This is a genomic window from Marinobacterium profundum, assembly GCF_001528745.1.
GTDB lineage: Bacteria > Pseudomonadota > Gammaproteobacteria > Pseudomonadales > Balneatricaceae > Marinobacterium_A > Marinobacterium_A profundum.
Genome location: NZ_BCNS01000095.1, coordinates 1 through 94,419 on the forward strand (window position 1 = coordinate 1; position 94,419 = coordinate 94,419).

The window sequence follows — 94,419 nt, forward strand, 5'->3', positions numbered from 1 at the left end:
GCAAATAGTGGTTCTATCTAACACTTGAAACGAAGTGGAAAGAACCGCTTTAGCGGGGTCGCAGACCGAGAAGCCTGCGACGAGTAAAAAAGAGGACGAAAAATGACCAGAATCGGCTTTTCCGCAGTAGATCAGTGGTAAGTCCGACAGGCTGCTAGTGTAGTGTTTCACGCTATATGAAGCTTATAACGGCCCCTTTTTCCGCCATCCTGCGTTGTTCGTTGTCGCCGTAGCCCCACTATGACTCTGCCTCACGCCTTGGCTGGCGAAAAAATGAGCGCGTTCTAAAGCACCACCAAGAGTGCAACACTACACTAGCCCCTAGCCCCTAGCCCCTAGCCCCTAGCCCCTAGCCCCTAGCTCAGCTGTTAGTTTTCCGGTTTGAGAGTTGCAATACTGACCGCCGGCAGAGGCCCCAGTCTCAGCTCGAGTTCCTGTGCCTGCCTAAGATCAAGCTCCAGCAGAATCTGCAGTTGATCATGCCACTGACGATCAATAACCGTTAAATTCAGTTGCTGTATCAGATGCTCCAAAGTGCCGGTGAGGGCGTGGGGTGCGAGCACCTTATAGGTCTGGGTGAACACCCGCATTTCGCTCGGCAGAGTTGCCAGGCACTCCTGCACCGCCTGGCTGTATGCCCTGACCAGGCCACCGGCACCGAGTTTCACACCGCCAAAGTAGCGGGTTACGACCAGGGTAATTTCCCCCAGACCCGAATGGGTGAGTACGTTCAGCATGGGCTTGCCCGCGGTGCCGCGGGGCTCGCCATCATCGCTGCAGTTCCACAGGTTGTAGTCTTGGGGGGCGCCTGCGACGTAGCACCAGCAGTGGTGATTGGCGTCGGGGTAGCGACTGCGCACCGCGCTTATGAAGCCATTGGCGGCCTCGGCGCCGGCGGTGGGCGCTGCCTGGCAGATAAACAGGCTGCGCTTGATTTCTATGCTGACCGCGTGCTCTTCACTTGGCCGCAGATAGGTCTCAGGCATCGCCGGGCGTGAGCCACAGTGTCAGGCTGGCGTACCAGTAATACTGCTGCAGGTTGTCACGTAGCGCCTGTTGCACTTCGCTGCCGGAGAGTCCGCAGCCTGTGAGCTCGGCGCTGTCCAGGTTCAGTTCCAGCTCGATACGGGCCTTGATGTAGTAGAGCGCGAGCTTTTCCCACTTCAGCTCTGGATGCAGCTCGCTCAGGGCCGCGTTGAGAGCGTCTTCGACTTCTGCGCGCAGCGGCAGGGTATCGCAGTACAGGCGCTGATCATCGTTGTAGGTGTCGATATGGAAAATAACATCGCCGATGTCATCGAAGCGGGTCTTGAGGATGCGCACCGCTGTGTCGCCAATATAGTGGCCTTCCGAAGCGCTGAGGTGGCTTTCAACCTGAATGTGCATCTCAAGCAGGCTTTGCCCACCCATCAAGCGGGTCTTCAGGCTGTGTACGCTGATCACCCCATGGACATCCTGCACCGCCTGCTCCAGCTCGCGAACCTGGGATTCGGGCAAGGCGGTATCGACCAGCTCTTTGATGCTTTTCCAGGTCAGGTCCCAGCCGATCTTGGCGATCAGCAGGGCCACCAGAACGGCGGTCAGGGCATCCAGCCAGGCCCAGCCGAGCATGGCGCCGCCTATACCGATCAGTACCACTATGGATGAAAAGGCATCGCTGCGACTGTGCCAGGCGTTGGCAATGATCAAATCCGACTTGAGGCGCTTGCCTGCGGCCAGGGTATAGCGATAGATCCATTCCTTGCTGACGATTGAGAGCCCGGCCACCACCAGCGCGGGCCATTCGGGAATTTTCAGGGCGTCACCGCTGAAGATAAGCCCGACACTGTTGTAGGCCATGGCGCCTGCGACGGCGATCAAAAGGGCTCCGAGCATAACGGTGCCGGCGGTTTCGAAGCGGGCATGACCCCAGGGATGGTCTTCATCGGGTTCCTGGTGTGATACCCGCAGAATAAGGAGAACCATGAAGTCGGTGACCAGATCCGACAGCGAGTGAATACCGTCGGCAATCAGGGCATGGGAATGGGACAGCAGGCCTACAATAATTTTCGCGATGCCGAGAACGGCGTCGAGCAGGCTGCCGACCAGGGTGACCTTCTGGGCTTCTTGCTGGCGTTGCTTGGCTGTGTACATTACGGATCCACTGAGTAATAAGCGCTAATAGTAGCGGTTGCACCGGGCTGTAAAGCGTCGCCCGGGGTGCGGCTGTTGCAGAAATTTTACATAACAAAATCGCCAGCCAACAGGCTGAATATCACTGCTTTCTTGAAAAATCTATTGCAACTCTTTGTTTTTATATGAAGGTCACTGCTGTCTAATATTTGATCGATCTGTATGAGGTAGCCCTGTCATGGGGTGAGTGGCGCATATTTGCCCGCTCACCCACATCCTTATCCACAGTAGATGTGGGTATAACGTTGCAGGCCTGTAATTACGGGCCTGTGGATGCTTTTATGGTGGGGTAATTCACCGTCGTGTACACCCGTTCATGCATCAGTCGATGCCCAGAATCTTGTGGGTTTGCAGGCTTAGCTTCCACTGCGGATGACCCAGACAGTACTGTACGCAGCGGCGCAGGTTCGCATCCGCATCGGGCCCATCCAGCGGCTGCAGGTAAAAATTCTCGAAGGCGAGGGACGTAAAACGTTCAGGCGGAGCCAGCAGTTGCGGGTATACCAGCTTGAGCTCCTGCCCAGTGGTTATCACCAGGTTGGTATTGGCCTTGGGGCTCAGGCAGATCCAGTCGATGCCATCGGGCAGGGGTTTGGTGCCGTTGGTTTCGACGGCAATCTCGAAGCCTGCGGTTTTGAAGGCCTTGATCAGGGCTGTATCGAGCTGCAATGCGGGCTCGCCACCGGTGCAAACCAGGTAGGGGGTACCCTGGGCTGGATCCGGCCAGAGCGCCATGGTGGCCTGTGCCAGCGCCTGTGCGGTAGCGAACTTGCCGCCGTTCTGGCCATCGGTGCCGACAAAGTCGGTGTCGCAGAAGTCGCAGATGGCGCTGCTGCGATCCTGCTCCCGGCCGGACCAGAGATTGCAACCGGCAAAACGGCAGAAAACAGCCGGGCGTCCGGCCTGGGCACCTTCGCCCTGCAGGGTGTAGAACATTTCCTTAACGCTGTACATAGGGTCTCCGGGGCCTTGCAGGGGTGTTACAGCGGGCGGCTGCTCTCTTCAAATTGTGTGCTTCAACTGAATCGCTTCACCGCCCTGGTGGGGATTTCACACTTTGGGTGCGGGCTCCAGGGATGCGCCTGCGACTTCGCCACCAAAGGCGTTGAGCAGATCCGGAATCAGGCGCGTTAGCTCGAGCCCGAGCTGAGCGACATCGGCATCAAAGCGTGCGAGTTCGTCGTCGGCCACATCCTGCTGGCGTTCCTTGAACTGATCGGTTTGCTTGATGCGGTGCACGCTGAGATCTTCGTGCAGCAGAAAACGCAGATTTTCGTCCCACTCCAGCGATAGCTTGGCGACGCGCTTGTCGGCTTCGAGGTGCGCGACAATCTCGCTGCTGGTGAGCTCCTGGCCCTTGATGCGAATTACACCGCCTTCGACCAGATTGTCCTTCAGTTCGGCCTCATCGAGCAGTTGCAGCGAGCTAGGCAGCGGTTCCTGCTGTTCCAGCCAGTGACTCATCACCGCCGCCGGAGACTGCTTGACGTCTGGCAGGATGATCGGCAGTGACCCCAGGCTGGTGCGCAGTTGGCTAAGCAGGTCTTCGGCACTCTTGTGGCTCGAGGCATCGACCAGCATAAGGCCTGCCTGGGGCGCTATAAGCGCATAGGTCTGGCTGCGCTTGCTGAAGGCGCGGGGCAGCAGATCCAGAATGATTTCGTCCTTGAGCTGGGTGCGCTCGCGGCGATAAATCTTGCGTGCCTCGTCTTTTTCGATCTTTTGCACCCGCTCTTCCAGTGACTGGCGAATGACGCCCGAGGGCAGGATTTTTTCTTCTTTCTGGGTGCAGATCAGGTGATAACCGGCACAGCTGTAAACCAGGCTGTCGGGCAGGGCCTTGCAGGGCGCAATCCAGCCGGAGCGGCTCAGTTCCTGGCTGCCACAGGGCTGAAAGGGTGTTTCTGCCAGTGCGGTTTCCAGCGCCTCAGTGTCTTTGTCGAAGGTGGCGCTAAAGCGATAAAAGATCAGATTTTTGAACCACATGGTATATCGTTGCCTGCTGAGTAGGGGCGCTATTCTAGCGGCTCATGGCGTAATTGCCATGGCCAATGGAACAAGCCACCGAGGTACGCAAAGCTGCGCCGTCGGTGACGGGCAGATCAGAGGCCTTCGTAGGCCAGCAGCGTGTGCACCGGAATGCCGGCGTCCTGAATGCGGGTGGAGCCCTGGAGGTCCGGCAGGTCGATCAGTGCGGCGGCTTCATAGACGCTGGCGCCCAGCTCCTTTATCAGGGTGCTGGCGGCCAGGATGGTGCCGCCGGTGGCAATAAGATCATCAAAAATCAATACACGGTCGCCAGGGCCTACTGCGTCGATCTGCATTTCAACGGTGCCGGTACCGTACTCCAGCGCGTAGTCAGCCTGCACGGTCTTGCCTGGCAACTTGCCTTTCTTGCGCACCAGTACCAGGGGCAGGTTCAGGTGGTAGGCCATGATCGAGCTGATCAGAAAACCGCGGGCATCAATGCTGGCGATATGGGTAATGTCGGTGCCGATATAGCGCTGTATAAAATCATCCGTGACCATGCGCAGGGCTTTGGGATCTTTGAAAATAGGCGTGATATCGCGAAACATGACGCCTTTTTCGGGCCAGTCCGCAACGGTGCGGATAACCGATTTTACGTAGCACTCATCGTAGGGCATGCAGGAACTCCTTGGGCGCAGCGCGGCTGCGGTTGTGATTCAGTAATTTAACTAGTGCTGAGCAGCTTTGTGGCGGTGCTGCTCGACAGTATTCAGCTCGTTTGCTGCAGGCTTGGGCACTCGCCGGACTGCAGGTATAGCTTGGCAATATCGGTAATGTCGATTTCCTTGCCTTCCACCTGTATCAGGCCGCTTTTCTGAAAGCGGGTAAAGAGTCTGCTGACCGTTTCGATCGCCAGCCCCAGGTAGTTGGCGATTTCGTTGCGTGACATCGACAGGCGAAAGCGCGTTCTGGAATAGCCGCGGATGCGAAAGCGTTCCGACAGCCGGATCAGAAAAGTGGCCAGACGCTGCTCGGCGGTTTTTTTCGACAGCAGCAGTAACATCTGCTGATCGTCACGAATCTCCCGGCTCATGGTACGCATGATCTGGCGTCGCAGCTCCGGCAGTTCACCTGCCAGGTCATCCAGACGGTCGAAGGGGATATTGCATACCGTTGTGGTTTCAAGCACCCGCGCGGCGTTGGGGTACTGGCCTGAATCCATGCCGCTGAGGCCGATCAGCTCGCCGGGGAAATAGAATCCGGTGATCTGTTCGTCGCCCTCAGCTGTAACCGTATAGGTCTTAACGCTACCGGCCCGTACCGCAAAGATGGAGCCGAATGCCTGGCCCTGATCGAACAGCAGCGCGCCTTTCTTTAGCGGCTGGCTCTTGCTGATAATGGTGTCCAGGCGATCTATATCCGTCAGATCCAGTGAAACCGGCAGGCACAGTGTGCTCAGGCTGCAATTGTTGCAGTGCGCCTGCTGTACAGGACCTGACCTTCCGGGTTTGCGTGGCTCATCCATAGGTACTTCCTGTTTCCTGGATTGATAGGACGCTCGGATTGGGGTGCATGGCGAGGACGCTGCCTAAACGACTTAAGCGTGCAATTATCCATCATTTGGCGCCTTGGTTGAAGTCATGGGCACTGGTGATGGGTCAGAACGCCAGAATAGGGGCTAGGGTAAATAGACCGAACAGAATAATCAGACTGCCTGCCAGTTGCTGGGTCAGGCGCCGTGCCAGCAGTTGGCGCAGCTGGGCGGCCATAAGCCCGGTGGCGAGCATGGCGGGCAAAGTGCCCAGACCAAAGCAGGCCATCAGCAGGGCGCTGGTCTGCCAGTCGCCGGCGGCGGAAGCCCAGATCAGAGTGCTGTAAACCAGTCCGCAGGGTAGCCAGCCCCACAACAGGCCAAGCGCCAGCGCCTGCAAGGGCGTGCGGGCCGGCAGAAAGCGTGCAGCCAGCGGGCGCAGGTAGCGCCACAAACCGCTGCCGGCACGCTCCAGCAGCAGCAGACCTTTCCACCACTGGCCTATGTAGAGCCCCATGGCAACCAGCATTAACCCTGCCAGGGTGCGCAGCACCAGGGTTGCGGTACCGCCCGCCACCAATACGCCGAGGCCGCCCAGCAGGGCGCCGGCCAGTGCGTAACTCAGCAGGCGCCCGCCGTTGTAGCCTAGCAACAGAACGATGGCGGGCGTACGACTGTCGGGGCGGGTCATGCCTACTGTGGCAGCGATGCCGCCGCACATGCCGATGCAATGGGCGCCGCCGAGCAGCCCCAGCACTATGGCGGTGCCGATCGAAAGCCCCTCAGACATGGGTATCGTTCTTGGGCGGATTAGTCCCAGGGGCCTGGGTCCCTGGCTTTGCAGGGCGGACGCGCTCCTGTTTGGCGTCGTCGGGGATCAGGTTATCGTCATCATCAAACAGGATGCTGTGGGCGGGAGACTCCATGTCATCGAACTGGCCGCTGTTGACGCTCCAGAAGAAGGCCCAGAGGGCGCAGCCAACAAAAATGATGGCAATGGGTATAAGCAGATACAGAATGTCCATGGATCAGCCTTTGGTGTCTGTTTCAATTTGGGCCGGGGGTAGGCTCATATTAATGTCTGACCTTCTTGATGTTTCAGCTTTAAGCTTTCAGCTTGGTGCTTGGCCTGCGTACGCGTCTTGAGAGTCGCAGGGCATTGCCTACCACCACCAGTGAACTGGCGGACATGCCGATGGCGGCGCAACTGTAAGGGGTGGTGCCATGAATCCGCAATCTAACCACTGTTACCCTTCTGTCTTAGGCGCTTGCGAGGTGGAGTTGGGTCTGCGTACGCGTCTTGAGAGTCGCAGGGCATTGCCTACCACCACCAATGAGCTGGCGGACAGGCCGATGGCGGCGCAACTGTAAGGGGTGGTGCCATGAATCCGCAATCTAGCCACTGTTACCCCTCTGTCTTAGGCGCTTGCGAGGTGGAGTTGGGTCTGCGTACGCGTCTTGAGAGTCGCAGGGCATTGCCTACCACCACCAGTGAACTGGCGGACATGCCGATGGCAGCCATATAGGGTGCGACTAAGCCGCTGGCGGCGAGTGGCAGCGCCAGCAGATTGTACAGCAGGGCCCAGCTGAGGTTCTGACGGATAACGCTGCGGGTCTTGCGTGCCAGCAAAACAGCATCTACCAGGCGATTGAGATCACCAGACATCAACACCGAATCGGCGCAGGTCTTGGCCAGATCCGTGGCGGAGCCCATGGCGATGGATGTCTGGGCGCCGGCCAGTACCGGGATATCGTTGATGCCATCGCCGACCATGACCACCTGGGCGCCACTGCGCTGCAAGGCGTTGATATGGGCCAGCTTGCTGTCGGGCGACATGCCACCGTAAACGCGGTCGATGCCAAGGCTCTGGCTGACGTGCTGCACCGCAGGTGAGCTGTCACCGGAGAGCAGCTCAATTTGCAGGCCGAGGGCCTGCAAGGAACGGATGCACTCAAGTGCCTGGGGTCTGAGCTGGTCATCGAGACCAAACCAGGCCAGCGGCCCTTGGGTGCTGCACAGCAGTAGCCATTGGCTCTGTTTGTCGGGCAATGCGGGTCTGGGTGCTTGCGGGCAGAGTGCGGCGGCAAAGTCCGCCGTGCCGATGCGATACGGCTTGCCATCGATTGTGCCCTCGAGCCCCAATCCAAGGTGGGATTCAAGTGATTCTGCGGCTTTGTCCAAAAACGGCTGGAAGGCCTTGGCGATGGGGTGTTCGGAGTGGGCTTCCAGGGCGGCGGCCAGGCGCAGGGCTTGATCGCGTGTGGCGCCCAGGCAAGTGACACTGTGCAGACTCAGGTTGCCCTGGGTGAGGGTGCCAGTCTTGTCGAAGACAATATGAGTGGCGCGGGCGAGGCTCTCGAGTACATGGCCCCTGGTGATCAGCAGGCCATGCTGGCGCAATGTGCCGGTTGCGGTGGTCAGTGCCGTGGGGGTCGCGAGCGACAGGGCGCAGGGGCAGGTGACGACCAGTACCGCCAGTGTGATCCAGAAGGCGTTGGCAGGATCGAGCTGCCACCAGATCAGCCCGACCAGGCTGGCGGTGAGCAGTACAGCAGCCACAAAATAGCTTGAAATGCGATCGGCGAGGCGTGCGGTGGCGGGCTTTTCGCTCTGGGCGCGATCCAGCAGGCGAACGATGGCGGATAGCTGGGTATCGCCCCCCACCTGGCTGATTTCCAGCTCGATAGGGTTCTCGACATTAAGTGTGCCGCCAACGACGCTGTCGCCCTCGCCGTGGCGAATGGGCAGGTACTCGCCGGTCAGGGCCGATTCGTCGATGGAGGAGTGGCCGCGCCGGATAATACCGTCAGCCGGAAGGCTCTGGCCGGGCTTTACCAGTACCCGGTCACCCACCCTGAGTTCGCTGGCCGGTACCAGCAGTTCTTCACCGTCGACGATGCGGATTGCGCTGTTGGGCAGCAGGTTAAGCAGCGCATTGCCGGCACGTCCGGTACGATGACGCGCCTGCATTTCCAGATAGCGGCCGATAAGCAGAAAGAAGGTAAACATGGTGACCGAGTCGAAATAGACCTCGCCACTCTGGGTAAGGGTGGCCCAGACGCTAGCGCTGTAGGCGCCCAGCACAGCGATGGAGACAGGTACGTCCATGCTCAGGTGGCGACTGCGCAGGTCACGCAGCGCCGCCTGATAGAACGGCAGGGCAGCGTAAAGGGCGACGGGGCTGGCCATGATCAGGCTGGCCCAGCGGATAAAATTGACAAACTGCGGTTCCATGTCCTGCAGGGCGCCGGCGTAGAGGGCGATGGCGTACATCATCACCTGCATCATGCTGACCCCGGCGACACCGAGGCGTCTGATGGCGCGCTTCTTTTCCTGCTCGAGCAGTTGCTCTTCCTTGTCAGGATGGTAGGGGTGGCCCTGGTAGCCGATACGGTAAATTTGCCCCAGCAGCAGGCTCAGACTGGTGCTTGCTGTATCCCAGCTCAGACGCATGCGGTGATTGCTAAGATTGACGCTCACGCGCAACACGCCTTGCTGGCCTTGCAGGTGATGTTCCAGTAGCCAGGTACAGGCGGCGCAGGTTATGCCTTCGATAACGAGGCTCGCTTCGCGGCTGCCGTCGTCCAGGGTCGTGACAAAGGCTTGCTGCATGCTGGGCTTATCATAGAGCGACAGCTCCTGTGCCAGTACGTCGGGCAGGACGCGGCCGGCAATATCCGCGCCGCCAGGGGTGCCGCTGCGATGGCGATAATAGCCGTCGAGCCCGCTGTCGACGATGGTTTGTGCCACGGCCAGGCAGCCGGGGCAGCAAAGCTCGCGCGGCTCGCCGTCGATTTGCAGGAAATAGCGGCTGCCTGCGGGCACAGCAAGGCCGCAGTGAAAGCAGCTGCTGGTTTGTGCAGCGATGTTTGGCTGCGCAGTAGCGCTGGCGGAGCTCAAGGGAGTTGCCATGGTGTCTGGGCTCAGTGCGCCGGTGATAGCTGAATGCGCAGTGGGTCGTAGGGCGGCAGAGCTTCGGCACGCAGGCTCCAGCTGTTGTCCTGCGGTAGTATTACCAGGTACCGCTTGCCGATACTCAGGGCGGCTTGCAGGCTGCCAGTGAAGCGGGTGCTGCCGGGTACGCGGCGCAGCTGCGCATTCTGATCATACTTCTGATGAATCGGGTGGATGATTTCCAGCGTCAGGCTGCTCAAGTCATCGGGCACCTTGCCGTGCAGAGTAAGGCCTATACCGCCGGTGACATCATCGATCAGCAGGTCGGCGACAAGGCCCAGGGCTGCTGCGTTGTCGGAAAGACTGCTGTCGATTTCCAGTCCCTTGGCAACCTGGTAGTAATCGTCCTTGACGATGCCATCAGCAGAGACGATCGACAGAACCAGAAATGTTGTGCCAGAGATAACGGAAGCTATGACCGGGGCCAGGATGAACCAGAGCCAGGGCTGTTTGTACCAGGGCCCGATGGCGATGTTGTCTTGCTGCATGATGATCCTTAAAGCGCGCTAAAGCGGTGACGGGCGAACAGCTGTCCGCGTGCGGCGCTATTCTAACCGAAAATCCCGGGGACGGCTGCTGCGATAGCTTGCCCCGGGGCTGTTGAGAGTGCTGTGCTGCTGTTTAGTTCAGCGCCTGGGGGCGGGTCCGAGAAAGCGGCTTTCGGCATCCAGGCTTATTGATGGGTCATCCAGCGAGCGGACGTGGAAAATAATGGTGTAGTTAGGGCGGTGCAGTATCCTGGGGTCCGCCTGCAGGCGCAGGGCAACATCGGCCAGCTCGCCCGCAGCAATGTTGAGCTGGGAGTCTGTTACCAGCTCGAGCCCATCGAAGCCGCTGACGCTGATTTCAAAGCGGTGATCCTGCTGGGCCTTGTTGGCGAGTTTGAGCGTATAGCTGTTCTCAAGCTTGCCATCGGAGGTGTGGGTAAACAGAGGCCCGCGGTCGCGCAGCACATCGACTTCCAGCGGTATGCGGGTGGCGATGGTGTAGCCGAAAGCAGCCAGCATGCCTCCCAGCAACAGGGCGTAGACAACGAGACGCGGGCGCAGCAGTTTGGTCGGCTTGCCTTCCAGCGCGTGTTCAGTCGTGTAACGTACCAGCCCGCGCTCATAGCCCATGCGATCCATCACATCGTCACAGGCGTCAATGCAGGCACCACAGGCCACACATTCGTGCTGCAGGCCGTCGCGGATGTCGATACCCACCGGGCAGACGTGCACGCAGTTACCGCAGTCGATGCAGTCCCCCAGGCCTTCGGCCTTATAATCGAGTCCCTTTTTGCGTTTGCCGCGGTGCTCGCCGCGTTTTTCGTCGTAGGAGATGACCAGGGTGTCGGGGTCAAACATCACGCTCTGGAAGCGGGCGTAAGGACACATGTAGATGCATACCTGTTCGCGCAACCAGCCGGCGTTGCCGTAAGTTGCCAGGGCGAAAAAGCCCAGCCACCAGGTTTCCCAGGGGCCCAGGTCCCAGCGAAAAAGACTTGGTACCAGTTCGCGGATAGGGCTGAAGTAGCCGACGAAGGCGATCGCTGTGGCGACGGCAATCAGCAGCCAGAGTACATGCTTGATGGTTTTGCGGACGGCCTTTTCAGCGGTCCAGGGGGCTTTGTCGCGCTTCATGCGCAGGTTGCGGTCGCCTTCGCTAATGCGCTCGGCCCAGATGAAAAACCAGGTCCAGACAAACTGCGGGCAGGCATAGCCGCACCAGAGGCGTCCGGCCACCGCCGTAACGAGAAAGAGCACGAAAGACAGAATGATCAGCAAAAAGGACAGCAGCATGAAATCCTGTGGCCAGAAGGTCATGCCAAAGACATGGAACTGGCGGTTTGGCAGGTCAAACAGTACTGCCTGGTGGCCATCCCATTGCAGCCATGAAAAGCCAAAGTAGGCTGCCAGCATGATGAAACCCGATATCATGCGCAGGTTGCGGAACAGCCCCTTGTAGAACTTGACGTAGATGTGCTCGCGCTTGGCGTAGAGGTCGTAGGTTTCGACCTTGGCCTGGCTGCTTTTTGGAGTGATGTCTTTGACCGGTATTTGATTCATGCCTTTACTCTTCGTCTAACGCGGTACTGGCCTGCCAGGCGGATGATAGTCGGCAGCTTTGTCGAGACTCTGTCGCGGCTTTTGATCGTCTTCTTGAAGACTCTGTCCACTGTGTCCCGCTGGAGCGGGATGTTGCGGAGCCCGGAGGGTCACAGTGGGCAGAGTCCGTATCCAGTATAAGGAACCCATAAAAAAGACGATATGATCTGCATCATATCGTCTTGATCACAGTTGCGCAGTCTGTCAGTCGTTTGACAGGCTAAAAACGTATGCGGCAATCAGGTGGATCTTGTCATCGCTGAGAAGGTCCTTGTGTGCCGGCATCATGCCTGCGCGACCGCTGCGAATGCTGTGTGTCACCGCTTCGAAACTGCCGCCATAGAGCCATACATCGTCAGTCAGATTCGGTGCGCCCAGGGCTTGAGTGCCCTTGGCGTCCTGGCCGTGACAGGCGGTGCACAGAGCCTGGAACTGGGTTTCGCCGCGCTGTGCGGCGTCCGGATCCACTTCGCGCCCGCTGAGGCTGAGCACGTAGCTGGCCATATCGCGAACACCTTCTTCACCCAGCACCGAGCCCCAGGGCGGCATGCCGCCGTTGCGACCGTTGATGATGGTCTGCTTGATGGTGGCAGGCTCGCCACCGTACAGCCAGTCATTGTCAGTCAGGTTGGGGAAGCCATAGGCGCCGGTGCCTGCTGAGCCGTGACAGACACTGCAGTTGTTGGCGAACATGCGCTGACCCATCTGCAGGCCGGACTTGTTTTCCTCAGTCTGCAGATCTTCGATCGACAGGGCGGCATACTTCGCAAACACCGGCTTGTAGACTTCTTCGGCGTGCTGCATCTCTTCTTCCCACTGACCCGTGGACGTCCAGCCGAGCAGGCCTTTGAAGTTACCCAGGCCCGGATACAGGGCCAGGTACACCAGCCCGAAGATCACCGTGGCGACGAAGAGTTGAAACCACCAGCGAGGCAGCGGGTTGTCGTACTCTTCGATACCGTCGTACACATGACCGACAGTTACGTCGGTGGATTCCTTGTGGGTCTCGCTCTTGCGAGTCTGGAACAGCAACCAGGTGCAGCCAAAAATGACCGCCAGGGTGATCACTGTTACCCATGCGCTCCAAAAAGCACTCATTTTTCCGTTCTCCCGTTATCGGCCTTAGCATCCGACGGTTTCTCTTCGTCGTCGAAGGGAAGGTTAGCGGCCTCATCAAATCCCTTCTTGTTCTTTGGGAGCATTACCCAGACAAACAGGAGGAGAAAGGTGATGAGCATGATCACCGGTATATATGGGCCATATACTTCGTAACTCACGTTGCTTACCGCTTGTTGCTGTATTCGGAGTGCGTTTTGCCGAGCGCCTGCAAGTAGGCGACCAGCGCGTCTATCTCATACTTGCCGCTTACGGCTTCCTGGGCATCTTCAATCTGCTCGTCGGTGTAAGGCACGCCCAACTTGCGCATGACTTTCAGCTTGGCTTCAGTATCGGAGCCGCTGACGCGGTTCTCGAACAGCCAGGGATACGACGGCATCTTGGACTGGGGCACAACGTCACGCGGATTGTAGAGGTGCGCGCGGTGCCAGTCGTCGGAGTAGCGTCCGCCTACACGGTCCAGATCAGGTCCGGTGCGTTTGGATCCCCACAGGAAGGGATGTTCCCACACGTCTTCGTTGGCGGTGGAGTAGTGACCGTAACGCTCGGTTTCCGCACGGAAGGGTCGAATCATCTGTGTATGACAGACGTGGCAACCCTCGCGGATATAGATGTCACGGCCTTCATTTTCCAGTGCGGTGTAAGGGCGCATGCCCTCGATCGGCTGGGTGGTCGAAGAGTGAAAAAACAGCGGAACGATTTCCGCCAGGCCACCACCGCTGATCACGATAATGATCAGCAGTACCATCAGGCCGATGTTTTTTTCTATTGTTTCATGTTTGATCATCGAGAAGAGCTCCTATCGGCCTTAAGCTGTCTGCGGGGCCGAATCGACCAATGGTGCGCGGCTGCCTTTGCGCACTGTCTGCCAGGTGTTGTAGGCCATCAGCAGCATGCCGGTCAGGAAGAATGCGCCGCCCAGCCAGCGTACAAAGTAGCCCGGATGGCTTGCGGCCAAGGCTTCCACGAAGCTGTAGGTGAGGGTGCCGTCTTCGTTAACTGCGCGCCACATCAGACCCTGGAGGATGCCGTTAACCCACATCGCGCAGATGTAGAGTACGGTACCTATGGTCGCGAGCCAGAAGTGGGCATTGATCAGGCGTACGGAGTACATCTGGGCCTTGCCCCACAGGCGCGGGATCATATGGTAGGTCGAACCGATGGAGATCATCGCAACCCAGCCAAGAGCGCCCGCATGTACGTGGCCGATGGTCCAGTCAGTGTTGTGGGACAGTGCATTAACCGTCTTGATTGCCATCATAGGGCCTTCGAAGGTGGACATGCCGTAGAACGACAGCGAAACCACCAGGAAGCGCAGTACCGGGTCGGTACGCAGTTTGTGCCAGGCGCCGGAGAGGGTCATCATGCCGTTGATCATGCCGCCCCAGGAGGGAGCCAGCAGAATCAGGGACATCACCATAGCTACAGACTGGGTCCAGTCAGGCAGGGCTGAGTAGTGCAGGTGATGGCCGCCGGCCCAGATGTAGGTGGCAATCAGCGCCCAGAAATGGACGATCGACAGGCGGTAGGAGTAGATCGGGCGCTCGGCCTGTTTGGGAACGAAGTAGTACATCATTCCCAGGAAGCCTGCGGTCAGGAAGAAACCAACCGCATTGTGGCCGTACCACCACTGCACCATGGCATCAACGGCGCCGGGGTAGACAGAGTAGGACTTGAACAGTGAAACCGGGATCACCAGGCTGTTGACTATATGCAGCACCGCCACGGTGATGATGAACGCCATGAAGAACCAGTTACCCACATAAATGTGCGAGGTCTTGCGGTTCTTTACCGTACCCAGGAATACGATCGCGTAGCTGATCCAGACCATCCCCATCAGGATATCGATCGGCCACTCAAGCTCAGCATATTCCTTGGTGGAGGTGATGCCCATGGGCAGTGTTATAAAGGCAGCGACAATAACGGCCTGCCAGCCCCAAAAGGTAAACTTCGCCAGTCCATCGGAGAACAGGCGAACCTGGCTGGTACGCTGCACTATGTAGTAGGACGTGGCAAAAAGGGCGGAACCACCAAACGCGAAAATTACGGTATTGGTGTGAAGGGGACGAATACGTCCGAAAGACAGCCAGGGCGTATCGAAATTCAGTGCAGGCCAAACCAGCTGGGCTGCAATCAGAACCCCAACGGCCATACCGACGATACCCCATACCACCGTCATGATGGCAAACTGTCGTACCACCCTGTAGTTGTATGTCGGGTGTTCAGTTGCTGTGCTCATGTCAGACTCTCATCAACAAGCTAGTGAAAGGGAAAACGTTCCGGCGGCAATTATCTGGGAACGCATCTTTGTTTACAATGTGAAGTCTTTACTGGATGCGGTACATTGTCGCACCCAAACTCCGCGGCAGGATTGTACTCGATTTCGCCGCTTTGCGAACCGTAAATATTTAACACGTTGAAAGATATTGAGAATTTATTCGTCAAAAAGTCGTAACCACGACGGTAAAAGACGCTAATTAATGTCTTTTGGTATGACAGTGGCCCAAGGGGCTGGGTCTAAAGTCGTATATATCGTTACTTTGTTTGATCTGAATCAAGAAGTTTCAGCCTAGGCGCTAAAATGGAAGATGCAATGTTTATAACGGACGGTGAGCCTCTCAAGGGGCGCATTTTATTTGCCCACGGTGCCGGTGCCCCCATGGATTCTGATTTCATGCAGGCGGCGGCACAGGGGCTGGTTGAGTGTGGCTATCAGGTAATGCGGTTTGAATTCCCCTATATGCAGGCCAGGCGTGAAGATGGTCGGCGCCGGCCGCCCAGTCGCATGCCGCAGCTGCTTGAGCATTTTCGCGCCCGCATTGATGAACTGAATGACGGTGTGCCGTTGTGGCTGGCGGGAAAGTCCATGGGAGGGCGGGTCGCCACCATGCTGCTCGATGATGCGCCTGCCTGTGTACGGGGCGCGCTGGTGTTTGGTTATCCGTTTTATCCTGCAAAGAAGCCACAGCAGCCACGCATTGAGCATCTGGTGAGCTTGCCTTTGCCGGTGCATGTTTTTCAGGGTACAAGGGATGCGCTGGGCAACCGGGAAACGGTGCAGACCTATGGGCTGTCGGCGCAGCTGCAGTTGCACTGGCTCGAAGACGGAGATCACGACCTGAAGCCGAGAAAGGCGTCCGGTTTCACTCAGGATCAGCATCTGGCCGCAGTCTGTGCTGTGGTTGCCAGGCTCTGATCCTTTTTGTCAATTAACGTTAATAGCAGGATGCTGTAATGGATACGGTGGCGCTCAGTGCTCCAGCAGGGTTATTTTTTCATCGCTGATGAGCATTGGGTTTATCACTGCCATGGCTTCCTGGCGCTCAGCTGAGCGTGCCCAGCGCTGCCAGTCCTGAATGGATCGGTAAGTGGCCAGCACCACGCGATGGTTGGGGTTCTGGATGTCGTGCAGGGCTTCGCCGGAGATAAATCCGTGGGCCTGCATGGCCTCGGTCAGGGTGGCGCGGGCGGCTTGTTCATAGTACGAGGCAAGGTCGTCGGCGATATGTCGTTCAATGAGGACACGAATCATGATGCTGCTCCTTTCTGGTAGCAATGTGAGGAGTCTAGATTAAGCGTAATGGCTTTGCGTCCAATCGCAATGTCTCTGTGGCTTTCTCTGCGCAGTCATATTTGCGACAATGGCCGCGTTCGAGATTAACTGGTGAATAAATGGGCAATATAAAACCCGATCAGGTGATGGATGCCTGTGGACTCTTCTGTCCGGAACCGGTGATGCTGCTGCATAACCGTGTGCGCGAATTACAGGCGGGGCAGGTGCTCGAAGTGGTCGCCACTGATCCGTCCACGCAGCGTGATATCCCCAAATTTTGCACCTTTCTGGGGCACGAGCTGTTGGCTCAGAATGTGGAAAACGATCAGTACCGATACCTGATACGCAAGGGAGCCGGCTAAGCCCGATGAATGACAATGTAAATGCAGTAATTGAGCAGACTGAGCAGTTGCTTGGCGAGCTGGATCAAATGCTCGAACAGCGCGAACAGGTTCGCGTCGATACCCTGAAGCAACAGTCCGAGAGCGTAACCGTGAACGACGTGGCAAGCACCGAAAGTACTGTAAACACCGAGAATACCAAGTCTCGCTCCAAGAACCGGGTTGCTAACCAGGCGGCGCTCAAGCTGCTGATGGAAACCTACCCCAAGGCGTTTAGCCGTACCGAGGTGCGTCCGCTCAAGATTGGTATTCAGGAAGATCTGCTGGCGGATGAGAAAATCGCCAAAAACAAGATCAAGCGCGCGCTGGCATCCTATGTGCGCACGCTGTCTTACTACCGCAGCCTTAAAGCGGGTAATGCCCGTATCGATCTGACGGGCGAAGCCTCAGGTGAAGTTTCCGAGCAGGAAGCCGAACACGCCAAAGGCAAGCTGAAGGAAATCAGCCGTCAGCGTCGCGAGCGCGAACAGGAACAGCGCAAGGCGCAGGCCGAGAAGGAAAAATCCGACCGTCTGAGCAACAAGCTCGAGCAGCTGGTTAACCTCAAGGGTCGCTAACAGCGCAGTGTCACAGGCTGTCAAACTTTGCTCTGACTGTCTGTGGCACCTGCAACGGCATCCTTCCCTGCGCAGGCTGTACGCGCAGCGCTTTTTCTTTTTTGCGATTGCGAGTCTATCTTTTCCCGTTTTCCCCGGTCTGGATCCTGAGCCATGTCTGAATCTCTCAATCTCTGCTGTCCCCACTGCCTGGTTACCAACCGTGTGCCTGCTTTGCGTCTTGCTCAGGAGCCGCGTTGCGGTCGCTGCAAGCAGGCATTGTTTGCGGGCAAACCCGTTGAGGTTGAGACTGTGGCGGCCTTTGATCGCCTGAGCGGGCAGAGTGATATTCCCGTTGTGGTGGATTTCTGGGCGTCCTGGTGTGGCCCCTGCAAGATGATGGCGCCGGTGTTTGCCGCGACTGCTGCAAAGCTGGAGCCGCAGTTCCGCTTTGCCAAGGTGGAGACGGAAAAGTTGCCGGATCTGGCGCAGCGTTTTGCCATTCGCAGCATACCGACCCTGTTGGTGCTCAAGGGTGGCCGGGAAGTCGCTCGTCAGGCCGGTGCCATGGATGCTGGCAGCCTTGAGCGCTGGTTGCGCACGTTCAGCTGAATGGGCAGTGGCCTGTTGCTGTAATCATCTGGGCTGGGAATAAAAAACGCCGCTGCAACCGCAGCGGCGTTTTTTTGTGTGCATTTTTTGACTTTATCTGGCTTGCCCCTTGCCCCTTGCCCCTCTTATTCAAGCGCCTTGGGTGTGCCGTGCAGGAAACCCTGGGTGGCATCAATTTTCAGGCGCAGCAGTTGGGTCAGCTGGCTGCTGCGCTCCACGCGCTCGGCGTAAGCGGCAATGTCCAGGCTGTGGGCCACGCTGACCAGACTGCTGACAAAGAACTGATCCTGGGCATCGCTGTCGATATCGTGCAGCAGGGAGCCATCGATCTTGATGTAGTCGGGCTGCAACTTGTAGAGGTAGCCAAAGCCGCTGGGGTGCACACCGAAGTTGTCGACGCCAAAGCGGCATCCCAGTGTGCGCAGTGCATTGCGCAGTCCTTCGATGCCCGTCAGGTTGTTGAGTACCGAGGATTCATTCAGCTCGATGCAAAGGCGTGCCCGCTCGTTGAGTGTGGTCAGGCGCTCCAGCAGCCACTGGCGAAAGCCTGCATCGGTTACGGATTCGTTCGACAGGTTGATGGCCAGGACGGTGCCCAACGGAGTTTGCTGCAGGTATTGCAGGGCGTGATTGACCACGGCGCGGTCCATGTCGGTCATCAGGCCCAGTTCGCGCACCACGCTGATAAAGTCGCCGGCGCTACAGAGGCTCTTGTCGCGGTTGAGGATACGGGCGAACACTTCCTGGTGCAGTTGGCCCTCATCCGTCGCAATGACCGGCTGTGCCTGCAGGAATATCTGTTCATTCTCTATGGCAGCGGAGACGTGTTCATGCCAGCTTTCATCAATGGGCTGCGGATCACCCGGAGCCTGGAACTGATGTGCGCGTCTGCTTTCCTGTAGAGCCTTTTCTACGGCCAGTCGGGCATTGGACTGCAGCTGGGCCGCGCCTGTCTTATCATTGCCAAGGGCGATGCCGATACTCACGGGCGCGGCTTCCTGGGTCTCGGATTGGCGCAGTTGCTGGTAGTCCTGATCAATGCTGCTCAGCAGGTTGTTGACGATACGCTGTAACTGATCCGGTGCCGGCAGTTTAAGTAGCAATGTAAAGTCGGCGCCACTGAGGCGGCCCATGACGTGGTCGCCGGTACTGGTGCAGATACCATTGAGTTGCTCGGCCAGCAGGCGGATGAAATTATCGGTTTTCTCGGACCCCAGGTCCTGGTTGAGTGCCTGTAGCTTGTCGATATGTACCAGGAGCAGGGCGCAGGGGCCGAAGTCCTGGCGGTAGTCCAGACGCTCGCCCAGCTGAGCCCGGGTGGCGCGAGGGTTGGGCAGGCCAGTGAGGTCATCGCGATACGCCTGGCGGCGCAGTTCCTCAATATTCTGGCTCTGTTCTTCGAACATCTGGTGAACCTGGCGCACCATCTGGTTCATGGCTTCGACGACGCGGCGCAGCTCCCGGGTTTTAGGAATGCGCGGCTGTTCTATGTACTGCTTGCGCGTCAGGGCAATGGCCTGATCTTCCACGCCCTTTAGGGGGCGCAAAATAATCCGAAGCACCAGGCCGATGGCCAGGGTCGAAAGCAGGGCCAGGAACAGAAACAGGATCAGTGTCTCCTTGGCGACGCGCCAATATGCCTGGTAAGCATAGCCAGGGTGCCCCTGCACGAATATGGTGCCGGTTTTGGCCCAGTTGTAGGTGACCTCGCGGGTCATGGCCGGTGGCGTGAGCGGAACAAGGTCGACGAACCACTGTGGCACTGTGTTGCCAATCACCGGCGGGGTTGATTTGCTGAACAGCATGTCACCCTCGGCCGTCACCACATCAATACGCTGATAAAAGCCGCTGTCAAAGATGGCATTGATGGTGGTTTCCACCGTGGCTGCATCCCGGCCCGCAATATAGGGCGCCAGATAAAGCCCCAGGTGTGTTGCGGTGTCCAGGGCGTGGGACTCCAGCTGGTTGGTCAGCATTCGTTTGGAGCTGTCCGAGGCGAGATAGATAGTGCCGCCGGCAAGTCCCATCATTGCCACCAGCGTGGCGGCTATCAATTGGTTTACGAGTGACATGGTCTCTTCCTGTGTCTACTTGTCATGCTGTTCATTGATCCTCGATTGCAGCTGAACCCAGGGCTTGAGTCGATCCGAGGCGCCCACAAGATCGGCGCGCCGGCCTTTCTTGGTCAGCCAGAGGTTGTCACCATTAAAACTGTATACGTGCAGCAGGTCCGGGCGTTGATTGGCGGGCTTGATATCGGATATCAGGTTGTCCAGTACAAGCGGGATGTCGCTGGGCTGCGGGTAGTAGGTTAGTACCATGTGGGCCTGGTTCAGCTCCAGGGCCTTGACGTAGGCGATGCTCATCTTTTCGATCGGCACGCCGAGCTCGCGCAGGGTGTAGTACTTGGCGATGGAGAAGTCTTCACAGTCGCCGCCATTGCTCACCAGAAATTCCACCGGCGTGGCCCAGTAGTCGGCTTTTTTCCAGTGGACTATGTCGTCGAGAAAGCGCACCTGGTTGAAGAAGCGGTTCACTTCGCGCAGTTTGGTGGCTTCGTCGGCATCCGCAAGATCTGTGAGCAGTCGCTGCCAGGCTGCCAGGCGGCGACGGGCGGGCTCGCCGTAGGTCTGGCCGAGCTGGTTGATGCTGGCCTGGCTGAGTCGAACACCGGTGTTGTCGTCGGCAACAAGCGCAATGCTGGCGGCGATGGTCAGAACCAATAGAAGCGGCAGCAACGTGCGAAGCGCGGGCCTGGGGCCCGGTAGATCCTGCTGGTAGCGTCGCTGCGTTAGCACCTGGCACATCCTGTTCCCTGGGGAGGTCATCATGGATCATCCCGCAGTTTCGCTCAAGTGCTCAGCGCAGGCTTTATGCAGATGCGGTGGGGAAGAGTGCGCGGTTGTGGGGTCTTGTCAGTTCCAGTGCTGGGCCGCGTGGCACTATAGCTGTGGGGTTGATGCTGCTGTGGCTGCGATAGTAGTGGTGTTTGATCTGCTTCATGTCGACCGTAGCGCTGATGCCAGGCCACTGATAAAGCTCGCGCAGATAGCCTGACAGGTTGGGGTACTGGCTGATGCTGCGCAGGTTGGTTTTGAAATGGCCGAAATAGACGGAATCAAAGCGTATCAGGGTGGTAAACAGGCGCCAGTCAGCCTCGGTAATGCGGCTGCCGAGCAGGTAGCGTTGCTGTCCCAGGCGCTGATCCAGCGTATCCAGGGCTTCAAACAGGCTTTGGAAGGCGTCATTGTAGGCGCTTTGGGCGGTGGCAAAGCCGCAGCGGTAAACGCCGTTATTAATGGCGTCGTATACAAATTGGTTCATCTCATCGACTTCGGCGCGCAGGGGGTGCGGATGCAGGTCAGGGCCCTGGTCCACGAGATGGGAAAAGGCGCTATTGAACATGCGCAGAATATCGGCCGACTCATTGCTGACAATGGTGTGCTGCTGCTTGTCCCAGAGTAGCGGTACTGTGACGCGGCCGCTGTAATCACTCTGGGCACGGGTATAGAGTTCGTGATGGTAGCGACTGTTATAAAGCGGGTCGCCGCTGGGGTAGTCGGAGTGATTGAAGGCGGGATCGGCCCGGTACTCCCAGCCGTTGGTGGCCATCAACGGGTGTACGCAGCTGACGCTGATAATGTCCTGCAGGCCCTTGATGCTGCGCCCGATCAGGGTGCGATGTGCCCAGGGGCAGGCGAGGGATACATACAGGTGGTAGCGCCCCGCCTCGGCCTTGAAGTTGCCTTCGCCTATCCAGTTGCGAAAACGGGATTCATCCCGCACGAAGGCGCCCTTCTGGCTTTTGGTGTCGTAACCCTGGTCATGCCATTGTCCGTTTACCAGTAATCCCATGGGTTCACCTCTGTGATTAAGTGAGTTAAGTCTGGGTGGTAGAAGAGGCCGGGCCGGCTTCCCGGCGCCGGCCTCTTGTCGTTGCGGTGTTGAGCGGTAAATGGCTGTTACAGTTGCTCGATGGCGCTGATCACCTTGTTCAGTGATTCTTCCTTCAGGTCGGCGATGCTCATGCCTTCGGCGGCAAAGGTTTCCACCGAGTTGATTCCCAGGAAGCCCAGGAAGGTGGTTACGAAGGGGGCAACGAAATCACGTGGCGTACCGGCATGGATGCCACCGGTTGCGGTCACAATATAGGCCTGCTTGCCCTGGACCAAGCCCACGGGGCCGGTTTCGGTGTACTTGAAGGTGATGCCGGCGCGGGCGATATGATCGAAGTAGGCTTTCAGGGTCGAAGGCACACCGAAGTTGTACATGGGGGCGGCGATGACAACGATATCGGTGTCCATGAGTTCAGCCACCAGGGTATCGGACAGGGTGATGATCTCATTCTGCTCGGCGCTGCGCTGATCGGCCGGGGTGAAAAAAGCGCCCAGGGTCTGGTCGGTGATATGGGGCAGCTGATCCTGTGCCAGATCGCGGGTGGTGACGGTGATATCTGAATCACGGCCCAGGCGTGCCAGCAGCTTGGCTGTGAGCAGGCGGGTGTTGGATGTTTCATTCAGGGCGCTGGATTGAACTACGAGTACTTTGGTCATGTCTCTGTCTCCGCAACAGTTGGTTGATGGAGCCATTATCTAGGTCTGCCCGGGATTAAATAGCGGAATAACTTCAGCACAGGGTTCAGTTTGACTGAATAGTTGATCGAAGCGTCGACACTTTGCGGTCGTCAGTGGCTCTCAGTAGCGGGTGTTGTCAGTCGGCAGCAGCAACGGCTATTCGCGCCCAGGCATCAGGTTGCACTGTCGCAGTGTGGTCTGCCAGCTGCGGCTATGGTGATCGCGGGCCTGGATATAGCTTTGCCACAGGCTGTCGGGGTTGGCGTCGGCAAATATGCGCCACTGATACTCACGCATTGCGGCTGTGGCGGGCAGGCTATCGAGCAACTGCCGGTGCAGAGCCCGCCAGCGCTGGCCGCTGCGATCAACCCGTGCCATATAGGGCTGAACCTCAGCAGCGTAATATTTGGTGAACACGTTCAGCAGTATGCGGGCTTTTGGAGTGGGTCTTTGCTGGGGGCAGATGTTGGCGCGCTGTTGCCTGCGATCAAGTGCCCGTGCGGTGTGCTCCAGGGTTTGGCTGAGCAGCCAGACGGATTTGAGCCACTGGCTGCCAAAGCGGTTGGCTTCAAGTGTCTGGTAGTGTTGCTCAAGCTGATCCAGGCCTGCCGGTAACTGCCAGTGGGGGCTGGCGATCAGTGTTTGCAGGTCGGTTAATGTCTGCAGGCTTCGCAGTGCCGCCTCGCTGCCATCGCTTTGGTTATCATTCAGGCGCAGCGGCAGCGGTGGGTCGCCAATGGAAAAGTTGCTCTCCATTTCACGAGAGGCGTAGATCGCATTCCAGAGTACGGCGGGCAGTTCTTTTGTCTTGAGGTGATGGATGCTGTCAAGTTGCTGCATGAGCCTGGTATCGGCATCAGTAAGGGTTTCAGGGCTCTGTGCCAGTGCCAAACGGCAGTCCCGAATCTGACTTAGCAGGCGCATTTCGTACACGAGCTGCTTTGAGGGCAGCATGACCTTGCCCAGTGAACTGTTGCGCTGGGCAATCAGCCCCAGCAGGTTGCAGTGGCGCAGTGTCAGTACCTCGATCAGTCCCTGGCGCAGGTCTGTCAGCGGTAAAAGGCGTTCGCGTCGGGGCGGCAGTAGCGCAATGGCGGGGGTTGCGTCCAGGTGGCTGTCGATGGCTTCGTCCAGTACCCGGGCGACCCGGTCACTGTAGTTGTCGAGCATGTCCTCAGGGCTTGCTTGCCCGCAGCCAGCCAGTAGTGCGCTCAGGCACAGCAGCAAGGCGCAGTTTCGCAACGGCCTGTGCATGCTGCCTAGGCCTGCGCCAGGCGGAGGCTATGGCGCCGGGTCATCCATACCAGGCGTGTGCCGAGTAGCAAGGCGCCAAGGCTGAGGCCCAGTACCAGGCCGTACCAGAAGCCCTCGGCGCCTCGGGCTGGGCCTGCCAGGTCGGTGAGTCCCAGTATGAAGCCCGCCGGCATGCCGACCAGCCAGTAAGCCACAAATACCAGCAGCAAGGGTATGCTCGTATCCTTGTAGCCGCGCAATGCGCCTGCGGCGGCCACCTGGATGCTGTCGGAAAACTGAAAAAATGCGGCTATGACCAGCAACTGGGCCGCCAGCGAGATAACGACCGGGTCGGGAGAGTAAAGGCTGGCAATGTTGTGGGCAAAAAGCAGCATGACGCTGCAGGACACCAGTGCGCAGCCCAGTGCCAGTAGCACGCCGGTAAAAGCGCTGCGCCTTGCTCGCGGGTAGTCGGCAGCGCCCACCAGGTGGCCGGTGCGGATGGTGATGGCCAGGGCAATGCTCAGGGGTAGCATGAAGGTGAGGCCGGTAAAACTCATGGTGATCTGGTGGGAGGCCACTGTAATGTCGCCCAGCGGGGCAAGCAGCAGGGCGATCAGGGAGAACATGCTGACCTCGATCAGCAGTGACAGGCCGATGGGGAAGCCCAGTTGCATGAATTGCCGGGTTGCCGCAAAACTTGGGCGCTGCCAGCGGCTCAGGGGCGCGGCTTCAGTAAAGGCCTGGCTGCGCCATAAATAGAGTGCGCCGGCCAATAGCATGGCAAGCATGACGATGCTGGTGGCCCAGCCACAACCGACGCCGCCCATGGCGGGCAGGCCGAGCTTGCCGTAAATAAAGATGTAATTAAGGGGTATATTGAGCAGCAGCCCGAGCAGGCCTATTTTCATGACCACGCGTGTCAGGCCGAAACCTTCGCAGAAACTGCGAATAAGCTGATACAGCAGTATCGCCGGCAGGCCCCAGGAAATAGCCTGCAAATAGCCCTGGGTCAAGGCGGCTAACTCAGGTGCTACATTCAGCTGCTGCAGCAGCCAGGCGCAGTTGCGCACGCTGATAAACGCCAGCAGGCCTGTGCACAGTGCAATCCAGAACCCTTGTTGAAATACGGTGCCTGCGGCCTGTTGGCGGTTAGCGCCCAAGTGTTGGGCGACCATCGGTGTGGTGGCCATGAGTACGCCTGAGAACGTCAAAAAAACCAGTATCCAGATACCGTTGCCCAATGCTACGGCGGCCAGATCTCGCGCGCTGACATGACCGGCCATCAGAGTGTCGACAAAGCCCATGGCTGTTTGCGACAGTTGTGCGACCATAATGGGCCCGCCGAGCTTTAGCAGGATGCGAGCTTCGTGCATACAGATGCGGGGGCTGCGGGGTGGCGGAGCGCTGATGGTGGGGGAATTCAAGACGCCAACTCAGCGGCTGGCATCGGCGCGCTACCGGTCGCGCAAATTTTATGCAACTGCTGCGGACACACAGACCGGGCGGCGTGCCTATGGCTCCAGTTGAGGTTGTGCATGCCGTCACTCCGAACGTGAAACTTGTAATGGGGGCACAGGATAGAGGGGCGGCTGCGAAGGGGCAAGGCGATGCTTGTACAAACAAAAACGGCGGCGGTCCCTGAGGTCCGCCGCCGTTGTTTCTCAGGCCTGCAGCTTTAGTCGATACGTGCGCTGACGTAACGTCCGGGTGCCGGTTCAATTGCCTTGAAAGTCGCGTTGCCAAAGTCGGCCGGCGCGTCCTGCTTTTTGCCAGCGCGGCGTTTCAGCCAGTCGCCCCAGTGCGTCCACCAGGAGCCTTCCTGCTGGGTTGAGGTATCGAACCAGTGATCAGCGCTCTTGCCCTGTTCGCCGCCGGTCCAGTAGTGACGACGGTTTTTGGATGCAGGGTTGATAACGCCGGCTACGTGGCCGCTGGCGCCCAGGACGAATTCAACATTGCCCTTAAAGTTCTCTGCACCCTTGAAGGTGCCTTTCCATGGCGCTATATGGTCTTCAATGGTGGACAGGAAGTAGCAAGGGATTTTGATCTTGCGCAGGTCCACCGGTTCGCCACAGATGGTCAGGGCGTTGGGCTCGACCAGCTTGTTTTCCAGGTACATCTTGTTGATGTAGAAGGTGTACATGTTGGCTGGCAGGTTGGTGGAGTCGCTATTCCAGTAAAGAATGTCGAACGGCGGTGGCGTCTGGCCCTTGAGGTAGTTGTTGACTACATAGGACCAGATCAGGTCGTTGGAGCGCAGCATGTTGAACGAAGCCGCAAGCTCGCGGCCATTGAGAACGCCAGCGTTGTTGACCTTGTCTTCCAGGCGCTTGACCTGCTGTTCGTCGATGAAGACGCACAGGTCGCCCGGATCGCTGAAGTCGGTCAGGGTGGTGAGGAAGGTCGCAGAGGCTACACGGTTGTCCTTGCGTGCCGCCATAACGGCCAGGGCGGTTGCCAGCAATGTACCGCCAACACACCATGCCAGAGCATTGACCTTGTCAGCGCCGCCAATATCGTGGGCCACGTCTATGGCCTTGATGACGCCCTCGCCGACGTAGTCATCCCAGCTGATGTCGCCCTGCTCGATGGAGGGGTTCAGCCAGGACACCAGGAAAACGGTCTGTCCCTGTTCGACACAGTAGCGCACAAAGGAGTTGTGCTCCTGCAAATCGAGGATATAGAACTTGTTGATGCATGGCGGCACTATCAGCAGCGGACGTTCAGTGACCTGCTCGGTCAGCGGCTTGTACTGCAGCAGCTGGAACATGTCGTTCTCGAACACGACTGAGCCTTCGCTCAGGGCAAGGTTTTCGCCCAGCACGAATGCGGATTCGTCCGTCATGGAGATGCGACCCTTGTCGATGTCGCCGAGCAGGTTTTTCAGGCCGTCGACCAGGCTCTTGCCCTTGGTTTCCAGAGCCTGCTGCAGCACTTCCGGGTTGGTGGCGGCAAAGTTGGTCGGGGACAGGGCATCAATATACTGCTTGGTGTAAAACTCCAGCTTGCGCTGTTCGGATTCCGACAGGTTGGCGTTGGACGCCATTTCATTCAGCATCTTGGAGGTCAGCAGGTATGACTGCTTGATGTAGCTGAATACCGGGTTGGCGGACCATTCTTCCGCCTGAAAGCGGCGGTCACCTCGGGTTGGCTCTACGTTGCCTGCGGCGCTGCCGGTAAACAGACTCTGCCACAGGTTCAGCTGTGCGGTCTGGTAGTCGGTGATGGCACGAATCCAGACGGTCGGATCTTCAAAAGAGCGCGTGGTGAGCTCGGTCCAGGACTGGGTGAACTGAGTAAATACGTCATCACCACCTGTGGTGTTGAACATTTCCAGGACTTTCTTCGTTTCCGTGTTCAGGTAGTCGATAAACTCCTGAGGATTCGAAAGAGGGTTGCTGTTTTTATCCATGAATACCGTTTTCTCCGGCTGGATCGACATCCGCAATGCTCGCCTTGCTGAGTCTGCTCGACAGCTTGGCAGGGGCCGATGTTGTGCATTTGCTAAACAAATGAGAAGAGCTAGCATAGCCTTGAGACAAAGGCCCTGACAACCCCTCAATGGGGTGAGGGTCTAATTTTGAAAGAATTATATTGCAGGTGCGCAATGGTAATGAGAGCGGATGGGGCGGTTATTCCGTGAGCACATTGTGATTGTTACGCCGCCATTACAGAGACGTAGCCTTAGCTGCAATTGCAAGGCTGTTTTGCGGCCGGGCGAGGGGCTCGCTAGAATGTTGGGCTGCGTTGCTATTAGCCTGGCAGGGAAGGGTTAATTTGGCGGCAGTGAACTAGATGGCAAGGAATCAGAATGCGGCATTTTTTATTGATGAGTACCAGCGGCTGTCATCTGTGCGATGAGGCGATTGAAATTATCGTCACCGCACTGGATCCAGCACAGCACAGTGTCGATGAAGTGGATATTGCCGACGAGGATGCTCTGGTCGAGCTCTATGGTGTGCGTATTCCGGTGTTGCTGGACGAGGCCAGCGGCGCAGAGCTTGGCTGGCCGTTTGATCGAGCGGGTTTGCTGGCGTTTATTGGGGGTCTGAGTTAGGCGATTGGCTGCAACCAGCTGATGCTAGCGGTCGCTCAGATTGAAGAACGTTTGGCTGTTGGCATGTAGGCGTGCTCGCAGGGCCTCAATTGGCTCGCCGGTGGCCAGTGCCACGCGCTCGGCAATATGAGGCAGGTAGCGAGGTTCGTTGCGTCCCGATTTTGGCTTGGGACGAATGTCCCGTGGTAGCAGATAAGGTGCGTCTGTTTCCAGCAGCAAGCGGTCCGCCGGGATAGCCTTGATGAGTGGCAGCAAATGGCTGCCACGGCGTTCATCGCAGATCCAGCCGGTCAGGCCTATATACAGATCCAGCTCCAGGTAGCCATGCAGCTCTTCTTCGCTGCCGGTAAAGCAGTGCGCAACTGCGCGATTGAAGGAGTCCCGGTGGCGTTTGAGCATGGCGAGCTGTTGCGGGTGGGCGTCGCGCTCGTGCAGGAATAGGGGCAGGTCGGTTTCAATGGCCAGGGCTAGCTGCTGTTCGAAGGCGGCAATCTGCTCGTCCTGGCTGGAAAAGTTGCGATTGAAATCAAGCCCTGTTTCACCGATGGCGACACAGGCGTCATGGCGCGCGAGCAGGCGCAGCTGCTCGTGGGCATCATGGCTGTAGTCACTGGCATGGTGCGGGTGCACGCCTGCTGTGAAGTACAGCTGGCCCGGCCGGCTCTCGCACAATTTGCGGGCGGCATCGCTGCCCGCGACGCTGGTACCGGTCACGATCAAGGTGCTGACGCCTGCCTCGGTGGCGCGCGCCAGCACGGCATCCAGATCCTCGGCAAAGCTTCTGTCGGTGAGGTTGGCGCCAATGTCGGTCATGGGTTCAAGCACGGTCTTGTTCCTGCTGTGGGCGGGGTTATGAAAGGCGGAGATCATAAGCGCAGCGGTGTGGGGGCTGCCCGGTCTTGTGTGCCGCCGGCTCCTGATTAGGTTTCGGCGGGCTTGTCACTAAAGCGGAGGCTGGCGTCAAAGCTTCTTGGTGCCATCGGGCTGGTACAGGGCCAGCAAAGCGGACTCGGCCGGGCTCAGCATGCGGGTGGGTTGCTGGTCACGGACATCGTAGATGACGCCAAATGCCAGTACGTTCTGCACATAGTTGCGGGTTTCATCGAACGGAATGGTTTCTATCCAGATATCCAGCGGCAGATTGCCGCGTTCTTCCAGCCAGCGCGACACTCGGTGGGGGCCGGCATTATAGGCGGCCGTTGCGAATACCCGGTTGCCATTGAAGCGCTCCAGCATCTGGGAGAGGTAGGCGGTGCCGAGCGAGATGTTGGTTTCAGGGGTGTTCAGGTCTGTGCTGTTGCGATAGGGCACAGTATAGCGCTTGGCCACCTGGGCGGCGGTTCTGGGCATTAGCTGCATCAGGCCGCGGGCGCCGGCGCTGGATTGTACCGAGGCCTGGAAGGCGCTTTCCTGGCGGGCAATGGACAGTGCCCAGGTGCGGTTGATGCCGCGCTCTGCGGCATACTGCTTGAACAGTGCCTTGTAGGGGTGCGGGAAGCGGATCGCCAGGTCGTTCCAGCGATTCGAGCTGATGGCGCCACGAATGGACTGGTCATGCCAGTCCCAGCGGCTGGCAACATGGGCGGCGGCGTGGCGGTCTTCGGCATTGAGTCGGGACTGGGCGTGGTTCCACTCCGAGCGCGCCTGGTAGTTTTCCTCGAGGAAAAGCAGTTCGCGCATGCGTGCGAACGCAGGGTTTTGTTCCAGGCGATCGAGTTGCGCCTTGTCAAAACCCGCCGGCTCATCCTCCAGGTTGTAGGGGCGGTCATGCATTTCGGCGGCGAGAAAACTGTAGAAATTGCGCGACCCGATCAGTTTGGACAGGCTGTCCTCGCTATTGCTGCCCTTGCCGGTGCGGTCGATGGCCACGCTATTCCAGTAAAGCCAGCGCTCGTTGGCTTGCAGTTCTGCTGGCAGACGCTTGATCAGCTGCTGCACCCTGTTCCAGTCAAGCCGGGTGAGGGCATTGCGAATGCGCCATTCAGTAACCTCTTCCTGCTGAAAATCGGGATCCAGGCGCACCATCAGTGCCTCGTAGTCGGGCAGAAAATTCTTGCCCATGCGTACGCCGAAGTAGCGGTCCAGAGTGTCCCGGCGTTGTGCATCCACCTTGAGGCGATCGCGATCGCGTACCCAGAGCTCGAATGATTGCTCCAGATCCTTGCGCGCCAGTTGGCGGATACCATAGGCGGCAATTCGTCCGTGTAGCGGGTTGGCGGAACTCAGCAGACTGCGGTCTTTCAGGGCAGCAGGATCTGCGCTGACCTTGAGGAACAGTTCGCTGACTGATTTGTGTTCAGATTGGGTGAGGTAGCGCTGTACGTATTTTGCCAGTGAGGTATTGCCGGCTTCAGCTGCCTTGAAAAAACGGCTCAGTGCTATATCGGAACTGAGGTTGCCGGCCTTGATCCAGCTGTCAAACAGCGGGTCGCAACTATTGGGCTGGGAAGTGCCTGCATCCCAAAGTTCCTTGGCGCCGGTGTAGGCTGTCGCGGTGTCGCCGGTATTGAGTCGTGCTGTCAGCTCCAGGCATTTGTACCTTGTGCCGCTGATCGGGTTTTGCTCCATGGCGCGCAGAAGACCGTGCCAGGCCTGCTGGCGTGCCAGCTGGTTGATCCAGCTGCGCTGCAGGCGCGATACCAGCGGTGTATCTGCGTGGCTGGCGGCAAACTGATCGATCTGACTCTGGCTGGCGCTGGCCAGGCGTCGTTCCATCTGGTCGTACTCCAGATAGGGATAAAGCGGATAGTTCTTAAGCTTGGGTGAAATGTTGTCAAAGGTTTCCCAGTCTCCAGCTGCCACCGCCTGCCTGGCCTGTATATAGCTTGCCCGTTCGCGAGCAAAGGTATCTAGGGTGCTGGCAGCCAGTGTTGGTAGCGAAAAAGTACAGCCCAGCGTTAGCGCTGCGCACATCCTGGAGAGTGGTTTCATAGTTTGTTTACAGCCCTGCTTAGCCGAATTAGCCTCCAGTCTACTGGAGTCATCTGTACAAAATACAGGGGTTGAACAGTTTTCATATTTGCAGCGGAATTGCTGTAGAATGTGCGTCCCTCAAATGAGCCGAATACATACACTATGCCGCTGATACGACTTGACAATATTTCCATCGCCTTTGGTACCAGGGCACTGCTGGACCAAGTCTGTTTTCAGATCGACCCTGGCGAGCGTGTTGCGCTGGTGGGGCTTAATGGCGCAGGGAAGTCGACCTTGCTGAAACTTATCGGCGGTCAGTTGCAGGCCGATGGTGGCGAGTTCTGGGTTGATCCGAGCTGTCGTGTTGCCGAACTGCCCCAGGCGCTGCCGGCGGCGGATGAGCGTGCTGTGCGGGACGTGGTGATGAGCGGCCTGGGTGAAGTCGTGGAAATGCGCCGACGCTACGAAGAACTGGTGATGGAACATGACGAGCGCACCATGGCCAAACTCGATGTGCTGCAGCAGCAAATCGAGGCTGTGGATGGCTGGCACCTTGAGCAGAAGGTCCAGCGCGTTATGGAACGCCTGGGTCTGCCGGAAGATCGCCTTATGTCAGAGCTGTCCGGTGGCTGGCGCAGACGTGCGGCGCTCGGTGCCGCCCTGGTGCAGGAGCCTGACCTGCTGTTGCTCGACGAGCCTACCAACCATCTGGATATCGAAACCATCGAATGGATCGAGCAGCAGATGAAAGACTTCCGCGGCGGCCTGCTGTTTATTTCCCATGACCGGTCGTTGGTTGAGTCTCTGGCAACGCGCATCGTCGAAATTGATCGCGGCAAGCTGGTGTCCTTCCCTGGTAGCTACAGCCAGTACAAGGTGCGCAAGGAGCAGATGCTGAACGAAGAAGCGCGTCACAATGCCGAATTTGACAAGAAGCTGGCCCAGGAAGAAGTCTGGATTCGCCAGGGGGTCAAGGCACGCCGCACTCGTAACGAAGGCCGCGTGCGGGCGCTGGAAGCGCTGCGCAGCGAAAGATCCGAGCGGCGCAACCGTCAGGGTTCGGCCAAGTTTGGTCTGGAAACCGCTCAGCGTTCCGGCAAGCTGGTGGCAGAACTGAAGGACGTATCCCTGGGCTACGATGGTCGTACCCTGGTGGACAAGCTGTCGCTGACCATCAATCGCGGTGATCGCATTGGCCTGATCGGGCCCAACGGTATTGGCAAGAGCAGCCTGCTCAAGCTGGTGCTGGGTCAGCAGGCGCCTGATAGCGGTGTAGTGAATCAGGGTACCAAGGTTGAAGTGGCTTATTTCGATCAGCTGCGTGGTCAGCTCGATATGGAAAAAACGGTTATCGACAACATTTCCCAGGGCCGCGAAAGCATCACTATCAATGGCAAGGACCGCCATATCATCAGCTACCTGAGCGACTTTCTGTTCGCGCCTGAGCGTGCTCGAACGCCGGTCAAGGCGCTGTCCGGCGGCGAGTGTAACCGCGTGCTGCTGGCCAAATTGTTCAGTCAGCCAGCCAACGTGCTGGTGCTCGATGAGCCGACTAACGATCTGGATGTGGAGACTCTGGAGCTGCTGGAAGAAATTCTGCTGGAATTCACCGGTACAGTGTTGCTTGTCAGTCATGACCGTGCCTTCCTCGACAACGTCGTGACCAGCACTCTGGTCTTTGAAGGTCAGGGCAGGATCAATGAATACGTGGGTGGTTATCACGACTGGATTCGCCAAAGGCCGCAGCCAGTTGTGGCCCAGGCGTCCAAAGGCCGGGTTGAAAAACCGGTGCTGGGCAAGGAAGGGGCGCCCAAGGCTGCGCGCAAACTGAGCTACAAGGTGCAGCGCGAGCTGGACGGGCTACCGGCGCAACTGGAGGCCGCTGAGGCCAAGTTGGCTGAGCTCCAGGCCGCCATGTCGGACAGCAGTTTTTATGAGCAGGGTCAGGACAAGGTGCAGGCCGGGCTTGATGCCTTTGCGCAGCAGGAAAAAGTGGTGGAAGCGCTGATGGAGCGCTGGGTCGAACTGGAAGCAATGCAGGACTAAAACGCTTTAGCGGCTGCTGGGCGGTCGCTGCTGAATTCTTTGGTTAAAGTGAAACCGGGGCGGCGCTGGCCGGCCCCGGGGCAAAAACTTATTTGATCTGTTGCACGCGTATGGCGAGTACGTCGCAGTGGGCGCCGTGCAGTACACCATTGGCGGTAGAGCCGAGCAGCAGCGACAGGCCGTGTCGGCCATGGCTGCCCACGATCACCAGATCGATGGAATGCTCGTCGCAGTGGCGGTGAATTTCAGATTCAGTGTGACCGCTGACAATGAATTTGTGTGTCACCGGATGGCTGAGGCGGGCAGCAAAGCTGTCGAGCTTTACGCGGGCGTGGTCGTCTAGTTGCTCCTGAATAGTGGTCAGGTCCATGGGAACATCACCGCCGTAGGCAAAGCTCAGAGGCTCGATTACATGAATGAGGCTCAGCTCTGCGTTGTTGCGCTCGGCGATCTCACAGGTTTTGTCGATTAGCTGATCTGATTCTTCAGACAGGTCAACCGCCAGCAAGATTCGTTTATAAGCACTCATGATCAAAAGTTTCCGTCTGGTTGCGTTAACTTGAGATTAGCATAGCGACCCGGGAATCGGGCACTCAAACATTCAGCAGGATATGCGAACCTTATGTGGACCTGGGGAATAATCATATTGATCATGCTGTCGCTCATAGGTTCCATGATGTGGGCCATGCCAACGCCGCGGGAAAAAGCTCAGGCGATGGTGCGCAGCAAGGCCCGTACTCTTGGGCTGCAGGTGCAAATGGTCAGGCTGACGGCGCCTCGTGCGACGGGCGAGGCTGAAGCCGAGGAGTATGAGCGTGCCGCTTACCGCTATCTGCGCCATGGTCTAAGCGCAGTGCAGCGCGAGCGTCTGCAGCCCTGGCAGCTGTTTCGCATCCACTCGCTGGCCAATGAGGGTTTGCCTGAAGGCTGGAGCTGGAAGCAGGGTGAGCGCATGCTGTCGCAAGAGCAGCTTGATGTTCTGGCAGAGGTGTTGCCCACGCTGCCTGTGGATGTGGTTGCGCTGGAGTCGACATCACTCTATATCACTGCATTCTGGGGCGAGCGTGGCGGCATTGAAGGCGTTGAGAAGATTCGGGCTGCACTTCAGCGCGTCTCAGATCGGAGTTTTTGACAGGAGATGAATATGGGCAATCTGCAACAGCCGCAGCCGGGGCTCTATCGGCATTACAAGGGCAGTGAATACGAAGTGGTGGGCTGTGCTCGTCATTCGGAAACTGAAGAGTGGCTGGTCGTCTATAGGCCCTGTTACGGCGAGCGGGCGCTCTGGGTAAGGCCCCTGGCGATGTTTGTCGAAACTGTCTCGGGGCCGGCGGGTGAGCCAGTCGCGCGTTTTGCCCGTATCGATGAGGCCTGATCGATTGATTGACGCTGTTTAGAGGCTCAGTCCTTGAAATAGGCCTCAAGATTGTCGGCCAGGGTGCCGTCTGAGCGTTGCGGGCGTGGCTCCAGGCTATCCAGCAGTGTCTGGATCTGGGTCAGGCGTTCCTGCTTGAACTGCTGTGGCACCATGGCGCGGGTCAGGACCGCCTTGGCGTGTTTTAGGTGCGACAGGGCGGCGGGCTTGTCCTGAATGCCAAGGCTTTTCTGGCCCTGAGTCAGATGCGCCGTGGCAATAATTGATACGTTCAGCCAGTGCAGCTCCTGCGCGTAACTTTTCGCAAGCGTCGGTGACAAATTTTTATTCTGAGCCATTTCGGTCAACAGCTCGCGGGCATAATTAATGAAGATGGATGCTCGCTTGATAGCGCGGTCACTGTTTAGCGCCGCAGCTGCTGCGGTGGAGCGGTCCGCGTTCTGTTTCTGGCTGTTCAGTGTGCTCAGAAGTGGGTTGTCGGGCGTCAGGGCTGCCATTTCACTGATCAGTCCTGCAACATGGGTTTCAATGCGGTCAATAATCTCTGGCTTGCAGCTGCAGGCACGCAAAATTCCCAGGGCATTGATGCCATGCTCTGCCTGTTGGCCTAGGGACTTTACCCGCTCAGCCTGAGTGCGGGCATGTTGTTCGCGCAGGCTGATAATGTGGCTGCCAATTAGGGCCAATAGTCCGACAACGGCGATTATGATGAGTATGATGATGTTGTCGTGCAGCATGAGTGCCATGGGGGTTGGTTATTAACTCTCTGAATTATAAAGTGTAACAGAAGCATTTTTCATCTGATGCAGCGTTCTGGCCCTATCGTGGCCAAAAAAGCAGCTTTTTCTTCGCTTTGCTTGACCCCCGCAATGTCAGCACTTATATATGCACGCTGATTCAGTTAGCCGATTCCGCGCCAAGGAACATTATTCTATGGGAAAGTCACTCGTTATCGTCGAGTCTCCGGCAAAGGCCAAGACGATAAACAAATACCTCGGCAGCCAGTATGTCGTTAAGTCGAGCGTAGGCCATATTCGCGATCTTCCGACCAGCGGAACCGCAACCAAAAGTGATCCGAAGGAACGGGCGCGCCAGGCGGCGCTGACACGCAAGATGTCGCCCGAGGACAAGGCGGTGTACAAGGAGCGCAAGTCCAAGGAACAGTTGATCGGCCGCATGGGCGTTGACCCTGACAATGGCTGGGCGGCCCGCTACGAGATTCTTCCCGGTAAGGAAAAGGTCGTTGAAGAACTGAAGCGTCTGGCGGAAAACGCCGACGAAATCTATCTCGCAACGGATTTGGACCGCGAGGGGGAGGCCATTGCCTGGCATCTGCGTGAGGCTATAGGCGGGGATGATTCCCGCTACCGCCGCGTGGTGTTCAACGAAATTACCAAGAAGGCCATAAAAGCGGCATTCGAGAAGCCCTCCGAGCTTGACCTGGCGCGGGTCAATGCGCAGCAGGCACGACGTTTCCTCGATCGTGTGGTGGGCTATATGCTGTCGCCACTGCTGTGGGAAAAGGTTGCGCGTGGTCTGTCCGCCGGACGCGTGCAGTCGGTCGCGACCCGCCTGGTGGTGGAGCGTGAGCGGGAAATTCGTGCCTTTGTACCGGAAGAGTACTGGGAGCTGCACGCCGATACGCTGACTGACGACAAGGCCGCTGTGCGGCTGCAGGTGACCCGCTTCAAGGACCAGGCGTTCAGGCCGGTCAGCGAGCAGGAAACCAATGTGTCGCTGAAGCTGCTGGAAGGCGCGACCTATAAAATCGTCAAGCGAGAAGACAAGCCGACCACAACCAAGCCTGGCGCGCCCTACATCACGTCAACGCTGCAGCAGGCCGCAAGTACGCGCCTGGGCTACGGCGTCAAGAAAACCATGATGATGGCTCAGCGGCTGTATGAGGCCGGTTACATCACCTATATGCGTACTGACTCCACCAACCTCAGCGTCGACGCCGTGGAGCAGTGCCGCGAGTACATCGGCGATATGTTCGGCAGCAAATACCTGCCCGATGCGCCTGTGGTGTACAGCAGCAAGGAAGGCGCGCAGGAAGCACACGAAGCAATTCGACCGTCCGATGTCAGCATTGAGGCGACGGCGCTGACCAATATGGAACGTGACGCCGAGCGACTTTACGACCTGATTCGTCGCCAATTCCTGGCCTGTCAAATGACTCCAGCGGAATATCTCAGTACGCGAGTGCAGGTCAGTGCCGGAGACTTCGAGCTGCGTACGCGCGGTCGTATTCTCAAGTTTGATGGCTTTACCCGGGTATTTCCGACCAAGGGCAAGAACGACGAAGACGTTATACTGCCGGACCTCAAGGCAGGCCAGGCGCTGGCGCTCGACGTGCTTGACCCCAAGCAGCACTTTACCAAGTCTGCGCCGCGTTACACCGAGGCAAGCCTGGTTAAGGAACTGGAAAAACGCGGTATCGGTCGTCCATCCACTTATGCAGCGATCATTTCAACGATTCAGGATCGCGGTTATGTGGAGGTGCAAAATCGGCGCTTCTATGCCCAGAAAATGGGCGATATCGTTACCGAGCGGCTAACGGAAAACTTTACCGACCTGATGGATTTCAGTTTTACCGCGCGCATGGAAGAGGCGCTGGATGATGTGGCCAGTGGTTCCAAGAACTGGAAACAGGTACTTGATGGATTCTATGCAGGGTTTGTGAAAAAACTTGAAGAGTCGCGCAGTGAAGAAGGCGGTATGCGCCCCAATACGCCGACGGAAACCGATATCCCCTGTCCGGTCTGCAGCCGCGTCATGATGATCAGAACCGCCAGTACCGGTGTGTTTTTGGGCTGTTCCGGCTATGCTCTGCCGCCCAAGGAGCGTTGCAAGGAAACCATTAATCTGGTGTCCGGCGACGAGGTGGTGAGTGAAGATGCCGATGATGAGGCGGAGTCGCGTTTGTTGCGCAAGAAGCACCGCTGCGTTAAATGCAGCGCCGCGATGGACTCCTACCTGGTCGATCAGACCCGCAAGTTGCATGTCTGTGGTAATAATCCGGATTGCGACGGCTTTGAAGTCGAGGTTGGCAGTTATCGCATCAAGGGTTATGAAGGCCCGACCATTGAGTGCGACAAGTGTAGCGCCCAGATGGAGCTTAAAACCGGCCGTTTCGGCAAGTATTTCGGTTGTTCCAACAGCGAATGCAAGAATACCCGCAAGCTGCTCAAAAGTGGCGAAGCCGCACCGCCCAAGATGGATCCAGTGCCAATGCCTGAGTTGCAGTGCGAAAAGGTGGACGATACCTATATTCTGCGCGACGGTGCCAGTGGCCTTTTCCTGGCGGCGAGTCAGTTTCCAAAGAATCGCGAAACGCGGCCACCCAAGGTGCGGGAGTTGCTGCCACACAAGGAGGCAATCGACCCCAAGTACAGCTTCCTGTTTGATGCGCCCGTTGCGGATGCCGACGGCAATCCGACGCTGATTCGCTTCAGTCGCAAGACCAAGGAGCAGTATGTAATGACGGAGGTTGAAGGCAAGGCAACCGGATGGCGTGCCTACTTTGATGGTGGTCGCTGGGTAGTGGAAGATAAGGCTAAAAAAGCCAAATAACGGCTGGCGGAGTAGATTGCATGAGTGAATTTGTCACCCGCACTAGTCAGAAGCTGAACTTTGTTCAGCTTCAGCTGGAGCCGCTGCTCCAGGCGCAGGCCTTCACTGGCTGGAGTCGGCAGGCCCAAATTGAGTGTTGCCAGGAGTCGGTGCTGTTTCATCTGGCGTCGGCCTATGGTGCCTTTCTGCGTGAAATCGGTGATCACTACCGCCTGGATATGACAGAGCTGCAGAACTTCACCGACCTTGACGGCTTGTTTGAGCAGGCAGCGGTGCAGTCGCCTGAGCACACTGAGTTGGCCTCGCTGGAGCAGGATGCCACGAGCTGGCTGCGGCGTATGCGTGCAGCCTATGAGGCTTGCTGGCAGTCAGCTGCCAGGCCCCAGGCAAGCAGTGCTGTCGGGAGTCAGTCCGAGATTCGATTGATGTCACTCAGTGCCGATACTCCAACAGAGGTCACGCCGCAGTTGTGTCAGCTATGGCAGCGTGAGCTGTCTCAGCTGGTGGAACGCTTGCGTGCGGGTATGCAGGAATGGTGAAATTGTCGCGGTCAGTGTGAGTGGGGCGCCCTGTCTGTCATTCAGGTATCGAGCGCAGATGTGCGCTGGTTAAAGGTACTGATAGCAGATTTCAAGGCGGTCAGCGGGCACCACAGTAAAAGACAAAAGGATTATATGAAAGACGCATTGCTTGAAATTGTCATGCTGGAGACGGGCGAAATTGTCGTTCGTCGCTCCAGTGAGCAGGATGAGCCGCTACTGACGCTGAGCTTTTCTGAAGAGTTGTCCAGCAAGCTGGGTGATGAGCGTATTAATATAGCCAAGATCATGTTGTCGGCCGGTGTGCAGCTGGTGGCCGAGGCGGGTGCGCGTCAGCGTGAAGCTGAGGCCGATGTGTTAAGGTCGCCTGTTATTCATTAATTGCGCTTCCCCGGCTGCAGTTCACTCAATGCAGTCCGGGTGCTTGTGGCTGTCCGTAACCCAATATTTCTCATTCCTCCGGCACTCCCAAAAAGATACATTTCGGCAGCCAGACTCTTGCGGTATCAGGCGTGCTCACGGCCTCGAATAAGGATGCCATGGCTGTCTCCGCAGGCGGCTGCCTGCTCAAGCGCTTTGAGTTCAAATTCTGACAGGTAGCCCGGCCATGAAATGACTGCATGGCAGGTGCCTGCACTCAAGGCGCGGCGGGCGAGGTCAAACACGCTGTGGCCGCTGTCGGGTTGCAGCAGAATGACCTTGCCAAGATCAATCCCGGCGTCAGTCAATAGTGTCTTTGGCAGCAGTGCAGGCGGTGCGACCCAGGCGAACCAGCGATCATCCCGGCTCAGTTGAGCCAGCAATGGCATCAGCAGGGGCATGCTGGACAGGTTGCTGTCGTGGGTAATGATTTCGGTCAGCTTGCCGGCGTTTTTGTTGCTGGGGGAGGCTTTTGTGCTGACCGTATTCTGGCGCTTGCCCTGGCACAGGGTGCGGCGATATTTGGGTATGGGTGCAAGGTTCATAGTGGTTCTCCTCCGCGGCGGATAACGCCGACACCCAGGCCCTCAATGGATATTTCCTGCTCCTTGAGGTTGATCTCAATGGGGGCAAAATCTTCGTTTTCGGCCATCAGGTAGACGCGATTATTCTCGCGTTTGAAGCGTTTTACCGTGACTTCGTCACCAATGCGCGCCACGACTATCTGGCCGTTACGGGCTTCCTGGCACTGGTGCACCGCCAGCAGGTCTCCGTCCATGATGCCGATGTTGCGCATGCTCTGACCCTTTACCCGCAACAGGTAGTGTGCCGGCGGATGGAAAAAATCGGCGGAGATGGTGCAGTGATCTTCGATATGCTGCTCGGCCAGTATGGGTGAGCCTGCGGCGACCTGGCCGACGATGGGCAGGCTTTCATTGGCGGCATCGAGACCTGGATCCGGCAGGCGAATGCCGCGGGAAGTGCCGGGAATGATTTCAATCGCGCCCTTGCGCGCCAGTGCCTTGAGGTGCTCTTCGGCGGCATTGGCTGATTTGAAGCCAAGGTCGCGTGCAATGTCGGCCCGCGTGGGCGGGTAGCCGGAGGTTTCGATATGCTTTTTGATGCACTCGAGCACATCCGTTTGTCGGCGAGTCAGCTTCATGGTTTTAACCTGTTGTTTTATACAGTAGGTGTAAGTATATACAGTAGCTCAATCCCGTAAAGCAAATTCTGTTGATATATCCAGTGTTTTGCTAGAATCGCGGCTCCTGTCTCAGCCGATCCGGATGCCGCGTTGCTTACCGAGGACCTCAAACAACAGATTCAGCAGGCCTATCGGGCGTTTCTAGACGCCAAGGGTCTCAAGTCACGCTATGGCCAGCGCCAGATGGTCGGTGCCGTTGCGCGCGTTATTGGCGGTATCCAGGCCGATGCCTCGGGTGTTCGTCAGTCCGAAGGCCATGTGGTGCTGGTAGAAGCCGGTACAGGTACCGGCAAGACGCTGGCCTATCTGCTGGGCACCATCCCGGTAGCCAAGGCCGCCAACAAGAAACTGGTGCTCTCTACCGCAACCGTGGCGCTGCAGGAGCAGCTGCTATACAAGGACCTGCCGGATATAGCGCTGCACGCCCAGTTGCCGGTCAAGGTGAGTCTGGCCAAGGGGCGCGGGCGTTACCTCTGTATCAGCAAGGCTGAGCGTATTCTCGATAGCCAGGGCGCGATGGGGCAGATGGCTCTGTACGAAGATGAGCAGGTACACAAGCTCGATGAAGCAGACCTGGGGCTCTATCGCGATCTGCTGAACGAGTTTGCCTCGGGGCGGTGGGACGGTGACCGGGATAACCTCAAGCGCGAGCTGGAAGATCAGCTGTGGCATCCGCTCACCAGTGATCACTTGCAGTGCACTAACAGACGCTGCCATAACTTCAGCGCCTGTCCGTTTTATCGGGCGCGGGAATCCCTGGATCAGGCCGAGGTGGTGATTGCAAATCACGATCTGGTGATGGCGGATCTGGCCCTGGGTGGCGGCGCCATTTTGCCGGATCCCGCCGACAGCATTTACGTCTTTGATGAGGGCCATCATCTGGCGGCCAAGGCGATCGGTCATTTCTCCTACAGCATGAGAGTAGCGGGCAGTATTCGCTGGCTCTCGGCGGCCACACGCCAGCTGGAGAAGATGCGTGTAGACTGCGGCGAGCACCAGGTGCTCAGTACCTATGTGACGCAGCTGTCCCAGCCATTTACCGACTTGAATCAGTGCCTGGAAAGCTTCCAGCGTACCTTGCGGGCTCTGCTTACTGAGTCTAACGGCAGTCCAAAATCGGATAGATTTCGCTTCCCCAACGGCCAGCTGCCCGAGGCGTTGCGCATCGAAGCCGGTGATGTGGCCAAGGTTGCAGACAAGGCGGTGGTCAAGTTCGAGCAGATTGTGGATTTGCTTAAAGAGGCCATCGATGGAGGTATTCCAGAGATAGAAAAGGATGCGGCGGAGCGCTGGTATCCACAAACCGGGCTCTTGCTCTCACGGATGCAGGCTATTCACTCTTTGGCGCGCTCTTATCGCAATCCGGACCCGGAGGGCAGTTCGCCAACGGCGCGCTGGATCAATGTTATCGAATCGCCCGACGGCGTTGATTTCGAGTGCCGCAGCAGTCCGGTGTCGGCGGCAGCAACCCTGAGTGAGCATCTGTGGCAGCATTGTTACGGTGCTGTTGTGACCTCGGCAACACTGACGGCACTAGGTCATTTCGATCGTGTGCTGGTGGATCTGGGCTTGCCGGCGGACAGTCCTTGCGAGCGCCTGCAAAGCCCGTTTGACCATCAGCGTTGTGCTGAGCTCTGGGTGCCGCCCATGCAGGCGGATCCCTCCAATCCCGAGGCGCATACGGCGGAGGTTGCAGACTTTCTTGCCAAGCGCTTGCCCCAGGCCAGCGCAACCCTGGTGTTGTTCAGTTCATGGCGTCAGATGCGCACTGTGCTTGAACAGTTGGGTGATTCCATTAAGAATACGATTCTGTCCCAGGGCCAGTTTTCGAAGAATGAAATACTGCAGCAGCACCGGGCGGCAATCGACAAGGGCACGCAGAGCATTATTTTTGGTCTGGCGTCCTTTGCCGAAGGTGTCGACCTGCCCGGTGACTACCTGACCGAAGTCATTATTACCAAGCTGCCCTTCAGCGTGCCGGATGATCCGGTTGACGCAACCATGGCAGAGTGGATTGAACGCCAGGGCGGCAATGCCTTTATCGACTGGAGTGTGCCCGTGGCTTCCATGCGCCTCACTCAGGCGGTTGGGCGCCTGCTCAGAACAGAACAGGATAGCGGCAATATTATTTTGCTGGATCGCCGAGTGGTTACCAAACGTTATGGCAGACAGTTGCTGGATGCGTTACCACCTTTCAGGCGCAAACTGAACTAACAGAATTTAGGGTTTCACATTGACTAACGACGATAAAAGCAACAAGCGCAGACGTCCATCCCGCGGTTCATCACGCAAGCGCGGTGGCTCCCGCCCCCGCAGCACCCCCAAGGTGCAGAAGTGGTCGCCGGCTGATTTTGTAGTGCCCGTTGAAGAAGGCAAGTCCCGTTTTCATGACTTCAACCTGCCTGATGCCATGCTGCATGCCATCCATGATCTTGGGTATCAGTACTGTACGCCGATTCAGGCGGCGACCCTCGAGTCTGCACTGGCCGGCAAGGATATTATTGGCAAGGCTCAGACGGGTACAGGCAAGACCGCGGCCTTTCTGACAGGCATCATTACCGATCTGATCGACTTCCCGCTGGGTGAAGAGCGTCGCATGGGCGAGCCCCGTGTGCTGATTGTGGCGCCGACACGTGAACTGGCGCTGCAGATCGCATCTGATGCGGTGGATCTGGGCAAGTATGCCGATATCAGTGCGGTTGCACTGGTCGGTGGCATGGATTACGAGAAGCAGCGTTCTGAGCTGCGTGAGCGCCCAGTGGATATTCTGGTGGCGACGCCTGGGCGACTGATCGATTTCGTACGCTCCAAGGAAGTGGATCTGTACAACGTTGAAGTGCTGGTGCTGGATGAAGCCGATCGCATGCTGAGCATGGGCTTTATACCCGATGTGCGTACCATTATTCGCCAGACGCCGCGCAAGGGCGAGGATCGTCAGACCTTGCTCTACAGCGCCACTTTCTCCGACGATATCATGAGCCTGGCGCAGCAGTGGACCGTGGATCCGGTGCGGGTGGAAATCGAACCTGATCGCAAGACGACTGACAATATCAGCCAGACCGTATTCCTGGTGTCCAGCAGTCAGAAGTATCGTCTGCTGCGCAACTACATCCGTGTCAATGGCATTGAGAAGGTCATAGTGTTTGGCAACCGTCGTCATGAAACCCGTGCCCTGGCCGAGAGGCTCGAGAAAGATGGTTTGCGCGCGGCGCTGATGTCCGGCGAGATCCCGCAGAACAAGCGCTTGCGTACGCTGGAAGATTTCCGCAGCGGCAAGATCCAGGTACTGGTGGCCACTGATGTGGCGGGACGTGGCATTCATATCGACGGTGTGACCCATGTTATTAACTACCAGTTGCCGGAAGACCCGGAAGATTACGTACACCGCATCGGCCGTACTGGTCGCGCCGGCGCCATCGGTGCCTCGGTGTGCTTTGCCTGTGAAAACGACTCTTTCCTGATTCCGGAAATTGAAGTGGAAACCGGTGTGAAAATGAACTGCCTGCATCCTGATCCTGAGCTGTTGCTCGATATCATGCCGGTGGCGGCTCCTGCGGCAGAAGCAGCAGAGGAAGTACTTGCCACTGATGCGGTTGATGCTCAGGAGCAAGTTTCGTCTGAGGTTTCGTCTGAAGTCTCATCTGAAGAGCTGGTTGCTGAAGCTCGGTCGCAAACCCCCGTCGATGAGATAGCTGCGGCGCCGACTGCGCAGGGCTCTGTCGAAGCAGGGCCGGCTGCAGAATCTGACCAGGTTGACCAGGTTGATCAGGCTGACGAGGTTGCAGAGACCGAGTTGGTTGCAGATGCTGACAAGGTGGCTGAGATCCCGGTCGCTCAGGATGATCTGAAGCTGGCCGTGTTGCCGCAGGCTGATATGGGTACCAACGAAGGTGCTGAAGAAAGTGCCAAGATCCTGGTCGATGCTGCCGACGAATCCGGTGCCACGCCCAGGGTTTGATTGCCAGGGCGCCGGCTTCCCGTCGGCGCCGTTGATTGCATCACGGCATCACTGCGTTGGCAGTGTGCCCAGGCACAGTCTAATTTCAGGGAGTCTTGATCAATGAAGGGTGCGATGCGAGTAACCGTGTTGGGCGGCGGCAGTTTTGGTACTGTGCTGGCCAACATCATGGCGGAAAAAGGCATCCAGGTACGGCTCTGGATGCGTGACGCACAACAGGTCGAGAGCGTTCGTCAAAACCGCGAGAACAGCAAATACCTGCCGGGCTATCCGCTGGCGGCTACGCTTGAGGCGCATACGAGCCTGGAAGACGCGCTGAGCGGTGCTGAACTGGTGTTTGTGGCTATTCCCAGCGGCGGTTTTCGCGCTGTAGTGCATGAAGCCAGAGCCTATATGGTGCCCGGTCAAATGGTCGTCAGTACCACCAAGGGTATCGAGGCAGGCACTTTCAGTATGATGAGTGAAATCCTCGCCGATGAGCTGCCAGATGCCCGTATAGGTGTTCTGAGCGGGCCCAACCTTGCCAAGGAAGTGGCGGCGAAGCAGCTCACGGCGACGGTTATTGCCAGTGAAAGCGAGGCGTTGCGCGAACTGGTGCAGAAAACGCTGCATACGGCCTATTTTCGAGTTTATGCCAGTACCGATATGTATGGTGTTGAGCTGGGTGGCGCACTGAAAAATATTTACGCCATAGCCGCGGGCATGAGTAATGCGCTGGGCATGGGGGAAAATACCCGCAGCATGCTGATGACCCGCAGTCTGGCGGAAATGAGTCGCTTTGCCGTCAGCATGGGTGCCAATCCACTGACCTTCCTTGGGCTTGCGGGTGTGGGAGATCTTATTGTCACCTGCATGTCACCGCTGTCGCGCAATTATCGGGTCGGCTTTGCTCTTGGTGAGGGCAAGACGCTGGAGCAGGCCGTTGAGGCGTTGGGTGAAGTTGCAGAAGGGGTCAACACCCTGCATCGCGTCAAGGATAAGGCTGATCAGCTGGAAATTTACATGCCTCTGGTCGCCGGCCTCTACGAAGTGGTGTTCAACCATGCACCGGCCGCGGCGGTGGCGAAGATGCTGATGCTCAATGAGCAAAGCAGTGATGTCGAGTTTGTCCTGCCCCGCAGCTGATAGCCTCGCGGCTGAGCGGTTCGTATCGCGCAAGCGCTTACCCCGGGTGTTAAACGTCGGCGTCAGCGGTAATGCCTTAGGCGTCAGGCTTCACATGAAAAGCAGAGGTGGGTCATGCAGCTTTTTATCATGCGTCATGGCGAGGCGGCCTGGGATGCTGCCGTAGATGCCGAGCGCAGCTTGACGCCGGCGGGCACGGCAGCAGTGCGGTCGATGCTGGCAGCCCACAAGGATCAGCTCAAAGGTATCAGGGCTATTGTTTCAAGCCCGTACCTGCGGGCACGCCAGACCGCAGCGCAGGCGGCAGAGATATTGTCAGTGCCGATACTGGTGCCTGAGGCGGCCTTTGTGCCTGAGTCACCTGCCGCTGATGCGCTGGTGCAGCTGGAGCAGCTTCCCTGGCAGGGCCTGCTGCTGGTGGCACATCAGCCGTTGGTAGGTAATTTGATCACGACTCTGGTGGCGGGAGATGCCCGCTATGCAGAACCCATGGATCCTGGCGCGCTGGTAATGCTCGAACTCGACTGGCCGGCAGCAGGTCTTGCGCGTCTGGTCACAAAGCTGAACGTCTGAGCTTTAATACTGCAGACGTCGCTATCCTTGTCCGGCCTCTGCGCTACGTCTTCTATCCCCACTTTCACTGCCTGTTTGTCTGTCAGCATCGGGCAAAATTCTCAGCTTTGGTATTACTGCGGCTCAATCGCCGCTGCCGGTCAGGCCGGCGTTGTCCGCCTGGGGGCTGCGGGCGGCCTGCTTGGCCGCCAGTTCCTTAAGGTGGCTATCTATGTCGCCGGCTTTAAGTGCCACTAGGGCTTGTTCCAGGCGACCGTTATGGCGGTATATGTAGAGCCCGCGCTCCAGTGCTTGCTGCGCCCGCTGATGATCTCCGATATGCACATAAGCGCCGGCGAGATCGTAGAACAGCTGAGTGTCAGGGGTGCGCTGCAGGTATTCCTTAGCCCAGGCGATAAAGCTCTTACTGTTTTGTTTGTCGTCCAGGCTATATCCAATATGCAGCGATTCCTTCATCAGCAGATAGGTGGCCTGATTGGAGAAGTAAAGGTTGTTAATCGCGGGCTGGAGAAATTCGGAATACTGCCCGCGGCTCTTCATGTAATTGACGATGCCTGTGTTGGCCACCAGGCTGTGCAGCAAGAAGGTCGAGCCTGCCACCGGCATGATCAAGAGCAGGCCCGTGCAGAGGCCGTGTGCCGCCCGGGATAGCTTGAGGCCAAGGTATGCCGGACGCAGGCTGAAGGTCAGGTAGAGCAGGAATAACAGCAGGAACCAGTGGGGCGACGAGATATAAAATGGCAACTCGACCTGGGTGTGCAGCGCTATGGGCAGCAGCATGCCGGCCAGTAGCAGGCCGCGTTGCGAACCCAGGCGTACCAGGCGCCAGGCGATAGCGCCGGCGCAGAGCAGGATTCCGGCTACGGCCACAAGACCGCCTTCTACCAGCCAGAACAGTACCTCGTTGTGGGGGTGGGTATAACGAGGGCCCAGGTCAAGGTCAGGGTGATCATCTTGAAATTTGCCGCGTTCCTCCTGCCAGACGGTCTGAAAGCTGCCTAGGCCGTGTCCGAACATTGGTGCAGTGGCGATGGTATCCAGCGATATTTCATAAATCGAAAAGCGTATGTCGGCCTGGCCGCCCTGTTGCAGTCGTTCGATCTTGTTTAATGCTGAAGCTGACCCCTTTTCGACCTTTTCTGACAGCAGAAAGCTTGAACCCAGTAACAGCGATACTCCCAGCGCCAGGGCGATGCCCTTGTGCTGGCGCAGGAAGTGGCGTCGTCCAGCGAGCGACATCAGCAGGCCCAGGGCACCGCCCAAAAGGCCTACACGGGAGCCGGTTGACAGCAGCACACCGCTGCATAGTACCAGGCCGGCATAGGGCAGGATGCGAATCAGCCAGGGTGCATGCAGGGCGCCCGGTCGGGTCGCGAGATAGACTGCCACGGGGAGGCCTGTGGCCAGATAGCTTGCCGCCAGGTTGATCTGCTGAAAAATGGCGATGGGTTGGCTGTTACTGGCGATCGGCACCAGGACGCTGAAAAAAGGTAGCTGTTGCAGCTGAACCCAGCCGATCAGGGCCTGTAGCATGATGCCGCAAAAAATCAGAGCCAGAGCCAGGTCCTCATGCCTGCGCTGCAGGCGAAACTGGAACAGGGCAATAAAGAATCCGAAGCCCCCTAATACGTAGCCCAGACGCATCAGCCATTCGGACGGATTGTTAACGCCGGTAACAAAACCGCTGATCAGAAAGCCAGCGGGCAGGGCAAAGAGGGCGAGTGCATAGCGCGGCAGCACCAGCTGTAGCCTTCGCAGCGCAAACAGCAGGCCTGTGGCAATGACGAAAAGTGCCGCGATCCAGGTGGAGGCGTTGTAGGGTAAATGCAAGCCTTCGCCGCCCATGTTTTGCTGATAGTACAGCGGCGCGGCCAGTGCCAGCAGGCTGAACAGAACAAAAAACAGCGTTTGCGGACGCCGCATTGATGGATCCCGTTCGAGCCTGAACGTAAAGGGCGAGGTGCGTGTGGCGCTGGAGTTAGGCGGCATGGAGCTTTCCTGGCTGAATGGCTAGCAGCCTTTCGGACTAGGCCGATCGTAGCGAGGGAAAGACCGATTTACAGCAATTCTGAGCTCTTTTGAGGCGAATAGTAGTTCTATTTAACAAAAAAAGAGTACATAAAATGATCAAATTCGGCTTTTTCGCAGCAGATCAATACTAAGTCTGACAGGCTGGCTAGGTGATGGTAACGCATTTCGCTATGCTGGGCGCATTCTGCACGGACAAAAAGGATGAAGCAAAGCGAATGTATAGTTGCCGAAATTTTGAAGTGCACGGACGCCGCCTGGCCGTCATGGAGTGGGGTGATTCGTCTGCGGTGCCTGTGATCGCGTTGCACGGCTGGCTAGATAACGCAGCTACCTTCATGCAACTGGCACCGCTGTTATCGGGTGTGCGCCTGATTGCCATCGATATGGCCGGCCACGGCGCGTCGGGGCATCGCCCGTCAGGTTCGCCCTACTATATCTGGGACAATGTCGCGGACGTGCTGGCTGTTGCCGATCAGCTTGGCGTTGCGCGTTTCAGTGTGCTCGGGCATTCGATGGGTGCAGGTGTGGCGATGATGCTGGCAGCCTGTGTACCTGATCGGGTGGCGCAACTGTTTCTGATCGAGGGGTTGGCGCCGCTGGTGTACGAGGCTGAGAAACTGCCGAGCCTGATGGCTGAGGCGCTGAACAAGCAGCGGCGGCTCGGGCGCAGGACGCTGCGCCCCTATGACAGCTTCGAGCAGGCAGTTGAGGCGCGGGTCAATGGTCGCTGGCCTGTAAGTCGAGAGGCAGCGCAGTGGCTGGTGGAACGGGGGCTTGAACGTTGCTCCGGTGGCTGGCGCTGGCGCAGTGATTCTGCCTTGCTGCTGCCCTCTGTGGTGCGGTTGAGCGAGGCCCAGGTTGAAGCTTTTCTGCTGGCTGTCAGGGCGCCGGTGGAGCTGGTGCTGGGGGATGAGGGTATTGACCCTGCGCGCATGCAGCGTCTGTTGCCGTTGCTGACGGATGCGCGGCTGCATGTGTTGGCGGGCAATCATCATCTGCACCTGGAGGCGGGTGCCGCCGCAGAGATTGCTACACTGATTATCAATAGCTTGCGAAAACCCTGTATGCATTGAATAGGTGCGCGGGTCCGCTTTAAGGTAGCGGCGGGTGTTAATGTGAGCGCTTTGGCGTTTGGCTTGTTGATCCTCTGGCGGCCGGGCTTTAGGCTGCGCCTGTAGCTTTTCGCGCTTCAATGCCGCAGGGTGTGGGGTAACAAGGTGCTGCGACCACCGCCGCAACCGGTCTGTATGTTGAATTGAATGGAGTCTGACCGTGCTGAGAAAAACCTGTGTGATGCTGGCTGGCCTGTTACTGTCCTGTGCCGTTCTGGCGGAGCCGGATGTTGAGGGGGCGTCTGATTTTGGGCAGTTCAAGCGCTTCCCGCTGTCCTGGATCGAGAGCTATCAGCAGAGGCCGACGCCGGAGTATCTGTTGATGCTGTCCGAGCTCAAAAAGGCCAACAATATTGTGGTGGCTGACAAGCGCAAAGCGCTTGAGGGCGAACTTACCCGCATTACTTATCGTATTCCCGATACGCATCAGCCCAGCGATGCCTTCGAGCATTTCCGTGCCCAGTTGATGACACAGGGCGCCGAGGTGCTGTTCCAGTGCAAGGGGCGGGACTGTGGCAGCAGTCATTACTGGGCCAATGATTTTTTCGGTATTGCACAGCTTTACGGATTGGATCGTACCCAGGTTTATATGGCGGCGCGTCTGGGGACCGATTACCTGGCGCTCTATGCCGTGCAACGTGGCAACAGGCGCGTGTATCTGCAACTTGATGTCGTGTCTGTCACCGGTGGCAGTGAGCTGGTACAGCAGCTAAAGGCGGCGGGTTTTGCGACCCTGCCGATGGATCCGGCCACGCCGCTGGATGTGGTTGACCCGCTGGTGCAGCTGCTGGCGGAATTCGAACCTGCCGAGGCGTTCTGGCTGGTGCTGCATCAGCAGGGGAGCGATGCGCAGGAGGCACTCGCGCAATCCGGAGCCATGGCGCAGCAGATCGAGACGGCTGTGCGCAGTGCCGGTGTTGAAAATGTACAGGGCTTTGGCGTGGGGCCCTTGGTGCCAACGGTACTGGCGGGCCGAAAGGGGGCGCTGGTCGTGATTCGATCCGCGGCGCAGTAATGGAACGCAAGGTCAGCGTTTCCCTGGCGCTGGGCAGTGGCGGTGCCCGAGGTTACGCCCATATCGGGGTGATCGAGGAGCTGGTACGTCGCGGATACCATATCAAGGCGATCGCCGGCAGCTCGATGGGTGCGCTGGTGGGGGGCATGTATGCTGCCGGTGCGCTGGAGCCCTATCGGGACTGGGTGTCGGGCCTGACGCGAATGGATATTCTGCGCCTGATGGATGTGACTTTCAGCCGCGGTGCCATTCGTGGCGACAAGGTGTTTGCCAGGCTGCGTGAGTTTGCGGGGGATCCTGATATTGAAAGTCTGCCGCTGAGCTTTACTGCCGTGGCGACGGATTTGTCACACCAGAAGGAAGTCTGGTTTCAGAAAGGCTCACTCATGAGCGCTATTCGTGCATCGGCGGCGGTGCCTGGTTTTTTTACTCCAGTGGTGACCGATAACCGCGTGCTGGTGGATGGCGGCGTGCTGAATCCGCTGCCCATAGTCCCGACCGTCGCAGCCCATGCCGACCTCATAGTGGCTGTTGATCTGAATACCAGTCGTTACCGTTTGCCTGTGGTGGATATGCCACAGAATGCCTTTCTGGATCATAGCGGTCATGGTGATGATGGCGAACTTCAATCCGAAGTTTCGGTCGCTGCAGGTGGCGCTGCGGCCAATGGTACTGGCGAAAAGGCGCGTTTTGGCGGGCGGTTCGATATTCTGCTGAGCTCGGTGGAGGTGATGCAGAGTGCGCTGAGTGAATACAAAATTGCGGGTTATCCACCGGATCTGAGTATTACTATTCCCAAGGAAGTCTGCAGTTTCTATGAGTTTCACCGCGCTGAGGAGTTGATCGAAATTGGCCGGCAGATAGCGCGGGAGCGGCTATCTGCGATGGAGCAGGGCAGGCTGACGCTGTCCCATGGCTGATCGCTGATCTAAGCTGTGTCTGTTAGCTGCGAATGAGCGACATGAATTCGTTGCGAGTGGCCAGGCTGTCTCGAAACGAACCCAGCATCATCGAGGTTTTCATGCTGGCGTTCTGCTTCTCGACACCGCGCATCATCATGCACATATGCTGGGCCTCAATCACCACGCCGACTCCGGCGGCGTTCGTCACCTGCATTATGGCCTCGGCGATCTGTTTGGTCATGTTTTCCTGAATTTGCAGCCTGCGGGCAAACATGTCGACGATGCGGGCGATTTTGGAGAGCCCTATCACGCGGCCCTGGGGTATGTAGGCTACATGGGCCTTGCCGATAAAGGGCAGCAGGTGGTGTTCGCACATGGAGTAGAGCTCGATGTCCTTCACCAGCACCATTTCGCTGTTGTCCGATGGAAAGAGTGCGCCGTTGACCACAGTGTCCAGTGATTGCTCGTAGCCGCGGGTAAGAAATTTCATGGCTTTGGCCGCCCGCGCTGGCGTGTCCTTAAGGCCCTCGCGATTGATATCTTCTCCCAGTGCCTCAATGATCCGTGCGTATTCCTGTTCCATGCTGCCTCCCGGGACCCGTATGATCTGTCGCTGCTATCAGCTATCAGGGTAAACCACTTTTCCCGCTCTTGCGTTTTAGCAGTACATAGAGCGCGCCGGTGCCGCCATCTTTCGGCTGGGCCGAGCAGAACGCCATGACGCCGTGGAGCTGGCGTAGCCAATCGTTGACCAGCGATTTGAGAATCGGGTGGGCGCCGGCCTGGGAGTAGGCCTTGCCATGCACCACCAGCAGCACGCGCACCTGTTGGCGCAGGCCATCGTGGATAAAGCGGCACAGTTCGTCCCGCGCCTTATCTACTGTCATGCCATGCAGATCGAGCCCCTGTTCCCAGGGAATATGTCCCTTGCGCAGGCGTTTCATCAGGCCAATCTGGATGCCGGGGGCGGCGAAGAGCAGTTCATCGCTGGACTCGACGATCTCGGCGGCTTCGCTGGAAAGGCCGTCGATAACCTGTCGGGTTTCACGGGTGGCGGCGGCGCGCTTGTAGTCAAGGCTCTGCTGATCGGAGGCTGGACGGCCGATATCGGCGCGGTCGTGCTGGTGACGATTCACGTCCTGCATCAGGTTTTCGAATGAAATCACTGAGTCATCAGCGGGAAGCTTGTGGTCTGACATGGCGTCACTTCAATATTTTCATTAACATAGGCGCCTTTGGAGCACCGCTTTGGATATTGGGTCTGAGCGCTGTGGTCGCTATGGTGCGGCACAAACTCCCCTCTATTATCGGTTTTGGAATGAGCATCGATCAAGAACAGGTTGTAAATGAGCTGTATACGATACGTGATTTTGTCCGCTGGAGTCTGAGTCAGTTCAGTCGCGAGCAGGTATTTTTCGGTCACGGCACGGACAATGCGTGGGATGAAGCGGTTCAGCTGGTGCTGGGGGCCATTGATCTGCCCTGGGATACCAATCCTGCGGTGATGGATGCGCGCCTGACGTACGGTGAGCGCAAACGCGTGGTGGAGTTCCTGCGCCTGCGCGTCGAAGAGCGCAAACCCTTGCCTTATGTAATCGGTGAGGCCTGGTATCTGGGCATGCCATTTTATGTCAACGAGAACGTGCTGATACCGCGTTCGCCCATTGCCGAGCTGATACAGGCGCGCTTTTCACCCTGGCTGCGGCCTGGGCCTGTTGAACGTATTCTGGATCTGTGCGCCGGCAGTGGCTGCATTGGTATTGGCTGTGCCGACGTATTCGAGGAAGCCGAAGTCGACCTTGTGGATGTGTCTGTCGAGGCGCTGGAAGTGGCGGCACGCAATGTTACCCGCCATGGACTGGAAGATCGCGTCAATGTGATCCAGAGCGATCTGTTCAGTTCGTTGCAAGGACGCAGCTATGATCTGATTGTCAGCAATCCGCCCTATGTGGATGCGGCCGACTATGCTTGCATGCCGGCCGAGTTTGGTCACGAGCCCGAACTGGCGCTGACCTCCGGCGAAGATGGGCTGGACATTACCCGCAATATCTTGCGCCAGGCCTGTGAGTTTCTGCGCGAAGACGGCCTGCTGGTGGTGGAAGTCGGCAACAGCGAGGTGCACCTGATGGCGGAATTCCCCCAGGTACCACTGATCTGGGTTGAGCTTGAGCATGGCAACGGTGTCTTTGCGATCACGGCCAAAGACCTGCGACAGTACCGCGATTTCTTCTGAGGCTTTGGCTGCTGCGCCTGGCAGTCTGTCGGACAGGCTGCTAACAGGCCAGGAGACGCAGAGTACGTTTAATTTATCACCAGGCGCGGCCAGGGTTGTCGGTTTTTAACCGGCAGCGGGGCAGTGTCCGGGTTTGCTGTGACAGGAACACATATGTCTGGAAATAGTTTCGGTAAGCTGTTTACGGTGTCCACCTTTGGCGAAAGTCACGGTCCGGCACTGGGGTGTGTGGTCGATGGTTGCCCGCCGGGAATCGAACTGTGTGAGGCCGACCTGCAGGGCGACCTGGATAGGCGCAAGCCTGGCACCTCGCGCCACACTACGCAGCGGCGCGAGCCCGATCAGGTGCGCATTCTCTCCGGTGTTTTCGAGGGTCGTACCACAGGCACGCCCATCGGGTTGCTGATTGAGAACACCGATCAGCGCTCCAAGGATTACTCCAATATCGCGGATACTTTCCGTCCGGCCCACGCTGACTATGTCTACAGCCACAAGTACGGCTTTCGCGATTACCGCGGTGGCGGTCGTTCTTCTGCGCGGGAAACCGCTATGCGCGTGGCGGCCGGCGGCATTGCGCGCAAGTTTCTTGCCAGCAAGGGTATCGAGGTTGCCGGATACCTGAGTCAGCTTGGGCCCATTCGCATCGATGAGCAGCGTTTTGACTGGGCAGAGGTTGCCCGCAACCCGTTTTTCAGCCCGGATGCCGAGGCTGCCGCGCGCATGGAAGTCTACATGGATGAACTGCGCAAAGAGGGCAACTCCATTGGTGCACGCATTTCAGTGGTTGCACGCAATGTGCCCGTGGGGCTGGGCGAACCGATCTTTGACCGGCTGGATGCGGATCTGGCCCATGCCCTGATGAGCATCAATGCCGTCAAGGGTGTTGAGATCGGTGATGGCTTTGCCGTGGTGGAGCAGAAGGGTACCGAGCACCGTGATGAGATGACGCCCGAAGGGTTTCTGTCGAATCACGCTGGCGGCGTGCTGGGCGGAATTTCCACCGGACAGGACATTATTGCCCATATAGCGCTCAAGCCGACATCGAGTCTGCGTCTGCCGGGGCGCAGCATCAATGCCCAGGGAGAAGCGATTGAGGTTGTTACCAAGGGGCGGCATGACCCCTGCGTTGGTATCCGTGCGACACCCATCGCCGAGGCCATGATGGCCATAGTGCTGATGGATCACTACCTGCGGAACCGTGGGCAGAACGCGGACGTCACGACAAGCGTGCCTGTTTTACGCTAAAAGAGCACCGCCAGAGGCTGTCTGGTGTTTTGAGAGAGCGGTCGCCGGCGGCGGCCAAAGCAATCGTATTAAAGGGTTTTGCAAAGAGATGACTTCGAATTACGCCGAAAAACTGTATGACGGCTATGGCCAGAGCTTTGAGATTGAAGAAGTGCTGTTTGAACAGCAAACCGACTCCTGGCATCTGATCATTTTCCGCAACAAGAAATTCGGGACAGTGATGGCGCTGGACGGCATCATTCAGACCACCGAAAAAGATGAGTTCGTCTACCACGAGATGCTGACCCATGTGCCGCTGATTGCCCATGGTGCTGCCAAGCGCGTGCTGATTATCGGTGGTGGCGATGGCGGCATCCTGCGCGAAGTCCTGAAGCATCAGGGCGTTGAACATGTGACTCAAGTCGAGATTGACCAGGCCGTGATCGACATGTGCAAAACCTACCTGCCGAATCACTCCCAGGGCGCCTTTGATGATGCCCGTGCCAATATAGTGATTGCCGACGGTATCGAGTTTGTGCAGCAGACCGACGAGAAGTTCGATGTCATTATTTCCGACTGCACCGACCCTGTCGGACCCGGTGAAGTGCTGTTCTCCAGCGCCTTCTATGAAGGCTGCAAGCGCTGCCTCAACGACGGTGGTGTCTTTGTGGCGCAAAATGGTGTGGCTTACATGCAGGTAGAGGAAGTGTTGACGACCCGCCGTCGCCTGAGCCCGTACTTCAAGGATCAGACATTCTACTGTGCCGCGGTACCGACCTATATTGGTGGCAACATGACCCTGGCCTGGGGCTCGGATAACGCCAGTCTGCCCTCGCAGCCGCTGGATTTGATCGAGCAGCGCTTCGCAGCATCGGGTATCAAGACCCGTTACTACAATCCGGCGATGCACTGCGGCAGCTTTGCCTTGCCACAGTTTGTTGTTGATGCCCTCAAGGACGCCTGATAGCGTTCCTTGCTGCGGGTCCCCCGTTGGTGGGGATTCGCAGTCAATGCGTTACCTGAATGCTTCAGTGGGCTGCTCAGGCCCTGGCAGGCAAGTTTGGCACTAATGTCTGAGCCCATTCCCTACCGGCGCTTGTCCGGTTTCTATTTTTTCTATTTCGCGCTGCTTGGCGCCATAGTGCCCTACTGGCCGTTGTATCTTAAAAGCCTTGAATTTGATGCCCGCACCATCGGTATGCTGATGGCTATTGTGCAGGCGTCCCGTATTCTGGCGCCCAATATCTGGGGCTGGGCGGCGGATCGAACAGGGCGGCGTATCGAGATTGTGCGCTTTGGCAGTGGCATGACGGCCCTGGTGTTTCTGGCGATTTTTTGGCAAGACAGCGCTGCGGGCATTGCCTGGGTCATGTTGGCTTTTTCGTTTTTCTGGAATGCGGTGCTGCCGCAGTTCGAGGTGATTACGCTGCGTCATCTCGGCGCCCAGCGGGCCCGTTACAGCCAGTTGCGGCTCTGGGGCTCCGTGGGCTTTGTGTTGACCGTGGTGGTGCTGGGCTGGGCGCTGGATTTGATTGGCATCGATTGGCTGCCCTGGATCATGCTGGGGCTGATGCTGCTGATCTGGTGCACGAGTCTGCTGGTCGGTGCGTCTGCGCAGGGTACGCGGGAAGCCGCTCAGGGGGAGGGTTTTCTGCACAGGTTGCGCAACCCTCAGGTGATGGCGTTTTACGGTATCGTGTTTTTGGTGCAGTTTGGGCACGGTCCCTATTACGCCTTTTACAGTCTGCTGCTGGAGAGTCTGGGTTACAGTCGCGGGCAGATAGGGCTGCTGTGGGCGTTGGGGGTCATCGCCGAAATTCTGGTGTTTGCCATCATGCACCGGCTGATCGGTCGCTTTGGCATCCGTACTCTGATGCTGATCAGCCTCTGGCTCTGTGTGCTGCGCTGGTTGCTGATCGCCTGGGTACCTGACTGGTTGCCGTTCATGCTGCTGGCTCAAGTGCTGCATGCTGCGACCTTTGGTTGCCTGCACGCGCTGGGTATCAGTCTGGTACAGCAGTACTTTTCAGAGCGTTCGCAGGGGCAGGGGCAGGCGTTGTTTTCGAGTCTGGGCTTTGGTGCCGGTGGCGCAGCAGGGGCCCTTGCTGCGGGTTTGCTCTGGGATACCCAGGGTTCCGCAGTCGCTTTCATGACTGCAGCTGCAGCAAGTCTGGTGGCGATCATGCTGGCAATAATCTGGATTCGTCCGGAAAAACTGCAGCAAAATGAGCGTTAGATTTGTATTGCAGTGCAGTTATACTATAAATTCAGCTTGGTCGATCGATCTCGGGGACAGTATGAATTTCAAGATTGATGTAGATATGACGCCGGATGAAATGCGCCGGATGCTGGGACTGCCGGATATTGCAGGCTTTCAGCAGGAAATGCTCGACCAGATACGCGAACGTATGGCATCAGGGGCGGATGGTTATGATCCGCTGACCCTGTTCAAGCCCTACATGACCGGTGGTCTGGGTTCGATGGAGGCGCTGCAGCAGATGATGCTGAAGATGATGACTAATTATAAAGGTGCGTCTAAGGAAGCCGGGAAAGCTTCTGACTGATGTTGAGGTCGGATCGCGAATGAGTGAAAGCAACGAGAGAGTGGGTGCCTTGCGCATACTAAGAAAGTATACCAACCGTCGACTTTACGATACGTCAAAGAGTTGTTACGTGACGCTGGAAGACGTCAAGCTGCTGGTACTTAGCGGTGAGGCGTTCCAGGTGCAGGATTCCAAAACCGGCAATGATCTTACGCGCAATATTTTGCTGCAAATCATATCGGAGCAGGAAGCTGAAGGTCACGGTACTTTGCTGACCAATCAGGTGCTGCAGCAGCTGATCCGTTTCTACGGTGACAGTATGCAGGGCATGATGAGTCAGTATATCGAACAGAGTGTCGGGGCCTTTCTCGAGCATCAGGATCGTATTCGCGAGCAAATGCAGAACATGATGGGCGTGGCCAATCCGCTGACGGTGATGAACCGGCTGGCGGATCAGAACATGGCGATGTGGAATATGTTCAAGCCGGGTGGTCGTAACGCCGACGGCGTGGAGGCAGCGGGCGAGGCCGAGAAGCCAAAGCCGGCTGCTTCCAGCAAGCCAGACAAGTAAGTCGATAGAGAGTAGTCGACTGATCTGATTGCGATCTCTGAGGAATCAAACCGCCGCTTTAATGCGGCGGTTTTGTGTCCGCATGTCTGGCATGGCGTTTAGCCGTCGCGCTGCAGCAGCCACTGAGCGATGTGGGGTGCCAGCAGATTTTGCGCACCTTTGCCGACGAAGATGCCAATATGGCCGGCGGCTATCGGCAGGGCTTCGTAGTCGCTGGACGATGTGAGATCGGCGAGCACAGTCGAGGCGGATGGTGGCACCAGGTGGTCCTGTTCGCCATAGATATTGAGCAGTGGCTGGTGGATCTTGTGCAGATCGACGGCCTTGTCACCGATGACGATCTGCCCCAGCACCAGCTTGTTCTGTTGAAAGAAATCCTGAATGAACTGTCTGAAGGCCTCGCCGGCCTGGTCCGGGCTGTCGTGTATCCATTTTTCCATGCGCAGAAAGTTGAGTGCCTTGCCCCGGTTCTGCAGCTGGTCGGGCATGCGCAGTTGCTTCTGAATGCCAAGGCGCATCGGCATCAGTGACTGGTAGGCGTCGTTAAGCATGCTGCCGGGGATGTTGCCGTAGGTTTCCACCGCAAGGTCGGCATCGACCTTCTGCGCCAGATGGCTCAACAGGTTGTCCGGGGTGTGGAAATCCACCGGGGTTACCAGTGTGATCAGGTTTCTTATTTTGTGTCCATGGATTGCGCTGTAACACAGGCTGAAAGTGCCGCCCTGGCAGATGCCCAGCAGGTTGATGCGGTCGTGGCCGCTGCGCTGGCGTACCTGGTCGACACAGTTGTCGAGGTAGTCATTGATGTAGTCATCCAGATCCAGATGGCTGTCGCCGGCATCCGGGTAGCCCCAGTCGAGCAGGTAAAGGTCGATCCCCAGAACAAGCAGCTTTTGTACCAGTGAACGGCGGGTATCCAGATCCAGCACGTAGGGCCTGTTGACCAGGGCATAGCAGATGAGCAACGGCGTTTGACAGCGTTTGGGGGCTTCGCTGACATAATGCAGCAAACGCAGTTTGTCCTGGCGGTAAATCACCTCGCAGGGGGTGGGGCCAACGTCCAGGGCGCGGATCTCGGTCAGGGTTTTGCAGCTGTCAACAAGCTTGCGGTGATGGGCCTGTACTTCTTCGCAGACCTTGTCGGGGTCCAGATCGATTCCCTTCATGCTTGGCGTTTCCTGCCGGTTGCTGGACGCGGGGCGGGCTTTCTGATTTCGCTGCGCAGCGCCTCGAGTTCTGCGCGCAGTGCCTGCATGGCAGTGTTGTCCGGCGCTGTGGCTGTCGCCTCGCGATCTTGCTGTTGCTTCTGCTGTAGTCGCAACTGGCGTACCTGCTTGCGAAGCACATGGGCTTCACGGCGCAGTTGCCGCAATTCATGTTGGGTGGCCAGGCCCGCGGTCTTTAGCCGCGCATCGCGCACCTGTTGGGCGAAGCGGTGCAGGCGCATGTGAGCGTTGGACAGACGCCCGTGGGCGGCCTGAAAGGCGGTGCCAAAGGCCTGCTGACGATAGGCGTGTTCATAGTGCTCGACCCAGAGGTCGTGCAGTCCTGCCAAAGATGTGACAGCGCTATCGGCCTGGGATAACTGAGTGCTGAGCGCGATGGCGCCCTGATGAGTTATCTCGCCTATCTGGCCCAGATACTGTTGCAGTGCCTGCTGGTAGTCCAGCAGCAGCTCTAGTGCCTCCAGGGCCTGGGCTCTGGCATCGCTGGCGGTTGCACCCGATGCAACAAAAAGCCGGCTGAGTGCCTCCAGGGCGGCTCCGTCGAGCAGTTGCTCTGCATCAATGCCCGATGCGTGCAGCAGGCTGGTGAGATTGTCCGGCAGTTTCCAGCTCTGGGTGGCATCCTGGCCCGCCTGTTGCTGCAGTGCATCTAGCCAGTGCTCGATGGTATCTGTCAGTGTCATCCCGGATGACGGGTTTTGCAGGGCCTTGAAAAAGGGCTCGGCATACTGGTTCAGCACAAGGATCTGGCCGGCGAGCTGGGCCAGAATGCGCTGCTGCGGCTCACCGCCCTTGTCACCATTGGGGGTGCTGTCCTTCAAAAAGTCGCCCCAGATCCCGTGCGCTGATAAGTCGTTGGCGGACAGTTGGGCCCAGTAGGCTTGCTGCTGTTCGAGCCACTTTTCCATCAGGGTACGAAAATCGTCGGTCAAAAGGTGTCTCCGGACGCCTTGCTGCGGATGCCCATATTAATACAGCCCTGTGGCCGTTATGAAGCAATGATGCTGCCAGAGTACAGTACTGGCCCTCCGCTGGCCTCCTCAGTTGCGTTTTCGCCCAGTTCACGCAGCATTTCCACAAAGCGGTGGGCGGCATTCGACAGTGTGCGGTCGCGGTGATAGATGTAGCCCAGCTGCCGCACTATGGGGGCCGACCCCAGGTCCAGCACCTTGAGATCCTCATCAATCAGTGACTGTGGCAGCAGGCTCCAGCCAAGGCCAATGCTGACCATCATGCGAATGGTGTCCAGATAGTTGGTGGACATGCCTACATGCAGGGCCAGATTGCGCTGTTCAAACTGTTCGGTAACCAGTTGGCGGGTAAATGTGCTGCTGCCGGGCAGTATGGCGCTGTAGTGTGTCAGTTCCTGCAGCGACAATTGTGTTTTTGTGGCCAGCGGGTGTTCTTTGGCAACGACGTAGTGCAGCGGATCCTGCCAGATGGTTTCTGAGCGGATGTTGGTGTGGGGGTTGGGGGACAGGGTGATAAGCGCGAGCTCCAGATCGCCCTTGAGTATTCCCTCAAAGGCGCGCTCGGACTCATCGAACTTGAGCTCCAGCGTCACTGTCGGGTAGCGCTGGCGATAGGCTTTCAAAATCGGCGGCAGGCGGTGCAGGCTAATGTGATGGCTGGCGGCCAGGCTTAGAGGGCCCTGTACCTCGCCAGATAAATTGCCGATCATGCGCCTGGCGTCGTCCAGCTCCAGCAGAACCCGATTGGCACGTGGCAGCAGTGCGCGTCCTGTCTCGGTCAGGCTGATATGGCGGCCGATACGATCGAACAGGCGGGTGTCGAGCTGGGCTTCCAGCAGGGAGATGCGTTTGCTGATCGCCGACTGGGTCAGAAATAGCTGGCTTGCGGCCTGGGAAAAGGAGCCGGTTTGGGCGACACAGACGAAGGCCTGCAGGGTATGGGTATCCATGGATCATGCTCGCAATAGACTGTTTGTCAGTTTATGTATTCCAGTTTGGAATTCAAACTATAAAAATAACGAATTTGTTTTATGTGAAGCACTGGCATAGGATGCGTCAATGTTGCTGCGGGCGAGTTCCGCAGAGAGTTGTCAGCCGATTTTGGAGGAGCGAAAAATGGCCGGTAAAACGCTGTATGACAAACTGTGGCAAGACCACCTCGTGCGCCAGAATGATGATGGCAGTGCGCTGATTTATATTGATCGACACCTGCTGCACGAAGTGACGTCTCCCCAGGCGTTTGAAGGCCTGCGCATCGCCAATCGCAAGCCCTGGCGCATTGATGCCAACCTGGCCACGCCTGATCACAACGTGCCGACCACGGAGCGCTCCAGCGGCGTGCAGGGCATTGCTGATCCGGTGTCGCGCATCCAGGTGCAGACGCTGGATGACAACTGCGAGTCCTTCGGCATTACCGAATTCAAAATGAACGACCTGCGCCAGGGTATTGTGCACGTTGTAGGCCCGGAGCAGGGCGCGACTCTGCCGGGCATGACTGTGGTCTGTGGCGACTCCCACACCTCGACCCACGGCGCCTTCGCAACGCTTGCGCACGGTATTGGTACCTCCGAGGTTGAACATGTGTTGGCAACCCAGTGCCTGATCACCAAAAAAATGGACAACATGCTGGTGCGCATTGATGGCCAGCTGGGTACAGGTGTTACTGCCAAGGATGTGATTCTGCATGTTATCGGTGTGATTGGCACCGCTGGCGGCACGGGTTATGCGATTGAGTTTGGCGGTTCGGCCATGGCTGGCATCTCGATGGAAGGGCGAATGACGATCTGCAATATGGCGATCGAGGCCGGTGCCCGCGTCGGTCTGGTGGCCTGTGACCAGATCACTGTTGATTATGTCAAGGGGCGTCCCTATTCGCCCAAGGGCGCCAACTGGGATCTGGCGGTAGACGCCTGGAAAAACCTGGTTTCCGATGTTGATGCGCAGTTCGATGCTGTGGTTCAGGTGAATGCGGCGGATATAGAGCCGCAGGTGACCTGGGGCACATCGCCGGAAATGGTCGCCGGTGTCAGTGGCAAGGTGCCCAATCCCGCGGCCCAAACCGATGTTACCAAGCGTGAAGGCTACAGCCGCGCGCTGCAGTACATGGGGCTGCAGGCGGATCAGGACATCACCGCGATTCAGCTGGATCGGGTGTTTATTGGTTCTTGCACCAACTCGCGCATTGAAGATCTGCGTGAAGCGGCTGCAGTCGTGAAGGGTCGCAAGGTTGCCTCGACCCTGAAGCAGGCGCTGGTAGTGCCGGGCTCCGGTCTGGTCAAGGCGCAGGCCGAGGCTGAAGGTCTCGATAAGATCTTTATCGATGCGGGTATCGAATGGCGCGAGCCTGGCTGCTCCATGTGTCTGGCCATGAACCCCGACAAACTGGGCGCGGGTGAGCACTGTGCATCGACCTCGAACCGCAACTTCGAAGGGCGTCAGGGCTTTGGGGGTCGTACCCATCTGGTCAGCCCGGCCATGGCGGCGGCGGCGGCAATTGCCGGTCATTTTGTGGACGTGCGTGAGTTCGTCAAACACTAAGCGCGAAGGAGACCCGCTATGAACAAGTTTAATTTGCATCAGGGCATCGTCGCACCGATGGACCGTGCCAACGTCGACACCGACCTGATCATCCCGAAGCAGTTTCTTAAGTCGATCAAGCGCAGCGGCTTTGGCCCCAACCTGTTTGATGAACTGCGTTACCTTGATGAAGGTCAGCCGGATCAGGACGCGAGCCAGCGTCCGCTGAACCCGGACTTCGTGCTTAATCTGCCGCGTTACAAGGGTGCAAGTGTTTTGCTGGCGCGCAAGAACTTCGGCTGCGGTTCAAGCCGTGAGCACGCCCCCTGGGCGCTGGAAGATTTCGGTTTTCGCGCCATTATTGCGCCGAGCTTTGCCGATATTTTTTACAACAACTGCTTCAAGAACGGCCTGCTGCCGATAGTGCTGGATGAGTCCGTGGTGGATGAGTTGTTTATCGAAGCTCAGGCCGTCGAAGGCTACGAGCTTGCCATCGACCTGGAGCGCCAGCGGGTCTGCAAGCCAGACGGCAGTGAAATCGAATTTAACGTTGATGGCTTTCGCAGGCACTGCCTGCTGAACGGGCTCGACGATATTGGCCTGACGCTGCAGTACGCCGATGATATTCATGCCTACGAGGCGCGCCGTAGCTCGGCAGCGCCCTGGCTGTTCGATACTACGAAATAGGAAATGTTCATGAGCAAGAAAGTTTTGATTCTGCCCGGTGACGGTATTGGCCCGGAGATCGTACGCGAAGCGCGCAAGGTACTCAGCTGCGTAAACAGCCAGTTTGATCTGGGGCTGGAAATCGACGAACAGCTGGTCGGCGGCGCCGCCATTGATGCGACAGGCAAGCCGCTGCCCGATGAAACCCTGGTTGCGGCCAGAGCTGCGGATGCCATTCTGCTGGGTGCCGTGGGTGGTCCCAAATGGGATGCCATACCGGATTTCGCCATTCGCCCGGAAAAGGGTCTGTTGGGCATTCGCTCTGCGCTGGGCCTGTTTGGCAATCTGCGCCCGGCCATTTTGTATCCACAGCTGGCCCATGCTTCCAGCCTCAAGCCTGAAGTGGTTGCAGGACTCGATATCCTCATCGTGCGCGAGCTGACCGGCGGTATCTATTTCGGCCAGCCCCGCGGTGTACGCATCAAGGACGGTGGTGTGCGCGAAGGCTTTAACACCTACGTCTACGATGAGAATGAAATCCGTCGTATCGGTCGTGTAGCGTTTGAAGCCGCGCGGGCGCGCAACAAGCGTCTGTGTTCCGTTGACAAGGCTAATGTGCTGGAAGTGACGGTGCTGTGGCGTGAAGTCATGATCGAGTTGTCGGCGGAGTACCCGGATGTCGAGCTGTCGCACATGTATGTCGATAACGCCGCCATGCAGCTGGTGCGTGCGCCCAAGCAGTTTGATGTGATGGTGACGGGCAACATGTTCGGCGACATACTGTCGGATGCCGCAGCCATGCTGACCGGCTCCATTGGCATGCTGCCCTCGGCATCGCTGGATGTAAATGGCAAGGGCATGTACGAGCCTTGTCATGGTTCGGCGCCGGATATTGCGGGCCAGGGTATTGCCAACCCGTTGGCAACCATCCTTTCAGTCGCTATGATGTTGCGTTACTCTCTGGCGGCGCCAGAAGCTGCAGATAAAATCGAGGCGGCGGTGAGCCAGGTGCTGGATCAGAATCTGCGTACTGCGGACATCATGTCCGCCGGCATGCAGGCGGTCAGTACGTCAGAAATGGGTGATGCTGTGTTGCGTGCGCTGAACGCCTGACCGGCGTCCCTTTTTCAGGGCAGCAAGAAGCCAGCCTGACACAGGCTGGCTTTTGTCGTTGGTTATCTTTCCAATCAGTGGGGAAAAGAATGAAACGTGTAGGTTTTGTAGGTTGGCGCGGAATGGTTGGTTCCGTGCTGATGCAACGCATGAGGGACGAGCGGGACTTCGATCAGATCGATGAGCCTGTCTTCTTCACCACTTCCCAGGTCGGCGAAGCTGGCCCGGATATTGGCAAATCCATCCCGGCTCTGAAAGATGCTCAGGACATTAATGAGCTCAAACAGATGGATGCGATTATTTCCTGCCAGGGTGGCGACTACACCAAGGATGTTTTCCCTCAGCTGCGTGCGGCTGGCTGGAAAGGTTACTGGATTGATGCGGCTTCGTCCCTGCGCATGGATGCCGACAGCCTGATCGTGCTGGATCCGGTGAACCTGAATGTCATCCAGGACGGCCTTAGCCGTGGCGTGAAGAATTTCATCGGCGGCAACTGCACCGTATCGCTGATGCTGATGGGTCTTGGCGGCCTGTTCAAGGCGGGCCAGATTGAGTGGCTGACCTCCATGACCTATCAGGCTGCATCCGGCGGTGGCGCGCGTCACATGCGCGAACTGATCAGCCAGATGGGGATCATTCATGGTTCTGTGGCCGATCAGTTGCATCCCTCCAGTGCCATTCTGGATGTCGACCGCAAGGTGGCGGAAACGCTGCGCAGCGGTCAGATGCCCACGGACAACTTCGGTGTTCCGCTGGCCGGTGGTCTGATTCCCTGGATCGACAGCCCGCTGGAAAACGGCCAGACCCGCGAAGAATGGAAGGGTTTTGCCGAAACCAACAAGATTCTGGGACTGTCGGCGCAGCCTATCCCCATCGATGGCACCTGCGTGCGTATCGGTGCCATGCGCTGCCACAGCCAGGCCTTTACCATCAAGCTGAAGCAGGATATCCCGCTGGACGAAATCGAAGGCATGATTGCCGATGCCAACGACTGGGTGAAACTGGTACCCAACGACCGCGAGCTGACCATGAGCGAACTGACGCCTGCCAAGGTCACAGGTACCCTGTCGGTGCCGGTGGGTCGTGTGCGCAAGATGAACCTCGGCGGTGAATACCTGAATGCGTTCAGCGTCGGCGATCAGTTGCTCTGGGGCGCGGCAGAGCCGCTGCGCCGCATGCTGCGGATCCTGATGGCCGACTAATCACTGCCTTTACGCAGTGGCACAATTTGAACCTGGCGCAGCACTGCTGTCGCCGGGTTTTTCGCCAGCCCGACATGTTCGGGCTGGCCTGCTTTTGGAGATGTGATGAGTCAGACCTATAACGTCGCAGTAGTTGGAGCGACCGGCCTTGTCGGTGAGGCCATGATCGAACTGCTGGAATCCCGTGGTTTTCCGGTTGAAAACCTGTACCCGCTGGGCAGTGATAACTCTGCCGGCGGTGTGGTTTACTTTAACGGCAAATCTCGCCGGATAAAAAATGTTGCCGATTTTGATTTCTCCCAGGTGCAGATAGCGCTGTTTGCGGCGGGCGCCGATGCCGCTGCTCAGTACGCCCCGGTGGCGGTCGAGGCGGGTGCCGTGGTCATCGACAACAGTTCCTGCTTTCGTGATGAACCCGAAGTGCCGTTGATTGTGCCTGAGGTGAACCCTGAGCGTATTCAGGATCACTGTGGCATTATCGCCAACCCCAACTGCTCAACGATTCAGATGCTGGTGGCAATCGCACCTATCTACCGCAGTGTCGGCATTCGTCGTATCAATGTTGCAACCTATCAGTCGGTCTCTGGCGGTGGTCGCAAGGCGGTTGAGGAGCTGGCGCGTCAGACGGCGCTGCTGCTTAATGGGCAGGATATCGATGTGCAGGTATTCCCCAAGCAAATGGCGTTCAACGTGCTGCCGCAAATCGACAGTTTTGACGATAGCGGTTACACGCGCGAAGAAATGAAGATGGTCAGTGAAACGCGCAAAATTCTCGAAGACGAGGATATAGGCGTGAACCCGACCTGTGTGCGTGTGCCGGTGTTCTTCGGTCACAGCGAAGCGGTGCATATCGAAACCCGCGAGCAGATCAGTGCACTGGAAGTGCGTGAAATGCTGCAGATGGCGCCGGGTGTTGAGGTCCTCGACGAAGCTGTCGACGGTGGCTGGGCCACTCCCGTGACCGAGGCGACGGGCAAGGATGCGGTATTTGTCAGCCGTATTCGGGAAGATATTTCCAGCGAAAATGGTATTGATATGTGGGTTGTGTCGGACAACCTGCGCAAGGGGGCGGCCCTTAATGCGGTACAGATTGCCGAGCTGCTGATCCAGTCGGGTCTGTAAAAATGGATTGAAAAGGGCTGCGGCCCTTTTTTTATGCATTTTTTTCTGGCGGGAGTAGCCTTGGTGTAACCCACCACATAGTCTGTTAAATCCAGGGTAAGTGGGATTGGCTCGGATTGAGTGGGAATTCGTGGGTGGGATTGTAGAGAATACGGGGGTTGTAGAAGGGTGGGTGCGGTCGAAGGGGTGAAAATTGCCGATTCAGGCAGTTTGTTAAAAGTACGCGAAAATGGCCTGATCGCACCAGGTGATTTGTGAATAAACAAAGAAGCCCCCAGGTCGCAATGGCCTGGGGGCTTCTTTGTTTAAATGGGGATTAAACGCAGTTTTTTTCGATGGCGATCTGGATGGTGATGTCGCCGTTGATGGTGATGCTGGTGTGGCGGCTGTGGTTTGCCGCTGGCTCACAGGCTCCCTGGTCGCCGAATGCAGCCTGTACGGCTCTGGCTATACGTTCGTCCATAACGCTCCCTATCTAGCTCCTACTCTCAAGAAGGGCAGTATTGTAGCGGTGCTGGGCTGTTTGTCACTGTCTTTAAAGATGTCGTAGAGCGCCAGGACGAGTTCGACCTTCTTTTGTGGCGCAAGCCGCAGCCTGTACTGTTCCATACCTTCCTCTACCGCTGTGAGCACGCTGGCGAAGATAGCGCGGTCGAAGTCGGCCGCCGCTGGCGTTATCGTCTCGCCTGCCTCCCCTGGCCGCATAGGGCCGTTCCCGGTAACTAGCCACTCCAGGTTTGTGCCCGTAGCCTTAGATAGGGCGATTAAGTTCAGCCTGGATGGGTCTGAGCGCCCATTTCGCCATTTTCGTACGACAGACTCTGATATTCCGGCCATTCGTGCGAGTTTTGTCGCACTGCCTGCCTGTTCAATAAGCCTTTCTATACGCGATTCGAACCCGTCACTTTCGGATTCGGAGAATGTGACCGTGACGTCACTTTTATTTTTGCTGGTCACTATCTTTGTAACCCTCTGTATTTACTGGATAAAAATATCTAGATCCTACTAATTCGCACGTTCGTAGAAAATGACCGCACGAATGTGTTGCAGATCGTCTGATCGTACGATATCTTTGTCCACATGAAGACATTACACACCCAAAAAAATGCCAGTCGCGCCAACGACTGGCATTACACAGAGATCGAGAGTGCGGTGAAGCGCCGTTTTGGCAGCTATGCCGGACTTGCCCGGGCCTGGAATGCGGAGCATCCAGACAACAACATCAGCCGGTACACGCTGGTCAAAAGCGCCCGACAGCGCCAGAGCGAACTGGGCGAGACCGTGATCAGCTGGGGCATTGAAGAGCCTGCTGCGGTGATCTGGCCGACACGCTATGACGAAGACGGGGCGCGCATTAAGTACCGCACTCGATCAGAGGCCAAGCATACCGCAGAAACGCCCGCTCGGCCCAGTAAAGCCGAGGTGTTTGATGCGGTCATGGGCATCAATGCGGAGGGCCGCAGTGATGACTAAAGAGTGGCTGACCGCAGACGAGCTGGCGGGCATTGAAGGACTGCCAGCTAGCAAAAGTGGCGTAATCCGTCGGGCGAAAAAAGACGCGTGGGTCAGTCGCCATCGTGCCAAGGGCAAAGGGCTGGAATATCAGCTTGATTCTCTGCCCATTGAGACCCAGCGCGCCCTTGCCAAAAGCGACGCCGAAACCGCCGCGCAGTCACCGATTGCGATACAGGCAAAAGCGACGGTTGCACTGGATAACCGCGCCCGCCAGGGGGCCTCGAAAGAGGCCCAATCCAGCGGCCTTAAACAGCTGATCAACCTGCCTGAGGTTCCGCGTCAGCGGGCCGAAGCACGGTTGCTGATTCTGCAGGCGGGCAAGGCCTTTGTGGCGCCCTACATACGCTCTCGCCAGCAGGTTGCAGGCGAGAAAGCCTTCGCCAAGGCCTACAGCACGCAGGATCTGACACTGCCGAGCTGGGTGTTTGAGACGGTGCCGACGGTGTCCTGGATGAGCCTGAGACGCTGGCAGAAGACGCTGGACGAAGACGGCGCCGCAGCGCTGGCCGGGCGCTACAAGAGTGCGGTGCAGAGCAAGATTGATGAGCAGCCCGACATGGGCAACTTCCTGCGGGCGATCATCACCAGCAAGCCGCATCTGGCGGGTAAAACCTGCCACCTGCGCGAACTGCTGGAAGTGCACAGCGCCAAGAACGGCATGGGCTGGGAGATCCCGAGCCCCTCCAGCATCCGCCGCTGGGTGGTGCAGTGGAGCGCCGATAACCAGGCCGCCATCGCCTATGTGACGGACCCGAACCGCTACAACAGCAAGTACCGCAGCGCGGTGGAGCAGGCCTATCCCTGGATGAGCCAGCCGAATGATATCTGGGAGTTCGACTCGACCCCGGTGGACGCAATGCTAAAGGAAGGGCGGCATTCGATTATCGCGGTGATCGACTGCTTTACCCGGCGGGTAAAGATGATAGTCAGCCCGACATCGGACTCCGAAGGCATCTGCCTGCTGTTGCGCAAGACCCTGCTCGACTGGGGCACGCTCAACGAAGGCGGCGTGGCCAAGACGGACAACGGCTCGGATTACGTGAGCCGGCGCACCACGGGCGTATTCAACCTGCTGGGCATCAATCAGGAGCGCGCCAACCCCTACAGCGGCTGGGAAAAGCCCTTTATAGAGCGCTTTTTCCGCACCCTGAGCCACAGCATTGTCGAGTTGCTGCCGGGTTATATCGGCCACAACGTGGCGGACCGCGAAGTGATTGAAGCGGCCAAGCATTTCGCCCAGCGGCTGGCTGAAAAACGCCGGCCCGAGGCTGAAAAAGAAGGCTTTAACCTGCGTTTAACCCGCGAAGAGCTGCAGGCGTTTCTGGATAACTGGCTGGATGCCTACTACCACCACCGGCCCCACCAGGGCGAGGGCATGAAGGGCATCACCCCATTCAAGAAGTACGCCGATTCCGGCTACAGCCCCTGGGCTGTGAGTGACGAAGGCGCGCTGGATGTGCTGCTGAACCGGGCCGGCACTGCGCGGGTGCTGAAAGGCCGCATCAAGTGTGGCGGGCTGGAATACAGCGCACCTGAGCTGATGGAACACGAGTGGAAGGGGCAGAAAGTGGAAGTGTTTCTGGACCCGAACGACGTGGGCCGGGCCTTTTTGTACCGCGAGGGCAGCTGGGATCTGCGGGTTGAGGCGGTGGATGTACGCATGATCGGCCAGGGCGTGAGCCCGGATGCGTTCCGCGCCAAGAAGCGCGAAGACGCCAAGGCGCTGCGCTCTTTCCGTCGCGAGATGAAGGAGCTAGCCAAGACCTTCGGCGTGGACGGGCTGCACCAGGATGCCATCGACCATTTCACCGACAAAGCCAAGGGCCTGGCGCTGTTCCCGCAGCCGAGCCGCGAACACAGCAACGAGGCCATTGCGGCGCTGAGCAAGACCGCCGATCGGCTGCGCAAGCCCACCGATCCGCAGTATTCCGAGGCCGAAATTGCGCATTTGAAGCGCCAGCGCGAGGCGATTGAAGCCAAGCAGGCGGCCGTGGCGCAGCAGCAGGGCCTGCAGGTACGCAACGAACACGACAAGGCGCGGCTGCTGGCCGAGCAATCGCTTGAGCGTGAGCTGAAACCGAGCGAGCTGGAGTACCTGGCGGATTACAAGCGGCATAACCGCTTTGGCGGGAAACAGATCGACGAAATCATGGCGCGCAAGCAGCACAAGAGTAGCTGAAGCGCGCCACGGGAGAGTGGCCAGAAGGTCACTATCAACGGGCCCCAACTTTTGCTGAGCGCGGGCCCGCCAAACATCAAGGAGAGTAGCAGATGAAAGCAATAGTCGCACCGGTGAAGAACGTGATCGCCACGCAGAATGCGTTCGATTCGCTCTACAACCGATCTTACGGGGTGCCCGGTATTGGGCTGATTCACGGGCCTACCGGCTTTGGCAAGACCACCTCGGTGGCCTACCTGTTCAACCAGGTCAACGGCGTGCTGGTGCGCGCCCGGGCCAACGATACATCGAGCAGCCTGCTGGGGCGCATCGTCTCCGAACTGGGGGCCCAGCCCATGCAGCGCAATGCCCGCATGGTGGATTACATCATCGAACAGATGAGCATGTACGAACGCCCGCTGTTCATTGATGAGGCCGACTACCTGATGGGGGATATCAAGCTTTTGGAGTCTATCCGCGACCTGTACGACGCCACCGAAGTGCCGGTGGTGCTGATCGGCATGGATCAGATCGCCAAGCGCATCAGCTCGCGCAAGCAGTTTTTCAACCGCATCAGCGAGTGGGTGGAGTTCCGCCCGGCGGATCTGGATGACGTGATGGTGATGGCCGATTGCATGCTGGAACGCGGCATCCAGGTGGAAGCCGAGCTGCTGGAGAAGCTGCGGCAATCCGCCAGTGGCGAGATGCGTCGCATCACCATTGGCCTGGCGCAGATCGAGAAGCTGGCCCGCGCCAATGAGCTGGATATCGTCACCATCGGCCACTGGGGGGATCAGCCCTTCCATGGCATGCGCCGGGCCGTGGCGTAGGAGGCTGAAACGTGAGTCAGGCACGACGCAAAGCGTGGACATGGATCGTTAATCAAGCGGATGAGGGCGATGCGGTGAGTCTGTTTACAGCGGTGGAGCTGGCCCATTCGGTGGGCATTGCGCGAGGCCGGGCCAAGCGGTTTATCCGCTTCCTGGAAGAGCACAAGCGCGTGAAGCTGGTGCAGCGTGGGGGCGGCCCTGTGGCCGCAACCTACCGGGTTATCAGTACCGAACCGCTGCAGTTCGACAAGCGCGCCAGCTTTACGCGGGCCAACTCGGCCCGCCAGCGCATTTGGAACAGCTGCCGGATCCTGCGCACCTTCTCCCTGGCTGAACTGGCGGCAACATCGCAGGCGGCCTACGCCACCTGCTGCGCCTACATCAAACGGCTGGAACGGGTGGGGCTGGTGCGCAAGGTCAAGCGCCATGCGCCGGAACATGGGAACTGCGCGCTGTTTCGGCTGAATATCGATGTCGGTCATGCGCACCCGATCGTGCGCAACGACGGCGTATTCTGCCCAGCGCGCAACACCCTGTACCCCTACAAGGAAACACGGACATGAGTGATTGGCTGGAGGTACTGCGCGAACAAGTCGCGACAAGCTCCCAGAGCCGAGTGGCGCTGGAACTGGGAGTCAGCAAGACAATGATCAGCCAGGTGCTGGGCGGGAAATACCCGGCAGAGCCTGCGGATCTGCGCCGCAAGGTCGAAGGCCATTACATGGACCGGACGGTGGAATGCCCGGTGCTGGGGATTATCCCGATACACGAGTGCGAGGCACACCAGCAGCGGCCGTTCTCGGCCACCAACCCCCAGCGGGTGCGGTTGTACCGCGCCTGCCGGGCGGGTTGCCCGAACTCGAATCTGGAAACCACCGCCAAGGCCCAGCGCCAGGCGGTACAGCAGTCCGACACGGGCCTGCGACCTTATCAAACGGATGATCAGATTGCCTTCTGTCGGCGCATGGCCGGCGACAGCGATCGCAAAAACGTGGAACTGCTGGAGCGTGAGTTAAGCCGTATCGCCACCCAGTACAACCTGCTGCTATGGCAGATGCAGCACAAGGAGAGCAAGTGATGACGCGTGCAAATGTTCAAAACGAACACATCGCAGGCCAGCTGGCCAAGGTGAATCTGGCGGTGAATGTACTGGTTAAACGCGGTTTAACGGTCACCGCCATCAGCATCGAAGGCCACAGCCCGCCGATCGAAATTATCCAGGGCCCGGCATGTCGCGAGTTTCGCCAGGCCGTGAGCAAGTGGATCAACAAGAACGGCCGGCGGCAGACCGAGCGCGTGGCAATCGTGGGTGAATGCCAGGTGCGCTGGATCGAACGCAACTAACTGAAGAGGAAAGGAATCATGGCATCAGTTCAGTACTACATCGTTGATTTGGCTAAATCCTCCATTCACTGCCGCCTGGTGTTGCAGCACAGCCTGCGCCCGGCCGGTGGCACCTGTGAGCTGGCCCGCGCCAGGCGGGTGCCTGAAGACGAGGTAAACGCCGCCCTGAGTCGTTACGACAACGGCTCCACCACCCGCGCCATCCTGTGCGATGCCATCGATCAGATGGCCTATGCCGGCAGAACCGACGCCATACCCTGGCGGGAACTGCTGGGGCTGTGCAAGCGGGTGGAAGAAGAGCAACAGGCAGCAAAAGAAACAGCACAACAGCAGAGGGCAAGCGCATGAACAACGCCGTGCAACAACACATCCCCGAGGGCTACCTGATGGACCAGGCAGGGCGCCTGGTGCCGGTGTCCAAAATCGACGAGATCGACCTGACCCGCAACGACCTGGTGGGCGATATCGTCGGCAAGGCGCTGGCGCTGCAGCGCGCCATGGAAGAATTCAAGTTCGCCGTGCTGGGCGATATCGAAGCCTTTATCGAGCTGAGCGCCGAGCGTTACGACGTGCAGCTGGGCGGCAAGAAGGGCAACGTCACCCTCAGCAGCATTGATGGCCGCTACAAGATTCAGCGGGCCATCAGTGAAAGCCTGGTGTTTGACGAACGCCTGCAGGTGGCCAAGGAGTTGATCGACCAGTGCATTCAGCGCTGGGCGCAAGGCTCTGCAGCGGAGATTCAGGCGCTGGTGTCCCATGCCTTTCAGGTCGATAAGGAAGGCAAGATCAGCACCGGCCGTGTGCTGGGGCTGCGTCGCCTGGCGATCGACGACCCGCAGTGGCGCATGGCAATGGACGCCATCGCTGACAGCATCCAGGTCACCGGCAGCAAGACCTATATCCGCATCTATGAGCGCCTGGGCGCGGAGGATAACTTCCGCCCCGTCTCGCTGGATATGGCGTCTCTTTAAAGGGGGTGACCCATGCAAATAATCAACCGGGCGGCACTGGCCGCCCAGCTGGCCGCACAGGCCAGACTCACCCAGGGGCAAGCCGACTCAGCCCTGCAGGCGCTGGAAAAACTGGTGGTGCTGCGTATCAAGCGTGGCGACTGCATACAGTTGGATGGCTTCGGCCTGTTTGAGCGCATCGAGCGCGAACCGGGCCGGCAGGTGCTGATCTTTCGCCCGCACCGCAGCGTGAATGAGGAGATGAACCGATGAGCCTTGCAATGCAAGTCCCCGAAACCGAGCTGATGGACGTACTGGAATGGTCTGAGGAACATGGCCGCCAGCACAGCACAGACCACCCCGAGGGCACCTATGAAGAAGGTGTAAACGACGCACTACGCTGGGCGCTGGGCTACATCCACACCCGGCCAGACGAGGCTTAAAACCATGGCAAAAGTAACCATCGAACTGGAAGACGTGCAGGACGATAACGGCATCAGCCGCGTGCTGACCCGTGTGTGCTGGCACACAAGGGCGCCGCTGAACCTGCCCACCAAGGCGGAAAACTTCGCCCTGGCCGTGGCCCTGGTGGTGGATGGCATGTCCGCCGCCGCCCCAGCAAACCGCCCATTAACAACCGGAGCAAAACAATGAACCAGGCACAGCTGATCGAGCGCATTACTACCGACCTTAAAGCCAGCGGCGTGGCCGTGAGCAAAACCCAGGTTGAAGCCGTGGTCATGCGCCTGGCCGAGACCGTGGCCGACACCCTGGTTGCAGGTGACGAGGTGCTGCTGTCGCGCCTGGGCAAATTCAGCCTGGCACACCGTGCTGCCCGTCTCGTTCGCAACCCGGCCACAGGCGCACCGCTGGCGCTGCCGGAGATGCGGGCCGTGAAATTTAAGCCGCTGAAGGGATTGAAGGATGCGGTCAACGCCTAGCGAAACGCCCGCACTGAGCGGGCGTCTGCCGGGCGTGGTTGCCCGGTACTGATGAGCAGCCAGGGAGCAATAGCATGATCACAAAAGAGCAGTGGGCGGAGGTTGAGGAGGAGCTGAAAGGCTTGTTCCCGACCGTGAAATTCAGTTACCAGGGGCATGAGGTGTCAATCAGCCGCAGGCGGGTATCCGAAACCCGGGTTGAGCTGCAGGTTTATATCGATGGCTACATTCGTGGCGTCTGGTACATGCCGGATTCCGAGGGCTTTTTGCCGGTTGTACGCCAGTTGTGGCGCACCCGCACCAGGACCAAGTACTCGGCCAAGTTCATCAAGGATACCGAAAAAGTTTTTGGCAAACGGGCTGCGAAAAAGCACTTCCCCGATTTGCATGATAAGCGGGAGTACTTCGATCCCGGCTTCACCAGCGCCCTGTCCCTGGTGCGCCAGTACCGCAAGCTCGACGGCCTGGAACTGACCCAGATCGGCCATAGCAAAGTGACCCAGGAACCTGCCGAGGCCGACCCCGTATGCAGTTAAGTCGTTGCCCCGTGTGCCACAGCCGCATCAACCTGCAGGCGCTGGTGCAGGACGAAGCCGGGCGCGAGCTGCTGGCCCTGCTGGTCAAACTCGATACCCAGGCCGGCAGCGCGCTGGTGGGATATCTGAGCCTGTTCCGCGCCCAAACGCGGGACCTGGCCAATGACCGGGCGCTGCGCATTGCGCTGGATGCACTGGATTTGGCACCCACGGCGGCGCTGGTGCCGGCCCTGGCGCACACCGTCGAAACCATGCGCAGCAAGCAGCAGCAGGGCCAGTTCAAGCCCCTGGCGAATCACAACTATCTAAAGCGGGTGCTGGAGGGTGGCGACAATGGCCAGCCGATCGCGGCGCTGCCGGCGGGCATGGTGACGGAATCCAGGCAGGGCAAGCGGGCGGCGGTGACCAGCTCGATCATGGATATCAGAGATACGGATTGGTAAGGAAAGGTGCCGCGCCCTGGAGGTTCAAGCCGGGCGCGGCGTGGAATGTTTCGAGCCATCCGTGGCCTGCCTGCATTCCTTGGCGACGCTGGGCGCGTCTGCCATGCAGTTAAGCAGTGCCCGCCCGATTTATCGTTAGGAAAAACTCCTAAATGCAACGCAAAAGCGAATTCAGGCAGTGCGCTTTTGGTTGCAACGCAACGCGTTAACCGAGGTTTAAACAGACATGAAACACCCGCAAAAAGACAACCGCAAAGCGGCACTGGCACAGATCCACATCGGCAAAAAGCAGCTGGCGCTGGATGACGACAGCTATCGCGACATGCTGCAGGGCCTGACTGGGCTGCGCAGCTGCTCCGACATGACGCTGGCGCAGCTGTACCAGGTGATTACGCAGCTGCAGGCCGCCGGCTTCAAAGCCAAAGGCGGTGCGCCGCGCCGCAGCAAGGGCTACTACAGCCCCAAGTCACAGGGGCAGCTGATCGACGTGATGCGGGCGCGCTGGATCCAGATGCACCAGATGGGCATCGTTAACGATGGGTCTGAGTCGGCGTTAACGGCCTACGCCCTGCGCATGAGCAGCCAGATCAACGGCGGTGTGGGGATAGCGCGGCTGGAATGGCTGGAGCGCGAGCCCAAGATTGCGGCCAAGGTGCTGGAGGCGCTGAAGAAGTGGCACATACGCCAGTACCGCAGCTGGAAACAGCAGGATATTGCCACCGTGCAGCAGGCGTGCAGCCTGAATCCTGAATTGAGCGCGGCCCAGGTGATCCGCCAGCTGCTGCAGCAGCAGCGCATCTTCTGGTACCGGGAGTTTGAGGACTACAGCGTGCAGGACTCGCCCGAGTACTGCACCAACCGCAAGGAGCTGCAGCATGACTAAGACACGCGAGGAAGAGCAGCACGACCTGCTGGGCGACAGCTCATTTTGCGATGAGCTGCTCGATCACCTGGACGAGATCCCCGACGAGGTGCGCAAGAAGTGGCCCAAGGATCTGGCCAACCTGATCGATATCTACCAGGCCGCCATGCAGCGCCGGGGCTACAGCGCCAACGAGGCCCGCAGCATCGCCCATACGCTCATGGCCGAGCAGTCGATGTACTGCGGCGGCCGGCATGTGTATATCCCCAAGGGCGACAGGTTCCGCCAGGCGGTGCGTGATGTGGAGCTGTTCCGCGACTGGCACGATCGCGGCATCGTGCCCGACGATCTGGCCAGCCATTACAAGATCAGCACCCAGCATGTGTACCGCATCATCAAGGAACAGCGCGGCTTGCACATGAAGAAGGTGCAGCCGGAATTGTTCTGAGGCGTGTTCGTGGGCTATCCTCTGCGCTGTCAAAGGAGAGACCCATGTCAGTGAAAACGGAAGTTACCAACACTATCGCAGCCTTTTTTGTCGTACTAGGCTGCATTCTGCTCAGCGCTCTGCTGAGTGTTCTTACCGAAATTCCCTCGCTGTTCATTCTGGCGGCCCTGCTTGGCATCGTCTGGTTCAAAGACAAGGGCCATCGGCAGCGTGCTCTGGCGCTCTGGCGCGAAACCTCCACCGCCAAAAAGTTCTGGGTCGGCTTCGCGGCCTTGCTGGTGTACGGCATGATCAGCAGTGCATTCCAGGAGCCGCCTCAGCTTACGGCCGAGCAGGCGCACGTACAGCGTATCGAACAGCACTTCAGCAAGTGGGATGGTTCCCACGAAGGGCTTACACCGATTATCAAGGCGTCAATGCACAACCCCGAGAGTTACGAGCACGTTAAAACCACCTATGTCGACGGGGGCGAAACGCTGCAGGTAACCACCGCGTTCAGGGGGACTAACGCCTTTGGCGCGGTGGTCACTCAGTCTGCTTACGCCGTAGTGGATTTGAACGGCAACGTCCTCAGCCACAGCCTGCAATAGCCTCCAACCCAGGTTAAACCACACCCCCCTCAATCCCCGGCACACTGAAGTTCAACGTTACGAACTTAACTTCAGTCTGCTGGGGATTTTGCTATGTCTGAAAGCTGCTTTGACCTCGCCGTGAACTGGCTGCTGGGCCCCGATATCGAGGGCGAGCACAGCAACGACTCTGCCGATAAAGGCGGCGACACCTGGTATGGCCTGGCGCGTCGCTGGAATCAGGACATGCCCTGGCCACCCACCCGCGAACAGGCCATAGCCCGCTACCGCGAGCGCTACTGGGATGCCTGCCGCTGCAGCGAGCTGCCGCCCCGCCTGGCGGCGATGGTGTTTGATGCCGCCGTGCAGCACGCCCCCCGTGATGCCATCCGCTTTTTGCAGCGCACCCTGGGCGTTGGCATTGATGGCTATATAGGCCCGCAGACGCTGGCGAAAGCCCAGCAGGCTGATGCCGCTGCGTTGGCAGACTTCCTCAGTTACCGCGCCAAGTACTACACCCAGCTGTGCCTTGACGACGAAAGTCAGCTGCGCTTTGCCCGTGGCTGGCATCGCCGGTTGTTCCTGCTGCAGCGCTTTGCGCTGAGCCTGTGAGGTGGCCGCCATGCCGAGTCTTGCCTTCGTTATGCTGGGGCTCTATGCCGCAGCAATTATCCTCAGCGGGGCCATCACACTGGTGATAGGCGTGTTCCGGCGCGAAGTGGAAGGCCTGAAAATCGGCGGTGGCGTGGCGGGCTTAGGGGCTGCGCTGCTATTGCTCGCCAAGCTGGGAGGTGCCTGATGGCCAACCCTATCTGGTCCGCCATTACCGCGCTGGTGACACCTGTCACCGAGATGGTGGACGCATTACACACCTCTGACGAGGAACGCCTGCAGGCCCGCGCCGCGATTTTTGGGCTGCAGTCTGAGCTGAGCCAGACCCTGATCGAGTACGAATCCAAGCTGCTGGCGGCCAAGAGTTCGGTGATTATTGCCGAGGCCCAGGGGCAGAGCTGGCTGCAGCGCAGCTGGCGCCCCATCACCATGCTCACCTTCCTGGTACTGGTGGTGCTCGACACCATGGGGCTGACCGCGTTTCGGTTGTCCGATCAGGCCTGGACGCTGCTGCAGATTGGCCTCGGTGGTTATGTGGTGGGCCGCAGTGTTGAGAAAACCGTCCCCAGCCTGATGCAGGCCATGAGAAAGGATTAGCAATGCCCGATTTATACGACAGCGCCCAGGAGCGCGAGCTGCAGAACCAGCAGGATGCGCAGGCCGCCCACATCGCCCGCCAGTGCGCAGAACCCGCGCAGCTGATTGTGGATGGCCAGGTGCTGTGCATCGACTGTGATGAAGCCGTGCAGCCGGGCCGGCTTGCGGCCAAGCCCACAGCCGCGCGCTGCATCCATTGCCAGGGCATACAGGAGCGAAAAGGTGCACAGCATGGACGCTAAATTCTGGCTCGACGTAGTGCAGTGGATCGTGACCCTGGGCGTGATGATCTTCGTCTGGATCGACCGGGGCCGCAGCGACAACCGTGCCCAGATCGATAAGCTTGGCGAGCGCCAGGATGCGCAGGAGCAGCGTCTTACACGGGCGGAAGAGGGCCTGCGCCACACGCCAACCCATGACGATTTTGCGAAGTTACAGGCGGAGGTATCCGGCGTGCAGAGCACGCTCAACCGCGTCACCAACACGCTGGACCGCATCCACGATTACCTGATGAACAGCAAGGCCTGAAGGAGTGACTGCCATGGCGTTTAATACGTTTGAACAAGAGGACCGGCGGCTGGTGATCCTGCGATTGCTGGCAGAGGATGCGGACTACCGCGTTAACTCCAGCATCCTGCAGCAGGGGCTGGATATGTTTGCCCACTCTGTCAGCCGCGACAAGCTGCACACCGAGCTGAACTGGCTGGCCGAGCAAGACCTGATCAAGTGCGAGCCGGTGGCCTCTGTGCTGGTTGTCACCCTGACCCAGCGCGGCCTCGATGTCGCCCAGGGCCGCGCCTCGGTGCCGGGTGTGAAGCGCCCCGGGCCGGGGGCATAGCGATGGCCATTAAGCCTCTCAGCGCCAGTCAGAAAAAGGTGATCCGAGCGTTTGCCGAAGCGGTTGTCGTGGCGGAAATCGACAAGAACGTCGACGGTTGCGAGGGATTCAAGGAGCACTACCTGCGTAAGCGCCCTGAAGTTGCCCAAGCTGAGCGGGCGTTTCAGAAAGCGGTGCAGCAAGTCCGTAAGGAATTTGCCGATCAGGTTCTACCCGAGGAAAGCTGATATGGCCGAGAAAATTACGCGCGGGCGCCGCTCCAAGATTGACCTGTTGCCGCAGGAAGTCCGCAAGTCGCTGGACCTGATGCTGCGCGATGGCAGCTGGACCCAGAGCGAGATTCTGGACGCCATCAACGAGGCGATCGAGGAGCATGGTCTGCCAGAGGAGCAGAAGCTGTCGCGCTCTGGCCTGAACCGCTACGCCACCGATATGGCGCAGGTGGGCCGGGATCTGATGGAGCTGCGCGAACAGACCCGCGCCCTGGTGGCGGATCTGGGCGACGCGCCCCAGGGCGACACCACCAAGCTGATTCTGGAGATCGCCCGCTCGCAGCTGTTCCGCGCCATGCGCGACCAGATGCTCAAGCCCGAGGAGAGCGTCGATATCGCCATGCTGAAAGACGCCATGCTGGCGGCCCAGCGGCTCGAATCCACGGCGATGAATGCGCACAAGCGCGAGAAAGAGATTCGCCAGGCGTTTGCGGCCGAAGCGTCCGCCGCCGTGGATACCGTCGCCAAGTCGCAGGGCCTCACCGCCGACAGCGTGGCGCAGATCAAGCAGCAGATACTGGGGATAGTGTGATGGCTCAGTACCAGGTGGAGAGAATCCGCAACGGTCTGATCGTGACGGATACAGAGGGTAAGACTTACTACAAGTCGTTTGACGACCTGATTGCAGGCCTGACTGAGGATATGAAGGAGCGCTACCAGCAGTCCACTCACTTTGGAGGGGTTGAAAAGTTCACCCTTACACTCGCTGCTGAGGGCATATAACCATGAACCTCCAGCAAGCCGCCATCACCCAGGCCATACAGGCCAGCCTCGCCGATCTGCAGCAGTTCAGTGCAGACGATTTACTGCTCGGATACCAGAAGCGCTGGATCGCCGACGACTCGCCACTGAAGATCTGCGACAAGTCGCGCCGTACCGGTATCACCTGGGCGGAGGCGGCGGACGCCACGCTCTGCGCCGGTACCGCCAAGAACGAAGGCGGTTGCAACCACTTCTATGTCGGCAGTAACAAGGAGATGGCGCGGGAGTTTATCGAAGCGGTGGCCATGTGGGCCAAGGCGTTCGATCGTGCCGCCGGCGAGATCCAGGAAGAGGTACTGAAAGACGACGACAAGGACATATTAACCTTCGTTGTCTATTTTGCGTCTGGCTTCAAGGTACAGGCACTCAGCTCCAACCCCAGCAATCTGCGCGGCATGCAGGGCAACGTCACCATAGACGAAGCCGCTTTCCATGAACGCCTGGCCGAGGTGTTGAAAGCGGCGCTGGCACTCACCATGTGGGGCGCCAAGGTGCGTTTAATATCAACCCATAACGGCGTTGATAACCTGTTTAACCAGCTGATTCAGGACAGCCGTGCCGGGCGCAAGCGCTACAGCGTGCACACCGTGACGCTGGATGATGCCTGTGCCGAAGGGCTCTACCAGCGCATCTGCCAGATCACCCGCAAGGACTGGAGCCAGCAGGCTGAGGACGCCTGGAAGGCGGGCCTGTTGAAAGACACCGCCACCGAAGAAGACGCGCTCGAAGAGTATTACTGTGTGCCCAAGCAGGGCGGCGGTGCCTATATCAACCGCAGCCTGATTGAGCGGGCGCAGCGTGCCGAGATTCCGGTGCTGCAGTACGAGGCGCCCCAGGGCTTTATGCTCTGGTCCGATCAGCAGCGCCTGGCCGAGATTGACGACTGGTGCGAGGCCCAGCTGGCGCCGCCGCTGGAGAAGCTCAACCCCGACTTCAGCCATTCTTTCGGCGAAGACTTTGCCCGCAAGGGCGACCTCACCGTCTTTGCGCCCCTGATCATCCTGCCGGATACGCGGCTGCGCTGTCCCTTCCTGGTGGAGCTGCGCAACCTGCCCTACGAGTCGCAAAAGCAAATCATGTTCTACATCCTGCGCAGGCTGCCGCGCCTCACCGGCGCCGCCTTTGATGCCACCGGCAACGGCGGCTACCTGGCGGAAGCGGCCGCGCTGCAGTTTGGTACCGACCTGGTGGACCAGGTGCAGCTGAACCTGCCCTGGTACCGGGAGTGGATGCCCAAGTTCAAGGCCAAATTTGAAGACGCCGATATCGAGATCCCCAAGACCACCGATGTGCTGAATGACCTGCGCAAGATCCAGGTAGTTAAAGGCGTGCCGGTGATCGAGAAGGGCAGCGGCAAGGGAACCGATGGCCAGCAGCGCCACGGCGATGCGGCCGTGGCGCTGTGCATGGCGGTACGCGCCAGCTATATGGAGGGCAGCGCCATCGAGTTCACCCCGCTGCCGGGCAAGGGCGAGCCCGATGATGACAGCGACGACTATTTAAACAGTTTTCAACGAGGCACCTGGTAATGGCTCACAGCAGCATTCTGGATATCAACGGCCGCCCCTTTGACCTGGGCGAACTGGCCGAACCACAGACCGAAGCCGAGGCAAAGCTGGCGCAGTTGCACCGCCACTATGCGGATCATCCGTCCAGCGGCCTGACCCCTGCCAAGCTGGCGCGCATTCTGCGTGATGCCGAGCAGGGCGATCTGATCGGCCAGTGCGAACTGGCCGAAGACATGGAAGAGAAAGACGCCCACATCCAGAGTGAGCTGGGCAAGCGCCGCCTGGCGTGGCAGGGGCCAGACTGGAACATAGAACCGCCGCCTGGGGCCAGCGCAGAAGAGCAGCGCGATGCCGAGATGATCGAGGCGCTGCTGCGCTCGGCCACCTGGCTGGACGACTGCATCTTCGATTGCGGCGATGCCATCCTCAAGGGCTTCGCCAATCTGGAGCTAAGCTGGGACTTTGCCGACAACACCCACTTTGTGACGCACATCGAGTACCGCGACCCGAGCTGGTTCCAGGTTCATCCTGACCAGCGTAACGAGCTGCGCCTGCGCGATGGCAGCCACGAGGGCGTGGAGCTGCGCCCCTTCAGCTGGATCAGCCACCAGGCACGGGTGAAGTCTGGCTATCTGTCGCGCCGGGGTCTGGCCCGCGTGCTGGCCTGGCCCTTCCTGTTCAAGAACTACAGCGTGCGCGATCTGGCCGAGTTCCTGGAGATCTACGGCCTGCCGCTGCGCCTGGGCAAATATCCGGCCGGCGCCAGCGAAAAAGAAAAGATGACCCTGCTGCGGGCCGTGATGAGCATCGGCCACAATGCCGGCGGCATTATCCCCCGGGGCATGGAAATCGAGTTCGAGAAGGCCGCCGATGGCGCCAGTGATCCGTTCATGGCCATGATCAGCTGGTGCGAGAAGAGCCAGAGCAAGGCGATTCTCGGCGGCACCCTCACCAGTCAGGCCGATGGTAAAAGCTCCACCAATGCCCTTGGCAGCGTGCACAACGAAGTGCGCCAGGAGATCCGCGACTCAGACCTCAAGGGCCTGGGCAACACGCTCACCCGTGATCTGGTGCTGCCGCTCTATATGCTCAACGGCAAAAGCTACCGATCGCCCCGGCGCACGCCACGGCTGGTGTTCGATTTAAACGACCCGGAAGATCTGGCGCAGTTTGCCACGCCGCTCAAGGGACTAGTGGAGCTGGGCGTGCAGATCCCGGTGAACTGGGTGCATGAGAAAACCCGCATCCCCCAGGCGCAGAAAGGCGAGGCCGTGCTGGCGCTGGCGCAGGCCACGACACCGGACCCAGCCAGGGGCGCCGCCAGTCTGGCGGCCAGCCTGGCGGCGTTGAAGGTTGTTAGCCAGCCTGAAGCCCCGGATACCGCCGGCCAGGTGAGCGAGCAGCTGCACGGCGCCGGCGGCGATGCGGTGTCTGCCTGGCTGGATCAGATCCGCGCCCTGGTGGAATCGGCCGACAGCCTGGAAGCGCTGCAGGCCGGGCTGCTGGCGATGGATCTGGATGCCGCTGCCCTCACCGACGCCATGGCCGAGGCTCTGACCGTGGCCGCACTGGCGGGCCGGTATGAGCTGCTGCAGGACGCCCGCTAATGCCGTTGCGTGTCACCACAGACATAGGGGCGCGCCCCTTCGATGAGGCTATCAAGTACTTCAGCCAGAAGCTCGGTCTGCCCACCAATGGCTGGCAGGATGTGTACGGGGCGCAGCATGACCACGCCTTTATGGTGGCCGGTGCCAACAAGCAGGCCATTGTGGAGGGCTTCGCCACCGCCATTACGGCCGCCATCGAGCAGGGCGAAACCCTGGCCGCCTTTCGCGAGCGCTTCGATGACATCGTTGCTACCCACGGCTGGGACTATAAGGGCAGCCGGGGCTGGCGTTCGCGCCTGATCTACGAGACCAACGTGCGCCAGAGCTACAACGCCGGGCGTGAAGTGCAGATGGCGGATCCCGCGCACCGCGCCCGCTTCCCCTATATGGAATACCGCCACTCGGGTGCTGAGAACTACAGACCGCAGCACAAGGCATGGGACCGGCTGGTATTGAGTGCCGAGGATCCCTGGTGGAACCTGCACAGCCCCAGCAATGGCTACGGCTGCAAGTGCAAGAAGCTGCCGGTATCAAAGCGTGAACTCAAGCGCCTGGGCAAGACCGCCCCCGATACGGCGCCGGCCGATGAGTTTCGGGAGTTCGTCGACAAGCGCAGCGGCGAAGTACGCCAGATCCCGCTGGGTATAGATCCCGGTTTTGATCACCGCCCGGGGGAAAGCTGGCTGCGCCACAACAGCCCGAGTCAGGTGCAGCAGTGGCCGGCAGGCCAGAGTCCGATCCCCTTTGGCCAGCCCGATGCCACGCCCATGCCATCACCCACCCAGGTGAGGCCGCAGCAGCTGCTGGATGCAGGCCTGAGTGATGATGCCTACATCGACGCCTTTGTGGGCGAGTTCCATGCAGCGGGCACGCTGGCGCCAGAACGCCAGGTGTTTCGGGATGTGCTGGGTGAGCCGCTGCTGATCAGCGAGCAGCTGTTCCAGGATGCCCGGGGCCAGCGCACAGCCGCGCCCTTTGGCAGCGCATCCATAGACCCGCAGCACCTGCCCTTGCTGGCCCAGGCGATCCAGCAGCCCGATGAAATCTGGGCGGCGCTCGAACCCGATCTGGCAGTACCGGGTAAATACCGTTTAACCCGCCGTTACCTGTCGCGCTGGATCACCGCAGAAGGTCAGCAGCTGCTGACCCGCTGGGTGCAGGGGCAGGGGCTTTGGCACGGGGCCACGGGTGTTGCCACTGAGGCAGAGCTGGCGGCACTGCGCCAGGGCGTGCTGCTGTATCAACGTGGCGCGCAAGTAACCAACGCAGGGGAGCAATAGCATGGCCGGTGCGCACAATAGTCTTAGCATTGAGTACGACGATGGCAACCTGCAGAGCACCATCAATCGGCTGATCGCGCTCAGCAGCGACCTGACCCCGGTAAACATCGAGATTGCCGAGTATTTGCACCGGCGCACCCGGGACCACTTCGACAGCGAACAGGGCCCCGATGGCGTGGCCTGGGCCAAGGTATCGCCCGCCACCCAGGCGCAGAAGGATGAGGGCTACAACATCGGCGGCTCGCGCACCTCGCTGCCGATCCCGGGCAAGGCCCTGCACGGCGCCACCTTGCACCTGCGCGATACCATCTTCCCCTTCTGGGGTAAGGATGAGGCCGGTGTCAGCACCGGGCCTGCCACCCAGGACTACGCCGCCGCCCACCAGTTCGGCACCCAGGGCATGCAGATACAGGTGCCGGCGCACCAGCGTCTGGTGACCCAGGCATTCGGGCGCATGCTGAAGTTCCCGGTCTGGTCCAATGTGCGTGCCCACAGCTTCGCCGGTAATACCCCGGCCCGGCCTTACCTGGGGCTGGGTAAAGACGACGAGCGCGAGATACTGGAGATTCTGGAGGACGAGATCCTATCCCTGATGCCGAGCGCCTGAGAGCCCGTCTAAGCGACGTTCGGGCGTCGGGGTATCTTTGTATGGGTCGGAAGGCGTTAAACACATCTGAGAAAGATTAAACAGGGTTTGGCGTCGGCTGAAGCAGGGCGCCAGGCATAAGCTCAAACCAGCGAGGTAAAGTTCATGACTCAGCCGCGTCAGTACCGCTTTAATCACATCACCGATCTTGCGCAGTTGGCGGACGAAGATATCGCCGAATTCTGCCGCGAGCTGCCCAACACCATCCGGCAGATGCAGCAGACCTTTGTGGTGCTCGATGAGCTGGCCACCGGCACAGTTGATCGCCGCCGTACCATGCCGGTGCTGGAATGGGAGCCCCTGGGCGTCGAATGCCCGGCCCTCGATCAGTATTCGCAATGGTGACTCATGAGTAAATTAGGTGTAGCAAACTTCGAGCAGCCGGCGAAAGACTGGCTCGCCGATGCCATCGAGAACCTGGCTGCGCTGGTCAAGGCCGGGGAGGCGCCGATAATGGAGGTCAGAGTGCTGGGCGTGGCGTTCGAGTTTCGTTTAAAAGAGGTGCAGCCGTCAGCCGCGCCTGAGTCTTTGCACTGAGGGCACGATATGGCTGCGATCATTGTGCGCGCTCTGGAACTGGGCTGGCTTAGCCTGCTGTTGTCATCCCCCATGCTCTGCATTCTGCTGCATGGTCTGGCCTGCTGGCTGCGTGACAAGCCCCGTAAAACCTCCAACCCACGTTAAACCACTTCCCCCGCGCATACCGCCATCATGGCGGTATGAGCACATTCAAACCCCACAGTTTAACCCCCGGCCTTGCCGCCCTCAGCGCCCGCGCACCGTCTTCGGTGGCGGTGCTGGCGCTCGACCTGGCCGCCGATGCCAATGGCTGGCAGCAGCTGCTGCCGGCGGGCCGCTTCAGCGCCATTGATGGCCGCCCGTTCGATGTGCCGGGTGGGCACTGGCAGATCGATGCCGACATTGCCGCCAGGCTGATTGCCCAGGCGCAGGCTGCGGCTAATGACCTGGTCATCGACTACGAACACCAGACCCTCTATTCAGAGACCAACGGCCAGCCCGCGCCTGCCGCTGCCTGGTTCAAGGACATGGAGTGGCGGGAAGGTTCCGGGCTATGGATACGCCCGCAGTGGACGTCCCGCGCCCGCGATCATATCCAGAACGGCGAATACAAATACCTGTCTGCCGTTTTCTCCTACGACAAGGACAGCGGCACGCCGCTGCTGATGCACAGCGCGGCCCTGGTCAATCGCCCCGGCATTGATGGCCTGCAGGCGCTGGAGGCACTGAGCGCCCGCATTAACCGCACACCTACTCACCCGGCATCCTCGCCCCCTAATGAACAGGAGCAGCACCCCATGAATGAAGCATTGCGCCAACTGCTGGCCAAGCTCGGCATCGAGATCGCCGCCGACGCCAGCCTCACCGATGAGCAGGGCACCGCAGCACTGGCGGCACTGTCGGCCCTGCAGGGCCAGGCGACCCAGGCCAAAGCCCTGGAAACCGAAGTAGCGGCGCTCAAGGCCGGTGCCGGATCCGCCGGTGCCCAGGCTGTCGACCTGTCCAAGTACGTGCCTGCCGCCACCTACAACGCCCTGGTCACTGAAATGGCCACGCTCAAGGCCGGCAGCGATCAGACCAGCGTCGAGCAGCTGCTCAAGGATGCCCGCAGCGAAGGTCGAGTGCTGGCCTCTGAACAGGATTACCTGGAACAGTTCGCCGCCCAGCAGGGTGTGGCGGCGCTGAAGTCCCTGATCGAGGCGCGCCCGGCCGTGGTGGCGCTGCGCGCCACCCAGACCCACGACAAGGTGCCGCCCAAGGACAAGGCCAAGGACGATGACCTGAGCGCCGAGGATCTGGCGGTGCTCAAAGCCACCGGCCTGAGCAAAGCCGACTTCCTTAAATCCAAGCAGGAGCTGAACTGATGGGAGCTATTGCAGAGCGTTTGGGGCGCAAGCGCGCCTACCCGGTGAAGGCGGCCACTGTGCTGAGCCAGAACGAGCCTGCGCTGCTGGCCAGCGGCTACCTGACCCCTGTGTCGGGCGGTACCGGCACCAGCGTGGGGGTCACCACCCTGGGGGCAGACAACAGCACCGGCGCCAACGGTGATGTGCGCGCCGAGGTGGTCACCGGCGAGCACAAGTTCGTCAATAACGCCGCCGACATCACCGTCTCGATGGTGGGCGCCACCGCCTACTGGGTGGATGCCAGCACCGTATCGTCCAGCGACGACACCGCCAGCCGCCCAGCGGCCGGCAAAATCACCCAGGTGGACAGCGACGGCGTCTGGATCGATATCGGCGTTTAACAGCGGTTAAACCTCGCATTAATGCTCAGGAGACATAACGATGGATATTTCCCCCGGCGCCTTGAACGCGCTTTACAGCGCAGTCAACGCTGCGTTCCAGCAGGGCCGCGCGTCCTACACACCGCTGTGGCAGGAGGTCGCCACCCTGGTGCCGTCGACCACGGCTCAGGAGGATTACAGCTGGCTGGGCGAGTTCAGCCGCCTGCGCGAGTGGCTGGGCGATCGCCAGGTCAACCGCATGAAGGTGTACGACTACTCGCTGAAGAACAAGAAGTTCGAAGCCACCGAAGGCATCCCGGCCGACCGTATCGAGGATGATGCCTATGGCGTGCTGATGCCCAAGTTCCAGGACATGGGATACGCCTCTGCCACCCATCCCGATGAACTGGTGTTCGGCCTGCTGGCTGCAGGCTTCAGCACCCCCTGCTACGACGGCCAGTACTTCTTCGATACCGACCACCCGGTGGGCGAGGGCGAAAGTGCGACATCGGTCAGCAACATGCAGGCCGGCTCCAGCCCCGCCTGGTTCCTGCTGGAAACCGGCCGCCCACTCAAGCCGCTGATCTTCCAGCGCCGGCGCGAGTACCGCCTTCTCGCGAAGACCGATGCCGGCAACAGCGACCATGTGTTCATGGCCGATGAGTATCTCTACGGCGTGGATGCCCGCGTTAACGCCGGCTTTGGCTTCTGGCAGATGGCGTTTGGCTCCAAAGCGGCGCTCGATGCCACCAACTTCGATGCCGCGATGGCCGCGATGGGGGGGTTCAAGTCCGACAAGGGCCGCCCGCTGGGCATCATGCCCAAGATGCTGGTTGTGGGGCCGTCTAACCGAGCCGCCGCCAATGCCGTGGTTGCTGCAGAGCGCCTGGCCAACGGCGGCAGCAATACCAACTGGAAGGCCGTTGAGGTGAAAGTGGTGCCCTGGCTGGAATAAACCCCGGCCGCTGAACCGGTCGGCCACACCCGTGTGTGGCCGGCCACGACTTAAATCTGGAGGACGTATGCAATGTCGATTCGTATTTCATCTGCCGTTGAGGGCTTTCGCCGAGCTGGAGTCGCTCACTCGATGGCTGCCAAGACTTATCCAGACGATTTTTTCAGCGCCAGACAACTGGAACAGCTCAAAGCTGAGCCGCGTCTGGCAGTGGCGATCATCCCCGATAGCACTGCAGACGGTGCGCCGCCAGCTGCGCCTGCTGATCCGCAAGGGGCCCTGGACTCAGGTGGCGTTTCTGAGCGTGTAGACGGCGAGCTGAGCCCGGATGACGTCGGCGGGGAAGGCGTCCAGCAGGTTCATCTCGACACACTGAAAGTCGACGAGCTGCGCGAGCTGGCTACGGATTTGGCAATCGCGGGTGTCGGTGGCATGAAGAAGGCAGAACTGGTCGCGGCCATTAAGGCGGTGCCGGTGCATGTGGCTGACTCTGCCCCCGGCGGTGACGCCGCGTGACTGTCTACGCCACCCAGGCCGATCTGGTGCAGCGTTTCGGCGAGGCTGAGCTGATCAGCCTCACCGATCGCGACGGTACGGCCGGGGCCATTGTCGCCAGCGTGATCGATCAGGTGCTGGCTGATGCCAGTGCCGAGATCGACGGCTATATCGGCGGCCGTTACAAGCTGCCGCTGGCTACGGTACCGGCGGTATTGAACCGGCTGTGCTGCGATATCGCCCGCTTCCTGCTGTACGACGTGCGTGCCGACGATCAGCTGGTGAAGCGCTACGAAGCGGTGATCAAGTTCCTCACGGCGCTCGGCAAGGGTGACCTGAGCCTGGGGCTGCCAGACGAAGGCGAGGCGGGGCCGAGCCAGAACCTGGCCGAGATCCAGTCCGATGGCCATGTGTTCCGCCGCGGCAACAGCAAGGGGTTCATCTAGATGCAAGAACTGGCGGACGACTACCTGGCGGCTGAGCCCGCGATTGTCGCTGCGCTGGCACCGGTACCGGGGCTGCGCAAGGTGTATGTCAGCCAGGATCTGGCCGACATGGCGGAGAACAGTCAGATCACGCCGGCGGCCCATGTCATCTACTTCGGTGACCGGGTGCAGGATAACGCCCAGGGCGGGGTGATGGGCCACGCCGATCAGACCTGGCTGGTGATACTGGCGGTGCACCAGGTACGCGATGGCAACAAGGCCGGGCCTTTGATCGCGGCCCTGCTGAAAACGCTATGCGGCCACCATGGGCCCCTGGGCAATCTCACCCGGGCCAATGCCCCCAAACCCTATTTCAGCGGTGGCTTCGGCTACTACCCCCTGGCCTTCAATCTTAAATTTCGAACCAAAGCCAACCGTTAAGGAGCTAACCCATGAGCGGACTGTTACTCGCCGGCGACGTCTACTTCGACCGCCTTACCGATGCCGGTGTTTCCACCGGTCTGGTGGGCCCGATCAACGTCACCCAGCTGCAGATCAATACGCCGTCCGAGTCGGTCGACCGGACCTCGAAGAAAAAGACCAGCTACGGCCAGGTGCTCGACTCAGTGGTGCTGCCCCAGCCCACCGAGCTGACCATCGCCATTGATGATCAGCCCGCCGATCTGCTGGCCCTGGCACTGCTGGGCGATGTCGAGGTGCTCAACCAGGCCAGCGCCAGTGTGTCGGCCGCCGCCTTTACGCTGCCGGCGGGCAACAAGTGGCTCAAGCTGCCCCAGGGCAACCTGGCCAGCGCGGGCCTGGCGGTGTTCGAGTCCGATGGCGTCACCGGCATCGCGGCCGCCGCCTACGAGGTCAACTATGCCCTGGGGATGATCCGCACCACGCCGGATGGCGTGCTGGATACCGACTCCAGCACTGATATCAAGATGGACTACACCCACAATGCCATCAGCGGCACGCGCATCAAGGGCGCTATCCGCTCGATCATCCGCATCAAGCTGTACCTGGACGGCACCAACCTGGCCACCGGCCTGCCGGTGAAGCTGGAGATCCCTGAAGCCGTGGTGGCGCCCACTGAGGCCGTGGATCTGTTTGCCAGCGAGTACGTCAGCGCCACCCTGGCCGGCAAGATCAAGCTGCTCGATGGCGAGACCGCGCCCTTCTATCTGGATCAGGAAACCGCCTGAGCCTGAGTAGACCCCGGGTGTTAACCCCCGCACCTTAACAGAAGGGGTCGGCTTGCCGGCCCCTTCTGTATAACCACTGACCGGTACCGCCATGTCTGCCCGCGATCTTGCCCTTAATCTGCTTATCAAAGCCAAGAACCTGGCCAGCAAGCCGCTGGACAAGTTCCGTTCCGAGGTGGAGCAGACCGGCGAGCAGGCCGAGCAGCTGGGCGAGACGCTGGATAAAACGGCCACCCAGACAGACAAGTTCGGCAACGAACTCACCGAGGTCGACAAGGCCGCCGGGCGCTTTATCGATAAATCCGGCCGCATGCGTGAGGCGAACGGGCGCTATGTAAAAAGCACCGAGCTGGCGCACCGGGGTACCGGCCGGTTCCGCGATGATTTGAAAGACGTCGACCGCCAGGCCGACAAAACCGCTGGCGGCCTGGGCAAGCTCAAGTCCCGCATTGGCGCGCTCTTTGTGGGCGGTGCCGTTACAGCGGGGCTGGCCGGGCTCTTTGGCGGCGCACTGCGCTCCAGCGCCGCCTTCGAACGCCAGATGAACAAGGTGGAGGCCGTCACCGCCGCCACCGCCGAGCAGATGCGCCAGCTCACCGCCGCCGCTGAAGAGGCCGGTGCCACCACCCAGTTTACTGCGACCCAGGCAGGTCAGGGGCTGGAGATCCTCGCCCGTGCCGGTCACAACGCCCAGCAATCCATCGGCCTGCTGCCCACCCTGCTGGCGGTGGCCACCGCCGAGAGCCTGGGGCTGGAAGAAGCGGCCTCGCTGGTGTCCGATACGCTGGCTGTGATGCAGCTGGATGTCAGCAGGGGCGGCGAGGCGGCCGACGTGCTGGCGCGTGGCTCGTCGCTGGCCAACACCAAGATGGTCGATCTGGGCAACGCCATCAGCTATACCGGCTCCCAGGCGCGCGCCCGGGGGTTGGATCTGCAGCAGCTCACGGCGGTGCTGGATGTGCTGGCCAAGCACAGTCTGCGTGGCGAGCGTGCCGGTACCGGTTTGCGGGCGATCCTGGCGCAGCTGGAAGACCCGGCCAGCAAGGCCAGCAAGGAGCTGACCAAACTCGGCATTCCCACCGCCAACTTTATCGAGCTGATCGATGCCCTGGGCCAGAAGGGCGACCGGGGCAAGGCGGCGATCAATGCCTTTGGTATCGAAGCCGGCCCTGCGCTGCGCGCGCTATTGGCCGAGGGCTCGGAAGGTATTCGCGAGTTTGAAACCGAGCTGCGCAATGCCGACGGTGCCGCCAAGAAGATGGCCGACACCGCCACCGACGACCTCACCGGCGCATGGGTTGGCTTTGGCAGTGCCTGGGACGGGGTGCGCAAGACCCTGACTGATCCGCTGCTCAAGCCGCTGGCGGCCGAGGTGGGCGCGCTGACCGAGAAGCTGCGCGAGCTGGCGGCGGATGGCAATTTAAAGGTTTGGGGAGACATTATTTCCTGGACGCTGGGCCGCGTCGCTGGCGCATTCCAGATTGTGTACAACGCTGCCACGCTAGCGACTAAGGCGATCGGTGTTTTCTCCGTACAGATTTTGGCTTGGCTCGCCGATGTCGAGCTGGGTGTTACTAAGCTGCTGAACCTCCTCGGATTAGCCAGTGATGAAACAGTTCGAAATTTTGAACTCATGGCGGGGGGCGTGCATGCGGCGTTAGAGTCACTCGTAAAGCAAGCCGAGCAAGATATTGGCGATATTGGTGAGGGCTGGAAGAAGCTAACCGACGACGTTGAGAAAAGCGCCACCGAGTCGACCGTCGCCCAGCAGAAGCTCCAGGAAGAAACCAAAAAGACCGGCGAAGCCGCAATACAAGCAGGCGAAGATGCAAAAGCAGGTGCTGATACCGCCAAAGCCGCCGCTGCCGAGCTGGTCACGGCCTTCACCGATGCCCGCACCCAGGGCGAAACGACCCAGGCCGCGCTGCAAAGCCTGTTCGAGAACCTCAATACCGCCAGCCCCGACAGCATCAAGACCCTGGCGCTGGCCGTGGACGAGCTGCGGGTTGGCAGCGAACTGACCGACGCGGAAATCCGCGAGGGGATCGCCACCACCCTGAGCAAGCTCAGCAGCGAGCAGCTGGCCGAGTTCCGCAAGAATGCCCAGATGACATTCAAGGATGGCGGCGCCGCCGTGCGCAGTATGGCCTTTGTGGTTGACTCGGTGCTGGATGCCAGCCTGATCAAGCTGGGGGTGGATCTGGAACAGGTGCGCACGGGATTCACCCGCACTGAACGCGAGGCCGTAAAGTCCTTCGGTACCGTGATCGAGCAGCTGCACGCGGCCGGCATCCAGGGCAAGGAGTCGGGGGCTATTATCCGCGCCAGTTTTGAAAAGGCGTTTAATCAGATCGAAAACAAGGCGGCGCTGGACCAGCTAAAAGCGCAGTTGCGGGCGTCATTTGAAGCCGGCCAGCTGTCGGCGGCCGATTATCAGAAGGCGCTGGAGGCCATCAAACAGAAGTACCAGGAGCTGAAAGCCACGGCTGAAGACTCCATGTTCAGCCAGGTCAAGAGCCTGAAAAGCGCCGAAGACCAGGCGAAAAAAACCGCCCGCGCCGTGGCCGATAAAGCCAGCGCCACCGCCGAGGACAGCAAACAGACCGACAGCAATACCGATGCCGTGGATGAGAACACGAAATCGGTTGAGCGCCGCACCAGCGCCTTCACTCTGGCGGGCCACTCGGTGGATGAACTCAAGGCCAAGTCGGCGGCCCTGGGCAAGGTGGCCGACTCGGCCATCCAGCGCATCAAGACGGCGCAAAACGGCGTGGATCCGCGCTACTTCGCCGATGCCTGGTGGGAAGCTGAGAACAACATGAAGCGCCTGCTCGAACAGTACGACAGTCAGGACGCCGCCGCCAAACGCATGATTGCCACCCTTCAGGCCGGTGGCAATGAAGCGGCGCGGCTGGCCATGCAGGGCGACCGTGCGCTGTCGGGCTTTAACCTGCTGGGCGAGCAGGATCTCGCCCCTTTGCGCCAGGCGCTGAACGCCGCCCGCCAGACCGCCGACCAGCTCACCGGCTCGCTCTCCAGCACCGTATCGGGCCTGCGCGATGAACTCGACCAGCTAAAAGGCGACACCGCCGCCATTGATCAGCGCCGCTACCAGAGTCGCCTGGCCGAGCTGGATGCCGCTCTGCGCAATGCCCGTGCCCAGAGCAACGATGCCGCCGTGCGTGAAGCCCAGGAAGCCATACGGCTGTTGCGCGAAGCCTACGAGTTGCGCAGGCGTCAGGGACAGGCACAAGCCAGCCCCGCCCGTGCAGCAGCAGGGCCTGCGCTGGCCGGCATCCCCAGTGCCACGCCGCAGATCAGCAACCGCACCGTCACGCTGCAGTTCGCTAGCCGTGGTCAGACCTTTGCCATTAACACCGAAGACACCGCCGCCCAGGCATTGCTGGAGCGCCTGGCCGAGGTAGGAGCCGTGACCAAATGATCAGCCTGGATGCCATCACCCTGCCCAGCGAACTGGAGTGGCAGGACGAATTCAACTGGAGCGCCGTGCGCCAGGTCGCCGACGTCAGCCTGGCCGGCAGCCTGGTAGTGCAGGAAGCGGCCCAGCTCGCCGGCCGCCCGATCACCCTGATAAATGGCTGGGTCACGCGGGGTGTCCTCAAGCAGCTCTATGCCATGGCCCAGGTGGCCGCCACCGAGCGCACCCTGCTGATCGGCGCCGACAGTTACCAGGTGCTTTTTCGCCACAGCGAGCAAGCCATTGAAGCGGTGCCGGTAGCGCCTTTTGAAGACCCGAGCGACGGCGAGTTTTACCAGATTAACCTGCGTTTTATATGCGTTTAAACAGGTGACCGAATGACCATTTTAGAATCCGATATCAAACTCATGGCCTCCGAGCGCCTGCTGGACGTAGACGATGGCGGCGGCCTGATGAGCGCCGTGGAAGTGGTGGATGGCGTGGTGAACAACCTGTTCCCCGATATCAGCCGCCTCGATCGCACCTATGGCCGCGTCAACCTGCGCAAGGCCTACGCCGCCGTGCGCACCGCCAATAAAGATATGTATTACGGCAGCCACGCCATCATCACCGACGCCCCGGACGACGGCAAAGTGTCGGTGGTCATGTTCACGACTGGATCCTATACCGACGAGCGCGCCCAGGCGCAGGATCGCATCGAAAGCTACGTGGTTCAGGGCCCGGAAAGCCGTTACGTGCTGCTGGGTGACCAGCTCATCGGCCAGCGCCTGATCACCGTCTATGCCCGCCTGGATGCCGAGAGCCCGGAGGTGGGCACCGTTTACCTGCTCAGCAACGAGAGCAGCACCGGCACCATCATCGGCGAACAGCAGTATGTGCGTGTTAACGACGTGAGCGGCTTTCTCTTATACCCAACTGACGGTGGCGCAGACCCACGCAGGCGAGGACCCAGTCCTCGCTCG

Annotated in this window: 109 protein-coding genes and 1 other RNA gene; 73 read left to right on the forward strand and 37 right to left on the reverse strand. The window is 59.1% G+C overall.

All coding sequences use genetic code 11. From position 1 onward, the window contains the following. Window positions 1-368: 368 nt before the first annotated feature. The 15 genes from MPRO_RS07315 to ccoN form a co-directional block, all read right to left on the reverse strand. Window positions 369-986 (reverse strand): YigZ family protein, encoded by a 618-nt coding sequence (locus MPRO_RS07315; protein WP_067289589.1) that lies wholly within the window; start codon window positions 984-986, stop codon window positions 369-371. Further along, on the reverse strand, window positions 979-2,133 hold the full coding sequence (locus tag MPRO_RS07320; RefSeq protein ID WP_067289590.1) for a cation diffusion facilitator family transporter: 1,155 nt from the start codon (window positions 2,131-2,133) through the stop codon (window positions 979-981). Before MPRO_RS07320 ends, MPRO_RS07315 begins: the two co-directional genes overlap by 8 nt. A 360-nt stretch (window positions 2,134-2,493) precedes the next feature. After that, a complete protein-coding gene (queE, locus tag MPRO_RS07325; protein WP_067289592.1) occupies window positions 2,494-3,126 on the reverse strand; it encodes a 7-carboxy-7-deazaguanine synthase in 633 nt (210 codons plus the stop codon). 96 nt (window positions 3,127-3,222) lie between these two features. Next, a complete protein-coding gene (gene rdgC, locus MPRO_RS07330; protein ID WP_067289594.1) occupies window positions 3,223-4,158 on the reverse strand; it encodes a recombination-associated protein RdgC in 936 nt (311 codons plus the stop codon). A 116-nt stretch (window positions 4,159-4,274) separates the two neighbouring features. Continuing rightward, the gene (locus MPRO_RS07335) at window positions 4,275-4,817 is read right to left on the reverse strand and encodes an adenine phosphoribosyltransferase (protein WP_067289595.1); all 543 of its coding nucleotides are present in this window, start codon (window positions 4,815-4,817) and stop codon (window positions 4,275-4,277) included. Window positions 4,818-4,909: 92 nt separating this feature from the next. Then, window positions 4,910-5,665, reverse strand: a complete 756-nt coding sequence (gene fnr / locus MPRO_RS07340) for a fumarate/nitrate reduction transcriptional regulator Fnr (protein ID WP_067289598.1) — start codon at window positions 5,663-5,665, stop codon at window positions 4,910-4,912. Between the two features lie 133 nt (window positions 5,666-5,798). Next, on the reverse strand, window positions 5,799-6,461 hold the full coding sequence (locus tag MPRO_RS07345) for a sulfite exporter TauE/SafE family protein (protein WP_067289602.1): 663 nt from the start codon (window positions 6,459-6,461) through the stop codon (window positions 5,799-5,801). After that, window positions 6,454-6,696 carry a cbb3-type cytochrome oxidase assembly protein CcoS gene (ccoS, locus tag MPRO_RS07350; protein ID WP_067289604.1) on the reverse strand — a complete coding sequence of 81 codons (243 nt, stop codon included), beginning with the start codon at window positions 6,694-6,696 and terminating at the stop codon, window positions 6,454-6,456. The genes MPRO_RS07345 and ccoS overlap by 8 nt, the downstream gene beginning before the upstream one ends. Before the next feature lie 380 nt (window positions 6,697-7,076). Beyond that, a complete protein-coding gene (locus MPRO_RS07355) occupies window positions 7,077-9,584 on the reverse strand; it encodes a heavy metal translocating P-type ATPase (RefSeq protein WP_067289610.1) in 2,508 nt (835 codons plus the stop codon). A gap of 11 nt (window positions 9,585-9,595) precedes the next feature. After that, window positions 9,596-10,114 carry a FixH family protein gene (locus MPRO_RS07360; protein WP_067289613.1) on the reverse strand — a complete coding sequence of 173 codons (519 nt, stop codon included), beginning with the start codon at window positions 10,112-10,114 and terminating at the stop codon, window positions 9,596-9,598. Window positions 10,115-10,252: 138 nt separating this feature from the next. After that, window positions 10,253-11,674: a cytochrome c oxidase accessory protein CcoG gene (gene ccoG, locus MPRO_RS07365; protein ID WP_067289616.1), complete on the reverse strand. Its 1,422-nt coding sequence runs from the start codon at window positions 11,672-11,674 to the stop codon at window positions 10,253-10,255. 243 nt (window positions 11,675-11,917) lie between these two features. After that, window positions 11,918-12,811, reverse strand: coding sequence for a cytochrome-c oxidase, cbb3-type subunit III (ccoP, locus tag MPRO_RS07370; protein ID WP_067289619.1), 894 nt, complete (start codon window positions 12,809-12,811; stop codon window positions 11,918-11,920). Continuing rightward, a complete protein-coding gene (locus MPRO_RS07375) occupies window positions 12,808-12,990 on the reverse strand; it encodes a cbb3-type cytochrome oxidase subunit 3 (protein ID WP_067289622.1) in 183 nt (60 codons plus the stop codon). Before MPRO_RS07375 ends, ccoP begins: the two co-directional genes overlap by 4 nt. 5 nt (window positions 12,991-12,995) lie before the next feature. Beyond that, window positions 12,996-13,616 carry a cytochrome-c oxidase, cbb3-type subunit II gene (gene ccoO / locus MPRO_RS07380; RefSeq protein WP_102136283.1) on the reverse strand — a complete coding sequence of 207 codons (621 nt, stop codon included), beginning with the start codon at window positions 13,614-13,616 and terminating at the stop codon, window positions 12,996-12,998. Window positions 13,617-13,637: 21 nt separating this feature from the next. Further along, complete coding sequence (gene ccoN, locus MPRO_RS07385; RefSeq protein WP_067289625.1) at window positions 13,638-15,068, reverse strand: cytochrome-c oxidase, cbb3-type subunit I; 1,431 nt, start codon at window positions 15,066-15,068, stop codon at window positions 13,638-13,640. A 354-nt stretch (window positions 15,069-15,422) separates the two neighbouring features. On the opposite strand from ccoN, the gene MPRO_RS07390 reads away from it, so the two are divergent. Continuing rightward, window positions 15,423-16,025 (forward strand): alpha/beta family hydrolase, encoded by a 603-nt coding sequence (locus tag MPRO_RS07390; protein WP_067289629.1) that lies wholly within the window; start codon window positions 15,423-15,425, stop codon window positions 16,023-16,025. A gap of 54 nt (window positions 16,026-16,079) precedes the next feature. On the opposite strand, the gene MPRO_RS07395 is transcribed toward MPRO_RS07390, so the two are convergent. Next, a complete protein-coding gene (locus MPRO_RS07395) occupies window positions 16,080-16,361 on the reverse strand; it encodes an antibiotic biosynthesis monooxygenase family protein (RefSeq protein WP_067289632.1) in 282 nt (93 codons plus the stop codon). Window positions 16,362-16,501: 140 nt separating this feature from the next. On the opposite strand from MPRO_RS07395, the gene tusA reads away from it, so the two are divergent. The 3 genes from tusA (at window position 16,502) to trxC (ending at window position 17,931) form a co-directional block, all read left to right on the forward strand. Then, a complete protein-coding gene (gene tusA / locus MPRO_RS07400) occupies window positions 16,502-16,744 on the forward strand; it encodes a sulfurtransferase TusA (RefSeq protein WP_067289635.1) in 243 nt (80 codons plus the stop codon). A 5-nt stretch (window positions 16,745-16,749) separates the two neighbouring features. Next, complete coding sequence (locus MPRO_RS07405; RefSeq protein ID WP_082708524.1) at window positions 16,750-17,340, forward strand: ProQ/FINO family protein; 591 nt, start codon at window positions 16,750-16,752, stop codon at window positions 17,338-17,340. 153 nt (window positions 17,341-17,493) lie between these two features. Continuing rightward, entirely contained in the window at window positions 17,494-17,931 is a 438-nt protein-coding gene (gene trxC / locus MPRO_RS07410) for a thioredoxin TrxC (RefSeq protein WP_067289638.1), read from the forward strand. Window positions 17,932-18,056: 125 nt separating this feature from the next. On the opposite strand, the gene MPRO_RS07415 is transcribed toward trxC, so the two are convergent. The 7 genes from MPRO_RS07415 to MPRO_RS07445 form a co-directional block, all read right to left on the reverse strand. Further along, window positions 18,057-20,003: a bifunctional diguanylate cyclase/phosphodiesterase gene (locus MPRO_RS07415; protein WP_067289640.1), complete on the reverse strand. Its 1,947-nt coding sequence runs from the start codon at window positions 20,001-20,003 to the stop codon at window positions 18,057-18,059. Between the two features lie 15 nt (window positions 20,004-20,018). Continuing rightward, window positions 20,019-20,729 carry a transglutaminase-like cysteine peptidase gene (locus MPRO_RS07420; RefSeq protein WP_245635047.1) on the reverse strand — a complete coding sequence of 237 codons (711 nt, stop codon included), beginning with the start codon at window positions 20,727-20,729 and terminating at the stop codon, window positions 20,019-20,021. 73 nt (window positions 20,730-20,802) lie between these two features. Next, complete coding sequence (locus MPRO_RS07425; RefSeq protein ID WP_067289643.1) at window positions 20,803-21,786, reverse strand: glutathione S-transferase family protein; 984 nt, start codon at window positions 21,784-21,786, stop codon at window positions 20,803-20,805. Window positions 21,787-21,893: 107 nt separating this feature from the next. Further along, the gene (locus MPRO_RS07430) at window positions 21,894-22,484 is read right to left on the reverse strand and encodes an FMN-dependent NADH-azoreductase (RefSeq protein WP_067289646.1); all 591 of its coding nucleotides are present in this window, start codon (window positions 22,482-22,484) and stop codon (window positions 21,894-21,896) included. A 177-nt stretch (window positions 22,485-22,661) separates the two neighbouring features. Further along, entirely contained in the window at window positions 22,662-23,759 is a 1,098-nt protein-coding gene (locus MPRO_RS07435) for a DUF3080 family protein (RefSeq protein ID WP_082708528.1), read from the reverse strand. A gap of 5 nt (window positions 23,760-23,764) precedes the next feature. Next, on the reverse strand, window positions 23,765-25,165 hold the full coding sequence (locus tag MPRO_RS07440; RefSeq protein ID WP_245635048.1) for an MATE family efflux transporter: 1,401 nt from the start codon (window positions 25,163-25,165) through the stop codon (window positions 23,765-23,767). Window positions 25,166-25,416: 251 nt separating this feature from the next. Next, window positions 25,417-27,153, reverse strand: a complete 1,737-nt coding sequence (locus MPRO_RS07445; protein ID WP_067289937.1) for a PHA/PHB synthase family protein — start codon at window positions 27,151-27,153, stop codon at window positions 25,417-25,419. A gap of 399 nt (window positions 27,154-27,552) precedes the next feature. Here MPRO_RS07445 and MPRO_RS07450 point away from each other — a divergent pair, with 399 nt between their 5' ends. After that, on the forward strand, window positions 27,553-27,798 hold the full coding sequence (locus tag MPRO_RS07450; protein ID WP_067289655.1) for a glutaredoxin family protein: 246 nt from the start codon (window positions 27,553-27,555) through the stop codon (window positions 27,796-27,798). A gap of 24 nt (window positions 27,799-27,822) precedes the next feature. On the opposite strand, the gene MPRO_RS07455 is transcribed toward MPRO_RS07450, so the two are convergent. After that, window positions 27,823-28,623: a TatD family hydrolase gene (locus tag MPRO_RS07455; RefSeq protein WP_245635049.1), complete on the reverse strand. Its 801-nt coding sequence runs from the start codon at window positions 28,621-28,623 to the stop codon at window positions 27,823-27,825. Window positions 28,624-28,758: 135 nt separating this feature from the next. Next, window positions 28,759-30,729, reverse strand: coding sequence for a transglycosylase SLT domain-containing protein (locus MPRO_RS07460; RefSeq protein WP_082708530.1), 1,971 nt, complete (start codon window positions 30,727-30,729; stop codon window positions 28,759-28,761). A 144-nt stretch (window positions 30,730-30,873) separates the two neighbouring features. Here MPRO_RS07460 and MPRO_RS07465 point away from each other — a divergent pair, with 144 nt between their 5' ends. Further along, window positions 30,874-32,757, forward strand: coding sequence for an ATP-binding cassette domain-containing protein (locus MPRO_RS07465; protein WP_067289666.1), 1,884 nt, complete (start codon window positions 30,874-30,876; stop codon window positions 32,755-32,757). 88 nt (window positions 32,758-32,845) lie between these two features. Here MPRO_RS07465 and MPRO_RS07470 read toward each other — a convergent pair whose 3' ends face one another. Further along, the gene (locus tag MPRO_RS07470) at window positions 32,846-33,286 is read right to left on the reverse strand and encodes a universal stress protein (protein ID WP_067289668.1); all 441 of its coding nucleotides are present in this window, start codon (window positions 33,284-33,286) and stop codon (window positions 32,846-32,848) included. 93 nt (window positions 33,287-33,379) lie between these two features. On the opposite strand from MPRO_RS07470, the gene MPRO_RS07475 reads away from it, so the two are divergent. Next, window positions 33,380-33,889, forward strand: a complete 510-nt coding sequence (locus MPRO_RS07475) for a hypothetical protein (RefSeq protein ID WP_067289671.1) — start codon at window positions 33,380-33,382, stop codon at window positions 33,887-33,889. A 12-nt stretch (window positions 33,890-33,901) separates the two neighbouring features. Then, window positions 33,902-34,132, forward strand: coding sequence for a DUF1653 domain-containing protein (locus MPRO_RS07480; RefSeq protein WP_067289674.1), 231 nt, complete (start codon window positions 33,902-33,904; stop codon window positions 34,130-34,132). A gap of 26 nt (window positions 34,133-34,158) precedes the next feature. On the opposite strand, the gene MPRO_RS07485 is transcribed toward MPRO_RS07480, so the two are convergent. Further along, window positions 34,159-34,878: a hypothetical protein gene (locus tag MPRO_RS07485; RefSeq protein WP_067289677.1), complete on the reverse strand. Its 720-nt coding sequence runs from the start codon at window positions 34,876-34,878 to the stop codon at window positions 34,159-34,161. A gap of 187 nt (window positions 34,879-35,065) precedes the next feature. Between MPRO_RS07485 and topA the strand changes: the two genes are divergently transcribed. From topA to MPRO_RS07500, 3 genes are all read left to right on the forward strand, one after another. Next, the gene (topA, locus tag MPRO_RS07490) at window positions 35,066-37,705 is read left to right on the forward strand and encodes a type I DNA topoisomerase (protein ID WP_067289681.1); all 2,640 of its coding nucleotides are present in this window, start codon (window positions 35,066-35,068) and stop codon (window positions 37,703-37,705) included. Window positions 37,706-37,725: 20 nt separating this feature from the next. Next, the gene (locus MPRO_RS07495) at window positions 37,726-38,244 is read left to right on the forward strand and encodes a DUF6586 family protein (RefSeq protein ID WP_067289685.1); all 519 of its coding nucleotides are present in this window, start codon (window positions 37,726-37,728) and stop codon (window positions 38,242-38,244) included. Window positions 38,245-38,379: 135 nt separating this feature from the next. Continuing rightward, window positions 38,380-38,625, forward strand: coding sequence for a hypothetical protein (locus MPRO_RS07500; protein ID WP_067289688.1), 246 nt, complete (start codon window positions 38,380-38,382; stop codon window positions 38,623-38,625). A 125-nt stretch (window positions 38,626-38,750) separates the two neighbouring features. Here the strand turns inward: MPRO_RS07500 and MPRO_RS07505 are convergent, their stop codons facing one another. Together MPRO_RS07505 and lexA are read right to left on the reverse strand one after the other, a co-directional pair. After that, the gene (locus tag MPRO_RS07505; protein ID WP_067289691.1) at window positions 38,751-39,209 is read right to left on the reverse strand and encodes a cell division inhibitor SulA; all 459 of its coding nucleotides are present in this window, start codon (window positions 39,207-39,209) and stop codon (window positions 38,751-38,753) included. Further along, entirely contained in the window at window positions 39,206-39,826 is a 621-nt protein-coding gene (lexA, locus tag MPRO_RS07510; RefSeq protein ID WP_067289693.1) for a transcriptional repressor LexA, read from the reverse strand. Before lexA ends, MPRO_RS07505 begins: the two co-directional genes overlap by 4 nt. Window positions 39,827-39,958: 132 nt before the next feature. Here lexA and dinG point away from each other — a divergent pair, with 132 nt between their 5' ends. The 4 genes from dinG to sixA all read left to right on the forward strand — a co-directional run bounded on the left by dinG (window position 39,959) and on the right by sixA (window position 45,524). Further along, the gene (dinG, locus tag MPRO_RS07515; RefSeq protein WP_067289695.1) at window positions 39,959-42,082 is read left to right on the forward strand and encodes an ATP-dependent DNA helicase DinG; all 2,124 of its coding nucleotides are present in this window, start codon (window positions 39,959-39,961) and stop codon (window positions 42,080-42,082) included. Between the two features lie 19 nt (window positions 42,083-42,101). After that, window positions 42,102-43,826, forward strand: coding sequence for an ATP-dependent RNA helicase RhlB (gene rhlB, locus MPRO_RS07520; RefSeq protein ID WP_082708532.1), 1,725 nt, complete (start codon window positions 42,102-42,104; stop codon window positions 43,824-43,826). Between the two features lie 102 nt (window positions 43,827-43,928). Next, window positions 43,929-44,951: an NAD(P)H-dependent glycerol-3-phosphate dehydrogenase gene (locus MPRO_RS07525; protein WP_067289697.1), complete on the forward strand. Its 1,023-nt coding sequence runs from the start codon at window positions 43,929-43,931 to the stop codon at window positions 44,949-44,951. A 114-nt stretch (window positions 44,952-45,065) separates the two neighbouring features. Then, window positions 45,066-45,524 carry a phosphohistidine phosphatase SixA gene (gene sixA / locus MPRO_RS07530; protein ID WP_067289700.1) on the forward strand — a complete coding sequence of 153 codons (459 nt, stop codon included), beginning with the start codon at window positions 45,066-45,068 and terminating at the stop codon, window positions 45,522-45,524. Window positions 45,525-45,647: 123 nt separating this feature from the next. Here sixA and MPRO_RS07535 read toward each other — a convergent pair whose 3' ends face one another. Further along, complete coding sequence (locus MPRO_RS07535) at window positions 45,648-47,513, reverse strand: PglL family O-oligosaccharyltransferase (protein WP_082708534.1); 1,866 nt, start codon at window positions 47,511-47,513, stop codon at window positions 45,648-45,650. Window positions 47,514-47,770: 257 nt separating this feature from the next. Between MPRO_RS07535 and MPRO_RS07540 the strand changes: the two genes are divergently transcribed. From MPRO_RS07540 to MPRO_RS07550, 3 genes are all read left to right on the forward strand, one after another. Next, on the forward strand, window positions 47,771-48,628 hold the full coding sequence (locus MPRO_RS07540) for an alpha/beta fold hydrolase (RefSeq protein WP_067289951.1): 858 nt from the start codon (window positions 47,771-47,773) through the stop codon (window positions 48,626-48,628). Between the two features lie 199 nt (window positions 48,629-48,827). Further along, complete coding sequence (locus MPRO_RS07545) at window positions 48,828-49,682, forward strand: DUF4892 domain-containing protein (RefSeq protein ID WP_158651768.1); 855 nt, start codon at window positions 48,828-48,830, stop codon at window positions 49,680-49,682. Next, entirely contained in the window at window positions 49,682-50,602 is a 921-nt protein-coding gene (locus MPRO_RS07550; protein ID WP_067289722.1) for a patatin-like phospholipase family protein, read from the forward strand. The genes MPRO_RS07545 and MPRO_RS07550 overlap by 1 nt, the downstream gene beginning before the upstream one ends. Window positions 50,603-50,624: 22 nt before the next feature. Here MPRO_RS07550 and folE read toward each other — a convergent pair whose 3' ends face one another. Together folE and MPRO_RS07560 are read right to left on the reverse strand one after the other, a co-directional pair. Beyond that, entirely contained in the window at window positions 50,625-51,167 is a 543-nt protein-coding gene (gene folE / locus MPRO_RS07555; RefSeq protein ID WP_067289725.1) for a GTP cyclohydrolase I FolE, read from the reverse strand. Window positions 51,168-51,210: 43 nt separating this feature from the next. Further along, window positions 51,211-51,783: a Smr/MutS family protein gene (locus MPRO_RS07560; RefSeq protein WP_067289729.1), complete on the reverse strand. Its 573-nt coding sequence runs from the start codon at window positions 51,781-51,783 to the stop codon at window positions 51,211-51,213. 119 nt (window positions 51,784-51,902) lie between these two features. Between MPRO_RS07560 and prmB the strand changes: the two genes are divergently transcribed. The 6 genes from prmB to phaR all read left to right on the forward strand — a co-directional run bounded on the left by prmB (window position 51,903) and on the right by phaR (window position 57,155). Continuing rightward, window positions 51,903-52,817: a 50S ribosomal protein L3 N(5)-glutamine methyltransferase gene (prmB, locus tag MPRO_RS07565; protein WP_067289733.1), complete on the forward strand. Its 915-nt coding sequence runs from the start codon at window positions 51,903-51,905 to the stop codon at window positions 52,815-52,817. 153 nt (window positions 52,818-52,970) lie between these two features. Then, window positions 52,971-54,062: a chorismate synthase gene (aroC, locus tag MPRO_RS07570; protein ID WP_067289736.1), complete on the forward strand. Its 1,092-nt coding sequence runs from the start codon at window positions 52,971-52,973 to the stop codon at window positions 54,060-54,062. Window positions 54,063-54,150: 88 nt separating this feature from the next. Then, window positions 54,151-55,005, forward strand: a complete 855-nt coding sequence (gene speE, locus MPRO_RS07575; protein WP_067289739.1) for a polyamine aminopropyltransferase — start codon at window positions 54,151-54,153, stop codon at window positions 55,003-55,005. A 105-nt stretch (window positions 55,006-55,110) separates the two neighbouring features. Then, complete coding sequence (locus MPRO_RS07580) at window positions 55,111-56,277, forward strand: MFS transporter (RefSeq protein ID WP_067289742.1); 1,167 nt, start codon at window positions 55,111-55,113, stop codon at window positions 56,275-56,277. A gap of 61 nt (window positions 56,278-56,338) precedes the next feature. Further along, window positions 56,339-56,605: a DUF6489 family protein gene (locus MPRO_RS07585; protein WP_067289745.1), complete on the forward strand. Its 267-nt coding sequence runs from the start codon at window positions 56,339-56,341 to the stop codon at window positions 56,603-56,605. A gap of 19 nt (window positions 56,606-56,624) precedes the next feature. Further along, window positions 56,625-57,155 carry a polyhydroxyalkanoate synthesis repressor PhaR gene (gene phaR, locus MPRO_RS07590; protein ID WP_082708538.1) on the forward strand — a complete coding sequence of 177 codons (531 nt, stop codon included), beginning with the start codon at window positions 56,625-56,627 and terminating at the stop codon, window positions 57,153-57,155. Window positions 57,156-57,253: 98 nt separating this feature from the next. On the opposite strand, the gene phaC is transcribed toward phaR, so the two are convergent. The 3 genes from phaC to MPRO_RS07605 are packed head-to-tail and all read right to left on the reverse strand — an operon-like array spanning window position 57,254 to window position 60,302. Then, on the reverse strand, window positions 57,254-58,321 hold the full coding sequence (gene phaC, locus MPRO_RS07595) for a class III poly(R)-hydroxyalkanoic acid synthase subunit PhaC (protein WP_067289747.1): 1,068 nt from the start codon (window positions 58,319-58,321) through the stop codon (window positions 57,254-57,256). Next, complete coding sequence (locus tag MPRO_RS07600) at window positions 58,318-59,313, reverse strand: poly(R)-hydroxyalkanoic acid synthase subunit PhaE (protein ID WP_067289749.1); 996 nt, start codon at window positions 59,311-59,313, stop codon at window positions 58,318-58,320. Before MPRO_RS07600 ends, phaC begins: the two co-directional genes overlap by 4 nt. Window positions 59,314-59,369: 56 nt before the next feature. Then, entirely contained in the window at window positions 59,370-60,302 is a 933-nt protein-coding gene (locus tag MPRO_RS07605; RefSeq protein WP_067289751.1) for a LysR family transcriptional regulator, read from the reverse strand. A 166-nt stretch (window positions 60,303-60,468) separates the two neighbouring features. On the opposite strand from MPRO_RS07605, the gene leuC reads away from it, so the two are divergent. The 5 genes from leuC to MPRO_RS07630 all read left to right on the forward strand — a co-directional run bounded on the left by leuC (window position 60,469) and on the right by MPRO_RS07630 (window position 65,972). After that, on the forward strand, window positions 60,469-61,890 hold the full coding sequence (gene leuC / locus MPRO_RS07610) for a 3-isopropylmalate dehydratase large subunit (RefSeq protein ID WP_067289768.1): 1,422 nt from the start codon (window positions 60,469-60,471) through the stop codon (window positions 61,888-61,890). An 18-nt stretch (window positions 61,891-61,908) separates the two neighbouring features. Then, the gene (leuD, locus tag MPRO_RS07615; RefSeq protein ID WP_067289771.1) at window positions 61,909-62,556 is read left to right on the forward strand and encodes a 3-isopropylmalate dehydratase small subunit; all 648 of its coding nucleotides are present in this window, start codon (window positions 61,909-61,911) and stop codon (window positions 62,554-62,556) included. Between the two features lie 9 nt (window positions 62,557-62,565). Continuing rightward, window positions 62,566-63,648 (forward strand): 3-isopropylmalate dehydrogenase, encoded by a 1,083-nt coding sequence (leuB, locus tag MPRO_RS07620; RefSeq protein WP_067289775.1) that lies wholly within the window; start codon window positions 62,566-62,568, stop codon window positions 63,646-63,648. Between the two features lie 89 nt (window positions 63,649-63,737). Beyond that, window positions 63,738-64,850 carry an aspartate-semialdehyde dehydrogenase gene (gene asd / locus MPRO_RS07625; protein ID WP_067289778.1) on the forward strand — a complete coding sequence of 371 codons (1,113 nt, stop codon included), beginning with the start codon at window positions 63,738-63,740 and terminating at the stop codon, window positions 64,848-64,850. Between the two features lie 105 nt (window positions 64,851-64,955). Further along, window positions 64,956-65,972 (forward strand): aspartate-semialdehyde dehydrogenase, encoded by a 1,017-nt coding sequence (locus MPRO_RS07630; RefSeq protein ID WP_067289780.1) that lies wholly within the window; start codon window positions 64,956-64,958, stop codon window positions 65,970-65,972. Window positions 65,973-66,288: 316 nt separating this feature from the next. On the opposite strand, the gene MPRO_RS25740 is transcribed toward MPRO_RS07630, so the two are convergent. Continuing rightward, entirely contained in the window at window positions 66,289-66,435 is a 147-nt protein-coding gene (locus MPRO_RS25740; RefSeq protein ID WP_158651769.1) for a hypothetical protein, read from the reverse strand. A gap of 8 nt (window positions 66,436-66,443) precedes the next feature. Continuing rightward, complete coding sequence (locus MPRO_RS25030; protein ID WP_158651770.1) at window positions 66,444-66,929, reverse strand: helix-turn-helix domain-containing protein; 486 nt, start codon at window positions 66,927-66,929, stop codon at window positions 66,444-66,446. A 123-nt stretch (window positions 66,930-67,052) separates the two neighbouring features. Here MPRO_RS25030 and MPRO_RS07640 point away from each other — a divergent pair, with 123 nt between their 5' ends. From MPRO_RS07640 to MPRO_RS07840, 44 genes are all read left to right on the forward strand, one after another. After that, the gene (locus MPRO_RS07640; protein ID WP_067289784.1) at window positions 67,053-67,445 is read left to right on the forward strand and encodes a helix-turn-helix domain-containing protein; all 393 of its coding nucleotides are present in this window, start codon (window positions 67,053-67,055) and stop codon (window positions 67,443-67,445) included. Continuing rightward, window positions 67,438-69,666, forward strand: coding sequence for a DNA-binding protein (locus MPRO_RS07645; protein WP_067289788.1), 2,229 nt, complete (start codon window positions 67,438-67,440; stop codon window positions 69,664-69,666). Before MPRO_RS07640 ends, MPRO_RS07645 begins: the two co-directional genes overlap by 8 nt. 92 nt (window positions 69,667-69,758) lie before the next feature. Continuing rightward, window positions 69,759-70,475, forward strand: a complete 717-nt coding sequence (locus MPRO_RS07650) for an AAA family ATPase (RefSeq protein ID WP_067289791.1) — start codon at window positions 69,759-69,761, stop codon at window positions 70,473-70,475. An 11-nt stretch (window positions 70,476-70,486) separates the two neighbouring features. Further along, on the forward strand, window positions 70,487-71,038 hold the full coding sequence (locus MPRO_RS07655) for a hypothetical protein (protein ID WP_067289794.1): 552 nt from the start codon (window positions 70,487-70,489) through the stop codon (window positions 71,036-71,038). Then, window positions 71,035-71,553 carry a hypothetical protein gene (locus MPRO_RS25465; protein ID WP_102136285.1) on the forward strand — a complete coding sequence of 173 codons (519 nt, stop codon included), beginning with the start codon at window positions 71,035-71,037 and terminating at the stop codon, window positions 71,551-71,553. Before MPRO_RS07655 ends, MPRO_RS25465 begins: the two co-directional genes overlap by 4 nt. Further along, window positions 71,553-71,819 carry a Kil protein family gene (locus MPRO_RS07665; protein WP_067289797.1) on the forward strand — a complete coding sequence of 89 codons (267 nt, stop codon included), beginning with the start codon at window positions 71,553-71,555 and terminating at the stop codon, window positions 71,817-71,819. The genes MPRO_RS25465 and MPRO_RS07665 overlap by 1 nt, the downstream gene beginning before the upstream one ends. A gap of 18 nt (window positions 71,820-71,837) precedes the next feature. After that, window positions 71,838-72,167, forward strand: a complete 330-nt coding sequence (locus tag MPRO_RS07670) for a hypothetical protein (RefSeq protein WP_067289800.1) — start codon at window positions 71,838-71,840, stop codon at window positions 72,165-72,167. Continuing rightward, window positions 72,164-72,790 (forward strand): DUF3164 family protein, encoded by a 627-nt coding sequence (locus MPRO_RS07675; RefSeq protein ID WP_067289803.1) that lies wholly within the window; start codon window positions 72,164-72,166, stop codon window positions 72,788-72,790. The genes MPRO_RS07670 and MPRO_RS07675 overlap by 4 nt, the downstream gene beginning before the upstream one ends. 12 nt (window positions 72,791-72,802) lie before the next feature. Beyond that, window positions 72,803-73,042 carry an HU family DNA-binding protein gene (locus MPRO_RS07680; protein ID WP_067289806.1) on the forward strand — a complete coding sequence of 80 codons (240 nt, stop codon included), beginning with the start codon at window positions 72,803-72,805 and terminating at the stop codon, window positions 73,040-73,042. Beyond that, on the forward strand, window positions 73,039-73,212 hold the full coding sequence (locus MPRO_RS25745; RefSeq protein WP_158651771.1) for a hypothetical protein: 174 nt from the start codon (window positions 73,039-73,041) through the stop codon (window positions 73,210-73,212). Before MPRO_RS07680 ends, MPRO_RS25745 begins: the two co-directional genes overlap by 4 nt. 4 nt (window positions 73,213-73,216) lie before the next feature. Next, the gene (locus MPRO_RS07685; RefSeq protein ID WP_067289809.1) at window positions 73,217-73,423 is read left to right on the forward strand and encodes a hypothetical protein; all 207 of its coding nucleotides are present in this window, start codon (window positions 73,217-73,219) and stop codon (window positions 73,421-73,423) included. Then, on the forward strand, window positions 73,420-73,710 hold the full coding sequence (locus MPRO_RS07690) for an HU family DNA-binding protein (protein WP_067289812.1): 291 nt from the start codon (window positions 73,420-73,422) through the stop codon (window positions 73,708-73,710). Before MPRO_RS07685 ends, MPRO_RS07690 begins: the two co-directional genes overlap by 4 nt. Next, window positions 73,708-73,775, forward strand: an RNA gene (locus MPRO_RS07695) — hammerhead ribozyme type II. The genes MPRO_RS07690 and MPRO_RS07695 overlap by 3 nt, the downstream gene beginning before the upstream one ends. 9 nt (window positions 73,776-73,784) lie before the next feature. After that, entirely contained in the window at window positions 73,785-74,246 is a 462-nt protein-coding gene (locus MPRO_RS07700) for a hypothetical protein (RefSeq protein WP_067289816.1), read from the forward strand. Beyond that, entirely contained in the window at window positions 74,237-74,689 is a 453-nt protein-coding gene (locus MPRO_RS07705) for an HI_1489 N-terminal domain-containing protein (protein WP_067289818.1), read from the forward strand. Before MPRO_RS07700 ends, MPRO_RS07705 begins: the two co-directional genes overlap by 10 nt. Before the next feature lie 226 nt (window positions 74,690-74,915). Beyond that, entirely contained in the window at window positions 74,916-75,572 is a 657-nt protein-coding gene (locus tag MPRO_RS07710; RefSeq protein WP_067289819.1) for a gp16 family protein, read from the forward strand. After that, window positions 75,565-75,999, forward strand: coding sequence for a Mor transcription activator family protein (locus MPRO_RS07715; protein WP_067289822.1), 435 nt, complete (start codon window positions 75,565-75,567; stop codon window positions 75,997-75,999). Before MPRO_RS07710 ends, MPRO_RS07715 begins: the two co-directional genes overlap by 8 nt. A 44-nt stretch (window positions 76,000-76,043) precedes the next feature. Beyond that, entirely contained in the window at window positions 76,044-76,589 is a 546-nt protein-coding gene (locus MPRO_RS07720) for a stage II sporulation protein M (RefSeq protein WP_067289824.1), read from the forward strand. 93 nt (window positions 76,590-76,682) lie between these two features. Continuing rightward, window positions 76,683-77,180: a glycosyl hydrolase 108 family protein gene (locus tag MPRO_RS07725; protein ID WP_067289827.1), complete on the forward strand. Its 498-nt coding sequence runs from the start codon at window positions 76,683-76,685 to the stop codon at window positions 77,178-77,180. A gap of 10 nt (window positions 77,181-77,190) precedes the next feature. After that, window positions 77,191-77,367 (forward strand): hypothetical protein, encoded by a 177-nt coding sequence (locus tag MPRO_RS25750; RefSeq protein ID WP_158651772.1) that lies wholly within the window; start codon window positions 77,191-77,193, stop codon window positions 77,365-77,367. After that, on the forward strand, window positions 77,367-77,777 hold the full coding sequence (locus tag MPRO_RS07730) for a 3TM-type holin (RefSeq protein WP_067289831.1): 411 nt from the start codon (window positions 77,367-77,369) through the stop codon (window positions 77,775-77,777). Before MPRO_RS25750 ends, MPRO_RS07730 begins: the two co-directional genes overlap by 1 nt. Before the next feature lie 2 nt (window positions 77,778-77,779). Beyond that, window positions 77,780-78,019, forward strand: a complete 240-nt coding sequence (locus MPRO_RS25035; protein WP_082708542.1) for a TraR/DksA C4-type zinc finger protein — start codon at window positions 77,780-77,782, stop codon at window positions 78,017-78,019. After that, window positions 78,009-78,305, forward strand: a complete 297-nt coding sequence (locus tag MPRO_RS07740; RefSeq protein WP_067289837.1) for a DUF2730 family protein — start codon at window positions 78,009-78,011, stop codon at window positions 78,303-78,305. Before MPRO_RS25035 ends, MPRO_RS07740 begins: the two co-directional genes overlap by 11 nt. A 13-nt stretch (window positions 78,306-78,318) precedes the next feature. Beyond that, window positions 78,319-78,615: a VpaChn25_0724 family phage protein gene (locus MPRO_RS07745; RefSeq protein ID WP_067289841.1), complete on the forward strand. Its 297-nt coding sequence runs from the start codon at window positions 78,319-78,321 to the stop codon at window positions 78,613-78,615. Window positions 78,616-78,617: 2 nt separating this feature from the next. Next, a complete protein-coding gene (locus MPRO_RS07750; RefSeq protein WP_067289844.1) occupies window positions 78,618-78,842 on the forward strand; it encodes a hypothetical protein in 225 nt (74 codons plus the stop codon). A gap of 1 nt (window position 78,843) precedes the next feature. Continuing rightward, window positions 78,844-79,419: a DUF3486 family protein gene (locus MPRO_RS07755; protein WP_067289847.1), complete on the forward strand. Its 576-nt coding sequence runs from the start codon at window positions 78,844-78,846 to the stop codon at window positions 79,417-79,419. Next, window positions 79,419-79,610, forward strand: a complete 192-nt coding sequence (locus MPRO_RS07760; protein WP_067289850.1) for a hypothetical protein — start codon at window positions 79,419-79,421, stop codon at window positions 79,608-79,610. The genes MPRO_RS07755 and MPRO_RS07760 overlap by 1 nt, the downstream gene beginning before the upstream one ends. Window positions 79,611-79,612: 2 nt before the next feature. Next, window positions 79,613-81,178, forward strand: a complete 1,566-nt coding sequence (locus tag MPRO_RS07765; protein WP_067289853.1) for a terminase large subunit domain-containing protein — start codon at window positions 79,613-79,615, stop codon at window positions 81,176-81,178. Next, the gene (locus MPRO_RS07770; RefSeq protein ID WP_067289857.1) at window positions 81,178-82,764 is read left to right on the forward strand and encodes a DUF935 domain-containing protein; all 1,587 of its coding nucleotides are present in this window, start codon (window positions 81,178-81,180) and stop codon (window positions 82,762-82,764) included. The genes MPRO_RS07765 and MPRO_RS07770 overlap by 1 nt, the downstream gene beginning before the upstream one ends. Then, window positions 82,764-84,044, forward strand: a complete 1,281-nt coding sequence (locus MPRO_RS07775; RefSeq protein WP_067289861.1) for a PBECR2 nuclease fold domain-containing protein — start codon at window positions 82,764-82,766, stop codon at window positions 84,042-84,044. Before MPRO_RS07770 ends, MPRO_RS07775 begins: the two co-directional genes overlap by 1 nt. A gap of 1 nt (window position 84,045) precedes the next feature. Further along, window positions 84,046-84,651: a phage virion morphogenesis protein gene (locus MPRO_RS07780; protein ID WP_067289864.1), complete on the forward strand. Its 606-nt coding sequence runs from the start codon at window positions 84,046-84,048 to the stop codon at window positions 84,649-84,651. A gap of 144 nt (window positions 84,652-84,795) precedes the next feature. Beyond that, window positions 84,796-85,035 carry a hypothetical protein gene (locus MPRO_RS07785; protein WP_067289867.1) on the forward strand — a complete coding sequence of 80 codons (240 nt, stop codon included), beginning with the start codon at window positions 84,796-84,798 and terminating at the stop codon, window positions 85,033-85,035. Between the two features lie 3 nt (window positions 85,036-85,038). Further along, a complete protein-coding gene (locus tag MPRO_RS07790; RefSeq protein WP_067289870.1) occupies window positions 85,039-85,227 on the forward strand; it encodes a hypothetical protein in 189 nt (62 codons plus the stop codon). Window positions 85,228-85,236: 9 nt separating this feature from the next. Further along, the gene (locus tag MPRO_RS25755) at window positions 85,237-85,374 is read left to right on the forward strand and encodes a hypothetical protein (RefSeq protein ID WP_158651773.1); all 138 of its coding nucleotides are present in this window, start codon (window positions 85,237-85,239) and stop codon (window positions 85,372-85,374) included. A 35-nt stretch (window positions 85,375-85,409) separates the two neighbouring features. After that, window positions 85,410-86,573, forward strand: a complete 1,164-nt coding sequence (locus MPRO_RS07795; protein ID WP_067289873.1) for a phage protease — start codon at window positions 85,410-85,412, stop codon at window positions 86,571-86,573. Next, window positions 86,573-86,956 carry a hypothetical protein gene (locus MPRO_RS07800; RefSeq protein ID WP_067289880.1) on the forward strand — a complete coding sequence of 128 codons (384 nt, stop codon included), beginning with the start codon at window positions 86,573-86,575 and terminating at the stop codon, window positions 86,954-86,956. Before MPRO_RS07795 ends, MPRO_RS07800 begins: the two co-directional genes overlap by 1 nt. A 40-nt stretch (window positions 86,957-86,996) precedes the next feature. Then, window positions 86,997-87,890: a Mu-like prophage major head subunit gpT family protein gene (locus MPRO_RS07805; RefSeq protein ID WP_067289901.1), complete on the forward strand. Its 894-nt coding sequence runs from the start codon at window positions 86,997-86,999 to the stop codon at window positions 87,888-87,890. A 72-nt stretch (window positions 87,891-87,962) separates the two neighbouring features. Continuing rightward, entirely contained in the window at window positions 87,963-88,406 is a 444-nt protein-coding gene (locus MPRO_RS07810) for an HI1506-related protein (protein ID WP_082708546.1), read from the forward strand. Further along, a complete protein-coding gene (locus tag MPRO_RS07815) occupies window positions 88,403-88,831 on the forward strand; it encodes a gp436 family protein (RefSeq protein WP_067289908.1) in 429 nt (142 codons plus the stop codon). Before MPRO_RS07810 ends, MPRO_RS07815 begins: the two co-directional genes overlap by 4 nt. Beyond that, window positions 88,832-89,251 carry a phage tail terminator protein gene (locus MPRO_RS07820; RefSeq protein ID WP_067289912.1) on the forward strand — a complete coding sequence of 140 codons (420 nt, stop codon included), beginning with the start codon at window positions 88,832-88,834 and terminating at the stop codon, window positions 89,249-89,251. An 11-nt stretch (window positions 89,252-89,262) separates the two neighbouring features. Then, window positions 89,263-90,018, forward strand: a complete 756-nt coding sequence (locus MPRO_RS07825) for a phage tail tube protein (protein ID WP_067289915.1) — start codon at window positions 89,263-89,265, stop codon at window positions 90,016-90,018. A gap of 91 nt (window positions 90,019-90,109) precedes the next feature. Continuing rightward, a complete protein-coding gene (locus tag MPRO_RS07830; protein ID WP_067289918.1) occupies window positions 90,110-93,460 on the forward strand; it encodes a phage tail tape measure protein in 3,351 nt (1,116 codons plus the stop codon). After that, window positions 93,457-93,822: a hypothetical protein gene (locus MPRO_RS07835; RefSeq protein WP_067289922.1), complete on the forward strand. Its 366-nt coding sequence runs from the start codon at window positions 93,457-93,459 to the stop codon at window positions 93,820-93,822. Before MPRO_RS07830 ends, MPRO_RS07835 begins: the two co-directional genes overlap by 4 nt. 12 nt (window positions 93,823-93,834) lie before the next feature. Continuing rightward, a partial coding sequence (locus tag MPRO_RS07840) for a hypothetical protein (protein WP_216821263.1) occupies window positions 93,835-94,419 on the forward strand: 585 nt, incomplete at its 3' end.

Bases quoted from the DNA above. Each gene is read 5' to 3' on its own strand.
- MPRO_RS07315 (WP_067289589.1), bottom strand. From the start codon at position 986: ATGCCTGAGACCTATCTGCGGCCAAGTGAAGAGCACGCGGTCAGCATA.
- MPRO_RS07320 (WP_067289590.1), bottom strand. From the start codon at position 2,133: ATGTACACAGCCAAGCAACGCCAGCAAGAAGCCCAGAAGGTCACCCTG.
- queE (WP_067289592.1), bottom strand. From the start codon at position 3,126: ATGTACAGCGTTAAGGAAATGTTCTACACCCTGCAGGGCGAAGGTGCC.
- rdgC (WP_067289594.1), bottom strand. From the start codon at position 4,158: ATGTGGTTCAAAAATCTGATCTTTTATCGCTTTAGCGCCACCTTCGAC.
- MPRO_RS07335 (WP_067289595.1), bottom strand. From the start codon at position 4,817: ATGCCCTACGATGAGTGCTACGTAAAATCGGTTATCCGCACCGTTGCG.
- fnr (WP_067289598.1), bottom strand. From the start codon at position 5,665: ATGGATGAGCCACGCAAACCCGGAAGGTCAGGTCCTGTACAGCAGGCG.
- MPRO_RS07345 (WP_067289602.1), bottom strand. From the start codon at position 6,461: ATGTCTGAGGGGCTTTCGATCGGCACCGCCATAGTGCTGGGGCTGCTC.
- ccoS (WP_067289604.1), bottom strand. From the start codon at position 6,696: ATGGACATTCTGTATCTGCTTATACCCATTGCCATCATTTTTGTTGGC.
- MPRO_RS07355 (WP_067289610.1), bottom strand. From the start codon at position 9,584: ATGGCAACTCCCTTGAGCTCCGCCAGCGCTACTGCGCAGCCAAACATC.
- MPRO_RS07360 (WP_067289613.1), bottom strand. From the start codon at position 10,114: ATGCAGCAAGACAACATCGCCATCGGGCCCTGGTACAAACAGCCCTGG.
- ccoG (WP_067289616.1), bottom strand. From the start codon at position 11,674: ATGAATCAAATACCGGTCAAAGACATCACTCCAAAAAGCAGCCAGGCC.
- ccoP (WP_067289619.1), bottom strand. From the start codon at position 12,811: ATGAGTGCTTTTTGGAGCGCATGGGTAACAGTGATCACCCTGGCGGTC.
- ccoO (WP_102136283.1), bottom strand. From the start codon at position 13,616: ATGATCAAACATGAAACAATAGAAAAAAACATCGGCCTGATGGTACTG.
- ccoN (WP_067289625.1), bottom strand. From the start codon at position 15,068: ATGAGCACAGCAACTGAACACCCGACATACAACTACAGGGTGGTACGA.
- MPRO_RS07390 (WP_067289629.1), top strand. From the start codon at position 15,423: ATGTTTATAACGGACGGTGAGCCTCTCAAGGGGCGCATTTTATTTGCC.
- MPRO_RS07395 (WP_067289632.1), bottom strand. From the start codon at position 16,361: ATGATTCGTGTCCTCATTGAACGACATATCGCCGACGACCTTGCCTCG.
- tusA (WP_067289635.1), top strand. From the start codon at position 16,502: ATGGGCAATATAAAACCCGATCAGGTGATGGATGCCTGTGGACTCTTC.
- MPRO_RS07405 (WP_082708524.1), top strand. From the start codon at position 16,750: ATGAATGACAATGTAAATGCAGTAATTGAGCAGACTGAGCAGTTGCTT.
- trxC (WP_067289638.1), top strand. From the start codon at position 17,494: ATGTCTGAATCTCTCAATCTCTGCTGTCCCCACTGCCTGGTTACCAAC.
- MPRO_RS07415 (WP_067289640.1), bottom strand. From the start codon at position 20,003: ATGTCACTCGTAAACCAATTGATAGCCGCCACGCTGGTGGCAATGATG.
- MPRO_RS07425 (WP_067289643.1), bottom strand. From the start codon at position 21,786: ATGGGATTACTGGTAAACGGACAATGGCATGACCAGGGTTACGACACC.
- MPRO_RS07430 (WP_067289646.1), bottom strand. From the start codon at position 22,484: ATGACCAAAGTACTCGTAGTTCAATCCAGCGCCCTGAATGAAACATCC.
- MPRO_RS07435 (WP_082708528.1), bottom strand. From the start codon at position 23,759: ATGCACAGGCCGTTGCGAAACTGCGCCTTGCTGCTGTGCCTGAGCGCA.
- MPRO_RS07445 (WP_067289937.1), bottom strand. From the start codon at position 27,153: ATGGATAAAAACAGCAACCCTCTTTCGAATCCTCAGGAGTTTATCGAC.
- MPRO_RS07450 (WP_067289655.1), top strand. From the start codon at position 27,553: ATGCGGCATTTTTTATTGATGAGTACCAGCGGCTGTCATCTGTGCGAT.
- MPRO_RS07460 (WP_082708530.1), bottom strand. From the start codon at position 30,729: ATGAAACCACTCTCCAGGATGTGCGCAGCGCTAACGCTGGGCTGTACT.
- MPRO_RS07465 (WP_067289666.1), top strand. From the start codon at position 30,874: ATGCCGCTGATACGACTTGACAATATTTCCATCGCCTTTGGTACCAGG.
- MPRO_RS07470 (WP_067289668.1), bottom strand. From the start codon at position 33,286: ATGAGTGCTTATAAACGAATCTTGCTGGCGGTTGACCTGTCTGAAGAA.
- MPRO_RS07475 (WP_067289671.1), top strand. From the start codon at position 33,380: ATGTGGACCTGGGGAATAATCATATTGATCATGCTGTCGCTCATAGGT.
- MPRO_RS07480 (WP_067289674.1), top strand. From the start codon at position 33,902: ATGGGCAATCTGCAACAGCCGCAGCCGGGGCTCTATCGGCATTACAAG.
- MPRO_RS07485 (WP_067289677.1), bottom strand. From the start codon at position 34,878: ATGGCACTCATGCTGCACGACAACATCATCATACTCATCATAATCGCC.
- topA (WP_067289681.1), top strand. From the start codon at position 35,066: ATGGGAAAGTCACTCGTTATCGTCGAGTCTCCGGCAAAGGCCAAGACG.
- MPRO_RS07495 (WP_067289685.1), top strand. From the start codon at position 37,726: ATGAGTGAATTTGTCACCCGCACTAGTCAGAAGCTGAACTTTGTTCAG.
- MPRO_RS07500 (WP_067289688.1), top strand. From the start codon at position 38,380: ATGAAAGACGCATTGCTTGAAATTGTCATGCTGGAGACGGGCGAAATT.
- MPRO_RS07505 (WP_067289691.1), bottom strand. From the start codon at position 39,209: ATGAACCTTGCACCCATACCCAAATATCGCCGCACCCTGTGCCAGGGC.
- lexA (WP_067289693.1), bottom strand. From the start codon at position 39,826: ATGAAGCTGACTCGCCGACAAACGGATGTGCTCGAGTGCATCAAAAAG.
- MPRO_RS07525 (WP_067289697.1), top strand. From the start codon at position 43,929: ATGAAGGGTGCGATGCGAGTAACCGTGTTGGGCGGCGGCAGTTTTGGT.
- sixA (WP_067289700.1), top strand. From the start codon at position 45,066: ATGCAGCTTTTTATCATGCGTCATGGCGAGGCGGCCTGGGATGCTGCC.
- MPRO_RS07535 (WP_082708534.1), bottom strand. From the start codon at position 47,513: ATGCCGCCTAACTCCAGCGCCACACGCACCTCGCCCTTTACGTTCAGG.
- MPRO_RS07540 (WP_067289951.1), top strand. From the start codon at position 47,771: ATGTATAGTTGCCGAAATTTTGAAGTGCACGGACGCCGCCTGGCCGTC.
- MPRO_RS07550 (WP_067289722.1), top strand. From the start codon at position 49,682: ATGGAACGCAAGGTCAGCGTTTCCCTGGCGCTGGGCAGTGGCGGTGCC.
- folE (WP_067289725.1), bottom strand. From the start codon at position 51,167: ATGGAACAGGAATACGCACGGATCATTGAGGCACTGGGAGAAGATATC.
- MPRO_RS07560 (WP_067289729.1), bottom strand. From the start codon at position 51,783: ATGTCAGACCACAAGCTTCCCGCTGATGACTCAGTGATTTCATTCGAA.
- prmB (WP_067289733.1), top strand. From the start codon at position 51,903: ATGAGCATCGATCAAGAACAGGTTGTAAATGAGCTGTATACGATACGT.
- aroC (WP_067289736.1), top strand. From the start codon at position 52,971: ATGTCTGGAAATAGTTTCGGTAAGCTGTTTACGGTGTCCACCTTTGGC.
- speE (WP_067289739.1), top strand. From the start codon at position 54,151: ATGACTTCGAATTACGCCGAAAAACTGTATGACGGCTATGGCCAGAGC.
- MPRO_RS07580 (WP_067289742.1), top strand. From the start codon at position 55,111: ATGTCTGAGCCCATTCCCTACCGGCGCTTGTCCGGTTTCTATTTTTTC.
- MPRO_RS07585 (WP_067289745.1), top strand. From the start codon at position 56,339: ATGAATTTCAAGATTGATGTAGATATGACGCCGGATGAAATGCGCCGG.
- phaR (WP_082708538.1), top strand. From the start codon at position 56,625: ATGAGTGAAAGCAACGAGAGAGTGGGTGCCTTGCGCATACTAAGAAAG.
- phaC (WP_067289747.1), bottom strand. From the start codon at position 58,321: ATGAAGGGAATCGATCTGGACCCCGACAAGGTCTGCGAAGAAGTACAG.
- MPRO_RS07605 (WP_067289751.1), bottom strand. From the start codon at position 60,302: ATGGATACCCATACCCTGCAGGCCTTCGTCTGTGTCGCCCAAACCGGC.
- leuC (WP_067289768.1), top strand. From the start codon at position 60,469: ATGGCCGGTAAAACGCTGTATGACAAACTGTGGCAAGACCACCTCGTG.
- leuD (WP_067289771.1), top strand. From the start codon at position 61,909: ATGAACAAGTTTAATTTGCATCAGGGCATCGTCGCACCGATGGACCGT.
- leuB (WP_067289775.1), top strand. From the start codon at position 62,566: ATGAGCAAGAAAGTTTTGATTCTGCCCGGTGACGGTATTGGCCCGGAG.
- asd (WP_067289778.1), top strand. From the start codon at position 63,738: ATGAAACGTGTAGGTTTTGTAGGTTGGCGCGGAATGGTTGGTTCCGTG.
- MPRO_RS07630 (WP_067289780.1), top strand. From the start codon at position 64,956: ATGAGTCAGACCTATAACGTCGCAGTAGTTGGAGCGACCGGCCTTGTC.
- MPRO_RS25740 (WP_158651769.1), bottom strand. From the start codon at position 66,435: ATGGACGAACGTATAGCCAGAGCCGTACAGGCTGCATTCGGCGACCAG.
- MPRO_RS07640 (WP_067289784.1), top strand. From the start codon at position 67,053: ATGAAGACATTACACACCCAAAAAAATGCCAGTCGCGCCAACGACTGG.
- MPRO_RS07645 (WP_067289788.1), top strand. From the start codon at position 67,438: ATGACTAAAGAGTGGCTGACCGCAGACGAGCTGGCGGGCATTGAAGGA.
- MPRO_RS07650 (WP_067289791.1), top strand. From the start codon at position 69,759: ATGAAAGCAATAGTCGCACCGGTGAAGAACGTGATCGCCACGCAGAAT.
- MPRO_RS25465 (WP_102136285.1), top strand. From the start codon at position 71,035: ATGAGTGATTGGCTGGAGGTACTGCGCGAACAAGTCGCGACAAGCTCC.
- MPRO_RS07665 (WP_067289797.1), top strand. From the start codon at position 71,553: ATGACGCGTGCAAATGTTCAAAACGAACACATCGCAGGCCAGCTGGCC.
- MPRO_RS07670 (WP_067289800.1), top strand. From the start codon at position 71,838: ATGGCATCAGTTCAGTACTACATCGTTGATTTGGCTAAATCCTCCATT.
- MPRO_RS07675 (WP_067289803.1), top strand. From the start codon at position 72,164: ATGAACAACGCCGTGCAACAACACATCCCCGAGGGCTACCTGATGGAC.
- MPRO_RS07680 (WP_067289806.1), top strand. From the start codon at position 72,803: ATGCAAATAATCAACCGGGCGGCACTGGCCGCCCAGCTGGCCGCACAG.
- MPRO_RS25745 (WP_158651771.1), top strand. From the start codon at position 73,039: ATGAGCCTTGCAATGCAAGTCCCCGAAACCGAGCTGATGGACGTACTG.
- MPRO_RS07685 (WP_067289809.1), top strand. From the start codon at position 73,217: ATGGCAAAAGTAACCATCGAACTGGAAGACGTGCAGGACGATAACGGC.
- MPRO_RS07690 (WP_067289812.1), top strand. From the start codon at position 73,420: ATGAACCAGGCACAGCTGATCGAGCGCATTACTACCGACCTTAAAGCC.
- MPRO_RS07700 (WP_067289816.1), top strand. From the start codon at position 73,785: ATGATCACAAAAGAGCAGTGGGCGGAGGTTGAGGAGGAGCTGAAAGGC.
- MPRO_RS07705 (WP_067289818.1), top strand. From the start codon at position 74,237: ATGCAGTTAAGTCGTTGCCCCGTGTGCCACAGCCGCATCAACCTGCAG.
- MPRO_RS07710 (WP_067289819.1), top strand. From the start codon at position 74,916: ATGAAACACCCGCAAAAAGACAACCGCAAAGCGGCACTGGCACAGATC.
- MPRO_RS07715 (WP_067289822.1), top strand. From the start codon at position 75,565: ATGACTAAGACACGCGAGGAAGAGCAGCACGACCTGCTGGGCGACAGC.
- MPRO_RS07720 (WP_067289824.1), top strand. From the start codon at position 76,044: ATGTCAGTGAAAACGGAAGTTACCAACACTATCGCAGCCTTTTTTGTC.
- MPRO_RS07725 (WP_067289827.1), top strand. From the start codon at position 76,683: ATGTCTGAAAGCTGCTTTGACCTCGCCGTGAACTGGCTGCTGGGCCCC.
- MPRO_RS25750 (WP_158651772.1), top strand. From the start codon at position 77,191: ATGCCGAGTCTTGCCTTCGTTATGCTGGGGCTCTATGCCGCAGCAATT.
- MPRO_RS07730 (WP_067289831.1), top strand. From the start codon at position 77,367: ATGGCCAACCCTATCTGGTCCGCCATTACCGCGCTGGTGACACCTGTC.
- MPRO_RS25035 (WP_082708542.1), top strand. From the start codon at position 77,780: ATGCCCGATTTATACGACAGCGCCCAGGAGCGCGAGCTGCAGAACCAG.
- MPRO_RS07740 (WP_067289837.1), top strand. From the start codon at position 78,009: ATGGACGCTAAATTCTGGCTCGACGTAGTGCAGTGGATCGTGACCCTG.
- MPRO_RS07745 (WP_067289841.1), top strand. From the start codon at position 78,319: ATGGCGTTTAATACGTTTGAACAAGAGGACCGGCGGCTGGTGATCCTG.
- MPRO_RS07750 (WP_067289844.1), top strand. From the start codon at position 78,618: ATGGCCATTAAGCCTCTCAGCGCCAGTCAGAAAAAGGTGATCCGAGCG.
- MPRO_RS07755 (WP_067289847.1), top strand. From the start codon at position 78,844: ATGGCCGAGAAAATTACGCGCGGGCGCCGCTCCAAGATTGACCTGTTG.
- MPRO_RS07760 (WP_067289850.1), top strand. From the start codon at position 79,419: ATGGCTCAGTACCAGGTGGAGAGAATCCGCAACGGTCTGATCGTGACG.
- MPRO_RS07765 (WP_067289853.1), top strand. From the start codon at position 79,613: ATGAACCTCCAGCAAGCCGCCATCACCCAGGCCATACAGGCCAGCCTC.
- MPRO_RS07770 (WP_067289857.1), top strand. From the start codon at position 81,178: ATGGCTCACAGCAGCATTCTGGATATCAACGGCCGCCCCTTTGACCTG.
- MPRO_RS07775 (WP_067289861.1), top strand. From the start codon at position 82,764: ATGCCGTTGCGTGTCACCACAGACATAGGGGCGCGCCCCTTCGATGAG.
- MPRO_RS07780 (WP_067289864.1), top strand. From the start codon at position 84,046: ATGGCCGGTGCGCACAATAGTCTTAGCATTGAGTACGACGATGGCAAC.
- MPRO_RS07785 (WP_067289867.1), top strand. From the start codon at position 84,796: ATGACTCAGCCGCGTCAGTACCGCTTTAATCACATCACCGATCTTGCG.
- MPRO_RS07790 (WP_067289870.1), top strand. From the start codon at position 85,039: ATGAGTAAATTAGGTGTAGCAAACTTCGAGCAGCCGGCGAAAGACTGG.
- MPRO_RS25755 (WP_158651773.1), top strand. From the start codon at position 85,237: ATGGCTGCGATCATTGTGCGCGCTCTGGAACTGGGCTGGCTTAGCCTG.
- MPRO_RS07795 (WP_067289873.1), top strand. From the start codon at position 85,410: ATGAGCACATTCAAACCCCACAGTTTAACCCCCGGCCTTGCCGCCCTC.
- MPRO_RS07800 (WP_067289880.1), top strand. From the start codon at position 86,573: ATGGGAGCTATTGCAGAGCGTTTGGGGCGCAAGCGCGCCTACCCGGTG.
- MPRO_RS07805 (WP_067289901.1), top strand. From the start codon at position 86,997: ATGGATATTTCCCCCGGCGCCTTGAACGCGCTTTACAGCGCAGTCAAC.
- MPRO_RS07810 (WP_082708546.1), top strand. From the start codon at position 87,963: ATGTCGATTCGTATTTCATCTGCCGTTGAGGGCTTTCGCCGAGCTGGA.
- MPRO_RS07820 (WP_067289912.1), top strand. From the start codon at position 88,832: ATGCAAGAACTGGCGGACGACTACCTGGCGGCTGAGCCCGCGATTGTC.
- MPRO_RS07825 (WP_067289915.1), top strand. From the start codon at position 89,263: ATGAGCGGACTGTTACTCGCCGGCGACGTCTACTTCGACCGCCTTACC.
- MPRO_RS07830 (WP_067289918.1), top strand. From the start codon at position 90,110: ATGTCTGCCCGCGATCTTGCCCTTAATCTGCTTATCAAAGCCAAGAAC.
- MPRO_RS07835 (WP_067289922.1), top strand. From the start codon at position 93,457: ATGATCAGCCTGGATGCCATCACCCTGCCCAGCGAACTGGAGTGGCAG.